The sequence below is a fragment of the Mycolicibacterium vulneris genome (assembly GCF_002104765.1).
GTDB classification, from domain to species: Bacteria; Actinomycetota; Actinomycetes; order Mycobacteriales; family Mycobacteriaceae; genus Mycobacterium; species Mycobacterium vulneris.
The window spans coordinates 1-115,343 of record NZ_NCXM01000001.1 but is presented as its reverse complement, the minus strand read 5'-3'; the positions used below and the strand labels follow the sequence as shown (position 1 = coordinate 115,343).

Below are 115,343 nucleotides of genomic sequence, written 5' to 3'. Positions count from 1 at the left end.
CGGTAATCGCCTGGTGCGCAGCGTGATCGAGGTAATGCACCGCGATGGCCACCGTCGCCGTCGCGCCCTGCGGAACCGACGCCAGCAGCCTCGTCAGCCTCGGCAGCGTGAGGAAGGTGCAGGCCGCGCCCTGGATGCTCACCCGCCATTCGTCGTCCACCTGCGCGGCTTCGATCTTGGCCCGGATCACCCGCCAGCCGGTCAGCGTGATGGCCAGCGCGAGCCCGATCATGACCCCGTGCAGCAGGTTGAGGAAGATGACGCTGACGGCCGTCACGACGTACACCGCGAGATCACCGTGCTTCGTTGCGGTTTCGATGTGGGCCGGCTTCAGCAGCTGAATCCCGATGACGATGAGCAGACCGGCGAGGGCGGCGGTCGGGATCTCCTCGACCAGGCCGGCGAACGGGATGGTGAACAGCAGGATCCAGACGCCGTGCATGATCGCCGAGGCGCGGGATTTGGCCCCCGCGTTGACATTTGTCGAGCTGCGGACGATGACCCCGGTCACCGGGAGCCCGCCGATGGTGCCCGACACGATGTTGGCGGCGCCCTGCCCCACCAGCTCGCGGTTGAAATCGGTGCGTGGCCCGTTGTGCATCCGGTCGACCGACACCGCCGACAGCAGGCTCTCGACGCTGGCGATCAGCGCCACCGTGATCACCCCGATCGCGAACGCGCCCCAGTTGCCGTGGGGAAGATCGGGCAACTGCAGCGCATCCAGCGGTGACCCCTCGAGGTTGATCCGGCGCACGTGGAATGGGAAGACCACCGAGATCACGGTCACCGCCACGATGGCGACCAGGGGACCGGGAACGCGGCGCACTTTGGCCGGAACCCATCGCCACGCCACCAGGATGACGATCACCAGCAGCCCCAGGATCACGCCCGGGCGGTGCGCGCCGATGATCTGGCCGGGCAGCCCGATGAGGTTGTGCCAGGCCGTGCTCTTGGATTTGCCGCCGAGCAGCACGTGCGCCTGCTGCAGGGCGATCGTGATGCCGATGCCGGCCAGCATCGCATGCACGACCACCGGGGAGATCGCCAGGGCGGCGCGCGCAACCCGGCTGAGCCCCAGCAGAACCTGTACGACTCCGGCGGCAACGGTGATCAAGCACGTTATGCCCCAACCGAAGTCGGAAACCAGCCCGGCGACAACCACCGTCAGCCCGGCCGCGGGGCCGCTGACCTGAAGCGGGGACCCACCCAACGCGCCGACGATGATTCCGCCGACGATCGCGGCGATCAGGCCGGCGAGCACCGGGGCGTTGGACGCGATCGCGATCCCCAGCGACAGGGGGAGCGCGACCAGAAAGACCACCAGCGATGACGGCAGGTCGTGCCGGATGACGCCGCGCAGCCGATCGGTACGCGGCCGGTCCTGGTCAACGTTGTGCATCGGTCGCGTCCCTCGTTAGGCGTTAGCGGGGGATGTCCGATATCCGCCCCATGTCTCGTCTAGTTACCTCTTCGTAACGTGTTGGCGTACAGACGATTACACCGGGCCGACCCGCAAGATCGCGCCCGGAAACCGCTGGTCGCCTTTATCGACGGTATTTTGCTGGCAAAGGCCGGTCAAGCGGACGGGCCCTGCCCATAGAGAACGCAAAGATTTGAATTACCTGGCGTAAAAACAATCAGTTCAGAAGCCCGAGCCGTACACCTCATGGCCGGGAACCTCGGCGATCAGGCCCCGATAGGCCTGCTCGACGGACGAGCCGTGGTTGATCACGGCGTCGACCTCGCGGGCGATCGGCATGGTGAGGCCGAATTCGTTGGCAAACTCCATGATCACGCTGGCGGCCTTGACGCCCTCGGCGACCTGGTTCATCGAGGCGATGATCTCGTCGATCGGCTTGCCCGCCCCCAGTTGTTCACCGACGTGCCGGTTGCGGCTGCGCTGGCTGGTACAGGTGACGATGAGGTCGCCCAGCCCGGCCAGGCCCGAGAAGGTCTCGGGGTTGCCGCCCAGGGCGACGCCCAGCTTGGTCATCTCGCGCAGCGCGCGGGCGATCACCAGCGCGCGGGTGTTCTCCCCGATGCCCAGCGAGTAGCCCATCCCGACCGAGATGGCGTAGACGTTTTTCAGCGCCCCGGCCATCTCCACCCCGATGACGTCGTCGGTGGTGTACACGCGGAAGCGCCGGGTGCGGAACAGGCCCGACAGTCGGGTCGCCAGATGCTGGTCCGGCATCGCCAGCACCGCCGCGGCGGCATAGCCCTCACCGACCTCGCGCGCGATGTTCGGTCCGGCCAGGATGCCCGCGGGGTGTCCGGGCAACGTCTCCTCGATGATCTGCGACATCCGCATGTTGGTGCCCTGCTCGAGCCCCTTGACCAGCGACACCACCGGCACCCACGGCCGCAGCTCCTTGGCCAGCTCGCTCAGCACACCCCGAAAGCCGTGCGAGGGAACGCCCATCACGACGACGTCGGCGGAGTTGGCCGCCTCGGCGAAGTCGGTGGTGGCGCGCAGGGTGTCGCTCAGCACGACGTCATTGCCGAGGTACCGGCTGTTGCGGTGGTTCTCGTTGATGTCGCTGGCGGTCGCCTCGGAGCGCACCCACTGCAGCGTCGGACCGCGACGCGCACAGATTGATGCCACGGTGGTGCCCCAGGAACCGCCACCGAGGACAACGACTTTGGGTTCGCGCTTCTCAGATGCCATGGCGATCAGCGTATTGCGGACACCTGCGATTTAGTAGCAGTTCACGAGGCCGGGGCGGCGCGCGCCGCGGACGGGTTGCACCCCATGCCGATGACCCCGTTCGGTCCGATGGTCGGACAAGGGGACTGGCGCAACCTTCCGACCTACGGATTCGAGCCGTCGGTGATGGCGAGGCCGCCGGCGGCGGGCTAACCGGCCAGCGGCGCCCGGTCGTCGACGCGGCCGAACACCATCGCCTCCTCGATCCGGTCGAACCGGTAGTCGAGGGCGTCGGCCAGATAGTTCTGCCGCACGTTCCACGGCCGCTTGGTGCCCGACTTCGGCAGCATGTGCACCGAGCGCAGCACGTAGCCGGCGTTGATGTCCCACGACGGCTTCTCGGCCATCGGCTCGTTGCCGCGATGCGGGGCGGCGTGGGTGTAGCCGTGAGAGGCCATGTGTTCGATCAGCTTTGCCGTGGCGCGGGCGGTGATGTCGGCGCGCAGCGTCCACGACGCGTTGGTGTAGCCCACGCACCAGAACAGGTTCGGCACGTCTTCGAGCATGTGCGCTTTGTAGACGAAGCGGTCGCTGGTCTTGATCTCGGTGCCGTCCAGGCTGATCGCGGCCCCGCCCAGCGCCTGCAGTTGCAGCCCGGTGGCGGTGACGATGATGTCGGCGTCGAGGTGCCCGCCGGACTTCAGCGCGACGCCGGTCGCGTCGAAATGGTCGATGTGGTCGGTGACCACCTCGGCGCCGCCCGCGGTGATGGCGTTGTACAAATCGGCGTCGGGGATCAGGCACATCCGCTGGTCCCACGGGTTGTAGCGCGGCTTGAAGTGGGTGTCGACGTCGTAGCCGGCGGGCAGGCTGCTGATCGCCTTGCGTCGCAGCAGCCATCGCACCAGCCCCGGCGCCTTGCGCGACAACGCGAAGAACACCGCCTCGGTCAGCGCGCTGTACATGCGGATGACGAGATGAGCAGGCTTGCGGGGCAACAGCTTTCGAGAGATCGCGGCGACGGCGCCGTACTTGGATGCCGAGATGAGATAGGTCGGCGAGCGCTGCAGCATGGTGACCTTCGCGGCGCGGTCCGACAACGACGGCAGCAGCGTGACCGCGGTCGCCCCGCTGCCGATCACCACGACCTTCTTGCCGGTGTAGTCCAGGTCCTCGGGCCAGTGCTGCGGGTGCACCACGGTGCCCTCGAACTGCTCGATGCCGGGGAACTCGGGGGTGTAGCCCTCGTCGTAGTTGTAGTAGCCGCTGCCGAAGAACAGGAAGCGGCCGCGGTACAGCTTGCGTGCGCCATCCTGCTCGACGGTGACCGTCCAGGTGTCGGTGGCGGAGTCCCAGTCGGCCGAGCGCACGTGGCTGTTGAACCGGATGTGCCGGTCGATGCCGTACTTGTGCGCGGTGGCGGCCAGGTACTCGCGGATGTGCACGCCGTCGGCGACGCCCTCTCTGCGGGTCCACGGCTCGAACGGGAAGGACAGCGTGAAGATGCTGCTGTCGGAGCGCACCCCGGGGTAGCGGAACAGGTCCCACGTCCCGCCGATCTGCGCGCGCCGCTCCAGGACGGTGTACGTCATGTGCGGGTTGCGCTCGGTGATCCGATAGGCCGCGTCGATGCCGGAAATGCCGGCACCGACGATGATCACGTCGGAGTATCCGGCCTCGGCCGCACCGCTGTCGGCGGCTTCCTGGGGAGTCACGGTCATCGTGAAACCTCGCTCAAGTTGTGGGACTCGTCACCAGCCTAGAGACCCACCGGTTGGTTGGGCTAGTAACGCGCGAATCCGCGCTAGGGCGTGCGCCAACCGCGGCGGTCAGCGGTAGTTGACGAACTGTAGCGCGACGTCCAGGTCGGCCTGCTTGAGCAGCGCCTGGACGGCCTGCAGATCGTCACGCTTTTTGCTGGTGACCCGGATTTCCTCGCCCTGGATCTGGGTCTTGACGGACTTGGGGCCGTCGTCGCGGATCAGCTTGGTGATCTTCTTGGCGTTCTCACTGCTGATGCCCTGCTTGAGGGTGCCGTTGATCTTGTAGGTCTTGCCGGAGGCCTGCGGTTCGCCGGCGTCGAAGGCCTTCATCGAGATGTCGCGGCGGATCAGCTTCTCCTTGAAGACGTCGACGGCCGCCTTGACGCGTTCCTCGGTGGACGACGTCAGCTCGATAGCCTCGTCGCCCTTCCAGGCGATTGTGGTGTCGGTGCCGCGGAAGTCGAATCGGGTGGCCAACTCCTTGGCGGCCTGGTTGAGCGCGTTGTCGACCTCCTGACGATCCACTTTGCTGACGATGTCGAACGATGAGTCCGCCATGCATTCCGTCCCTTCACTCGGTGATAGGCGTTTGTGCTTTGTCTACTCGCTCGTTGTAACCTGTCTGGCGGCAGGTTGCCCGAGCGGCCAATGGGAGCGGACTGTAAATCCGTCGCGAAAGCTTCACAGGTTCGAATCCTGTACCTGCCACCAACAGGTCAGAAGGTGTTTCTGGCCGCACCACGGGGTTGAGAGGCCCTGACCGTCCGCAGAGCGTCCGCAGTAGTTGTAGCGGCGGCATCGAAAGCGCTGGCTACGGCGTCCAGGTCATCGGGGAAAAGATGGCCATAGAGGTCGAGCGTGAGTACCGCCGTCTTGTGCCCCAGAAGCCTCTGAACAACCTTGACGTTGGCTCCTCCGCTGATCGCGAGGGATGCGCACGTATGCCTCAGATCATGCAGCCGAGCCCCACCGCAGTTATCGACAGCTGCGGTGGCTTTCTGAAAGGCGTAGCGCGCCTGGGCCGGTGTCAGATAGCCACCGTCACGCGCCGAGGGAAATACCAGTGTTGCGTCATCTTTGTCGGCGATCTCGGTTTCAAGAAGCCTCGCAAGGAAGAGGGGGACTGGCACCGTCCGGCTGGTGTGGTTCTTCGTCTCACCCTCCACGAGCCCGACCTTGCGCACGTAGGTCACCGAGCGTCTGACACGGATTCGCCGGGCCTTCAAATCCAGGTTGGTCACACGCAAAGCCGTAGCCTCACCGAGGCGTAGCCCGCAGTACCCGAGGACCAAAACAAGAGTGCGGTATCGCCCACAGGCGACCGCCAGTCGGTGAAGTTGCTCGTGGGTGAGGTACCGCTGCTCGATCTCGGGCAGGCGGGGCAGCTCGATGCCGTCGGCCGGGTTGGCGGGCAAGTGTTTGGCCTTGACGGCGAACTTAAGGACGGCGCCGATGAGCTGGTGGGCCTGGCGTACCCGAGATGCGCTAAGCCCCTTGCCCTCAAACCGCGATGACCCGTCGACCGACAGGCTGGTGATCCAGACTTGGAGGTCATCAAACTGAATATCGCGCAGCGGTACGTCTTCCCACTTGGGAAGCACGATCGTGTCGAGGAGGCTGCGGTACCCGGCGACAGTCTTCGCTGCCCTGGTGGCCTTGGTGGACAGCCAGCGCTCGGCCATTACCCCGAAGGTGACGCCCGAAAGCGCGGGGTCGGTCCAGTTGTCCGTTACCAGGTCGCTGACTTGTTTGTTCAGCCAGTTGGTTGCATCGGTCTTTCGGCCAAACCCCTTAGCATGCTCTCGCCCTTGGTCGTCGACATATCTTGCCCGCCAATGGCTTCCTTTGCCGTAGTTGGCGCTGGCGACTCTACAAGTATTTCCGTACTCATCGCGGATCGTCTTGGTCCAGCGGTCCTCGACACCGGCCCTGCGCCTGCGCGCCACCATACGTCACCTACTCGCGCTTCAGGGAATCCCTCGAAGCAGATACTAACTCCGCTAACAGCTTTCGTGCCGCTTTCAGGTGACTCAAAGCGTCTTCGCCGAGGTCTCGAAGATGGCGTGTGCCTTCAAATTCACCGGGAAGTTCGTCGAGCGGTTCCTGAATCGTTCGCATGACCGGCCCGACCATCAGATACGACTCGTGAGCGCTTGATACCAATGCCCCCAACCGATATGCCAGGTCACCGCCTTCGGTCACGCTTGCCCGCCCGAGCAGAGAGTCGAGCGAGACCTCGAACAGGTCGGCGATCCCCACCGCTTCGTTAATGCGTACCGACCGATCGCCCGTCTCGATCTTTGCCACTGTTGTCGGATGCATCGGTTGTATTCCTTTGTCGGACAACATCTTTGCCATCTCTGCTTGTGACCAGCCTCGGCTATCCCGCAGAGTTCGCACCCACTTCCCGAAACGCTCGTCCGTCCACTTCTGTCTTCCCATTTTCGCAAAACCCTCTTTTCTGGTTTGACCGTGACGGCAACCGTGATGCACACTCATCATATCCCCGAAAGTGGGGGTTTGCGAAATTGGGAAGGAGGTCGTGCGATGGGTCAGGAATTTGTGGACGCGCTCGACCTGGAGGAGTGGACCGGTACGCGGGCGAGCACCTGGCGCTACTGGGCGAGTATTGGGCAGGGACCGGCCTCATTCAAATTAGGTCGCCGTCGAGTCTGGAAGAAGTCGAGCGTATTGGCGTGGCTGGCCGAGCAGGAGTCTGCTAGCAGCACTGGGGCGAAGGCGTGATGTCGGTCAGCCATCGAAACATCGAGACCTCGGTGGCCGAAACCTTCGCAGGTAGCGCAGCATGAGCGGCGACCTCCAACCTTTTGAGTTCGAAAGCCAACCGGTGCGTGTCGTCGTGATCAACGGCGAGCCGTGGTTCGTGCTCACCGACTTGTGTCGGGTGCTCGGACTCGCTCGTAGCCCAGCGCAGGTGTCGGAGAGACTTGACGATGGGGTACGGCAGACGTACCCCATCTCAGACAGTCTCGGCCGCCCGCAGAACGCCATCATCGTGTCCGAGCCCGGCATGTATGAGGTGGTTATTCGCTCGGATAAGCCAGAAGCTGTGGCATTCCGTCGTTGGATTACCAATGATGTGCTGCCGGAGCTCCGGCGCACCGGCAGCTACGGCCAGCCTGAGGTTGAGCGACTGACGCCGCTCGAGTACGCCCTTCGTCTCGTTGAAGCTGAGCAGCGGGCAGTGGTGGAGGCCAAGGCCCGCGCTGAAGCCGAGGCTCGTGCAAGGGAGCTCGAGGGCCCGGCTGCCGCATGGTCTGAGCTTGCGGAGGCTGCCGGTGATTACGAAGTCGCCGACGCCGCGAAGGTGCTCTCACGCGACCCGAACATCCGCATTGGCCGGGATCGCCTGTTCTCCTTCATGTCGGGGGAGAACTGGATCTATCGCGGTCGAAACGGACGTTGGCGTGCCTACCAGAACCAGGTCGACAACGAACGTCTGGTTGAGAAGGTTGGAAGACAGTTCTGGCATGAGGGTCGAGGCGAGTACGTCGCGCCCGAACCGACAATTCGCATCACGCCAAAGGGATTGGCGGAGTTGCATAAGCGCCTCGGTGGTACCGGCCAGCTGGACTTGGCGGCGGCATCGTGACCCCGATCGCTCCGACCGCCGAGGGAGGTCCTGCGGAAGCCGAGCATACGAGCCGTCCGGGTGCCGATGGCGCCGACGACCAAGCCGCGAAAGCTGAATCCGAGGACCAAAAACACGCTTCCGATCAGGGTTCTGGTCAGGAAGGCACCGTTGTCCTCGGCTACGGGTATGCAGCTCAGCTCTATCGAGATGCTGGCTGGTTGGGTGTGCTGCCGCTGCGGCCACGAGAGAAGGTTCCACATCTCGCAGGTTTCACCGGCTATGACGGCGCCTGGCCCACTGACCCGCAGATCGCCGCATGGATCAAGGATCAGCCCGCTGACGCCAACTTGATGCTGAGGGTCAACCACGGCGTGATCGGCATCGATGTGGATGCCTACGCTGAAAAGACCGGCGGTCGCACCCTTGAAGAGGCCGAAAAGCTCTGGGGCCCCTTACCGCCCACCTACCGCAGTAGCTCTCGTGGCGGGGATAACAAAAGCGGTATCCTCGTCTACCGAGTGCCCGAGGGTGTGGTCTTCCGGACTGGTATCAAATTCGATGATCTCGGGATTGGGCACATCGACATCGTCCAGCCCCATCACCGCCATATCACCGCCTATCCGTCGATTCATCCCAACGGAGGGCAGTACCGGTGGTATGGGCCTGACGGGGGGCTGCTAGCCGAGGGTGTCGTGCCCCAAGTGCGGGATCTGCCCGAGCTGCCAGCGAAATGGGTTGAGGAGCTAACCCGGGATGCGGTGCGTGAAGAGGTCTTTGATGGCTCAGCACCCAACCGCACCACCGCACACCGCGAGAACATCAACGAGGAGCTGTACCAACAGCTGATTGCCTTGCCCGACAACGGATCACCGCCAGATCGCGTAGTGGCGGCACAACTGGATCGGGCAATGGTCGACCTGACTGAGGGAACCGCTAGCCGCTATGACACTGCTCGCGATCACGTTGGCGCTCTGATGCGTCTTGCAGCTGTGGGACGCGTCGGGGTGCCTGGCGCCCTGCGTCAGCTCTGTGACGCATACGTTTTGGAGGTCACCGACACTCGGCCCGAGGTGGTGGCCAAGGCCGAGTTCCTGCGCTTCACCGAGGGCGCAGCTGCCCTGGTGGCCGCCTCCTTGCCGTCACAGATCACCGTGCAAGCCAACGGTGACGAGGGATCTGGTGATCCCTGGGCCTTCACCGACGGTGCATCGTTCATCCTGGACGTGCCCAACGAGATCCCGGCGTTGTGGGGTAGCGGCCAGCAAGTCTTGTGGCCTGAAGGCGAGTCGCTGATGATCTGCGGGTTACCAGGCCTTGGGAAGACCACACTGGCGGGAATGCTCATCGGCGCCCAGCTCGGCGGTATGGGCAGAATCTTCGGCGGTAAGGGCAGAATTGCGGAGCACGTCCTAGACCTGCTGGTGGCGCCGGTGGACGGCAAGATCCTGTACTTGGCGATGGACCGCCCCGCGCAGATCGCCCGATCACTACACCGACAGTTCAAGGATTACCATCGCGACGTGCTGCGGGATCGCCTGATGATCTGGCAAGGGCCACCGCCAGGCGATATCGCAAGTAACCCAAAGCTTTTGGCTGAACTGGCCGAGCATGCTGGTGCTTCGGTGGTGTACCTCGATTCACTCAAAGACGCTGCCCTGAATCTGGCCGACGATGACGGCGGCGCCCGATACAACCGGGCTCGCCAGACCCTTCTCAACCGCGATATCCAGCTGGTTGAACTGCACCACCTCGTTAAGCGGCTGCCTGCCGTGCCGGGCCTTAGCGACGTCTACGGTTCCGCGTGGCTGACCGCCGGAGCCGGTTCTGTAATTCTGCTCCATGGTCAGCCGGGGGACCCTCTCGTGGGTTTCCGTCACCTCAAGCAGCCCGCGCAGGAGGTCGGCCCACTGATGCTCTCGCACGACGAGGGCAGCGGGATCATCTCGATCCGGTCGAGCACCGACCCGGTGGCGCTCGCTAAGGAAGCAGGCGACAAGGGCATCACCGCCAAGGATCTCGCTGTAGTCATGTTCGATACCACCGATCCGAACAGGGCCGAGATCGAGAAGGCCCGCCGCCAGTTGAACACCCACGCGGCCGAAGGCAGCCTCAGATGTAATCCGGGTACCACCGGAGGTTCGGCCGGTGGCACTGCAACGAGTTGGGTTGCGACATGACCACCGTTCACACAGCGATCACGAATTCTGCAAAACCGCTGGTAGAGCGTTCATGCAGGATTTCGATCACGGAAGCGTTCACGAACCGGTCATGAACCATCACGGATTTGGCACAGGTGCAGTTAGAACGATCACGCATCGTTCACAGAAACAATCACGACACCCGTTCACGTTTCCCACTGCCCCTTTAGGGGCAGGGGAACGAACAAAAAGACGGAGCGCATCTCAATCAAACTTGCGCGGCGCCGACCGCACCGGCGCGAGATGGCACGCATCGGTGATGTCAGTTGACCCGGATGACCTTGGTGAATCCTGCGATGAAGAGTGTGGCAAACACCCAGGCGACGAGTTGAAGAACCCACCCGGCCACTGTCACCAACTGCCCAAGCGGATTAACGGTGTTGACATGACAATTATCTGGTGTGGCTTGCTTGATCAGCGGAAGTCCAATACCAAGGCCTAATCCCACTTGCTCGACTGACGAGCAGGCAGATGGGGCAGTTCCGGGAGCGCTCTGCCTAGTTGCGGTGAGTTCCCCGCGATAGGCGACGTTTCCGGCCACGAGGCCCAAAGCAACCGATAAAATCGCAATTACCGCCAGCCACACGAGCGCTCTACCTACTTGGTAACCGTACCCAATCGTCACTCGCAGAATGGCCAGCCATCGGCGCTGCATCCACAACCGAAACCTGCCTTCGCTTTCGCGACCAGCTGGACGCAGGGTGCGATCAGCGCGATCTCGCTGTTGGGCGAACAGAACTCGACGAGCATCGTTGTCGTGACCAGCATTTCGGTAGGCGTCGGACAACTGTCGCCAGGCCTGTGGGCTGTAATCGGTGGTGTTGTCGCGAACGAGAGATATCCACTGACTGCGCGTCGCTCCCATGGGTAAGCCGGTATAGGACAGTCGGTCGATGTTCAGCCAGCGAGAATTGTCGTCGACGAACCGGGGGTTTAATTCCAATCTGCCGACCGTCGTATCTCCGAGGTCAAGCACTAAGCCGCCGCATGGAATAGCGGTTCCAGCTGCGTCGGCCTGGAGCCGACGACCTACGTACGCGCCCCCAAGCCTGATGACACCTTCGCTCCCTGCCCCCTCTACCCGTAGTCCGCCGTTGAGATGTAGGTGGCCATCCACGACCGCCGTCTCTGCAGCAATCGCTGGCCCGGTGCCATTGAAGATTGCGGTGTTCTCGAACGAGAGATTGCCATCCACCTTTGCGCCCATCAACCGCAGCGCCGCAGACGGACCGGAGCCGTAGATCCACGTTTCGGGGCCGATCATCACCGATCCGTGTACCCTCAGTCGGTCCGCTGATACCGCGACACTGGACTGGTTCGCGACCCCGCACCGGTGCAAAACTAGTTGCCCACCGATGTCCATGGCGTCGAGCCGCAGAGTGCCCTGCTTCGCGGCGGAGGCGTGTGCTGTAAGGCCGATGGCGTGGAAATTGTCGCCGGTCTTCGTCCCATCGAATACAGCGGCGGGACCGCCATGGGACTCAATCGAGCTGTCTTCAGTGAAGTTTATTTTGCCCCCGATCTCAGCGATGCTGAAGCGAATTGCGCCCAGATTTCCCCCGCCGGATTTGGCGCGTACACCTGCCAGGGTCAAGTTTGACCCTATTTTGGCGCGATCGCCGGATATGCACTGTCCTGCAGGGTTGATGACCACGGTCCGCTGGAAACTGAGGTGTCCACCAACCTCACAATTGTCGAGTTCGATCGCCGCGTTGGCCTCTCGGACTTCAACGGTGCAGTCGTGCATGGTGAAACCGCCGGATACCTTGAGCCCCTCCGCCCCGATGGCTGGTCCCATCGAAGCGTGAAGCTGGCAGTTCTCGAAGCGAAGAATCGGAATCCTGGCGCCGGTCGCAAGGATTGTCTTCTCGAACGAACACGCCTTGAAGTGCAGCTGAAGATCTGTACTGACGTTCAGCAGAATTAGAGCGTCTTTGATCTTGGCGCACGCGATGTTGATGCCGTTTGGGTTGGGTTTCGCTACGAGCTCCCCGATTGCGATAGCCCGGATGACACTTCCACGGATCGTCGCGTTGGAGCCGAAGTATGGAGACCCGACCTCCACGCACCTCAGCAGCTTCTGCTCGTCGTCTGTCAGGTTCATTGGATAGCCCTCAACTCAGAAGTATCGTCAAGGGCTTGGTACCAGATGGCGCCGACAAGTCCTTCTTTCGATACGGCATGTCATCCCGGTGGCTGCGCGGTCCGAGCAGATCCTCGGGCCCCGTCGGAGCCGATACTGACCGGCTCGCGTCCAACCGGGTATGGATGACACCGAGCGCGAAGCGATCCGAGGCGAAGGCCATCACCCTGACGATCCCCGTGGTGACCGCGATCGACATGGTCGGCGGCGGTTGTCGTTGTATATCGGTGATCAGAACGCTGGCCACCTGATTTCTTGTGTGTTAAGGAGCCCGTCGTTGGGACTGAGCCGGTCATTGGGGACCCCGGGCCCACTGTCGCTTTCGCCGAACGAAATCATCGAGTTCTTCGGCCTGAACGAATGACCGGCGGCCGATCTTCACGAGCGACAGTTCGCCTTCCTTTACCAGTGCGTAGAACGTGGTGGGACTGATGCCACCGAGCTGCTCCCGGGCTTCCTTGACCGGCACGAGGTGCCGCATATGTTTCTTGCTGCACCATGGGCACCGATCGAAATCGCCTGGAAGCTCCGGGCGTTCAACAACACGTTCAGGCGGTAATGTCCGACGGTCCCGCTCAACGGGCTTCTTGCACGGCTTCCTTGATGAGGTCGCGCAATGCCTGGGCCAACCGGTCAGAGGTGTCGCTCACCGCTGCCGTCTCGGATCATTAGTAAGTTGAAACGTGTTGCTTTCCAACCATTCCAAGATGTCTGACCACCGGTAGAGCACCCGACGGCCGCGCTTGATGAACTTTGGGCCAGTACCCCGGTAACGATCCTGGGCGAGCGAAGCGGTGGTGGTGTGGAGATACTCAGCGAGTTCGGCAGGCGTCGCATGTGGCGGAATTTGATTTGACACGACCGGCGATCACAGTCAGCCCACGACGGCGAACGGTGCGCTGTCTTCGGTAGCGCGCTACTTCGGGAACACGTCGGGCAGCCGCATCGTTATCAGTGCAGGAAGCCAGTGCGGGATTCGTTCCGACTGTTCGTGGCATGGCATTAGCCAGGCGCAGCTTCATTGGTGACGCTTCCACACCGAGTTCCGCTTGGCTGATTTGTGATACCAAAACCACGAACAAGGAGTTTCCTATGAATAATCATGAGCACAAGACACTCGAAAACCGTCTCCGGCGCGAAGCCAAGCGCAAAGGGTTTCTGTTGCGACGCAACCGCACTCGTGACCGTTCAGCCGACAACTACGGCATGTACGTGTTGATCGGTGATTCCGCCGGTAACCGACACACGGGAGCGGCAGCAGCACCCAACGCCTTCTTGCGTGGCGAGGGCGACACCTTGGAGAACATCGCTCAGGAGCTGGCGAACTGCCATTGGTGATAGGCAAAGGCGGGCCCCGACCATTCATCGGGGCCCGTCATTGTCACCGTGATTCGAGCCCAAGGGCTTGACGATCTTGTCACCGCGATCGACCTGGTCCCGGTGGAAGCTGTCGATGCATGTCGGTGATCAGGAACTGGCGACGAACCCGCGCAATACCGCCAATAGCGTTGTACCGGTGCGACACTCGGGGGTCATCGGTCCGAGTAAGGTCTACGACGGACGTTGACCGTCGTATCGGTGCGGAGGTTAGCGGGCTACACCCGTCACCGTACCTGGCGGCGGGTTGTCGTGAAGGGTGTATAGCCCTTTGCCTTGCGTGTCCAGCGCGTCCAGGTACTTTTCATAGGCGTCGAGGTCTGGCGCGATGGTAGCGCCACCGGGCTGGCGCCGGAGAAACGCGATGATCAATCGGTTGATGGTTTCGCCTGATTCGCCGTCCCACGGCGATGTCGCCCAGTAGATCTGGTTATTGGTCTTCGCCGCTTCGAGAAGCTGTGAGCACAATTTCGCGTCGAGGTTGTCAAGCCCTCGTAGGTGTCGCCATCGCGCCCTGGTTGCGTCGAAAGTATTCACAACCTTCATCGAGGCCACCAACGATGCGGCGAAAGCCGAGGCGAGTTCCGGCCTGGCGGCGATCCGATCGACTGTCATCTGCGCGATGGTGCGAGCGTCGGTGTCCCACGGTACCGGCTGCGCCTGGTACCTCGCGAAGAAACCGTAAGGTGTGGCATCGAATCTGAGCGCCATTACCGGGACATGCCGTCCTTGGAGCCAACCGATTTCTTGATCGCACCACGGGCTGTCCTTCAGTCCGTCGTGCACGAACACCAGTCCGGCGTCGGCGCGGTCAAGCGCCTTTCTGATCTCGTCCTCCCAAGCGGTGTCGTGGGTAATGGTGTCGTGTGCAACAAATAAGTTGATGCCGAACGCGGCCAGTTCCTGACCGACTTCGCCGACGAATGCCTTGTGCTTGCTGAGGTGGGACCCGAAAATAAACAAGGGCTGCGCCGCCGCGACCCGTGTCGTCGTTGTCGTGGCCGAAGTGGACGTAGCTGCTCCTGGCGGAAGATCCAACCCGAAAGCGAGGGCCAACTCGCATACCTGCTCGTCGGTCCCTGTGCCCATCATCTGCTCAAGAGTGTCGCCTGCTGTGTCGAACCCGAGGCTGTCGAGAGCGAAGACCATGCGGTGCCACGGCATGTCGGGACTGCTCAGCAAGTGATCAGCGATCCGCAGGATCAGGCCCAATCGGTCGGCTCGGCTTAGCAATGTACGTTTCCTAGCGTCGAAGCGGGCGGTAGTGAAGAGAACATCCTCTCACCGGAATCAACCGGGCTTTTGGCGAGCACCCTCCGAAAGATGGGATCAATGATGATCATCCCGCGAGTTTGACAGGGGGTGCTGACAGTTATCGGCCACTCGTCGGCAGTGTCTGCGATACTCGGTCCCCATGGGTGAGGCACTTGATGTTGATGAAGCACAGCTCGCCGAGTTCGCCGCACTGATCAGGGAGCGCAACTCGATCGACGCCCGAATTGGGGCGATCCTGAACCGACCGGCAACGGTCGGGGACATCGGCGAATGGATCGCCGCCAAGGTCTTCGACATCGAACTGGCGGCGACGGCCAACAACACCGCGTTCGATGGGCACTTCACCACTGGACCGTTGGCAGGACACACAGTCAACGTCAAAACCTATCTGCAGCAATACGGTTCGCTCGATGTGACCGAAAGCCCCGCACTGGATTACTACCTCATCTTCACAGGCCCCAAGAGCAACCTCGGCTCCTCGCGGGGAACGCTGAGACCATTTTGCATCCAGTCCGTGTACTTGTTTAGATCCGAGGACTTGCTGGCAGAGCTGCGGGAGGCCGGATCCAAGATCGGGATTGCAACCAGTGTTCGCGTCGCCCAATGGAATGCGGCCGAGATCTATCCTCGGTCGACGAACCCAGCGCTCATCCTCACCGACAGGCAACGAGCGCAGTTGGCGATGTTCTGTCCCGAGTAGGCAGCCCGGCCGATCTCGCCGTGACGATTTCGGCAGTCATTGTTCGTCGAGCCCGCGTCGCCCTCGCGTACCTGGCACTGATCTTCAGGGCCAGGATGCGGCTGTTGCGAGCTTGCGCAGCTCGGCGTTCTTGGCCTCCCTATTGAGCTGGATCTCGGCTACGTGAACTTCGAGGTTGCGGCGGCCTTGTTCCGGCCTTTCCTCCTCAGGTGGGCGAACTTCTGCCTGATTTGTGGGGGCGTCAAGATGCGCCAGACGGCAGTCCAGACGGCGGCTGGGTCGCACTTGCATTCCCAGCGCTCGGGGTTCTCCTGGGTGGGGGCCGCATAGGGTTCATGACCTTGCTCCCGGTGGCTGGCTATCCACTGCTCGCGCACCTGCTCCATAGTGGACGACGGCTGGTCGATCCAGCCGCGCACAGCACTCATAGGTGCCTCTGTCTGACCGTCGAGAACAACATCGAGACTCCGTGTTTTTCCGAGCCTCCAAAACGAAGGCGCTCTTGCCTACACCGGTTGGTGCCGACCGCTTCGTCACCCGGACCACCCGCGAGCGTGGGGTTGGTGTGCGCCGAGCCGGGGCTTGTCGGCGCATCTCGTGAAGCACGTTCAGTGTAAGTCAGCCCAGGACGTTCGCTAGGCCCCTCGGCGTTGAAGTGGGTGTCATCTCCGATTGCGGGGTGTTGACCGGCACGATAGGACGCATGAGGCGATTCGACGAGACCTGGCACCTACTTCTGGAGTGGACGCTGGGTCAGGCTCCATCGGAGCGGATGGCGGCCCTGATCCTAGACGAGGAGGGGTTCGAGAGCATCGACCCTTCGCATCCGCTTGGGGGTAAGGATGGTGGCGCTGACGCACTGATCCAGAAGGACGGCGAGCCGTGGGTTATGGCGGTGTACTTTCCGCGTGGCCAGCAAAGCACCAAGGAGATTACGGACAAACTCACGTCTGACGTTGAGAAGGCAGAGTCGAAGAAGCCGAAACCGGTAGGCATTGCCTTTGTGACCAACCAGGAGTTACGTCTGGCCGAACGCGAGGAACTGGGCAAAGTGGGCGGAGACACGAAGGTCGAGCTGTATCACCTAGAGCGGGTCACGACTGTCCTTGACCGTCCGCACATGGCGGGGGTGCGGGAACAATTTCTAGGGATTCCTGCTGGGCCACCTCCGATCCTAGTCACCGCAGAAGTAATCGGTGCGGCTCGCAGCTTCATCCGCGACGGTGAGCTGTTGGATGCCCTCGTCAAAATGGAAGAGGAGTCGTTGCACGAACACAACGATGAACTGCGTTCCAACCCACCCAACCTTGCGAGGGCCTTGCCCGCAGTATCGGTAATCCAAGCACTGGGCTACGGGACCTCAGACGAAGCCGCACAACCTATTTCGGACGAAGAAATCGCCCAGCGTGTAGTCGAGGTGCGTCGCCAACTAGAGGACAGGTGGGACGCTTGCCAGGACTATCTCGCATCGATTACCTGGCCCGGCTTGCGATTTCGCATCACCAACCTCGCAAAATCCTTCCTGATGAACGTGCAGGTAATACTGACATTCCACGGTGCCGCAGGGCTTGAGTTCGCCCGCCTGGAGGAATTCGAGTGGGAGAGGCTAAAGGATCCAGATTGGGAGCCACCGGCATACGGTCCGTTCAAGACCGCGTCAATGCTGCAGTTCAAACCGGCACTCCCCGCTGACTACCCGGTTAGATGGGACCACAACGGCGATGGGGATCTCGAAGTCACCATCACTCTCGCCGAGCTACGCCCTCACCCGCCATGGCGTCACACCCGTGATGACGTGGTGCTGGTGCTGCGGGACACAGCTTTGAGCGAGGTGACCGTCACCTACACCGTGACGGCACACGGGTACGGCACGGTATTCGAAGGCGACCCGTTCACGGTGCCCATTGAGCAAGTCGATATCTTCGAGTCTGCACAGCTCGCCCTCGACGCATCCGGCGACGACGGGTAAGGTCACAGCTTCCTAATCTGTTACGGGCCAAGGGGATTAGATTCGTGAACGCTCAATGATTTCCGCTGCATCTAGAACCAACACACCTCATGTCTTTGACCCGCTGTCAAGCTTGTTACGAAAGATGAAGCGGAACAAGGGATTACAGGGCTAGCGGTTAGGTAGGTGCACCGGACAGCTAGAAAGACCACGGTTCGTGATTCCGGTATCCATCAGCGATCTTCGGGGTAGCCACGTCGGCAAGTTTGTAGGGTCCCGACCCCATATTGAGGTTGCCACTAGCGTCCACTGTCTTCGTGATGCGAAGACCATGTGCAAGTGGTTTAAGTGCGGGGTCGTTGATCGCCAGCATCCCCCACAATGACCCGATCAAATTAGTCAGTGGTGACAGATTTGTTTGTTCATAGTCGTGACGCATGCCCGACAAGACAAGAGATTCAATCTCAGTGCTGCCAGTGAAGGCTATCCTGACATCTTCCGGCCATGCCTGTGCTGCCATGAATCTCTGAGGCAGCACGGCAGTTGTTCGGCTCCATGTTCCGAGATCCGCGATACAGAGCAGGTCGAGTCCTTCGCGGGGAGATTTGACAAGATCTCGATCAAACTCATTTGTTATGGCTTTTATATTCTCTTTTGGAGTGCTGTCGGGAGCCTTCCAATCGTGGGATTCACCGAGCAGCCCAAAGAAGACCGGAGGGATCAAGTGAGCCTTGAGAGTCCCCTCCCGTACCTTCATCCCTCGACGGAGGGTTATCGCATCTTCGAAAGCTTCCTGGACGTCGTCTCGGCGTATCGTTCGCCTAACGCTGAACGCAGCTGCTACCCCTGATGCAAGGACATGGTGCTTCTTGCGAAGCTTTTCTGGGTAGTGGGGGTGGAAGACGACAAGGTCAGTTTCCTTGGTCTGCGGTGGACCGTCCTCGGTTTCGAGTAGCAGGTACTTCCGCTTCTCAACCTCATACTGCGGCGGCAGCCAATCAGATAGCACCTCGTCCCAGCGAGACTCGACACCGTGACCTGTCTCCTGGACACGTCCCCGCTGGCGTGCCTGCTCTTGTTCCCGCTCGTACGACTCCACGATGGACTCGTTCACGTCGGCGAGCCACTCGTGATGCTCGTGGATCATTCATCGAGCGTAGCTAGGGCGGTCTGACAGTTCTGCGACGAAACACCGCCTGCCATATCTATCTTCATACGAAGTGTCGTTTCTAAACATTCGAGACCCGCACGAGCTGGTCCACAGCCCACCGATTAGCCCACGTCGAAGAGTCCGATATCCCAGTGTCACAAGCGAGTCCGAATTCACCCGAATCTGACACCGGATGAATTGTCGGACCGCAACGGTTCCATATGAACATGAGCACCGCCGCGTACTTCCGGGTGTCCACCGGCCAGCAGTCCATCGATCAGCAGCACGACGCCGTCGGCGCCGCAGGCATCACTCCCGACCGGGTCTTCACCGACACCGCCTCCGGCCGCGCCGGTAGCGACCGACCGGGTTGGGCGGAGTGCATGGGCTGGCTTCGTGAAGGCGATCAACTTGTGGTCGTCGCCGTAGACCGGCTCGGGCGTTCCGTCCGGGAAGTGGCAACTGCCCTCCATGAGCTGACCACTCGCGGCGTTCATGTTCGATCTCTCCGGGAAGGGGTCGACACCAGCACCCCGACGGGACGTGCTGTCACCAGCATCATGGCCACGATCGCGGAATTGGAATTTGAACTAGGAAAAGAGCGCCGTGCGGCGTCTCGTGAAGCGCGTATCACCCGAGGGCTGCCAGCGACCAAACCCATGAAACTTGATGCGGCCCAACAAAAGAGACTGCTGCGCCTCTACCAACAGGGCGAGCCGGTAAGTGAGCTGACGACCCTTTTTGGCGTAAGCCGAAGCACGGTGTTCCGGACCCTGAAGGTGCTAAGGCTGAATGATCCGGTAATCAATCGGGCCTGACTACGTAAATTCTCGGACAATGCGGGTGAGAGGTTCATCCTGAGACAAACTTCTGAGACACGCCGACCGGGCGAATCGCTTGTCTCACAGGCTGGTTGTGGCGTGTCGCATAAGTGGTCATTTTCAAGACAGCCTCGTGTCCCGGACCGTTGGTAATTCACCGGGAGGGACCTACCTCAACTTGGCCCTTTCTGATCGGGGTGGTCTGCAATGGTTGCCGACCAATGGCATCAGAAGATTTGTCCCCGCAGCCGAAATTATGTGTCATTGTTTCGACATGTTCGAGCGATTCAACGATGCTGCGCGACGAGTTGTGCTCTTCGCCCACGAAGAAGCGCGAGCGCTCAACCACGACCACATCGGCACGGAGCACATCCTGTTGGGTTTGATTCACGAAGACGAGGGCGTCGGAGCGAAATCGCTGGAGTCGCTCGGGATCTCGCTCGAGGACGTCCGCAGTCAGGTCGAGGAGATCATCGGCGAGGGCGAGGAAATCGTCGACCAGCCTGAGCATGTCGTTGGAGAGGGCGAGGAAATCGTCGACGGGCTTGAGGAGATGGTCGGCGAGGACGAGGAGGCGCCGTCGGGGCGCATCCCGTTCACACCGCGCGCCAAGAAGGTGCTCGAGCTGAGCTTGCGCGAGGCGCTGCAGCTCGGCCACAGCTATATCGGCACCGAGCACGTTTTGCTGGGCCTGATTCGTGAGGGCGAGGGCGTGGCCGCCCAGGTACTGGTCAAGCTCGGCGCCGAGCTGACCCGAGTGCGCCAGCAGGTGATCCAGCTGCTGTCGGGTTACCAGGGCAACGAGGCAGCCGAAGCCGGAACCGGTGGTCGCGGCGACGAATCCGGCAGCCCGCCCAACTCGTTGGTTCTCGACCAGTTCGGACGCAACCTGACGGCCGCCGCGATGGAAGGCAAGCTTCACCCAATCATCGGCCGCCAGAAGGAAATCGAGCGAGTGATGCAGGTGCTGCTGAGCTTGCGCACCAAAAACAATCCCGTTCTGATTGGCGAGCCGGGTGTCGGCAAGACCGCTGTCATCGAAGCTCTGGCACAGGCCATCGTGCACGGCCAGGTTCCCGAGACGCTGAAGGGCAAGCAGCTCTACAGCCTGGACCCACGCTCGTTAGAGATAGACAGCGACAGCAAGCACTTTGAGGAGCGCCTTAAGAGGGTATTCAACGAGGTCGGCACGCGCGACGACATCATCCTGTTCATCGACGAGCTGCACGCGCTGATGGGCGCCAGGGGCGCCAAGGATGCGATTCATGCTGCGTCGATCCTTGAGCCCAAGCTCGCGCGCGGCGAGCTGCAGATCATTGGTGCAACCACTCCCGGCGAATACCGCAATTACATCGAAAAGGATGCTGCCCTTGAACGGCGCTTCCAACCGGTCCCGGTGGGTGAACCGACCGTGCGCCAGACCATCGAGATCCTCAAGGACCTGCGGGACCGATACGAGGCCCACCACCAAGTGTCATTCACCGATGGGGCATGTGTGGCCGCCGCCACCCTGGCGGACCACTACATCAACGACCGCTTCTTGCCGAGCAAGGCGATCGACCTAATCGATGAGGCGGGCGCCCGGATGCTGATCTGGCAGATTAGGCCCCCAGGCCTCCGTGAGTTCGACGAGAAGATCTACGAGGCCCGTCAAGAGAAGGAAGCGGCGATCGATGCCCAGGACTTCGAGAAGGCGGCCAGTATGCGGGACCGGGAGAAGCAGCTGGTAGCCGAGCGGAAAAGGTATGCCGAGGAGTTCGATTTCGTTGCCGAAGTAGATGACGACCTTATTGTCGATGTCATCGCCGAGATGACCGATATCGCCGCAGACGAGCTCTTCACTTCGCTACCAGGCGCCACTCACCCGGAAGTATTGCCGGAAATAACTACGGACACCGGGCATGAGTACCGCATGTTGAACGACATGCCTGTCGGCAGCGGCGGCGACGTGCTGTGCACCGCAGATCTCGCCAAAAAGATCGCGGACATCATTCAGGTATCGCGCTATGCAGCACCATTTGTCATGGCAATCGACGGCGGATGGGGTGTGGGTAAAAGCAGCCTGTTAGAACAGATCGGCGACAAACTTCCAGCTAGGCATGAGGGGGTCGTCAAGCTCAAGTTCAACGCTTGGACGGCTGAAGGCGGGGATGCGCTTGAGGGCCTGATCAAATCGGTGGTTCTAGAACTGGACCCAAATATTGTGCGGCGATGGGCACGCAAAATAGCAAAGCGACGCGGTGTGGTCAGTCTGGCGCGGGTTAGCTTCGCGATCGCTGCAAGGTTTCTCGGGTTGACGCGGCTAGTAGACGACATGTGGGCCGGGCTTCACGTCGATGCACAGGCGCGCAATAAACTTCGCGAAGACCTCCACGGAATGCTTTCCGACTGGATCAAGCAAGGCGGTAAACGCTCTAACCGCCGAACACTTGTCGTATTCATTGACGACCTTGACCGCTGCACAGACGAGGTCGTTGTCCGCGTGTGCGAAGCGGTAAAGGTCTACCTCGATGCACCCGGACTTATTTTCGTCATCGCCTGCGACCTTTCGGTGATCGCGCGGAGCGCCGCCGGTCGGGCCCGAGGTGCCATCGGGGAAGGTCGGACATACCTAGAAAAAATCGTCCAAGTTTCATACCGAGTGCCAGTGCCCAACAGCAAAAAAGTCAATGAGCTCATCAAGGTCTACGGCGAACAGTCCGGTATTTCGCAGCTGCTCGATGAAACTGTCGTCGACATACTTGCCGAAGCGACAGAACGAAATCCTCGGCGGATCAAGCGAATCATAAATAGCTTTGTCTTAGAACACCACCTTGACGCCGCATGGCGCGATGCACCCTTAAACAGCACCCTACTCATCACCGCAATCCTTCTCCAACAGCTCTATCCATCGCTCTATTCGGTCCTAATCGACGAGAATTCCGGGGAAGACCCCATTTGGGACTTTGTGGACTACGCCATCATTCAGGCCAAAGCTTCAAACCCGCCGTCCAGCGAAGATCGGTGGTGGGGGGTGGTACGACGGACATTTCGGAAGACAGACCTTCCGGTGCCGAATCCCGCTTCACTCCCGGTAGGCGAAGGCATAAGAATCGATGGCCTCGCAAAGTCGTTGGGCGTTGACCCAGACCTGGCTGCCAATAAGGTGCTCGTTGCGTTACTGAAGCGTATTCGCGGATCGGGCAGCCGGGCACTTCGCAGACACCTACGTAGCAGTCCGCTCGGCACTGAAACGATTGCTCCGGCGACTGATCTCGAGTCGGGCGCGACAGATGACAAGCCTCTCACAACGCCTCTCGCTGACACGGAGGTACATGGCTCCTGAGAAGCGGCCAATCCGCAAGTCGAAGTGCTGGCGTCTCGAGACCGATATTCGAGACTCTCATATGTCGTCGTTTTCGAGACGATCAGCTGATTTGATGGCTGTCGTCGCGCCGGAAATGCCAGTCTCGCTAGCGGTCGTTGATGCCTAAGAGCGCATCGCGCAGTTCATCTGGACCTATGACCTTGACCCGGTGCTCGGAGGCCCACTGTCGTCTGCGTTCATCGATCAAATCAGGCTGGGCCAGCAATATGCCGCGAGCGAAACGGTTCGCTGTAAGCCCGTCGGCTAACCTGCCCACCGGCCCGACGAAAGCCGCCATCTGAGGCCTCTTCAACCACGACGCGACTTCAATGCCGACACGCTCGCCACCCTCGAGCTCGATAACCAAGTCGACCCTGCGATCCGGCTGCGGCTCAGAGCGGGCACCGATCCCGGCAGCGACCGTAAGTGCGAACTGCTCAAGGGCTGCACCTTCGAGCAGCCTGAGCCCCCGAACGAGTTCGCTAAAGGACGCCACTACCGTCACCGTGGCCCGGTCAATCTGCGCGCCATATGCTCCCGCCAGTGATTCGGATATGTAGAGGAATAGGGGCAAACGCGGCGCTGCGAGAATCCCGTCACCCCCGACAAACGCCGCGAGACCCGGCGGTGGCGCAGAAACATCGGGATCTCCTCGCATTTCGTTGATGATGACTGCGTCGACCTCTCCCCGCGAGATGAATGCAATTGCCTGCTCTCGCGACGTGGCGACGACGACGCGCAGAAACTTCCGTAAACTCGTTACCTCGTTTTCGCTGCTTCTGGGGCATTCGTCGAACCACAAAACACGGCGCAGTGGCTTAGGCGGACGCCCGGTGTCGCCATGGACCGGCAGAACTCCCGCGCTGGCATCGATTTGCTCCTGCTTAAGCTCCGGCTGTGCACCCGAGGCGATCGTAGATCCAACGTCGTCATACAGTTTTTGGATCGCTTCTTGCTGCGACTTGAAGCCGGCGACGATATCCTTCAGCCCCGCCTGCGCTGACTCTCGCCACTCTGCCTTAGCGCCCCCAACTTCCAATGCCTTCAGGTTGGGCACAAACGGAGCGATCAACGCGACGGCCAGTAGCGCGACCGAAGTCGAGTCAATCTGCGGTGCTCGCTCCTCGCAGAAGGTGTGAATAACAACACCGACTAGGGCAAGCACGATTACGGTGCCGACCGCAAACCAGGAAAGTGGACCGAGCCGATGGTGCCCCTGTCTAACCTCCTCAAGCTCATTTATCGCTTGTTGAGCACGCTCTATAGCGCTGCTCGAAGAGGTGTAGCCAGACAGCTCCGAATCCCGGGATTCCGCCACGGATGAAGCGTAGCGAGTTCCATTTAATCTGGCCGGGCGACTTGCTCACTCCAAAAGCATCTTCTCTATCGGAGGTGCTGAGATCAACAACGGCGTTCCCAACCGGCTGCCCAAGTACACCGTCACTGATGTCGCTGCTCACCGGGGTGGGTGGATGCCTCAACGCCGGAGCGCCTCGTTCGGCTATCAGGCTGCCCACGGCAAGCTCGCGCCCACTCCCAAGCGGGGAGGTGGGATAGCGCGCGCGTTCATCCACCACTAAGCCGAGCTGGCCAAGGTGACTTTGGGCCAAAAGTCTCGGAGACAACGGCTACGGTCGACCTTGCCGCACGACTCAGAGAGCGAGCGAGATGCGAATATGCATGCATTGGTATTTTGATTCTTCCTTGGTGCGGAGATTAGGGTTTGTCTGGGCGAGAGAGATCGGCCGAATCGCGTTGGTCTGGCCGCTGCTGAATTTTCGTAGAGTTGACGGATCTAGCCTCGCTGGATGAAGTCCGGTATAGACACCGCCGCAACTGATGGAAACCCTTGCGGCAGAACAGCAGGTACGAGATATGGGCGGAAGTAAATTTGAAGGTGTAACTGGCTTAAGAAATCAACGGTGAACAAGTGCTCAACAACAACCGGGTTCGCTTATTTGTGGTTATCGGTGGCGTAGCAGTAGTCATTTTTGCGTTCTGGTTGCACTGGTACAACTCACCGGAACAAAAGCTACAACGGTGCGTAGACGCAGACAGGAAAGATTACTACTCAACTAGCAAGGCCCAGTGGCTTCACAACCAGGGCGCGGACCCACCCCTTACCCTATTCATCATGGACTGCGATCAGAAATTGGGTATCCAGCCGGGACACGAAATCCACTAGGCTAAATGGCAACATCGGGGAGTTTGTCGCGTGCGATCGAGGCCGCGTCCACCATCATCCTGCCGGTGTGGTGACGCCGGGTGTCGTTGTTTTCGCCAGATCGTCGGGCCATGCGGTCAAGCACCTGTCGGGATGATAGCCAGTACTCGGCACCAGTACTCGGCACCTCCCGGCGCATTGGTCATCACCCAGAGTTCAACCGTCTTGAGGAACGAGCCCATGGTCGAGTACTGAGATCGGCGTAATGGCCTGAAACCACACCGAATCAGGTGGGCACGGGGCCGGACTCGAAGAACGAATACGACAGTTGACGGTGTCGCGTTTCAGTTCTACTTTTTGCGTAGGTTTTGGGTAACCTAATCAAGCAGAAAAGCAGAGTTCCAGAGCAAAGCCGCAGCTCCCGTCCCTGAGTCGCTGATTTCTCGGGCGCCCCAACAAATCCGGGCGTTCGTACCAAGCTTGACGCTATTTGTCCGCAGACTGTAATTCGCGCTTACTCCCGTCTGAATGTGTAGGTATTGCGTAGCTTCGGCTGCCAACTCACACACGGAGGAGGTCCGAATCATGTCAACCAACCTCATCACACAAATCACCGGATTGGAGCCGACATACTCAGTCCGAGAAGCCGCTGTCCTGCTCGGGAGGAGCTACTCCTGGCTCGATCAGCGGCTGCGCCACGGCGAATTTGTACAGGTTGATGGCACCATCTTGCAGCCGTTGCGTTCACCGGGCAGATACCGATATCTGACGTTCAGGATGGTCATCGACATAGCAGCTTGCTGCTATCGCCGTCGCTGGTACTCGTTCGATCAGCTGAACTCCGTCTTCCATGTGCTTGCTGTCGCCGCTTATCGCGACGCCGGTGACCACGGGACCCCGGCTAGGGATCTTCTCAAGCAGCTCTCGTCTCGCATGGCCGCGATTGGCTGCGAAGACGCCTTGAGCACCGCGCCGCCCACAGTCCGAAAGTGAATTGATCGACAAGCTCGCGGCGGTAGCCTTTTTCCCGTGCACGGAGGGGATGGCGACGCTGTCGGGAGAGGCTGGCGGTGCTCTGGGATGCGCAACGCTGACCGGTGTGCAACGGGAGTGGCTGATCAGTTACCGGGGCTCGGTAGTGGGATGCCATGCAGCTAAAGCATCTCACTATCGCCGAGCTGGTTGCAGGGGCTGGCGGTGATCCGTGGGAGGTTAACCGGACTCTTCAAGCTGGCAGCCCGGCCCAGATTGAGCGTCTGGCAGAAGCCTTCCACGGTGCCGGACACCACACCGCCGAGGCCGACCACGCATTCTCACAGGCGCAGCAACGCTTCAACGCCGCCTGGAACCACCAGGACGGCGGCCCCAACCCGATCAACAACTCCGACGAAGTGCAGCGCACCATCAAATCGCTTGGCGCGCAGTCTGAACAGTTACCCAAGATCGGCGCTGACTTGGAGAATATCGCCGCTGCGTTGGCCGACGCGCAGAAGGCCGGAGCCCAAGAGATCGCCGCGCTAGAAGGCCAGTTGGAGCAGCTCGACCACATGATTGACTTGGCGGAGCAGGATCTGCGGGATCACCCTGACGCCGAGAGCCAGCAAGAGCTGCACGCGATCATTAGGGCCCTCAAAACGGCTGCGGTTAATGACACCAAAGATGCTCTCAGCCAGCTGAACTCAACGCGCAATGGCTATTCGACCACGCTGCAAAGCTCCCTCGGAAATTTGAGAGCTGACGGATATGACCCCAAGCCCCTTGAGCCCGTAGACGCACAAGACAAACCTGAACAGATTCAAATACCGCCGCGGAACACCAAACCTGAAGACGTCAAGCGGTGGTGGGAATCGCTTAGCCAGGAACAACGTGATCAGTTAATCGCTCAACATCCCCCCGAGCTGGGCAACCTCTACGGCATCGATACCGACATCCGGGACAAGGTCAACCTGGCGGTGATGAACGACGACATCACCCGCGTGCAAAACGCCGCTGGCCGAGCCCATGTCGGCGTTGACCAGGTGACCCAACACCCGGAGTTATATGGCCTGACACCCTCAGCCATCACCCGCTACAACAACGCGCTCAAGACGCAGAACGGACTCAACACAGACGGCACCAATCCCGACGGCAGCAAAAACCCCGTGTTCCTGCAGACCTACGACCCCGAAGCTTTCGACGGCCGTGGCAGAGAGGCCATTGCGATCGGCAACCCCGACAAGGCCGACAACACCACCGTGCTCGTACCGGGCACTGGCAGCAGCGTGCGCGACGGCTATCTGACCCACACGGACGGACGCAACATCTACAACGAAGCTCAACGAGCCGACCCCAACAAAACAAATTCGGTTCTGGTATGGATGGGATATCACGCCCCCGACAGTGCGATCGATCCCCAGATTGGGCAGACAACTCTTGCGAGAGACGGAGGAGGCCTGCTCGCCGGAGATGTCAACGGTCTGGCCGTAACTCATCAAGGAGCGCCTTCTCACGTAACCGTCATCGGCCACTCCTACGGCTCTACAACGGTGGCCGACGCCGCAGCGGGCTCCGGGATGCACGCCAACGATGTTGTGCTCGTGGGGTGCCCAGGAACAGACCTTGCCCACAACGCCGGTGACTTTCACCTTCCCGAAGGCGGACACGTCTATGTGGGCGCGGCATCCACTGACCCGATCACTCACCTCGGCGGTATCCAAGGGCACATGCCCGGAACGGGCGTCACCATCGGCCTCGGTAGCGACCCCGCCGTCGAAGGCTGGGGTTCGACGCGGTTCAAAGCCGAAGCCCCAGGCCTGACGTTCCCGCTGAAGGACCACAGTTCCTACTTCACACCGGGGAACGAATCGTTGTTCAGCATGGCCGATATTGCATCCGGTCATGGTGATGCATTGGCGCACGACAACATGACCGCGCAGCATCGCGGCACCTATTGGCTCCCCGATGAATTCGATCCAGAGTCTCTCCGACGCCCGACAGGAGGCCATTACCATTGAGAAAATCGATGAGCACCTTGAAGAGGATCAACGCCGCGTGGCGTTCAGTGGTTGTCCTCACTGCAGGGGCGGCAATCGCCCTCGCACTTCAATCTTGCAATAGCGTACGGAATCTGAGCGAAGGGGTGTCTAACCCGATGACTCCTGAACAATCTAAAGCCCAAGTGGTCAACGCGGCACGAGAAATCGCCACCACTCTGGGACTCAAAGCAGTCTCAGGTCATTTCAGCCGTGACTCCTGTAACGACCAGGCTGTCGCGCCTTTCCGGGGAATCGTCGGGCTTGCCTACGATCACGCGCCGACCCTTGAAGCGTCCAAAGCTGAGATACAGCAGATGATCGCCACGCTCAAACAACACGGCTGGGGAGCACCAGGAGACTTCCACACCCACGCCTCCGCCGTAAGCAAACAAGGCGTCACGGCAGTCTTCGACCCTTACTCCCCAGTCCAGAATTCGGGAGGGTCGATCACTATTTACGGTGAATGCCGCGACATGACCACGAAAGCGAACATGCTGCCCGAACCGATACCACCAGATCAGTTGGCGTGACGCCGCCCAAGACGGTGTCGTGCAGATTGAATTGCCGAAGGGTGTCTTCGCGATGAGTTGTCGGCGCTTTGATGCAGGTCTAGTGGCCATGCCCATAACCCTCTGCATCGGGAGAGTTGTCGATGGCCACCATGCGGATACCTTCGACCGGAGCGGACCGCTGCTGGCGTTGTAAGAAGGGGTCTCCCCTCAGCGCTGCCTGCGCTTCGGGCATCTCTCTGCGGGGATGAAGGTCTGTACAACCTCGATGATGCGGCCCATGTCGGCGAGGATGGTGGCCATATCCGCCCCCGCGGCACGTGCATCCCTTCATGCTCGTTGAATTGGCCATCGCGTGGAGTCGAATTCGTTCACACCATGCAAAAGGATTTCTCAACCTCGCGCCTGCTCGCTGGCCATTGGTGCGAGGGATCCGGTGTGCCGACACCCTATTCGGCCAAGTGGACTAGATCTGCCTCGGTGGTGCGGGCTTCGAACCCTTCTAGCAAGCGGCAACGGCCATTCACAGGCGAGGTGCATGACTCGAAAGACTCACGCGAGCCCTCCGTGGTGGGAACATGCGCCTTGGCGATGCGTGGAGTGGGTAAAGGTTCCGTCCCGACACGGAAGATCTATACCGCCATCAGACTGGTCATGGTTCGGCCCTGGGCGGCACTGGTAATCGACATTCACGTAGTCACACGACGGCGACAATGGTGCCGGAGCGAACCACAGAACCCCAGTTGCAACTAGCGCGGCTCCCGCCACCCCGGCAAGCGTCATGCCGGTGTTATACACCGGTCAGCAACGGCGGGCGGATGAAACGATCGAAATCCGTTGGCTCGATGAATGACTGGACACCCCTCGTCCGCGACGGCCGGGGCCAACGGTCGAGTCGCTCTTCGGCGATCTCGCTCATTTGTTGGTGCGGTGCGAATCAGCTATAGCAGTAGGAATCCGACGAAGCGTCGCCGCCCTGCAGTCGCAATTCGCGACTTTGGAGGCCCTCGCATGAGGATTTCGCCGCAATCTCGAACATGCCGCCGATGGTTCTGCGACTGCGGTTCGGGGGAAGCTAACAGAACTCCAGGTCGACGCTCCATTGAGTGTTGCCGCCCGGCCCGTGGTATGCCCGGCCCGCCGCCCCGTCTTTCGCAGGCCCGACTCGCGGGTTTGTCCAATACACCTTGAACGGACCACCCAGAGCCGAGTTGGCGTCATGAATGCGGCCCTGACCCCAACTGCCTGGGGTGAAGTTGTCCCAACTGATCGACTGGAACGATGGCGGAGTACGCGGGGTGCATCGGGCCTGCACCTGGTTGTAGATGGCGGTGACAGCTTGCTCGGCTGACGCCTGGTCGCCATTGTCGGCCTGCGCCACAGGAGCGCAAGTGATAGCCGCCGCCAACACAGCGGGCACCACTACTTTTCTAGAAAGAACCATTCGTGGCTGGTCAGCCGGTCCCAAGGATGCACCTCGGGTCCCAGTTGTTCCCTGGTTGCGAGCAGTCGACCTTCGGGCTCGTCGTGCTCGGCCCTGCATTCAGGTCACGGATGCCGTCCATGCAGCCCTGCAGCCAGTCGGGCATATCCCGCCTGGCGACAAAACCGCGGTAGGAGTTTGCGTAATGCTCGCAGTCGTACTGTGAGGCAAAGCCCTGGGCTAGGTGCTGATTGCCGTACTCGTAACCCTGGTTGTAGGCGTCGCTGTGGCGCGAAGGCGCAGCAGATTGGCCCGGCCGCGCAGGCTGGCCGGGTCCCGGGCCGGATGGCCCACTTGCGGGGCTGCCGACCATCGAGAGGACCGCGATAACGACAACCAACCCCGCACCCGCGGCGAGGACGAGCTTGGTTTTGCGTGACAATCCCGACCACAAGCCGGGAAGCTTTTCGCGGGGGGATCGAGGCGGGGGCGGAGGGGTATCTGTCCGCCACCGTTGACCGTCCCAATACTTCTGGCCGGGCTTGCCGCTCGGGTCCGGATACGACCCTGCGGGCGGCTGGGGCGTTGATGCGTTCATTTCATTGCTCCTCACGCAGGCTGGATGCCTGCTTCGGGCGGGCGGGGAATCCGACGACCGCGAATGCGCCTAGTGCGTGCTTCAAGAGTCGGGGGAGAAGTTTCATGGCGTTTGATCTCTCTTCTCAGGGGACTCAGCCCGTGCAGTGTGGTTACCAGTTGGGTCCGCTCTGACACCCAGCGGGCGTGGACTGCCTGGCTAAACGGCTGGGGCCTCTTCTTGTCGGTGCCTAGTCAGGCTGCCCGGTGGGCCCGTAGCCCGGTGTCAGCGGGGCGTTCCCTCCGGTGCCGTCCGCGTAGCCGGGCGGGACATTCCCAGCCGGAACGCATTTAATCGGCAGGCTGCCGTTCGATATCGGCACCCCGACGACGTAGCCGGGAGCGCACCGTGGATCAGCGTGCGCGGGTGGGCCGGCCACTACCGGAATAGCCAGCGCGACGGTTATTCCCGCCGCTACCAATAACTTTCGCATTGAGCCTCCTCAGACTCCAGGGCACAGATAGTGCATGGCTGCGTAGACAACGGTGTTGGCTTCCGCCGCACTTAGCTTGGCCTCCAACCGATTTACCTGCGACTGCGTGGTTGCTCCCGAACGCAAAGCAGCGCAACTACTGTGACCGTCCTGCAGGTACGACCCCATCATTCCTCGGGCGATCATGTACTGCCCGAACTGATCGTCGTTGCTGGCCGCGTTCGGGTCGCCCGGCTCCGCCTGTGCCAGCGGAGCGCCCACGATACTCGCCGCGAAGACCGCGGCGGCGATGACTGCCCTCATCAGCCGAGGCCCTTGGGGAACTGCAGGTCGTTCGGGTCCGGCTTCCGATTCGGAGGGTTGATCGGAACACCAGTACGCCCCGGCATATCGGTGGCCTTGCCGTAGTCCGGGTCCGGATCGTACTGGCCCTGATTCGGCGGAATTTGGAGCGAGTTGTCATTGGGGCCACCGGCCACTTGTTGTGGGTCCTGCGTCGGCTGCTGGCCCTGCTCCTGCTGCTCAACCTTGCACATGCCGTTCCCGACATACGCCTGAGCGATAGCGCTGCACGCGTCCGGGCTGGTGCGGAATGACACCGGCATGATCCGTGCGGGCCGGGTTGCGGACGACGGGACTCCGGCACAGTCCTGCCCGGCGGTGTAGACGTGTGCCCGGATGCAGGCTGCGCAGGCTGGGGAGCCTGCGTTTATGTCTCGGCAGGGCCAGTTTCCGGGCAGTTCCTTGGGTGCCATCGGACCGGCGTTGCAGTTGGAAAAATCTCCGGGCGCACCGAGGATGATGTCACCGCAGCAGGCATCGTGTGCGGCTCGGGTGTCGTTGCCGTGTCCATCTGTGGCTCCCGGACAGGCGTGGGCGGGTGGCGCGGCCGGGACCAGCGCCAGGAATAGCGCCCCGAACGGTGCTATCAGTGCTGCCATGAGGACAGCAAAACGGATTCTCATCAAAACTCCTGATCTTGGTCCGTCAAAGTGGTCTATATCGTCAACGCCGCCAAGAGCGCGCATTTTCATGCCGATGGGGCGGGTTGGTGAGCTTCGCTGGTTCCTTGCAATCAGGGCAACGGAGTTGGGGCACTGTGCGAGTCACGGTTGGAAGCCATGCTGCTAAGTTCTGAGTGCAGCACTTCGGTAATTTACTGCGACGAGACGCCGCAATATGAAGGGGTTAGAGTCCCCATTAAGGTTGCGATGCGCGCCACTCCCCGAAGGGCGCGGGCATGGTGGCACTGGCCGCGATGGCGGTTCCAGCTCCTGCTACTGCGATCTCCATGGGTTACACCTCCTAGGTAACCACCGTTAATCCGGCGAAGTTGGCCGTTACTTCGGCGAAGTGTCTCGCCTGGACAAAAAGTTCACATGAGTTTTGACGAACTACCTTGACTTACATCATGGAATCGGGTATTGGATTTCGCCGTAAGGAAGGGCCATAGGTATTGAGAAACCCCGACGCGAGTAATACTGACGGAACTGTGTTCGCCAGCAGAGGCCGTAGCTCCCAGCCGGGTAGACCAAATACTCTTTCGCTGCGGCTGTCGTCGCACGGCCGATCCACGGCTGCTCTGCCCGTCGATCCTCAAGACGCCGTCGTTGCACTCGGCATCCGATTCCCAATGGGTGCCAGGGCGGCTGTTTCCCTTTAGGAATTGCCCAGGCAGCTGGTCACGCCGGGAATCACCAATGGGCCCACCAGCCCGATGCCGTCGCGTACCCGCACTACGAGGTGCGGGATGCCCTGGCGCTCGTCCTAGTGAATCTGACCTCCGTGTGCAGGGTGCCCGGGTAGCGGTAACCGTCCGCAGACCGTCCGCAGTAGAGCTAGCAACTGCTTTCACTACTCAACGCAACCAACGCGCTGACCAGTACTTTCTCAACACACCCAACAGGGCTTGAGTTAGCAAACGTCTAAAGAAGCGGACTGTAAATCCGTCGCGAAAGCTTCACAGGTTCGAATCCTGTACCTGCCACCAAAGGTCAGCCCCTGTTCAACGGCTTTTTGGGGTAATCCCTATACGTTGGGCACCCTCAATGTTAAAAATGCCGTGCCGGTTCGAGCACGCCGCAAGCGTGGGGACAAGCCCATTGGTCCTGCCAGGTCCGTGATCGTTTACCTGCGGGTCTCCACGTCCGAACAAGCTTTGTCTGGTCTGGGACCTGAGGCCCAGCGCGCAACAGTCACCGCGTACGCCGAAAGGAAGGGGCTAACGGTCGTTCACGAATATTGCCGCGAGGGTATCAGTGCGAAGTCGCTGAACGGCAGGCCCGGCGCGTTAGCGGCGATCGAGGACGTCCGGAATGGTCGCGCAGAAGGACTGGTGGTCGCCAAGTTGGACCGGCTAAGCCGCTCGGTCCTCGACGGTGCCGGTTTGATGGAGCAGGCCGCGTAGGAGGGGTGGGCGCTCCACTTTGCAGACTTGGACATTGACACGAGCACGCCTGCGGGCGAGATGCTGCCAACATCATCATCGCCGGCTCTCAGTATGAACGTCCCCGTGTCATCGAATTCGGCTGCGGCACTGGTGGCCTCGTTCATCACCTGACTATTGAGCGCGTTGAGTTCCTGCGGCCGGTTCAGTGTGATGATTCCGACCCGCTGATCGCGCTCGACCAGGATGGTTTCGTACGTTGTGTCGCTCACCCAAACCGCCTCTCTAGAAACTCAAGTCGTCGTCGACCGGCGCGAAATACGCGTCGATGTCGGCCGCGGAGATCGCGGCGAGGTTCGGCGGCGACCACATCGGATTGCGATGCTTGTCGATGATCTGTGCTCGAATGCCTTCCAGATCGTGTGAGCGCGCCGCGGCCGTCGACACTCGATAGTCCTGTACCAGAACGTCTTCCAGCGTGTCCAGCTTCGCGGCTCGGCGCACTGCCTCCAATGTCACCGATACCGCGATGGGGGAGCGGTTGGCGATCAGGTTGGCGGCCTCCTGTGCCGGTTTAGCGTCTTGGCCGCGCAGCGCGCCGACGATGTCGGCCACAGTCTCACCGGCAAAGCAGTCGTCGATCCAATGGCGTTGCGCCACAAGGTCACTGGTCAGCGGTTCGATAGCGTGCGCGGCCAGGGTGCTGTCGAGGCCGCCGTCGACGCCCGGTCAGGCCGGCGTAGGCCGAGTGAACCGGGCGCCTGGGACAACAGAAACGCGCCGCCGACGTCGGGGATGAAGCCGATGCCGACCTCCGGCATTGCGATCTTGGACTTCTCGGTCACCACGCGAACGTTGCCGTGTGCGCTGACGCCGACCCCGCCGCCCATCACGATGCCGTCCATCAACGACACGTAGGGCTTGGCGAACCGGCCGATCTGGCCGTTGAGCAAATACTCGTCTACTCGTCGTGCCAGAACTTGCAGACCTCGACGCAGTCCTTGCGGGCGCTGTTGTAGACCGCGACCACCTCGCCGCCGGCGCACAGCCCGCGCTCGCCGGCGCCGGACAGCACCACCGCGCGCACCGCATCGTCTTTTTCCCACTTCGCAGGGGGCCTAGCACGTCGACCATCGTCTGATTCAGCGAGTTGATGGCCTTGGGGCGGTTGAGCGTGATCAGGCCGACGCCATGGTCGATACGGGTGAGAACCTCCTCGGATCCATCAGTCACGCCGTGAGTCACGCGGTGGCCTCTCGTCGTCGGATTGTGTGTTGTGCAGGTGAGTTCACGGCCGGACTCGTGGTTGCGGCAGGGGCTCGCTGGGCCGATGCCGCTATTGGGGTGGCATGGCGGGTGGTGGGTACACGCCGCGCAGGATCCAGGGAAGCCAGTTGAGGCCGAATTCGAGTTCGTCGCTGGCGTCGTAGTCAGGGCTGGGATCCAGCGGGATATTTTCTTGTGCGGCGGCAAGGGGCGCCGGTCCTGTTGGCGGTGTTTTTGGCGGCGCTAGGTGCGATTGGTCGGGTTGGCCGTAGAGGGCTACGACGACGGTGCGGTTCGGGCTGTTTTCCGACCAGACGCCCATTTGGGAGTTGGCGCAGTTGGACATGATGGCGTAGTCGGCGGGATTGCTGTACCACTGGTTGATGAGTTCGATACCGCTGATGGCGACGGCGGGGTTGATGGCCACGGTCTCAGAAACTTGGCCTTTGTAGCCGGCGGCATTGGCGCGGTCTTGTGGGGTGGATCCGTCGGAGCCGGCGTCGCTGTCGAGGTTTTGGTTGCGCAGGACGTCGAGGGTGTGTCGTTGGGCGGCGAGTTGTAGCTGGGGATTGATTCTGACGTCGTTGGTGCAGCCCGCTTGGTGCTGGACGGTAAAGACGTTGGCGACGACGCCGTTGTTGAGTCGCTGGTTGTTGGGTATCAGGGTGTTGTTGTCACCATCGGCGTGTGCGGCGGGCGTGCCGAATAATGTTGCGGCGGCGGCTATCAGGGCAGGCAGAGTGAGCGGTCGGTGCTGCATGTCGGGTTTCCTTTCCGTCAGCCGCCAGCAGGAGCTGGGCGTCGGTAGTGCGCTGCCGAGTTGCGCAACTGCCAGATTTGGGCGGGGCACAGTTCGTTGACTGCTTGGCTGATCAGATAAGAGGCTTGGTATTCGTCGGTGGTGTTGAAATCGGCCTCCACCGCCGCCACTACTTCGGCGTAGCTGTGGCCTTGAGATACTCTGTCGCAGAGGCTGTGTCCGTAGTTCAAGGCCGCATCGGCGTTGGCGAAGGTGTAGCCGGGCCGCACCGTCACGTTGAGCAGATAAGCCACCACGTCAGCGTGCGCGGTTGGTGTGACTGCTGCTGTCGCGATGCCAAATAATGCGGTGCACGTGAAGATCATTGCTGATAGTGGCTTTTGGCGCGTATAGCGCGTGGGGGATTCGACCGGCATTGTCTCTTAGACCGGGTCGAATTGCGAGATGAGCCAGCGGCCACCGATTTTGTCGAGGGTGACGCGAACACTGGATGCGGTGTTGGTGGGGGGGCTTTGACCGATGGTGACGGTTTGGTTGACGAACAGCAGGACAACGGCATGGTTGGGGGTCGCCGAGATCGACGCTCCAGCTGGGACGGTGGCCTCTGCAGAGATTTGTTTTTGTTTTGCTCCGGGGATTACCACGTCGTGGGTGAGGTTCGTGTAGGCGGCCAGGAAGGTTCCGGTGAGCCGGTTCTTGGCAGACGCGAGGTCTTTTTCCACGGTGTCGGGTTTGTAGGACAGCAGTGCGACGGTGCCTTCGGTGGCGGCTCGCTGTGATTCGGCGGAGGCGGTCTGCGCGTCGCGGACGGACGTATCGTGCCATTTGAGGAAGCCAGCGGCCGCGGTTAGCAGCAGTGCCAGTGCGGGCAGCATGCAATAGACGATCACTTGCCTCCAGCGGCTGCGACGGTGCGGCGTCGTCTGCTGCTGCTGGTGATCGGAGGTGTCGATGTCGACTTGCGCGTGGTCTTCGCTAGACACTGGTGGCGGCGTCTCGCCCGGTGTTGGTTCTGCCGAGTCGGAGCTGGCGGAATCGGTTGCGGTGGAGGTCTTTAGCGGCCTCATGACACGAACTCCACGTTGGAGACCTTGATCCGGCCGTCAATTTTTTGAACAAAGACACGCATGCGCCATGCGCGCGGAACTTGGGTGGGGGCGCTGGCATCGGAGGTCTGCACGCTGGCTGCTACCAGAACCTGGGCGGTGTCGCGGGTTTGTGATTCGAGGCCCGCTGCGGTGATCGTGCCGACGGTGGTGGCCTGGACTTGCTTGACCACATCGATGAAGGGCTTTGACCGTTGGGCGAAGTCATCGTAGAACTGGCCGGTCGCCGCGTCGAGGATGCGCTGGACATCGGCTTCGGGATGGTGCCAGTCGATCGTTGTCAGGTTCACCGCGCCCTGTTTGGCCGCCTGCAGGAATTGGTTCTGCTGGGTCTGGGTCTCCTGTGATTGGCGGGCACGAAATCCTAGCCAGCCGACCAAACCAGCCAGGGCGACGACGATGGCCACAATGAGCACAACCGCCCGCCGTGTCGGCGCCGGCGCGTGGGGCTTCGGCAACTCCGGCGTGTCTGCGTCATCGGCAGGCAGGCCGGCGGCGCCATCCTCGGTGTCGACCTCGATGTCGACGGGGTCGACCGTGTCGACGGTGGCTGAGGGCATGCTCTCCTCCGTTGTTGGGGTGTCGCTGAGTCCCGGCCTGCGGGCCATCAGGTTCCCGGTGGCACAAGCATGGTTTGCCATGTCTTGTCCTTAGGGGCGGTGTTGGCCAGGTCGGATTGGGTGTAGACCTTGCCGTCGGGTCCGGTGTAGGTGCCAGTGGCCGGGTCATACTGGGCGGCTGCGAGCGGTGGCGGAGGCGTTTGCGGAGGTGGTGGGGGCGCTAACAGGAGTGGCGGTGAGCCGGGCGGCAGCTGCGGGACGTCCTGTCCGGACAGGGTGGCGTTGGGGTCGCCTTTCCAGTTGAAGCCGTCGTTGAGGGGCACGTATTGTTCGTCGCTTTCGCACATCTTCACGGTGGGTGCGCGTTTGCCGGGAACGGTTTCGCAGGGGATGTTCCGGGCGCCTCGCACGTTCAGCGGTGAGTCTTGGGGGACTCGGCAGTACAGATCACCCGGTGCGCGTTGCGGGTAGTCGACGAAGTTGGCGGTGCGCTGTTGCTGGGCGGGCAGGAAGCCGGTGGTGCACGCCGGTGGCAGATTGATGTTGAGGTTGAAGCTGAGGTAAGCGCCCCGGTAGGCCTGCTTAGTGTTGGCGTTGGCCACGAGGGTGGCACCCATGATGGACACGCCTTCGGGCACCAACACCAGGAGTTGTTCGACGTCGTTGTTGTAGGTGAGGGCGACTTTGCCGATGCTGAGCAGGTTGGCCATCAGGATGGGCAATGTTGGTTGCAGCCGCTCGATGAGGTTTTGCGCTTCGGCGGCCGCTGGGCCGCCGTGATCGATGATGCCGGCCACGGCCTGGTCGTGGGTCTGTAGTTCGGTCGTGACGGTGGCTAGGTGTGACGCCCAGCCCTGGATTGTCTCTGAGGTGTGGGTTTGTGATCGGGCGACGGGTTGCCATTGGTCGATGAGCGCGATGAGTGGGTCAAGGTTTTTGCGGGCTTCGATCGACAGGTCGGAGGAGCCTCTGACCAGGCGCGACAGTTCGGGGCCCAGGCCGCCTACAGCGGTGTAGGACTCGTCGACGACCGTTTTGAGGTTGTCGTGGGGGATTGCCTTCAAGGCGGTGTTGGCGGCGGCGAGCAGTGCATTGATGTCGGGGGGCACGGAGGTCTCACCGGCCGGGATCACGTCGCCATCTTTGAGTGGCGGCGAGGTGGCGTTACGCGGGAGCAGCTCAACGTATTGCTCGCCGACCGCTGATTGGCTGTGTACCTCGGCTTGGAGGTTCGAGGGGATGTTGATGCCGGATTTCAGTGACAGGATGGCTTCGACGCCGCTGTCGGTCAGGTGCACCGACTGCACCCGGCCCACTTCGGTGCCGCGGTAGGTGACGTTGCTGCTTCCATACAGGCCTCCGCTTTGCGGCAGGTGCATGGTCACCGTGTATCGCCCGACGCCGAACAGCATCGCGGGCAGCTTCATGAAGTGCAAAGCCATCACGGTTACGGCGACGATGGCGACCACGGCGAAGATGGCCAGCTGAATCCTGATCTGTTTGCTGAGGTACATTTAAGGCCCTTGGTCCTGACGGTAGGGGATGACCAGCGGATTGCCCGGTGTACCGCGGTAGCCCGCGGTACACGGGCTGGGGAACTGGCCGATGGTGCGACCCCACTGCAGCTCTAACTGGGTCAAATGGCACTCCCAGCGGGTCCCGGTGAAGATCCCTTGGTCGATGCGGCTGAGCGTGAGGTCGACGATTGCGGTCATGTTGCCGTAGTCGCCGCGCATCCATTTCTCGATTTCTTCAGTGGGAAACGGAAACGTGGAGAGCAGACTCAGCGACCGTGTCAGGCTGGGGCCAGCGTTAGCCAGCGATTCCAACACCGGTGCGACTTGGCTGAGTTCTTTGACCAGGTTGTCCTTGGTTTTGTTGACGGTGTCGGTGGTCAGCGCGCTGAATTTGCTGAGTTCGGCCGCCGCCTCTACTAGGTGGTCCCGCTGGTCGTTGAGGACTTTTAGCGCATCGGGGATGCTGGCCAGGGCCCGATCCAGCACGGGTTGTTGCGCGGCGAACTTGGCGACCAGCCGGTTGAGGCTGTCGGTGGCGGCGATGATGTCCGCGCTTTGGTTGTTGAGGTTGGCGCTGAAGGTGTCGAGTTGTCCGATCAGGCTGCGTAGGTCGTGCTCGCGGCCCCGGAACGCTGTACTGAACGCCTCGGTGATCTCTTGGATGTGACCGAGTCCGCCTCCGTTGAGGACCAACGACAGCGCGGCGAGCGTCTGTTCGGTGCTCGGGTAAGCGCCCGCACGGGATAACGGAATGAACGCACCGTCACGCAATAGACCCTGGGGCGGCTCATCTTTCGGTGGGGCCAGCTCGATGTGCAGTGAACCGAGCAGGCTGGTCGTGCCGATCTCGGCAGTGACATTGGCGGGCAGCTTGACACTGCCGTCGAGGCGCATCGTGACCAGCGCATGCCAGCCCTGGCGCTCGATTTTGGTCACGTGGCCGACGGTGACGTCTGCCACCCGCACCCGGGAGTTGGGTTGGATGTTGTTGACGTCGGGCATCTGCGCGTGAATCTGGAACGAGCCTGGGCCGTTGCCCTGGGTGCCTGGCAGTGGCAGTGAGTTCAGCCCACGCCAGCTGCAGCCTGAGATCCCGGCCACGGCCACCGCGACCACGAGGACTACGCGCGCGTGGCGCCAACCGTTGATGGTCATCAGTGTGCTTCCGAGGGCAGCATCAGCCCAGGTAGGCCCGCGGCTGGGTCGGTCGGCACCGCGGCGGTGTCCGGAGCGGGCGCCCCAGGGGGCGCGAGCGGTGGGGCCGGGGCGCCTCCCGGCCCCGCGGGGGCAGGCATATCGGCCGGTGGCTCATTGGGGGCGGGAGGGACGTAGTCGGGCCGCATCCAGTTTTCGCTGTAGGTGACCTCATTGGGCCTGGCTTGGGCTCCCACCAGCAGGTCCTCGCCGATCGGTGGGTAGTTGATTTGGCGGTTCTTAAAGATCGGCGCCAGGTATTGCACGCAGAGTTTGGCCGCTTGCTCACCGCCGAGCCGGGAGGCGGACTGGATCGCTCCGCACAGGAAGGAGATGGGGTTCGCGAAGTTGTTGATTGCCAGTGCGCCGGTGAGCTGACCGCCGGACGGTTCGAAGATGTTGTTGAAGTTGGCAAACGTTGACGGCGCGATATGCAGGGTTTGCTTGATGTCATCAAGGCTGCTGACGAGAGCGTTGGTGATGGACGTGAGTTTGTCGGAGGCGGTACCGATTGCTTCGCGGTTGTCGGCGGCGAAGTGTTGTACGTCGGCCACCACCGCATTGAGGTCCTCGCCGGCATGAGCGACCTTGTGGGGGTCATCGGCCAGCAGGGACGATACCGAGGCCAGGTTGCGGTTGAGCTGTTCGAGCAGATCGGCACTGTCGTGCAGCGCCGTCACTAGCGTCGACAGGTTTTTCAGGGTGGCGAAGATGTCGTTGCTGTGGTCGCCGAGCGCCGAGATGGTCTGTGACAGTTTGATGATGGTGTCGCGGATGGCGCCGCCTTGTCCACGCAGATTGGCGGCGGCGGTGTTGATCAGCGCGCCCAGCGTGCTGACCCCACCAGGCTGGGTGGGTTTGAGTAATTCGGTCAGCCGCTGCAGTTGGGCACGCAGATCATCCCATTCGACGGGGACCGCGGTGCGGTCTTGCGGGATGCCCCCGCCGTTAGCCATGGCGGGTCCGCTCGTGTAGGGCGGGGTCAACTGGATCGCTCGCCCGGTGACTAGTTGCGGCGACAGGATCACAGCCTTGGCGTCTGCGGGCACTTTGTATTTGCCGTCGATCCAGAAGGACACCTTGGCCCGCTGCGGCTGGGGTTCGATCTTGTCGACCTTGCCCACCGGCACCCCCCGAATGCGTACGTCGTCACCGGGAAACACCCCGGTGCTGTTGTCGAAGTACGCGATCATCATGGTTCGCGCGGTTTGCTCGGCGGTGCGCATCGCCACGACGACCCCGGCGGCTAGGACTAGAGCCAACGTGGTGGCCAAGATAAGACGGGCCTGGCGCAGTCTGGCCGTCATGGTTGGCCTCCTGGCCGCGACGGGCCCGGTCCCACTTCCACATTGAGCGGTGGTGGTGTCGGCTCAGGTACGGATTGCATCCCCGGCGGGGACGCTGCGGGCGGGCCAGGTGGTGGACCGCCGGGAGGCGGAGCGGGCGCCGGCTCCCGATACGGGTAGCAGCCCGGACCCGGCAGTGGGCACGGGTGGTCGCCCGGGTTTCCGGTGATCGCGTCGGGAATGGTGAGCCGGGGCTCCCCGCCTTGGCCGGTGCGCGGGTAGGGCACCGGCAACGCCGGGGTGCCTGGTTGACCGGTCTGCGGGTTGGAAAGCTGGGAGGGCAGCAGAGTGGCAGGATCCAAACCGAGGTCAGAGAATGCGGCATTGACGAAGGGCTGCACGAACTGACCGGGCAGCAAGTTCACCACGTACGCCTTGAAGAACGGGCCTGAGCCCACGGATTCCCCCAGGGACATGGCGTAGGCGTTGAGTCCCTTGATGGTTTGCTGCACACGCTCCTTACGGTTGTCGACGATCGCGAGGACACCATTGAGCTTGTCCAGCGCGGGGCGTAGCTGCTCGCGGTTGTCGGCGATGAATCCCTTGAGTTGCTGGGACACCGAGGAAATGTTCGTCGAGATCCGGTCGAGTGCGGCGCTTTGGGTGCGCAGCTGTGCCAGCAGAGCGTTGGTGTCTTTGACCAAGCTGACTATCTGGTCGGTGCGCTTGGCCAGCACGGCGGTGGCTTTGGCGGCGTTGTCGAGCAGCGTGCGTAGCTGGGTGTCGCGGGTGTCAAGTATTTGGGCGAACCGGGCCACGCCTTGCACCGCATCTTTCAGGTCGGCGGGGGTGTTGGCGAAGGTTTGCGCGAGGGTGGCCAGTGAGTCCGATAGCTGGTTGGTGTTGAGGCCGCTGATGGTGGTCGCCAAGTCGCCCAGGGCATCGGGCAGCTGGTAGGGCGACACCGTCCGATCCAGCGGGATCGCGCGGTCGAGTTCGCCGGTACCACGCGGCGTCACGTCTAGGATCTTGCTGCCCAGCAAGCTTTTGGTCTTGATTGCGGCTTCGGTGCGATCGCCGAGATGGACTTTTTTGTCGATCTTAAAGGTGACCCGCACACCGGGCCCCTCTAGTCCGATGCTGGACACCTTGCCCACCTGATAACCCGATACCTCTACCCCGGCACCGTCGAATAGGCCGCCGGCGTCGGCGAAATAAGCTGAATAGCTCTTCCCTTGGTTGAAAAAGGGCAGCTTCTGATACTGCAACGCCGCCATTACCACTGTGGCCACGGCCATGAGGCCCAGGGCGCCGATGACCAGGGGGCTGCGTTCAGAAAACGATTTCACTTCGGCGTGCACCGCCCCGTGCTTTGACCGGCCAGCTTCACATACACCGGCTGCCCCCCTTTGCCGTTGACCTTAAGAACGAGATTGCACAGATAGAAGGTGAAGAAGTCGCCGTAGATGGCTTGCCGGTCCAGCGCCCGATAATGGTCGGGCAGCGTGTTGAGCAGATTGTCGAGGTAGTCGTGGTCGGCGACGGCGATCCCCGCCGCCCGGTCGGTCTGATGAACGACGTCGCGGAAGGGTCCACGGGCCTGTGAGAGGAGGTCGGCGACCGAACCGGCCGCGGCGTTGGTGTAGGCCACCGCATTGGAAATGTCGGTCTTGTGGGCGGCGAGCCCTGCGATCAGCTGCGATAGCGAGGTCACCGCTTTGTCCAGTTTGTCGCTTTGGCCCCCCAATGAGCCCAGCACCACGGTGAGGTTGTCGATGACCTGGCCGATCAGCACGTCGCGGTCGGCCAACGTATTGGTCACCGCGGCCGCCTGATCCAGAAATGAGCCGATCGTGGGGCCCTGGCCCTGAAATGCCTGTAACAGTTGGGCGCTGAGCTCGTTGACCTGTTCAGGGTTCAGCGCCCGAAACAGCGGCTTAAAGCCGCCGACGAGCGCATCGAGATCCAGGGCGGGTTTGGTGCGGGCCAGCGGGATGGTTTGACCGGGACGAAGGATGGTGGCTGACCCTGCGCCCTCTTCGAGGGCCAGGTAGCGACCCCCGAACAGGTTGTCGTAGCGGATGGCCGCCTGGCTTCCCTGGGTAAGCACGACCGACTTGTCGGTAGAGAAGTCGACGCGGACCGTCGCGTCGGGATTGATGGCGATGTCTTGGACCTTGCCGACTTCCACGCCGGCGATGCGCACCAAGTCGCCCTTTCTGAGACCGGACACGTTGGTGAACTCGGCGGTGTAGGTGGTGCCGGTGCCGAACCGGAACTGCGCGAAGATGGTCAGCAGCAGGAACGCACCGAACGCGCAGGCCGTCAAGAAGACGCCGAGTCGCCACACGACGGCTCTTAGCTGGTTTCGCACGGTGTCTCTCCTGCTCGGTGTGGCTCGGTGGTGGCGGTCACGGTGGCGGTACCGGCGCTTGAGCTGGTGACGGGACGGATTCGGGCGGCGCGGAATTGGGGGAGGCTGGTGGCACACCCGGCCACAGCGGCACCCCGCCGGGGCCGTAGAGGGCCGCCCCGTAAGGCGGGCCGCCGGGGTTGGGCCCGACAGCCGGTCCGGGGATGCATGGGCGGATGCTGGGCGGCTGGGGGATTGCCCGAGTGACGGGCAGGTAGTCGATCCAGCAGGGATGCCCGATGCCGGGGTTGGGCCGAATATCCAGCCCGGTTCCCCACCCGGTGTTGGTGATCAGCTGGCGTACCGGGAAATTCTTCGTGGGATCCGGCAACGACCCACAGCCGGGCTTGCCGCCGGGTCCGCCCTTGGCCGCCACGATGGGCAGATTGTCGGGATAGGCGTAGGGGTCATTACCCAGCAGCAGCGCGATGTCGAAGTCGAAGCCCTGCCCGCTGGTGCCGCCGCCGTAGGCCGAGCGGCCCCCGTTGTCGAGGAACCACTGGGCGCCCTGCAACATGCACGTGTACTCGGGGTTGTAGGTGAGCAGCAAGTTCGTGGTCGGCTCCCAGGTGTTGATCGTGGCGACGAGGCTGTCTCTGCTGGTGCCCAGCAGATTGGTTCCGGCCTTGGACAGACCGATGGCGTTGAGCAGCAAGGAATCTAGCGCCGCCGAGTGATTGACGACGGTGTTGCTCGTTGTGCTCGCGGCATTCAGGATCGTCAGGATGTCCGGGGCGGCTGCGGCGTAGGTGTCGTTGAGGTCTTTGAAGGCGCGCCAGTCCTCACGAAAGGTGTCGTTGCGGGAGTTGAGTGCCTGCAACACCTGATTGAGGCCGCTGGTCGCCTCGCCCATCCGCTGGCCTTGTCCACGGACCCCCTCAGCCACGGCGGTCAGGACGGCGTTGAGCTTGAGCGGATCGACCATCTTGAGAAGATCGACGACATTTTCAAACACGGTGTTGATTTCGGTGCTGGAATTCTCCGACCGCAGCACTGTGCCTGCCGCCAGCCGCGCAGTGCTGGGGTGTGGCGGAGAGACCAGCTCGACGAATTTCGCGCCGAATGCGGTCGTGGCCTTGATCTGGGCCTGCACGTTGGCTGGGATGTAGCGGATTTGGTCGTGATCGATGTCGAGTCGTAGGCTGACCTGGTCGTTGCCGGCGCCGCCGATGTCGGCGACCTGGCCGACCTGGACGCCGCGCAACAACACCTTGGCGCCTGGCTCCATCACCAGCCCGGCGCGGTCCGATCTCAGTGTCACCGGCACGTAGGACTTATAAGCTCCGCTGAAAGCCGCCGTGGTCACAAAGAAGAACGCGCCGATCGCGGCGAACAAAAACAGCGTCCACCACGCCGAGTGCAGTTCGCGTTCGCGCAGCCTGAACTTCATCGCTAGCTCGCTAGATGGAAGTTGCCGGACTGGCCGTAGACGGCGAGGGTGATCATCACGATCACGACCGCGGCGACCACCATCGAGGTGCGTACCGCCCGGCCCACCGCTTCACCGACTCCTGCCGGGCCACCGCTGGCGGTGTAGCCGTAATAGGTGTGCACCAGCATGACAACGATCGTGATCGCCACGGACTGAAAAAACGACCAGATCATGTCACGGGGATTGAGGAAAGTGTTGAAGTAGTGGTCATACACCCCCGAGCCCTGCCCATATATAGCCGTCGTACCCACCCGGGCGGCCAGAAAGGCCATCATCATCGCCACGCAATACAGGGGGATCACCACGATCACCCCGGCGGCGACTCGGGTGGATGCGAGGTAGCTGATGCTGCGGATACCGATCACCTCAAGCGCGTCGATTTCCTCATTGATCCGCATCGCCCCCATCTGCGCGGTGGCGCCAGCGCCGATGGTCGCCGACAGCGCGACCGAGGCGGTGCCCGGCACGATCAGCCGGACATTGAAGTAGGACGAGGCGAACCCGGTCAGGGCCTCGATACCGACCGAGGCCAATTGGTTGTAGCCCTGCACCGCCACGAGGGCGCCCGTAGTCATTGTGAGGAAGGCGACTATCACGACGGTCCCGCCGATCACCGCGAGTGCGGCTGCCCCCAAACCCATTTGGGCGATCAGCCGCAGCAGCTCGGTACGGTAGTGAACGAGCGCATCCGGGATCGCCGCTAACGTCCTGGCATAAAACCGCGTCTGGGTTCCGATCCGGTTCCACGCGCTGACCGTATTCTCGACGCCGCGCTGCAACCACGGGTGCAAGGTCGCGGGAGCGGCGCCTGCAGGAGCGGGAGCGGTGTATGTCATCGATTCACCTCATTGCACCGTGAATTGGACGCCGACGGCGGTGACGATGACGTTGATGGCGAATAACACCATGAAGGTGAACACCACGGTCTCGTTGACCGCATTGCCGACACCGGCTGGGCCTCCGCCCACCGAGATGCCCTTGTAGCAGGCAATGAGTCCTGCCGCCATCCCGAAGAGCGTTGCCTTGGCGAGGGACACCAGCACGTCGCCAGCGCCGGTCAGTGTGGTCAGACCCGTCACGAACGCACCGGCCGAGACGTGCTGGATATAAACGGTGAAAAAGAAGGCGCCCACAAGGCCCACCATGGTCACCGCCGATGACAGTGCTAATGCCACCGTGGTCGCGGCCAGCACACGTGGGATCACCAGCGCTTGGATAGGGTTGATGCCCATCACCCGCAGCGCATCAAGTTCCTCTCGGATGGTACGTGCTCCCAGGTCAGCACACATGGCGGTGGCACCTGCGCCTGAGACCACCAAAACGGTGACGATGGGGCCGATTTGGTTGACCGTGCCGATCGCGGCCCCGGTGCCTGAGAAATCCCCAGCGCCGATTTCGGTCAACAAGATGTTGAACGTGAAGGTCAACAGCACCGCATAGGGCAGCGTCATCATCACCGCTGGTACTACCGATACCCGTGCGACGAACCAGCTTTGAAACAGGTACTCCCGCCACGCGAACGGTGGCCTGAACATCAACACGAAGGTGTCCAGTGTCATGGCGAAAAAGCCGCCCGCCGCTCGGACGGGCTTGGTGGCCACAGCCAACGACGTCACGCTGTCCCCTTCCTGGTCCACTTCGACCGGGAGCCGCGCGCGGCGATCACCACGCCGTAATCCGTTCTGGCACAACCAACCCTCGACCGCATAGCCCCCCCGCCGTCGCGTTGGGCCCGATTGCCCGACATCGAAGGAACGGTAACGGCGCGATGGCTGTGATCGCGGCCACTAGAAGTGGGATATCGCTCCCCCTTCTGGGGCATTCACGCGAAGCGACAGACCGGCTTACGCTTGGCCGCAACTGCCTCGCGACGCCAGCAAAATCGCTCGCCGGACTGTTGATCTGTTAGGCGCACTCGGGATCAGACCCGACATTCGCATTGCCTGTCACAGGGTTCACGTAACCCTCCCTTGTGGTGCCGACCACACGTCCGGTCCACGGATCACTACGCGGCCACACAAGCGAGGCGTCAACGCGAGCACCAGACCCCCTCATGTCGAAAACAATGAATTGTTCTGCAGCCGCTATAACGTGACGCAGGACCTGTCAAGGGCCAGTTGTGGGCTAGGTCACGAAGACGAGGGATAGTGTGGAAAAGCCTCATGATGGGGCCGCAAATCCCGATTCACTATAGATGCAGCGAATTGCCTGGTCGCTTAGCGATACGATGTCATCCTGTACACACTTCGGAGGTGAACCATAACGGTCGATCCACTCCCGCGGCAGCCTGCCGTGCGAATCCGCGATCCTGAACGCAAGGCGCGGATCATGGATGCTGCCGCAGATCTGATTGCGCGCAACGGCTTTCACGCCGTTTCGATCGCCCAGATCGGGGCAGCGGCGGGCATTACCGGATCCGGGGTATATCGGCACTTCGTAAGCAAATCCGCGGTGTTGGTCGCACTGTTTGATCGCGTCATCGATGAGTTGCTGCGTGACGAGCAGGAAATCCTCGATACCATTAGCGATTTGGGTCAGGCGCTGGATCGTTTGATCGCCGGCCAAGTGGAATTCGTGGTCGGTGATCGCGAACTGGCGCAGGTCTACTACAACGAGATCAACAACCTGCCTGAGGAAGACCGCCGCCGACTGCGCCGCAAACAACGCCGCTATCTCGAGGAATGGGTGCACGTGGTCAATGAACTACGCTCCGACCTTACCGACAGTGAAGCCCGGACCGTAGTGCACGCCGTGATCGGCGCGATCCAATCACCGCTGTTTCACAACACCGGTCTGGCCGAGGACCGGTTGCGCGTCGTGCTGACCGAAGCTGCGCGCGCCGTCCTGGGCATCACCGCCTAGCCGAGCGCCCTGCTCTGTCGGCAGCAGCGACGCGGCCAAGCGCACGAGCACCACCGCGAAGGAGATGCTGAGCACTGTGGCCGCCGCGACCAACGCTGTAGAGGTGTTGTGAGCGTGTAGTGCAATGATCGTGGGCCAGCCCGCACCGAAGTTCGCTCCGAAGAAGGTGCAGGGAAAAACGACGAACAGTCCCACTAGCTGCCACCGGGAGGTCGCGTGCTCGCGAAGTCGGGCTGCGGCGACGGAAAAGCAGATCACCTGGGCAGCCTCCAGCACACCGATGACCAAGGGGTAGTTGACGATCCGCAGAACATGCGGACCCCAGTAACTGTAAGCGCCGCCGTTGATACCGAACATCTCGAATACACACGACATCACCAATTCGACTGCTGCCCAACAGAACAACTTGACTCGCGTGATGGCGCCGCTGTGCGCATCTCGGGCTATCAGGACCGCCGCACTCGCGTACAACACAACGTACCCGCTGTGCGTCCAGATCGGTTGAGGGATGTCGAAGGCCGTGAAGTGCGTCCACATCCGGGGGCCCGAATAGAAGTACAGCATCATCGCGATGTCATAGAGCGGCTCAGCAAACGCGCCGACCATCGCGGCCAACACCATCAACGCGTAGAACGGAGTGCGTTCCCGGACGCCCAAGCGCACCGTGAACCCAAGGATGACCGCGGTCAACGCCCAGCTAGCGTAGGTCAGGATGGCCTGGGTCGTCAGGTTCAAGTCATGATCGATCGGTGGCATAGGTCCGACAGTATGACGTGCCTCGTTCCGGCTGGGAGCCCACTCAGGGGGAATTTCCTCCCCCCTACGGACGACATTGCCGCAACCATTCAGCCTGCCGTGTCAAGGTGAACACCATGCATGTCGATGCCAACATCGGCGGTTCTGTGGATGGCACCGCCGGCGCGGACCTTGAGGTGCTGGCCTCGCAAGTGACGGCGGCCGAGCGCGTCGGCTTTGACGGCGTGTGGTCGACCGAAGTGAGCCGGGATCCGTTCTTGCCGTTGATGATCGCCGCCGACCGGTCCCGCACCCTGCGGCTGGGAACTGCGGTCGCGGTGGCATTCGCCCGCAGCCCGATGACGATGGCCACAGTGGCCAACGATCTCAATACATTCAGCCGAGGACGGTTCGTGTTGGGCCTGGGATCGCAGATCCAGGCACACATCCAACGGCGCTTCGGCATGCCCTGGTCAGGGCCCGCCGAGCGGATGCGCGAGTACATCGAAGCGCTACGAGCCATCTGGCAATGCTGGTACACCGGCGAAAAACTCGACTTTCGCGGCGCGCACTACCAGCACACCCTGATGACACCGATGTTTAGTCCACAACCCAATCAATTCGGGCCGCCCCGGGTCGTGGTGGCCGCCGTGGGTCCCCAGATGACAACGGTCGCCGCCGAAGTCGCCGACGGGCTGTTGGTACACGGCTTCACCACCGCCCGCTACCTGCGTGAGGTGACGATGCCGCTCATCGACACAGGTTTGAAGGCTAGTGGTCGCACCCGAGCGGAGTTCACGACGACCTACCCTGGGCTGGTCGCCACCGGCGAAGACGAAAAATCGCTGGTAGCGGCGATCCGGCGGGTACGCGACCAGATCGCCTTCTACGGCGCCACCCCGGCCTACCGGAAAGTGTTGGACTTGCACGGCTGGGGAGACCTCCACCTGGAGTTGCATCGGCTGTCTCGACGCGGGCAGTGGAAGGACATGGCGGCTCTTGTCGACGACGACGTCCTGCACACGATCGCCGTCGTCGGCGACCCGACCGAGGTCGGTGGCGATATCGCGCGGCGATTCGGTGGGTTGGTCGACAGGTTCACCCTCTACACGCCCTACCCACTCAGCGAGGCCACTGTCGCTGCTCTCGTCAGCGCCATCAAGGCAGCGTAGGCGGATTGGGGCAGAGGGCAGAGGGCAAATCAAACACCCGAGAGTGCCCCCTGAGCCTGGTGCTCATGACCGATAGTCGCGCCGCGCTATTTGGGTGCTTGTGGGGCGTCACGAAGCGATCTTTCGGGTTCGCCCGCAGAGAGCCCCACCGTGTTCGCCTTCGGCCGTGTTTATGGAAGGAACAGGTCGGGTCCCAGGGCAATCTGGGGATCGGTGCCCGGGCTGGCGGTGCGGGTGGGCCCTCCCTCGATGGGGCAATAGCTTTCCTCCTGGGGTTAGTCGATGTGGCGGTGGTGCGCCGATAGCGTCGGCGCTAGCCGTCCACTGCCGTGCGACAAGGAGCAGTCCTGTGGAAGCTATGGGTGTTGATCCCTCACCGGCTTGCCATGCCGACGATCGGGCAGAGGGCTAGCGATGTGGGGCTCGATGCCCGATGTCTTGGACCGGGTATGCACCTATTACCGAGACTCGGTGGCAATCATCGATGGCGACCGGTCCATCACGTACCGCGAGATGAACCAGTGGCGCAACCAGATCGCCCACGGGCTGATCGCCCTGGGCGTCGGCAAGGGCCAACGCGTCGGCTTGCTGATGCCCAACGTGTTGGAATTCATCCCGTGCCAACAGGCGATCTGGGCGACCGGGGCGGTCCTGGTCCAAATGGCCACCCGCGCCTCGATGAGTACGTGGACGTCGAATCTGAACTCGACTGACGCTTCCACGTTGATCTTTCATAAGAAGTTCGAAAGCGCTATCCCCGAGATCTGCCGTACGGCACCCAGCTTGCGCACGCTCATCCGAGTCGGAGGCGTCCCGACGGAGCAGGGAGTTGCGCAGGCCGCCGATTTCGCCGAGCTGGTCGATCACCAACCCCGCACCCGCCCGCCCGTCGACATCGACCCCCACGATGAAGCGTTCATCTTGTTCACCTCCGGGAGCACCGGTGAACCCAAGGGGGTGGTGAACTCCCATTACACCTGGGGGTATTACGGCATTTCGGCTGGCCTGGACATGGCCGACATCAGCTTCGGTGAGGTGTTCGCGCACGGGGCGCCGTTGACCCACTTTTCCCAGGCGTTTGTGATGCCTACGTTTGTGCGTGGCGGCACCAATGTCATGCTGCCCGCCCTGGATGTAGCCACGCTGCTGACCAATATCGAGCGTCACCGGGTGACCGCCACCGCGGTCGTGCCGACGATTATTTATCTACTCCTCGATGATCCCCACCGAACCGACTTCGATCTGTCCAGTCTGAAAACGATCGTCTACGCCGGCGGGCCGATTGCGCCGGAGCGGTTACGTGCCGCATTGGAGGCGTTCGGACCGATCTTCATCCAAACGTACGCGGGCACCGAGCAGGGCTTCGTATCGTGCCTGCGTAAACACGAGCACCGCGCCGACGACGCGACCTGGTTGGCGCGGTTGGCCTCGGCGGGGCGGCCATTGGTCAACGTCGGCATCGAGATTCTCGACGAGACTGGGCGCCGACTCGAGGTCGGCGAAGCGGGCGAGGTCTGCACGAGACAGCTGGGTCAAATGCAGTCCTATCTTGACCCTGCGCGCAACGCCGAGACGCTGCGCGAAGGCTGGATCCACACCGGCGACATCGCCCGCCTCGACGACGACGGCTTCCTCTACATCGTGGATCGCAAGCGCGACATGATCGTCACCGGCGGCTTCAACGTGTTCCCGCGACAGGTCGAGGACGTGTTGACGACCCATGCCGCGGTGGCGCAGGCGGCGGTGATTGGTGTGCCGCACGAGAAATGGGGCGAGGCGGTTCTGGCCGTCGTCGTGACCCGGTCCGGAGCCGTGATCGACGAACAACAGCTCATCGATCATGTGAAAGCCGAACTGGGCAGCGTATGCGCTCCCAAAACGGTAGTTTTCGTCGACGACATGCCGCTCAACGCCACCGGCAAAGTCGACAAGAAAAGTCTGCGCGAACCGTACTGGCAGGGCCGGTCGCGCCAAGTCGGATAAGCGAGAACTGATGTCCACGGACCTCTTTAGCGCCACAACGTCGACGACGCGGCGGCTTCGCATTGCCGTCGACCTCGACGGACTCGATATCGCAGACGGCGCCGCGCGCGGGTGGGTCGAGATCACCGCAGACCGCCCTCCCGGCGAAACGGTGCGGATCGCCGCACCTGACTTGCGCGCGGCAAGGCGCGAGACCGCGCGTCTCCGCGCCGAGGCTCACCAGGGCCGGCGCCGGACGGCCGGCGTGGCCGTGCTGGTCGACCTCGAAGCACTGACTGCCGAGCAGGCCGGCACCGCGCGTGCCCAAATGATGCGTCACGATGAAGCCCGCGGTGTTGTTCACCGGGGCGAGTCACTGCGGTACGTGGGCACGCCGGCCGGTCTGGCCGGGCTGATCGGCGACATTTACGCCGCCGACGTCGCCGACGGGGTCACACTGCGTCCGTTGTCGCTGGCGACGCTGGACTCGTTGTGTGCCACTGCGCCGCCCCTTCTGCGGCGTTTTGGCCTCACCCTGGACGCCCGCAGGCTGCAGGAGATCGGCGCAGGCCGTATCGAACGCGGCACCCCGGCGTGCGTTTCAACGCCGCGCCACGGGCGCGTGCGCAGCGCCTGTATCGCCTGAATACGTTGTCCAGCAAGGAGTTTCATGTCCGGTATCCCCAACAACACAGGGCGTGAAGGCGGGTTAGACACCTCGGCCTATCGAGCAACGCTGCGCCGCCATCCCGCCGGCGTAGCCATCATCACCCTGGCCTCGCCGAGTGGGCCGGTCGGATTCACCGCCACGTCGTTGGCCTCACTGTCACTTGACCCACCGCTGGTGAGCTTTAACATCACCAACACGTCGTCGAGCATCGCGGCGCTGCGCCAGGCCGACTCACTTCTCATCCACCTCCTTGCCGAGCATCAACTTGCTGTGGCGCAACGGTTTTCCCGCAGCGCCGAACTCAGGTTCGCCGACACCGCGCTGTGGACCACGCTGGACACTGGCGAACCTCTGCTGCACGGCACCGCCACCTGGCTCCGGGTCGAGCCGCGCCAACTCATCGACGCTGGCGACTCGACGTTGGTCATCGGTTTGGTTAGCGATGCGCACTGCGCCCCCGAGCAAGACGGCAAACCACCGGCACCGCTGATCTATCACAACGGCACCTATCTGCATACCAGGCCCGTTCCGCAGTGAACCAGCACGTTGCAGATCCCACGATGGCCCCGCTGGATGCCTTGATAGCGGGGTTGCGGGCCGGGCCCCGCGGCGCACGCGTCGGGGCATTTTTGATTTTGACGGCACCCTCGTCGCACCCGGAGCCGTGCTGCAATCCCACCGCCGCCACCGTCCCAAGCGCGACGCGGCCGCGACCGCGTTGAGGCCCCCCGTGGTCTGGAACGCTCTTCGCTCGACGAGGCCGGATTCATCCGACTGCTGGAAGCAGCCGTCAAGGACTGGGCTGGGCGCACCGAAGGCGACGTGCGCGCCTTGGGCGATGAATTGTTCACCCGCGATCTCCCCGGTGCGTTGTCCTACGGCTGTTGGCGATTGGTCCGCACGCATCAAAGCCTCGGGCACACGGTCGTCCTCATCACCTATGGGCCGGGAGCCGAAGCCGAGTCATTTGCGCGCGCCCTCGGCATCGCCCACCTGTTGTGCACTCGATTGAACGCCCACGACGGTGTGCTGACGGGTCGGGTCGCCGGCCGGCCGCTATGGCAACAAGGCAAACTCGCCGCAGTGCAGCAGTTCGCCCGGACCCACGGGGTCGATCTGGGCCTGAGCCACGTCTACGCCGATGGTGACGCCGATATCGTGGTGTTGAACGGCGTCGGGTCTCCGCATCCGGTCAACCCCGGCCCGCGGCTGGCCGCCTATGCGCGCGCCCACGGATGGCCGACCATCGAGTTGACTCGGCGCCGGGCTCGGGCGGTCTGCTGGTTTTGGTCCGCACGGTTGCGATGTTCACCAGCCTGCTGGTCGCCGGCGGCGCTGGCGTGGTCGCCGGAACGCTGCGGCGCAACCCGCGTTTCGGCGTTGACCTGGCCACCGCACTCTTCGGCCGGTTCGGTCCACGGCTGGGCAGCTTTCTTGCGGCCGTTCTCGGTGGTGTTCGCCGCTACCACGCCCAGCGCTCGACCCCTGTCCATGTCATCCCGTGCCCGGACCGTTGCTAACACGCATTGCCGCCGACATGACCGGCGCCATCGATATCCAGGCCTCCAATATGGGTGCTGTGGGGCGCGAACTGTACCTCGCCGGAGCCCGGGTGGTCGGCCTGTATCCGATGGGTCCCCGGCCGGCGGTGGCGGCCATGGTGACGATGCTGTCCTACGACGGAACATGCTGTGTCACCGTCAATGCCGACCCAGAGGCGATTTCTGAACCGACGCCTTCGCCGCTTGCCTCCGCGAGGGCTTCGATGAGGTGCTCGCCTTGGCGCATACCGTCTAACGGCCGCATCGAGACGATCCGACGCTGCAGCCGCGCCGGTGACCGGTGCGGCTGCTGTGTTAGCCGATCAGTGAGTCCGGTGGGGTGAAGCGGGCCCCGTACGTGGCGGCCAGTTCGCTGGCACGAGCCACGAACGCGTCCTTGCCCACGCCATGCGGGCCTCGGTAGCCGACAATGAACTGCGCACTGCCGCCGGTCCACGATGGGTAGCCAATGCCAGTGATCGAACCGATATTAGCGTCGGCGGTGGAGGCGAGTACCCCTTCGTCAAAACATTTTTGGGTCTCCAGTGCTTCGGCGAACAGCATCCGATCAATGATGTCTTGCAGCGGCAGCCGCACTGTCCCGGAGTTGAAGGTTTCCCGCAAGCCGGGCCATAGTCGGGCGCGGTTGCCATCCACGTACTCATAGAACCCGGCACCGCTGAGCCGCGACGGGCGTCCCCGTTCGATCATTGTCTCGATGACAGCCTCGCCGGGATGCGCGTGATAGGTGCCGCCGGCATCCTCAACAGCGGCGCGGGTGGCGATCGACACCTTATGTAGCAGTTCGAGGTTGAGCTCATCGAGCAGCTGCAGTGGAGGGGCAGGGTAGCCGGCCTGCGAACCTGCGTGCTCGATACTGGCGGGCTCCACACCCTCGCCGAGCATGGCCATCGCCTCATAGATGAAGGTCGTGATGACGCGGCTGGTGAAGAATCCGCGGCTGTCGTTCACCACGATCGGGGTCTTGCCGATCGCCAGCGTGTAGTCGAACACCCGGGCCAACGCCTCGTCAGAAGTCTTCTCGCCCTTGATGATTTCGACCAGCGGCATCTTGTCGACCGGCGAGAAGAAGTGGATCCCGATGAAATCCTCTTGGCGCTTCACACCGGTCGCCAGACCGGTGATCGGCAGCGTCGAGGTGTTCGATCCGAGCAGCGCGTCGGGCTCGACGATGTCCTCGATCTCCTGGAACACCTTGTGCTTGAGCTCCTGATTTTCGAACACGGCCTCGATGACAAAATCGACGCCCTGAAAATCTGCGGGATCCGCAGCCGGTGTGATGCGGTCCAGCAGCGCCTTGCTCTTCTCCTCGGTGGTCTTGCCACGCTGAAGCGCTTTGGCCTCAGGCTTTTCCGAGTACCCCTTGCCCTTCTCGGCGGCCTCGAGGCTGACGTCCTTGAGCACCACGTCGAAGCCGGCCTTAGCCGAGACGTAGGCGATGCCCGCGCCCATCATGCCCGCGCCCAGCACACCGATCTTGGTGGGCCGGGTGGCGGCGATGCCCTGGGTCGCGAGCCGCCACCTTTGATGTGCTGCAGATCAAAGAAGAACGCCTGAATCATGTTCTTGGCGACCTGGCCGGTGACCACTTCAGCGAAATAGCGGCTCTCGATGCGGCTCGCCGTGTCGAAGTCCACCTGCGCACCCTCGACTGCAGCGGCCAGGATGGCACGCAGCGCTGGACCTGGTGCGCCTTTGAGTTGCTTGCGCAGGCCCGAGCCCAACGACGGCAGGATCGACGCCAGGGCCGGGCTCGATGGGGTGCCACCGGGCATCGCGTATCCCTTGGTGTCCCACGGCTGAATGTGATAATCACGGTTGGCTTTGATCCACGCCTTGGCGGCGGGCACGAGCTCCTGCACCGCGTCGACCACCTCGTCAATCAGCCCGAGTTCACGGGCCTGAGCCGGGGTGAATCGGGTGCCCTGGCTCAGCACGGCTGTGAACGCCTGCCGGACCCCAAGCATCCGCACTGTCCGCGCGACCCCACCGCCGCCGGGTAGTAGACCGAGGGTGACTTCGGGCAGGCCGATCATCGAGCCTTTGACGTCAGCGGCGATGCGGTGATGACACGCTAACGCCAGCTCTAATCCACCGCCCAGGGCGGTGCCGTTGACAGCGGCGACGACCGGCCTGCCCAGTGTCTCGAGCGCTCGCAGATCCTTTTTCACAGCCTCGACGAGATCGAAGGCCGCCCTGGTGTCTTGCGGGCCCAGGGTGATCATCCATTTGAGGTCGCCACCGGCGAAGAAGGTCTTCTTGGCGCTGGTGATCACCACCCCAGTAATTGAATCCTTCTCCGCGGCAAGGTGTTCCACGGCATTATGCATGGACGCGGCGTAGTGCTCGTTCATCACATTGGCCGATCCGCCCGGGTCATCCAGGGTCAACGTGACGATCCCGTCGGAGTCAATGCTCCAGTCAATAGTGTTGTCTGCCACGCCGGTTCCTTAAACTCGTTCGATGATGGTGGCGATGCCCATGCCCCCGCCGATGCACAGTGTGATGAGTGCGCGCCGGGCATTGCGCCGCTCGAGCTCATCGACCATCGCTCCGGTGAGCATGGCGCCGGTGGCGCCCAGTGGGTGGCCCATCGCGATCGCGCCGCCATTGACGTTGAGTTTCTCGTCGGGGATGTCCAAATCGCGCTGGTATTTGAGCACCACCGAGGCGAACGCCTCGTTGAGCTCGAAAAGGTCGATATCGTTGAGCGTGAGACCGGCACGGTCGAGCACTCGCCGGGTGGCTGGCTGTGGTCCGGTGAGCATGATCGTGGCATCGGCGCCGCTGGTCGCGGTGGCCACGATGCGCGCCCGCGGCGTCAATCCCTGTGAGGTGCCGGCCTTTTCCGAACCGACGAGCAGCAAGGCGGCGCCGTCGACGATGCCGGAGCTGTTGCCACCGGTATGGACGTGGTTGATCGTCTCGACCCAGTGGTAGCGCTGCAGCGCCACGTCATCGAATCCGGCTTGTGCGCCGATCTTGTCGAACGCGGTCTTGAGTGTGCCTAGGCTCTCGACGGTGGTGCCAGGGCGCATATGCTCGTCGTGGTCGAGGATGACCAGTCCGTTTTGGTCGTACACCGGCACAATCGACTTGGCGAAGTAACCACTCGACCACGCGGCCGCGGCGCGCTGCTGGCTACGCAGGGCGTAGGCGTCCACGTCCTCGCGGGTGAAGCCCTCAAGGGTCGCAATCAGGTCGGCGCCGATGCCCTGCGGCGCGATGTGATGGTCGTAGGTGAAGGTGACGTCGTTGAACATGGCGCCACCATCGGACATCATCGGCACGCGGCTCATCGATTCGACACCGCCGGCCAGCACCAGATCATCCCATCCTGAGCGGACTTTCTGCGCGGCGATGTTGAGTGCCTCCAGACCCGAGCCGCAGAAGCGGTTGAGTTGCACACCGCCGGTGGTTTCGGGCAGCCCTGCGGCCAGTGCGGCGGTGCGGGCGATATCGCCACCCTGATCACCGACCGGGGTGACGACACCCAACACGATGTCGCTGATCAGAGTCGCATCGAGGTCGGGGCAGCGGCGGCGCACTTCGTCGACCAGCCCGACGACCAGGTTGAGCGGCTTGACCTCGGTCAACGACCCGTTTCGCTGTTTGCCGCGGGGAGTGCGGATCGCTTCATAGATGAAAGCTTCCTCGGACATTGGTCGCCCTTTCCCGGAGTAATGTGCCTGCACGTGCGGTGACGACGAGGGGTAATGGTCGTGGTATTGGTTGAAAATTGCACTGGCACTGGATGGTTCGTGTCCACAAGGTTTGCCGCCGTCGCGCTGGTCGTCGACGGCGGCAAACAATGAGTCCGATCTAGGCTCCGGATGCTGGTTCGGCTGCCTTGTTGAGCAGAAACTCTCCGATGTAGGTGCGGGTCTGGTCGGCGTTGAGTGGCTGGAACAGCGATGCCGCCGAGTCGCGGTACAACCGCTCGAAGATGGTGCCCTTCCGGAAGGACGAACCGCCTACCATGCTCATGGCGTGCCGGGACATATGCAGCACGTTGTCGGCGATGAAGGTCTTGGCCAGGCCCAGGTAAGGGAACCGCAGTTCCGGATCCCACAGTTTGTCTTTGCCGTCGAGCAGGTCCTGGCAGGTTTGGTGCAGGACGCGCCGCGAGAATTCCACCCGAGACGCCATGTCGCCGATGCCGTCGATGATGTGCCCGACGTTCTTGACCTCGGTGTCGGCGGCGACGATCGCACCGAACGTGGCCCCCAGGTGCTTCTTCGACAGCGTTTTGACGGATTCCTCGAGGATGCGCTGCTGCATGCCGTAGTAAATGCTGGCAAACATCAGCGAGGCCCATTCCAAGACGCCGAAAGCTCCTGTGCGCCAGGGTGAGACGAAACCGTCTTCGGGCACGAAGTAGCCGTCGAACACGATGGTTTGGGTGCCGGTGGCGTGCATGCCTAGTGCGTTCCAGGTCTTTTCAATGCGAATGCCGTCGCCTTGCAGGTTCTCGTCGAGTTTGAACTCACCGATGAAGAGTTTCTCTGCCGCGACGCGGCCTTCGAACGTGTCTGGCAGGTTGCCGTTGGCGTCGGTCTCGGTGGCATTGGTGGTGATGATGTCGGCTGCCTCACACAGAGTGCCCCAGGTTTTCTTACCGTAGAGCCGCCAGCCGCCGCCTTTCTGCGGGACCGCCTGCATGTCGGCCAGGCCGGAAAATCCGGCGCGCTGCTCGGAGAAGGGACCGAATATCAGTTCGCCGTCGGCGACGCGGCCCAGCCAATACTTGTTCTGTTCTTCGGTCATCAGGTTCCCGGTGATACCGACCATGATGTAGTGCATGTTGTAGGCCAGCGTGATCGCCGAGTCGCCCCGCGAGAGCTCCGAGACTACCTTGGACACCTGCAGGATGTTGCCCCCGGGCCCGCCGAACGCTTTGGGTACCGGCAAGCCGCCCAGTCCGGAATTCTTGAACACCTCGATCGAGGGGTAGGCGAAGGTGTTTTCCTGGTCGTATCGGGGGCCGATCTCGCGGAAAAACTGCGAGACTTCCTGCGCCTTAGCGAACCATGGCCCGAAGTCGTCATCGGTCAGGTCCTGTTGCAGCATCTCCGACTCCATTTCGTTCTCAGCGTTTGTCGTTCGCTTCTTTGTGGTGGAGCCGATGCTGCTCTGTGTTAACCCTGATGCGCACCCCTCACAGGGGGGAACTCGATCCAACGTCGGGGAGGACAACATGCAGTCGCGGCACCCGGATTCAGACGCTGCCGGGCGGCTGTCTCCCCCCGACGGACAATTCGTTTCCCCCTGTCGATAGTGGTTGCCCCAGCCGTGCCGCTAATAGCGTCGACGCAGCCGCGCACTACTCCAACGAGGAGACCATCCGTTATGAGCCACGCATTTGCCGTCAAATGGTTGAAGGCGTTTCGGGAAAGCGCCGAAGCAGTCGTCGCTCTCTATGCCGACGATTTCTTGTTCGAGGACCCCATCCTGGGTCAGTCCATCACGTCCAAAGACGAACTGCTACGGGTATTCGCCCCCTACGCCAACAAAGACACCGAAAACGGCATCGGCATCAACAACTTCCGCATCGATGAGGTCGTCGGCGACGACAAGGCCGCCATCTACCGCTGGACGTGGCAGGCCCCGAGCGCGGCGGCGTTCGTCGGCGTGCCCACCAACGGCAAGGTTCCCGGCGCCCGCGGCATCACCTTCCATATCTATGACGCCGACGGGCGTATCAAACGTGAGGAGAGTTTCTGGGACGCCGCCACCGCCGTCCGTGATCTCGGTCTGCCGGTGGACCCGGTTAGCGTCAGCAAGCCGGCGGCACTGGTCTAGAAAGGAGCGACATTATGAGCTTGGATACGCCACTTGCCACCGGCCATGCGCGTAGATGGGCGGAGGCACTGACCTCGGACACTGCTGTCGCAGTCGACCTCTACGCCGACGATCTCGTCTACGACGACCACGCCGACTCTGACCACATGATTGACACCGCCATCACCAAAGACGAGCTGTTGCCGCGGCTGGCTCCGTTTGCTAACAAGGACAGCACCAACGGTCTTGGGCTGCATACCTTTACTGCCTCTGAGGCGTTCGAGCTCGCCGGCGTGGGCGGCAACCCCGCTGTGGTCATCTTGTGGGACTGGACTGGCCAAGGGCTCGATACCTACCGAGGTGTGCCGACCCAGGGAAAGACGCTGCACACCAGGGGTATCACTTGGCACCAGCTCGATGCCGACGGCAAGGTCGAACGCGAAACCACCTACTGGAATGACACCCCGGTGCTGCAGGAACTCGGCCTGCCGATTGTGACTCCTGAGTACTGGGTTGAAGGATTCGACCCGTCGTCGCTGGCGAGATAGCTCCGTCGGGATCGTGCACCCTGATCGGTTCCGATGGCATGGGCTTTTCGTGAGCTACGAAGCGATTGCGAGGATTTCAACGCCGGTCGCGGCAGCTAGATCTTCGGGGTATCGGCACTGGCTGAGTATGCCCGCGGTCGCGACCGGTCGGCGCAGGGCGACATCGAAGGTGTCTCCTGCCCAACCACATACCAACTGATACGACGCCGCAGCAGAGGACCACCGATGACCCGCCATTATCTGATGTATATCGACGGACAGTGGATCGACACTGACGACCGCTACGAAATCCGCAGTCCTGCAAGCGAAGAGTTGGTGGCCACCGTCGCTAAAGGCGCCACCAGCCATGTGGATGCAGCCGTCGCGGCGGCCACGCACGCCTTTGAGGAAGGCAAGTGGCGGCACACACCGGTGGCCGAACGCGCCGCCGTGATCAACGAGGTGGCCCAGCGTTTCGGTGCGCGCACCGAGGAATTGGCCGCGCTGCAGTCTGCGGAGAACGGCGCAACCGTCCGCATCACGGGTGCCCTGCATGTCGGGCTTTCGGTGGCCCAGCTGCAATATGTGGCGGCCATCGCCCCGAGCTACCCGTGGGAGACCTCGGGTCCGCCCATTGAACCGGTTGCTGCTGAGGGCATCGTGGTCCGCGAGCCCTTGGGTGTGGTGGCAGCCATCGTGCCCTGGAACATTCCGCTGCTGACCGCGGTCTGGAAGATTGGGCCCGCCCTGGTGGCCGGGAACTCACTGATCCTTAAGCCCGACGAGCATGCACCGCTGCTGCTGCTGGAGTTGGCCCGCGAATTCGAGGCTGCGGGCCTGCCCCCCGGGGTGCTCAACGTCATTACCGGCGATGGTGACCCCGTCGGGGCGTATCTGTCCGGCCATGCAGGCGTCGCCAAGGTTGCCTTCACCGGATCGACTGCGGTCGGCAAGAGCATCTTGCGCCAGTCGGGCGACTCGATCCGTAGGGTGACGCTGGAACTGGGCGGCAAGGGCGCCAACGTCATTCTTGATGACGCCGATATCGACATGGCCGTCGACGGAGCCCTGTTTGCCTGCATGGCCAACAACGGCCAGGCCTGCGAGGCAGGCACTCGGCTACTGATTCCCGAGAGCCGCCGCGACGAGATCGTCGACAAGCTGATCGCTCGCGCAGCGACGCTGCGTGTCGGTGACCCTTTGGATCCGGCTACCCACATCGGTCCGATCATTTCCGCTGCCCAGCGCGATCGAATTCTCGAATATTTCCAGATCGCGGCGCAGGAAGGCGCCACGATTGCGGTGGGCGGGCGGGCACCGCAGGGCCCAGAGTTCGCCAAAGGCTATTGGATCGAGCCCACCATCCTTGTCGATGTCACCAACGACATGCGCATCGCGCGCGAAGAAGTGTTCGGGCCGGTGCTGGTCGTGCTGACCTACGACGGCCTCGACGAGGCAGTCGCAATCGCCAACGACACCAATTACGGTCTGTCCGCCGGGGTTTGGGGCAGCAACGAGGCGCGGGCATTAGAGGTGGCCCGCCGCCTGCAGGCTGGCATGGTCTGGATCAACAACTGGCATGTGATTCACCCGGCCTACCCTTTCGGCGGTGTCAAGCAAAGCGGACTGGGGCGTGAAGGCGGACCCCACGGCATCGACGAATACGTCGAGGAGAAGTTCATCGCCCTGGACCGCTCGGGGGGCATCGAAAACAAGGCCTTCGCCATCGTCATCGATCCGGCCGGATAGTGGCTCCGTTTCGATGTGCACGCCCGATGGCCACCGGATAGATATCGACCTCACTGACAGAGCACCGCTGCGACTCGGTATCGCTGACGGCCAGCACGTGTGGCTGCACACGCCTGGCGATCTGACGCGGGTGCGCGCCAGCGACCTGCGCCGGCTTGCGCGTGAAGTGGCCGCGGTGCGCGTCGAGTATCCGGGCCGCGACGTCGTGGCCGATATCCACGTCGTCATCGCGGACGAAGCCCAGGCGGCTCGCGCGGCGTTGGCTGAGGCGGGGAAGTCACCGCCCGTCGATACGCTGTTCTACGTCGGCACCGCTAGCGGCTTGGCAGGACTGGTGGCCGACTTGTATGCACTGGGTATCACCGACGGAGCCATGCTGATTCCGCTGCTCGGCAGCGGCGTCGTTGAGTTCCTGCGCCGCGAGGTGTTGCCTGAGCTACAGACCTTGTTGCCCGCTGGGCCGCGCAGCAGTCAGCCGCGCCCTGCCTGAAGGCAGCTCGGGACCGGCCCTCCGCGGTCTTGCCCACCCGGTGGGTGATTTAGCGTTCGCTGAGCGCCCAGGCGATGGCTTGAGCGCGGTTGACCGCACCGTATTTGCGAAGGATGTGTTTGACGTGCGATTTCACGGTGCCTTCGGTGATGACGAGTCGATCAGCAATCTCTTGGTTGCTAGCTCCGGTGACCATGAGGTCAAAGACCTCGGCTTCGCGTTCGCTGAGTTCGACGGCGGGTCGGCTCACCGGGCCTGATAAGGCCGTAGTCTTGCCGGCCGCGGTATCCGAGTGCCCACCGAACTGGGATACGTCTAAGCCCGCGCCGCACAGGTCGTCGATGCGGTCAACCGTACCGAAGAACAACTCACGCACGCTGTTGCGGTGGACTTGCAGCCGCTCCATCAAGACAGCCCGGTCGTAGATGTGCGTGAAGCCATCGGCGAAGGCCCACAACACGTCGCGGTCTGCTTCATCGACACGCCGCGGCAGCGGGTGATGATCGGTATGGAGGAATCCGATGACTTCTTCTCCGTGCACCAGAGGCGCCAGGACATAGGAACGTGACTGTCCCGCCTGAACGATCAGTGGCCGATAAACAGGGGCATCGGCGGTGTCGTACACCATTGAGGGGCGCCGCCGTGACACCAGTTCGGCTTCCGGGGCGGTCGCAGACAGCGGAACGCGCTGGTTGGCCCACTCGCTGAACCAGGATCGCGGCGCCGAGTTGTCATCGCGGTTGTGCAGGATCAACGGTTTCCAGCTGCGGTTCTCGAGCTTCGAGATGACTGCACGGTGAAAGCCGCAGCGCGCCACCAGTTCTTCGCAGGCGCCCTCCATTAGTGCCGTCGACGACGGCACGCCCCGCAGCCGACTGAGCCCGGCGGCGCAGTCGGCTAGCCGTCGGCTGCGCATCGCCGTTTGGTGCAGATAAAGATCCATGGCCAGCTGCTGTAGCTGTAGGACCAGATCGCATAGCTGCCGTGCCCCGGTCACCTCGTGGCCGGGGGTATCGCGCAGGCGCTCAATGCACGCGTGGGTCAGGATAGAGACCGCTTCGGCCGAGCGTGCCGGCGCAGCGCATTCCAGGGTCGGTAACGCAATATCGCGGCCGAGGGTGGCATTGGCGCGGTCACGCAGCGCCGTCAGCCTGTCGATCAGCTCTAATTCGGTGGACCACCATTCGGTACGCGTTCGCCCACCTGGCGATATCCGGTTGCTCTCTCGGGCAAAGGAAACACTCATCGCGGCCGCCGTTCATCGTTGCGAGATTCCCGCATGTAGCACGAGATGGCAGCTGCTCGGTTGGCCGACCCCAACTTGTGCAGGATGTGTTTGACGTGGGATTTGATCGTGCTCTCGGCGACGGTGAGCCGGTCGGCAAGTTGTGCGTTGGTGGCGCCGCTGGCCAGCAACGCCAACACCTCGCGTTCGCGACTCGTTAGCCGGGCCAACCGCGCCGACTCCCGGTGTTGCTCAGGCCGGGCGCGCTCGTGCGTGCCGGTGGCGTTGAGGCTCTCGTTGCCAAGCTGAGCACCAAGTTGCAATTCGGGAACCCCGCATAGGGCGGGCAAGGAGCCAAAGGCCGAGCAGGCCTCGGCGAGGATGTTCTGCTGGCGCTGGGCGCGTTCGTTGAGTTCGGCGCGTTCGATGCACAGCCCTACCCCATCGGCGAACAGGCGCAGTAAGTCGCGGTCTAGTGCTGACAGGGTCTGGGATTTGGCGGGACGGTCCGCGTGCAGGAGTCCGACCACTACCGAATCGGCGACGACCGGTGCGACCACGTACTCGTGGGTGCCGGTGCGGGTGACTAACGGTCGGTGGGTGCGGGGCTCATTTTGCACGTCGGTGATCAACGCCGGGAGGCGACGGCGTACGACTTCGGCCTCCACGAGCGGGGAGGCCAACGCAATGTGGAGATCCTCGACAACGCCGTCGATTTCGAGGATCGCTGTGCCCGTGTCAGTCAGGCCGAACAACGCCAGCGGCGACCACGTCGAGCCGGCGACGCTCGAGATCATGACCCGGGCCCACGCTCCGGTTTCACACAGCAGCTTGGGCGCCAGGCGAAAGACGGCCTGTGCGGTCGTTAGGCGCCGAAGCTGATCCAGGGCGCCAATCAGGTTGCTCAAATTCTCGCCGAATCCGTCGTCGGACCCGCTGGCCACCGAGGCCGCGGGCGAACTCATCTGGGCCGGTTCGTAGGCCATGTCAGCGGACCCGACGTCTTCTGGCAACGGTAGGTACAGATCGGCGGTGATGTGTACATCCCCTTTCAAGGGAAACGCAATGCGGATCAGTGTTCACTATCACCCCATTGTTGGTGACGTGTATCACGTTTGTCAAAATTGGTGCTCGCCGCCACTACGCAACGGTTTGACATCGCACAACGGGCCTGCTGCCTGGGTGACTCCGGTCGCGTCCGTACCGTTTCTTTGATCCCGATTAGTTAATGTACATTCACTACGGGTGATTCTGGGGGCGGGCCCGCTCGGTCTGCCGTTCACCGTTAGGGGAGTAGTGTTGGCGCCACCGTACCGCTGGTCACACCGGTTGGCGTTGCCGGCCATCGCCGCGCCGATGACCAGTGTCTCGACACCCGATCTGGTGATCGCAGCCTGCCGCAACGGTGTGATCGGCGCGTTTCCCACCCACAACGCGCCCGATCCCTCGGTGTTGGATGAATGGCTGTCGCGCATGGGTGATGCACTCGGCCTCGGGGATGCGCCGGTGGCACCCAACCTGGTCGTGCACCCCAGCAACACCCGTCGCGACGCGGACCTGGCATGCCTGATCAGCCATCGTCCCGAATTGGTGATCACCAGCGTGGGTTCCCCAGAACCGGTCATCGGGCCCTTGCATGACGTGGGTGCACAGGTCTACGCCGACGTTGCCAGCCTCACCCATGCCTGGCGGGCACTAGCCGCTGGCGCCGACGGGCTGGTCTTGCTTACCGCCGGCGCGGGCGGCCAAACCGGATGGGCGAACCCGTTCGCGTTCGTGCGCGCGGTGCGTGAACGATTCGACGGGCCGGTGGTGCTCGCCGGTGGCATCACCGACGGCCAGTCCATTGCTGCGGCGCGAACACTCGGTGTGGACTTGGTCTATCTCGGCACCCGCTTCATCGCCACCCACGAGAGCGGCGCCGAGGACGGCTACCGCCACGCGGTCGTGGCCTCGACGCTGGACGACGTCCGCCTTTCTGACCGTGTCGGGGGAATTCCGGCAAGCCTTCTGGCCGCCTGGTTAGACGCCGACCAGCAGCGCAGCACCACCGCGGCCGCCCAGACCGAGGGGTTTCGCCAGGAAAAACTGTTGAGCAACCGCGCAGCCTGGAGCGCTGGGCACAGCGTCTCCGGGGTGCACGAGATCTCCGGTGTGGCGGAGGTGATCGCGGGGCTGGTCGCCGACTACCGCGCTGCGCGCACACGAATGCGGATGCTCGTCGATGACTAGCTGCACCACCTCGTGTCAGGCCGCACCTACCCCGTTCGGACTCTTCATCTCACCTGTTGGGGGTGGAAATCGCCGCCGGGGCCCCCAACGACTTTAGTGTTTGTTCGTCCACGACTGATTGGGATTCGCCGCTACAGAAGGGAAACCGATGCCCGTCCTCACGTCGGAGATCGACAGCTCGTCGGCGACCTATCAGGACAACCACGATGTCCAGTCCGCCGCGGTCGACTCACTCAACGAACAACTGGCTGTGGTGGCAGCCGGCGGCGGGCAACGCTACGTCCAACGCCATCACGACCGCGGCCGGCTGCTGGCTCGTGAGCGCATCGAGCTGTTGGTCGACCGCGACGGCCCCTTTATGGAGCTCTCCGCGCTCGCCGCATGGGGCACCGACTTCCAGGTAGGGGCTGCCATCGTGACCGGCGTGGGCGTGGTGTGCGGCGTGGAGTGCATGATCATTGCCCACGACCCGACCGTGCGTGGCGGCACGATGAACCCGTTCACTCTGCGAAAAAACTTGCGCGCGTTGGAGATTGCGCGGGTGAATCGGCTGCCGGTGGTGTACCTGGTCGAGTCCGGTGGCGCCGATTTGCCCACTCAGTCGGAGTTGTTCGTCCACGCGGGCAAGATCTTTCACGATCTGACCGAGTTGTCGGCGATGGGCATCCCCAGTGTCGCGCTGGTGTTCGGCAATTCCACCGCGGGTGGGGCCTACGTGCCGGGGATGTGTGACTACGCGGTGCTCGTGGACAAGCAGGCCAAAGTGTTTCTCGGCGGGCCGCCACTGGTCAAGATGGCCACCGGCGAGGACGCCGACGACGAGGAGCTCGGCGGCGCCGACATGCACACTCGGGTCTCTGGTCTGGGCGACTATTTCGCGGTCGACGAAGTCGATGCGATCCGCATCGGCCGCGATATCGTCGCCCATCTGAACTGGCACAAGCTCGGGCCCGGCCCCAGCCAGCCTGCCGACGAACCGCTCTACGACGCCGAGGAGCTCCTCGGCATCGCCTCCGGTGATTCGCGAGTACCCTTCGACCCCCGAGAAGTCATCGCCCGCATCGCCGACGGATCACGGTTTTCTGAATACAAACCACGCTGGGGCACCAGTATTGCTACCGGCTGGGCCTCGATTCACGGCTTTCCCGTGGGCATCCTGGCCAACACCCGCGGCGTGCTATTCAGTGAAGAGTCCAAGAAGGCAACAGAATTCATCCTGCTGGCCAACCAGACCGACACGCCGCTGATCTTTCTGCAAAACGTCACCGGCTACATGGTCGGCACCCAATACGAGCAGGGCGGCATCATCAAAGACGGTGCCAAGATGATCAACGCCGTCACCAACAGCACCGTCCCCCACATCACCATCAACATGGGCGGCTCCTTCGGCGCCGGCAACTACGGCATGTCCGGACGAGCCTATGACCCCCGGTTCATGTTCAGCTGGGTCAACGCCAAGCTCGCAGTGATGGGCGCCGCGCAGCTGGCCGGTGTGCTATCCATCGTCGGCAAAGCCGCCGCGAAGGCCGCCGGACGTGAATTCGACCTCGAGGCCGACGCCAAACGCACCGCCGAGATCGAAGAACAGATCGAACGCGAATCACACGCTTTCTTCGTGTCCGGACGTATCTACGACGACGGCGTGATCGATCCCCGCGACACCCGATCGGTACTCGGAATGGCGCTGTCCGCAGCACATTCCAACGTAGTCGCCGGTCGCCGCGGCTTCGGCGTATTCAGGATGTGAGGGACGTGATCACCAAACTGCTCATCGCCAACCGGGGAGAGATCGCCGCCCGGATCATCCGCACCGCCCACCAGATGGACATCGCCACCGTCGCGGTGTACTCCGACGCCGATCGCCACGCACCGTATGTGGCCCAGGCCGATGAGTCGGTGCATCTGCCTGGCACCGCGCCAGGCGACACCTATCTGCGGGGCGACCTGATCTTGGCGGCCGCGGCGAGCACCAACGCTGAAGCCATCCACCCCGGCTACGGATTCCTTTCGGAGAATGCCGATTTCGCGCAGTCTTGCATCGACGCCGGTGTCACTTTTGTCGGACCCAGCCCACACGCCATCACCGCGATGGGTTCGAAGATCGCGGCCAAAGACCTGATGCGCGACGCCGGGGTACCGGTGCTACCCGGAATCACCATCGAGTCGCAGCGCGACGAGGATCCCGAGACGCTGACCGCGGCCGCCTACGACATCGGCTTCCCCATCTTGGTCAAGGCCGCCTTCGGCGGCGGTGGGCGCGGCATGCGAATCGTGCGCGATGACACCGAGCTCGTCGAGGCGGTGCGCAGCGCTCGGCGCGAAGCCGCCTCGGCGTTCGGTGATGGGACCGTGTTTCTGGAGAAATTCGTCGAATCCCCCCGCCACATCGAGGTCCAGATTTTCGGCGACCGTCACGGCAACGTGGTGCATTTGGGGGAGCGCGAGTGTTCCATTCAGCGGCGCTACCAAAAGATCATCGAAGAGGCTCCCTCGACCGCCGTCGATGAATCCCTTCGCGCCGAGCTGGGACGCGCGGCCGTGTCGGCCGGCAAGGCCCTGGACTACGAAGGTGCCGGCACCGTCGAATTCGTGATGGCCCCCGACGGCTCGTTCTACTTCCTCGAGGTCAACACCCGGCTTCAGGTCGAGCACCCAGTCACCGAGTTGGTCACCGGCATCGATCTCGTGCGCGCGCAATTACTCGTGGCTGCCGGTCAACCGCTGCCCGCCGCGATGCTCGATGTCACACCGCGTGGACACGCTGTCGAAGTCAGGCTGTACGCCGAAGATGTCGCCGCCGGGTTCATCCCGGCCTCAGGAACGCTGCACACCCTGGAATTTCCCGACCTGGCCGGCGTGCGCATCGACGCAGGATTCGCCTCGGGCTCTCATGTCAGCACCTTCTATGACCCGATGCTGGCCAAGGTGATCGGCTACGGGGCCGACCGCGAGGAGGCCTGCCACAGAGTCGCCCGGGCGTTGCGCGACAGCCGCATCCACGGCGTCACGACGAATCGAGATCTACTCGTCGGCATTCTGCGCGAACCGCAATTCCGCGACGGCGCCATCGATACCGGCTACCTGGACCGACATGATCTCGCCGGCCTGATGGGGACCGACCGCAACGCGGACACCGCGCGCCTGCATGCCGTCGTGGCGGCGCTCGCGGCCCAGGCCGGCCGGCGCGCGGCAACAACGGTTTTACCGGGTTTACCCTCGGGGTGGCGCACCCTGGTCAGCCAGCCCCAGATGGTGTCGTTCACCCTCGGTGACGACCGCTTTGACGTCGCGTATCGCTTCGAGCGCGCAGCGCTGACCATCAGCGTCGGCGACTGGCATCCCGATGTCGAGGTGATCAGCGCCTCGGCAGCATTGGTCGACGCCGACATCGACGGTGTTCGGCGGCGCTACCGGATAACGCGCTCAGGCTCCGTGCATTACATCGACAGCCCCGCGGGTTCGACTGCCCTGCAAGAAGTTGACCGGTTCCCCGACCCGACCGCTGCGGCCGAGGCCGGCTCGTTGCTGGCCCCGATGCCTGGCTCGGTGGTGCGCATCGAAGTGAGCGAAGGGGTGACGGTCGCCGCGGGTGCCCCCATCATCGTGTTGGAAGCGATGAAGATGGAGCACACTGTGCGCGCGCCCGCTGACGGTGTCATCGCCTCCATCCCGGTCGCGCCCGGTGAGCAGGTCAATTCCGGTCAGGTGCTCGCCGTCGTCCATGGGGACGAGCAATGAGCGTGACTTACGAGGTGCGCGATGGTGTTGCGTGGCTGACGATCAACCGGCCCGAGGCCCGCAACAGCCTGAACAAGGCCGTGCGCGACGGGCTCTTCGACGGTGTGCGCACGTTCAACGCTGACGACACTGCCCGGGTACTCGTGCTGACCGGCGCCGGTGACAAGGCGTTTTGCGCCGGAGGCGATCTCAAAGAGATGTCGAGCGAGCGCCTGGCCATCCCGCCGATCGACTTCGTGCCCCAGTTCGGCCGCAACATCCAAGTCGACAAGCCAACGATTGCCGCCGTCAACGGCGCCGCGTTTGCCGGCGGGTTCCTGTTGGCCCAGACCTGCGATCTGTGCGTGGCCTCCACGACGGCCACCTTCGCGATCACCGAAGCGCGCGTCGGTCGGGGAGCGCCGTGGGCGGCCCCGCTGCCTTTGATGATCCCGCGGCGCATCGCGATGGAGTTGCTGCTAACGGCCGCGCCGATGACGGCCCAGCGTGCCCACGAGGTCGGTTTCGTCAACCGCCTCGCCGATCCCGCCGAGCTGACACACACCACCCAACAGTTGGCCCAGCAGATCGCCGCCAATGCTCCCTTGTCGGTCGCTGCGGGCAAACAAACCGCCCTGCTCACCGCCGAGCAGCCGCTCAGCGGCGCTTTCGACACCGCCGAAGACCTCTGGGCCCCGGTCTATCTCAGCAGCGATGCCCAGGAGGGTATGGCGGCCTTCGCCGAGAAACGCCGCCCGACGTGGAAGGGACACTGAGCCGTGAACCATGAAACCTATCAGCGGCTACTCAACGATTTGCGCGATGAATCAGACCACTTGTTCGAGTGCCTGTCCGGGCTGAACAGTCAGCAGTGGAGTCTTGCCACGCCAGCTGCGGGCTGGACCGTGGGGGACCAGGTAACCCACTTAGCATTCTTCGACGACGCGACCGTGATGGCCCTGCGCAGTCCGGCCGAATTCCGTTCGTTCGCTGACACATTGATGGCCGAGGGCATGGATTTCCCCGACCGCATCGCCGAAAAGCATCGACTCCTCACCCCACCAGCGATGTTGACCTGGGTCATCGGCGCGCGTGCTGAACTCCTGGATTCGCTCGCACCTCAGGACCCGAAAACACGTCTGCCGTGGTTCGGGCCCGACATGAGTACCGCGTCGTGCGCCACGGCTCGACTGATGGAAACGTGGGCACACGGACGCGACGTGTACGACGCCCTGGGTGTGAATCCTGCGCCCAGCCCTGGCCTGCGTAGCATCGCCCACTTGGGTGTCTCGACGTTCGCGTTCTCCCACACCCTGCACGGCATCACCGTGCCCGATGAACCCGTGTACGTCGAATTACGCTCGGCCACCGGAGAACTGTGGCACTGGGGTCCGTCGCACGCCGCCAACCACGTCTACGGACCCGCCGAGGATTTCGCGCTCGTCGTCACCCAGCGCCGCCACTGGACCCAAACCGCGCTGGTGGTCGAGGGACCGGTGGCCACGCAGTGGCTCGACATCGCGCAGGCCTTCGCTGGCGCACCGACCCGCCGGGCGGTGCCGCGATGAGCCGTGCGGTACGCATCGGCAACGCCTCAGCCTTCTACGGCGACCGGCTGGCCGCGATGCGCCAGCTCGTCGACACCGCCGAGCTCGACGTCATTACCGGCGACTACCTCGCCGAACTCACCATGCTCATCCTGTGGAAAGCGCGCCATAAAAACCCTGAATCCGGGTATGCCCGCACGTTCCTCACTCAGTTCCAACAGGTTGTCGCAGCCTGCGCCGAGCGCGGCATCAAGGTCGTCGTCAATGCCGGCGGCCTCAATCCCACCGGCATGGCCGACGCGGTCCGCACCATCATCGCCGAGGCCGGCGTCGAGCTCACCGTCGCTCACATCGAAGGTGACGACCTGATGCCACACCTGGCGCAGCTACGGGCAGCCGGCGAACAGTTCGTCAACCTCGACACCGGAGTAAAACTCGACGACATTGGGGTACAACCTGTTTCGGCCAACGCTTACCTCGGTGGGTGGGGCATCGCCGCCGCTCTAGCACGCGGCGCCGATGTGGTCATCACCGGACGTGTCACCGACGCCGCCCTCGTGGTCGGCGTCGGCGCATGGTGGCACGGGTGGGACCGCCGCGACTATGACGCCCTGGCCGGCGCAGTCGCCGCCGGCCACATCATCGAATGCGGCCCCCAAGCCACCGGCGGCAACTACTCCCAGCTCGATGAGATCACCGACCGTCGCTACCCGGGGTCACCCATCGTCGAGCTCGCTCACGACGGAAGCTTTGTCATCACCAAACCAGCCGGCAGCGGCGGGCTGGTCTGCCCCGGCACCGTCACCGCGCAGCTGCTCTACGAGGTGGGCCGACCCGAATACGTCAACCCCGACGTCGTCGCACACTTCGACACCCTGACGATCACGGCCGACGGTACCGACCGGGTACGGGTTGCCAGCACCAAAGGCAGTGCACCGCCGCCCCTGTTGAAGGTGGCGATGAACTACATCGGCGGTTACCGCAACACCATGACCATGGTGCTGACCGGCCTCGATATCGAGGACAAAGCCACATGGGCTATCGACGAGCTCTTCGAGATCCTGGGCGGGACGGATCGTTTCGATGAGGTCGACGTCCAGTTACTGCGCTACGACAAACCCGACCCGCGCTCGGTCGTCGACGCCACCGCTCACCTGCGGGTGACAGTCAAAGACCGTGACCGCACAGCGGTCGACCGCGCCTTCTCCAACGCCGTCATCGAGCTCGCCGTCGCCGGTTACCCGGGCTTTCACACCACCACTCCGCCCACCTCGGCGACCGAATTCGGCGTTTACTGGCCCACAGTGCTACCGGCCCACCTCGTCGAGCAGGTCGTGGTTCACCACACCGGGGAGCGTGAAATCATCCCGCACACCAGCGATTCGAGCGAACGACCAGTTGCTGCGACAGGTAATTCGTTGTCCGACCGTCACGTCGACTATGGGCCGACCACCCGGCGACCTCTGGGCGACGTGGTGGCCGCGCGCTCGGGCGACAAAGGGGGCAACGCCAACGTCGGTCTGTGGACTGACAGCCCGGAGCGCTGGGAGTGGCTACGTAGCCATCTCACGGTGGACCGGTTTTGCGCCCTGGTCCCCGAATCGGCCGGGCTAAGCGTGCACCGCTACGAGTTCCCCAACCTCAAAGCACTCAACTTCGTGATCACCGGTTTCCTCGGCGAAGGTGTCGCGTCATGCACTAAGACCGATCCGCAAGCCAAAGGTCTGGGCGAATACGTGCGCGCCCTGCACACCGATATTCCCGACAAGCTCGTGTCGTAATGGATTTCACCGAACCAGCAGAACACCGCGATCTGCGCGAGGCCGTCGGTGCGCTGACCGCCAAATACGGTCCCAGCTACTTCGCCGAGCGTGCCAGGGATCACCAGCCGACCACCGAACTATGGCAGGACCTGGCCCGTCACGGATTCATCGGCATCAACTTGCCCGAACAGCACGGTGGCGGCGGCGCCGGAATGACCGAGCTGGCCATCGTGTGCGAGGAAACCGCCGCTCACGGTTGCCCCTTGCTGCTGCTTTTGGTCTGCAGCGCCATCTCCGGTGAACTGCTCACCCGCTACGGCACCGACCAACAACAACGGGAATGGTTGCCGCGCATCAGTTCTGGTGAAACCAAGGTGGTCTTCGCGATCACCGAACCCGACGCGGGATCCAATGCCCATCAGATCAGCACCGCAGCCACCCGCGACGGCACTGACTACCTACTCAACGGCACCAAGTACTACATTTCCGGCGTCGATGAAGCGGGCGCGCTGATCATCGTCGCTCGCACCGGCCCGGACCACCTGTCGCTGTTTCTGGTCCCCACCGACGCGGCCGGGCTGATCAAGCACCGGCTCCCGGTGGGTATCAGTGTGCCCGAGAAGCAATACACCCTGCATCTCGACAATGTTCGACTACCCGAATCGGCTCTCATCGGCACCGAACATGAAGGCTTTCGGCAGGTCTTCGACGGACTGAACCCTGAACGCATCACCGGCGCCGCCGTCTGCGTCGGCATCGGACGGCACACCCTGGCCAAGGCCGCCGACTACGCGCGCAGCCGCACGGTGTGGGGTCCACCCATCGGGACCTATCAGGGGATTGCACATCCCCTGGCCGAAGCCAAGATCGTTGTGGACCAGGCCGCCATCATGACCGCAAAAGCTGCCTGGCTCTACGACCACGATCGACCGGCCGGTGAAGCCTCCAACATCGCCAAGTTCGCTGCCGCCGAGGCGGCGGTCACCGCGGCCGACCGCGCGATCCAAGTTCACGGCGGTAACGGGCTGTCCGCCGAATATGGTCTGATCCCGCAATGGGGCCTGGCACGGCTGTTACGCATCGCGCCCGTGAGCCGCGAAATGATTCTCAACTACGTTGCCCAGCACAGCCTTAACCTGCCGCGCTCCTATTGAGAGCCGTGGGGGAGCGCAGGATAGGAACTCGGTGAAACTCGGACTTCAGCTCGGATACTGGGGGGCGCGGCCGCCCGAGAACGCCGCAGCCCTCGTGGCTGCCGCCGAGGACGCCGGTTTCGACGCCGTCTTCACGGCTGAAGCGTGGGGTTCGGACGCCTACACACCACTGGCCTGGTGGGGATCACACACCACCCGACTGCGGCTGGGCACCTCGATCGCGCAACTGTCGGCACGCACCCCGACCGCCTGTGCGATGGCGGCGCTGACGCTTGACCATCTCTCCGGTGGCCGGCACATCCTCGGACTCGGTGTCTCCGGGCCCCAAGTCGTCGAAGGCTGGTATGGGCAACGCTTCAGCAAACCTCTGGCCCGCACCCGCGAGTACGTCAGCATCGTGCGCCAGGTACTGGCCCGCGAAGCGACCGTCACCAGCATTGGGCCGCATTACCCGCTGCCACTGACCGGAACAGGCGCCACGGGCCTGGGTAGCGCCCTCAAGCCGATCACCCATCCGCTGCGTGCCGATATCCCCATCATGCTGGGGGCCGAAGGGCCTAAAAACGTGGCGCTCGCCGCCGAGATCTGCGACGGGTGGCTGCCCATCTTCTACAGCCCGCGACTGGCCGGTACATACAACGAATGGCTCGACGATGGCTTTGCCCGTCCCGGTGCCCGACGCAGCCGCGCCGACTTCGAAATCTGTGCCACCGCCCAGGTAGTCATCACCGATGACCGAGCAGCGGTCTTCGAGGCCATGAAACCTAAGCTCGCGCTTTACCTCGGCGGAATGGGAGCCGAGAACACCAACTTCCACGCTGACCTGTATCGCCGGATGGGCTACACCGAGGTCGTCGACACTGTGACCAAGCTGTTTCGCGCCGGCCGCAAGGACGACGCGGCCACCGTCATCCCCGATGAGCTCGTCGATGACACCGCCATCGTCGGCGACGTCCATTACGTGCGCGAGCAGGTTGCCGCGTGGCAGGCGGCCGGCGTGACCATGATGGTGGTCACCGGCCGCTCGTCCGAGCACATCAAAGAACTCGCAGCGCTGGTATAAGGCACGGAATCACTGTTGTATTCGTCAGTTTCATCGAGAGGTTCTTGCCGTGCCCAGCCGCAGCGTCGAAGGCCGCGGATTGCAAAGGCGGTGTCCGTTGTCGTTGCCAGCTACGCCAGGGCCCACCAGCCTTACCGCTACCTTAGGAGCAGCTTATTTTTCTTACTATTCGTACACTCTCGCTCGGCAGGTCGATGGTGGTAACCGCCAACGGCTGGCCGCGGCGGCGGGAAAGGACAAGGGCGAATCATAATGACTAAGAGCGCATTTGAGAAGTATTTGCACGCCATTACGGCGAAAGCGATGTGCGGCGATGCGGTTCGCCGCGACGAGTTATTGGCGGTACTGGCCAGCAATGACGATGACCTTCTCGATGTGATTGCCGCCGCTGGCCGGGTACGCCGTAAGTTCTTCGGCCGCCGGGTCAAGCTCAACTACCTGGTGAACATGAAATCCGGTCTGTGTCCCGAGGATTGCGGTTACTGCTCGCAGCGGCTCGGGTCGACCGCTGAGATCTTGAAGTATTCCTGGATCGACGTCGCGGAGGCGGCCCGACATGCCCGATGCGCCATCGATGCCGGCGCCAAACGTGTCTGTCTGGTCGCTGCCGGCCGCGGCCCGAGTGATCGCGACATCGGGTGGATTGCCGGGACGATCGCGGCGATTAAGGAGTCCGCCCCGGCTGTGGAAGTGTGTGTCTGCCTGGGACTGCTCAAAGACGGACAGGCCGATCGGCTGCGGGAGGCCGGCGCGGACGCCTATAACCACAACCTGAACACCAGCGCTAAGAACTACGCTCAGATCTGCTCGACCCACACGTTCGACGACCGAGCCGCCACCGTTGCTGCCGCGAAAAGCGCTGAGCTGTCGCCGTGTTCCGGCGCGATCTTTGGGATGGGAGAATCCGACGACGACATCATCGATGTCGCACTGGCTCTACGAGAACTGCAACCGGATTCGGTTCCGGTGAACTTCCTCATTCCGTTTGAGGGCACCCCGTTGGGCCGTAATTGGGAACTAACACCGCAGCGGTGCCTGCGCATCTTGGCGATGTTCCGGTTCGCCTTTCCTGATGTCGAGGTCCGAGTCGCCGGCGGCCGCGAGATTCACTTGCGCTCATTGCAGCCTCTGGCCTTGCATGTGGCGAACTCGATCTTTCTCGGCGACTACCTCACCAGCGAAGGGCAAGCCGCGCAAGACGATCGGGCCATGATTGCCGACGCCGGCTTTGTGATCGAGGGCGTCGACGAACCTACCCTGCCAGCCGAGCGCCATGATCTGGTCGTGACTCGGCACCGCGGCGCCGGCACCTCGGCCGCGGCCAATACCTGACGCGGCGCTCGGCGATCTAGACAGCGGAGTGAACAGGGTCCGTGGCCAACAGCCGATGCACAGAAGTCCTAGCCATACTCAAATCGCAGTTTCGCCTGCTTCAAAGGCGTCAGCAATAACTTATCCACAAATGGTTGACTTGACGCAAACTATTTTCCCACCATGGTCGTACGGATCGGCATGATGCCGCCGGAGCCCTGGCGCGACGGCAGCCAACCCGCAGTAGAAGCGACCCGTGAGATCGACGACTAGTTCGGCAGCCGGCAACGACGTTTCCCGCCCTCGACTCCCTTGCCAATCGGTCGATTCCACGAAGGATCGCCTCGACAGCGCCGCCGCGCGCTTTTACCTTGCTGGCTAGATGGGCCTCCAGATTCACCGTCGCCGCGGCTGTTTCGGCCTCCTCATGGGCACGTGATACCACGTCGCTGGGCTCGATGATTTCATCGAGCCAGCCGCCGGCGATCGCCGCGTCCCCAACAAATCGGCATGCCATGGCGATGCCTCGATGAAACGCGGGCGGCGTTAAGCGCATCCGCATGATCTCCACCGCCGACATCGGCAACGTCATCCCTGTCGCCACCTCTTTGGCTTGGCAGCGCGTGCGAGCCGAACCAACACGATGATCGCCACTGAGGAGCAAAAATGAACTTATCGCGATCGCCGGGCCAGTCGCGGCGATGATGACCGGCGACGGAAACATCAACAGCCGCACCGAAAGACGGAAACCTCCGCGTAGCATGTCCAGCGTTGCTTGCTGGTCAGCGGCGGCCAATACCCCCAAGTCGAAACCGCCGCAGAATAATCGGTCGTTGCCGGCCAGCACCACCGCACGCATTTCCTGCTGCTCGGCGAGGTCGAGAGCATAGTTGATCTCGCGCTGCATCACTGGCGACAGCGCGTTCGCCTTACCGTCGTCGAGCGTAACGGTCGCGATGGCGCCGTCCACGTCGCACTCGAGCACTCATGCAACCTCTCCTCAAAGCCCGTTTGTATGGGTCGTATCTACTTGCTGGCCCGGAGGGCTTCGAACACGCTGGGGTCGACCAACGTCGAGGTGTCACCGAGTGCACGACCTTCAGCGACGTCGCGTAGCAATCTGCGCATAATCTTGCCGCTTCGCGTCTTGGGAAGCTCTGGTACGACGTGAATGTCGCGTGGTCGCGCAATCTTGCCGATTTCCTTAGCGACCTGGTTGCGCAGCTTCTCAACCATGTCAATGTCACCCTGCGCGTGCGTCTCTAGAATGACGAACGCACAGACGGCTTGGCCGGTAAGGTCATCGGAGGCGCCGACGACGGCAGCTTCGGCCACCCCCGAGTGCCCGACGAGCGCTGATTCGACCTCCGCGGTCGAAATGCGGTGTCCGGAAACGTTCATCACATCGTCGATACGGCCTAATACCCAGATGCTGCCATCAGAATCCACCCGCGCACCGTCACCGGCGAAGTACCAGCCCTGCTCTGGATAGCGCGACCAGTAGGTCTCCTTGAACCGGTCGGGATCACCCCAGATGCCGCGCAGCATCGACGGCCACGGCTGATCGATCACCAGGTAACCTGTCACGTGCTCGGCCTCGTCAGCGCCAGGTACCAACGCATTACCGTTGTCGTCGACGACTTGAGCCGAGATCCCGGGAAGTGGGCACATCGCCGAGCCGGGTTTGGTAGCCGTCACGCCGGGCAGTGGCGAGATCATGATGGCGCCGGTCTCAGTCTGCCACCACGTATCGACGATCGGAGCGCGGTCGGCGCCCACCACAGCTCGATACCACCGCCACGCTTCGGGGTTGATCGGCTCACCTACGCTGCCGAGTAGCCGCAGGCTAGACAGGTCGTGCGCGTCAGGGATGTCACGTCCCCACTTCATAAACGTCCTGATCAACGTCGGTGCGGTGTAATAGATGGTGACACCGTAGTTTTCAATGATCTCGAAATGGCGGTGCTCATCGGGCCAATTCGGGGTGCCTTCGTAGACCACCTGGGTGGCGCCGTTAGACAACGGGCCATATACCCCGTAGGTGTGGCCAGTGATCCAGCCGATATCAGCTGTGCACCAATAGATATCGGTCTCCGGCTTGATGTCGAAGACGCTGTAGTGGGTGTAGGAGGCTTGGGTGAGATAGCCGCCGGAGGTATGCACGACGCCCTTCGGCCTGCCGGTAGTACCCGACGTATAAAGCAAAAACAGCGGATGCTCGGAATCAAACGGTTCCGGCTCATGTTGGGCTGGCGCCGCGCCCACGGTCTCATGCCACCACAGGTCGCGCCCGTCGACCCAGGATATGGCAATCCCGGTGCGCCGCAGCACAAGAACATGCTCGACCGAGGTTCTGCCCTCCGCGGCCAACCTCGCCACCGCCTCGTCGACCGATGATTTTAATGGCGCGATCTCTCCCCGTCGATACTGCCCGTCAGCAGTGATCACCAGTCTGGCCCGGGCGTCTTCGATACGCGCGGCCAGCGCCGAGGAGGAGAACCCGGCGAACACCACGCTGTGCAGCACGCCGAGCCGTGCACACGCCAACATCGCCACGATTGCCTCGGGCACCATCGGCATATAAATCGCGACCCGATCGCCGGCCGTCAGTCCAAGATCGGTCAGTGTGTTCGCCGCCTTGCTGACCTCGGCCACCAGACTCGCATATGTGAGATCGCGGTGATCGCCCGTTTCACCTTCCCAACGGATCGCGACCCGCTCACCGTGGCCGGCTTCGACATGTCGGTCCAGGCAGTTGTACGCGACGTTGAGCTTCCCGTTGACAAACCATTTCGCGAACGGGGCACCAGACCAGTCCAGTACCTTTTCAAATGGCGCGTTCCACGCCAATCGATGCGCCTGCGCAGCCCAAAATTCGAGTCGATCCTGCGCGGCCTCACGATACGACTCCGCAGTGGTGTTGGCCCGAGAGGCGAACCCCTGTGTGGGGGCAAACGCAGAAGCCGCCCGAGCGTCTTCTAGGGAGTGATTACTTGGTGTCGACACAGGGGATGAACCTTTCGTGATAGTGCTCGGGCCGAGATGTGCGCCGCGGGCTGCCCGACATGCGTTGTCATACAGGGATGTTGAGTTTGTCGTGATGCGTTCTGCGCTCGTCCTCACCGGCTATGATCAAAGCCAACGGAAGCTGCGCGACGACCACAAGGACCCAAAAGACGGCGACCCGTATGACGCAGCATCGCGTGGTTGGCGGCACCGGGCTGTAGCCGCCGAGACCGGTCGTGCAGCTCATTGAGCGAAATCTTGGCGTGGTTGTGACTCCTCTTCTGGCACACCGCTCGTCAGTTCCGCACTATCACGCGGTGATGTGATTGCCGGGCGGGAGCTGAATATCGAAGACACCGGGCGCCGTTTGTACTGTCATCCCCAGATAGGTGAGATAGTGCCGGGCATCCCGACGTGTTGCCCACGTCGAGCAGTGTCGGCTATCGCTACGTTCGACTATCCACATCGTGGAAGCGCCCCACCTGGCATTGGCGTCCGGGGAAGCCGTGAACGTTGGTCCAGCGTCAGCTGCGGTGCGCAACTTCCTGGCCTGTCGGATCGGGCGCACTGCCGATCTGCAACGGCGATCAGCGGGCCCGTGACCAACTGTGTCGATATCTTGTTCACCTCCACGGCTGCCAAGCGAACCGACCATGTGCCCTCCGGGTCAGACAACACACCGTCGTTGTCAGGATGCAACGCGTCCCGTCGGCGCACACCCTCCCAATGGGGGGGCTGTTTCCTCCAACGGAGCCGTCAGCGTACAGATCCGCCCAACTCACCTATACGGCGAGCAAGACGCCGGCGGTCGTCCGACTAGGGGAACCCAGGTTGTGGGGGAGAAGCGCCGCAGTCAAACCTTGCCAAGTTATGGCATGGTCCGTTCCGGGCATCAACGCCTGCACGCGGCGACCACCTTGAATGGGGGATTGACCTCCCGCCGGGAGAGGGTGCCGCCCCACGGCCGTCGCAAGCATCCTAGGTTTAACTTTTATTAGCCGAGGTCTGCACGAGACCGACGAATGCCGACGCCGCCCTACGAGCATCCCCTTAAATTGGCCGTGCAGACCGTCGCAACGATAGTGCTGTGGACGGCAACCGCGTTGATCGTCGCGATCGCGCTACGCCGTGCCGCCAAAGAGCGATCGGCTCTAACAATTATCGTTGTTCTCGCCGTGGCAATCGGCAGCCTGATCGAACCGCTCTATGACATTGCCTACCACCTGCTCTGGTACGTCCCAGGCCATTGGACACTCTTCACGTCATTTAATCTGCCGCAACCGGTTTGGGTGATGCCCGCCTACGTAACTGTATTTGCCGGACCCACTCTCTATTTGTACCCCAAGTTTGCTGCCGGCGTATCTCGGCGCGACATCGTACGCTACGCCGGATTGACTGTCGTCACAACCGCAGTGTTCGAAACGGCGGCGGATACAAAGAAGTTGACTATCTGCTGCAATATGCAGACTAATTTCATGGATAATGGCGATTATCCATTAGCGGCTAAATGCCTAGATGCACAACCGCTTTCATCATCGCGGACACTCGCACGACGTATTCGGGTGTTATCGGTGAACGAGATCCTCTCGGCCTTAGGGAGGCGAGCTGATCGGCCGACGGAAGTCAGCGTTATCGGCAACATCGCGCATGCAGTGCTGCCCCGACTTCCGCGCGTCGTCATCCAGATCGGCGCGGCCAGATCCAGTGGACCTACGACGGCCCCGCCATCGCCCACACGGTCGCCCCGTTCCTGCCGCCGCCGTTGAGCACCCTGGCCGAAACCGTCCTGGGTGCGGCCGACGCCACCGGCGCCGGTCACTTCGGGCCGAATCCGGCCACCAATCCCAACTTCACTCACCTGGCGACCGGGGCCGCCACGGTTCCCGACGGCCACGGTGGCACCCTCAACCTCGGTGACGCGCACGGGCACAGCGACTACCCCCGCTTCCCCGACGGCGGCGGCACCAGGACGACCAACTACAACATCGCGGCCGTGTTGGCCGGACTGGGAGATCAGGCGGTGTCCACCGACGCCGCCAAGGCGCTGGCAACGCTGAAATCCCTGCCGTCGTTCGAGCACACTCAAACCCAGGTGCAGGCCGCGATGAACCAAATAACCTTGCCACAAGCAAATTGATACCCTCGATCGTCTGGGAAACCCCGCACGAGGGCTCCGGCCTGGGCTGCGAACGGCCCTACGATCAGACCGACGGACGGGGCTACTTCCTCCCCGATGAGGTGGCCGCCAACGTCGCGGTCTCCGAGCAGCAGTGGGCGAGCATCCAGGAGACCGCCAAACAGGCGGCCGCCAAGCTGGACGCCACCGACATTCAGGTCATGCACGACAACCCCGGCAACCACGACGTGGGCTTCTACGGCCCACCGGAATCTTCATCAAGGTCGGCTACCGGGGAAACCTCGTCGTGTCGGGCTACACCGGCTGCCGGTTGCCGCGCGACAAGAAATAACTTCGGGCCTCACTCGAGGCGATCGCGCCCGCCCGACGGCCTGCTCGCCCCGACGGCCGCCAGCGTGGCGTCGTCCAGGCGAGAGGGCAAACTGGGTTCCTCATCCGCGGAATCGGCGTTTTCGACCGCCTGGCTGCGGCCCAGGGCGACCGTGGCCGCCGCCATCGCCGCGACCGCGACAGCGAGGACGAGCGCCGTCAGGCCGCCCACCGCCAGGTGCTCACCGAGCACGACAACCCCGAGCAGGACGGCGACCACTGGTTCACCCACCAGCATGATCGGCACCGACGCCTGCAGCGCTCCGGCATGAAACGCGGAGTTCTGCACCACGGTCACGGTCACCGCCAGCGCCACCAGGACATACGGGGCGGGGACGGTCATGAGCGCATGCCATCCGCCGACCGAGTAGCGGTGCGTGCAGACCTTCGTGACGACCGCGATCACGCCGAGCAGGATCGCCACCGCGACGCCCAGCAGCGAGGCCCGTACCCGGCCCGCGGCGCGGTGGGCCGCGACGACGCAGGCGATCACCGATGGCACGGTGATCGCCAATGCCAGCGTCCACGCGGGAATCGGGGGCCGGCTGTGGCCCTCGCGCGGCTGGCCCACCAGCAAGAAGACCGCCAGCGCCACCGTCAGCAGCATCGCCCAGCCCCACTGGACCCGACTGATCCGCTGGTGGCACAGCGCCGCGTTCAACGGCAACGCGAACAGCAGCGACGACACCAGCAGCGGCTGGACGAGCAGCAGCGACCCGTGCGCCAGCGCCATGGCCTGAAACACGTAGCCGGCTACCGCGGCAAAGGTCCCCGCCCACCACAGCGGCTGGCGCACCAGCGTCGTGGCCATAGCCGCGGACATGGCCTCATCACCCGGAACGCGGTGGGTGGCCCGCTGGCGGACCACGATTCCCACCGCAGCCCAGAACGCGGAAAGCAAAGCCGAGAAGATCGCAACCGCGTGCGTCGTCACCCACCCCATGCCCTGAGGGGTACCCCTGACCTCGGCCGGGTTAACTCGCCCTTTCGGCTCCGACCTGTCCCGCCTTAGGCTGGGTGGCCGGCGGGAAGTTCGTCCCGATCGGCCGATCGAAAGGAAACATGCTGCGCAGCAAGGTAGTCACCATAGCGGGGGTCGTCGCGGCTATCGCGTCGGCGGCGCTGACGCTGCTGCCCTGGATCGACTTGAGCCACTTGGGTTTTCCGATCCGGTGGAATGGTCTCGGCATATACGACGGCGAGGATGCCGATCACTATGGCCCCTTACTCAGCGGCATGGTGAACAGCACGCCGGGTTGGATCGTGCTGATCGCCGCGATCGCGGCCGCCGTCACGTTGCTGGCCGCATCGCGAGCACGCTGGCTCGGCCTCGTCGCATGCGGCTGTGCTGCGGTTGCATTCGTCACCGCCGTCCTGTGCTGGCTGTATCCGGCATTGCTGGTCGACGGCACCAAGCACGAGATGGGGGCGTCCGGGCTGGCGGACCGCGAGTTCGTGAACTCTGGCGCACTGCTCGCCGAGGCGGCGGCCACCGCGGTGCTGGTGGTCTGCACCGCACTCGCCGCTATCAGGGCGAAACGCGTTGCCAGTGAAGACGATTGAGGGATCGTGCTAGGCGGACAGGCCCAGGAATAACGCCGGCATTGCTGTGTAGAACGCGCGACGGACCATCAATCACCTCTGTTGGCAGGAGTTTTTGCTCTGGCGGCGCCGTCGTCGGGTGAATGAGGATCTCGGGCTCCGGTAACGTACTCTCGCCGTTCGAGAAGGCCTATCGCATTTTCGAGAATGGTCATGCCTTTTTAGCCAATGGCGCTCTCCGGCAAAATGCCCGCGGTTAGGCGAGCCTTAGTTATCCTCGGGGCGGACCTGGATGCACGGACGCAGTCTTACAGAGGAATGAGCCCACGGTGACGGAGACAACCACGCAGGCGGTGACGGACGAATTCCCCGATCGACCGCCGGTGTCACTGCGAACGCGTGGCCGTTGGCTGCGCTGGGGGCTGCTGTCGGTGTGGGGTCCCGGCCTGGTGGTGATGCTGGCCGACACCGACGCCGGGTCGCTGATCACCGCGTCGCAGTCGGGCGCTCAGTGGGGCTACCGGATGGTGCTGCCGCAGCTCATCTTGATGCCGGTCCTCTACGTCGTGCAGGAGATGACGGTCCGGCTGGGCATCGTCACCAAGCGCGGCCACGGCTCGTTGATTCGGGAGCGGTTCGGGCGCGGCTGGGCCTGGGTCTCGGCCTTCACGCTGTTCGCCTCGGCGATCGGGGCGTTGCTGACGGAATTCGCCGGCGTGGCCGGAGTCGGTGAGCTGTTCGGCGTCTCGCGGTGGGTGAGCATTCCGGTCGCGACCGCCGCGCTGCTGGCGCTGGCGCTGACCGGCAGCTACCGGCGCGTCGAGCGCATCGGCCTGGTCGTCGGCGCGGCCGAACTGGCGTTCCTGGTGGCCATGGTGATGGCCCGGCCGGATCCGAAGGCACTCGTGGACGGCCTGTCGTCGATGCCGCTGGGCAACTCGTCATATCTGCTGTTGGTCGCGGCCAACGTCGGCGCGGTCATCATGCCGTGGATGATCTTCTACCAGCAGGGCGCGGTGGTTGATAAGCGGTTGTCGGAGAGCGCGATTCGTCAGGCTCGTTACGACACCGCGTTCGGCGCGGTGCTGACCCAGCTGATCATGATCGCCGTGGTGGTCACCATGGCGTCCACGATCGGCAAGCTCGGCGGCGGGGCGGAGCTCGAGACCGTCGGCCAGATCGCCCAATCGCTGACGCCCTACCTGGGCCACGTCGGCGGGACGGTGCTGTTCGGCCTGGGCATGCTGGGGGCGGCGCTGGTGGCCGCGATCGTCGCCTCGCTGGCCGGTGCATGGGGACTCGCGGAAGTGTTCGGCTGGAAGCACACGCTCAACGAGCGTCCCAACCGCGCCACCGCCAAGTTCTACCTCACCTACGGGCTGGCCCACATCGTGGGCGCGGTGCTGGTGCTGGCCAGCGTCGACCTGGTCAACCTGGCCGTCGACGTCGAGGTGATGAACGCGCTGCTGCTGCCCATCGTGCTGGGCCTGCTGCTGGCGCTGGAGGCCAAGGCGCTGCCCGAGCAGTGGCGCATGCGGGGGCTGCACAAACACGTCACCCGCGCACTGTGTTTCGTGACCATCGGCTTCGGCCTCTACATGGTTCCGCAGGCCCTCGGCTTGTTCTGAACGCGAGCCGACCTCAGAACCAGGGCCCGGGGTAGTGGCCGTCCTGGTCTTGCACCATGACGATCTCCTTGCACTCGCCGTTGGACCCCGGCGCGGTCTCGCCGCGGCACACCAGGGTCCATCCGGAAATCCGCTCGAAGGGGCGTAGCGACCAGTTCGGTGCGACGGGATCGGTTGCGGGCAAAGCGATTACGGAGAATGTCCCGCCGGTGCCGGTGATGTAGAGATGGTCTTCGAAGAACGCCAGCTTGGCGATCGACATCTTGTTGGCGTCGTCTCGGCTCTTCTGGAGGTCCCACTGCTGGCTGCGCAGGTTCCACACGCCGAAGCCGAATTGGGAGGTGTCCGAGCCGTGGCCGTCGACGAACAGTTTTCCATCGGACAGCGCCGCGGTCAGCCCGCCGCCGGAGATCCGGTCGGAATCGCCGATCTTGATGATGGACTTGGCGTTGAGGTCGTAGAACATCGTCGACAGCACCGGGGGGTTGTACGAATCCCAGTGCGTGAGCTTCACCAGTTTGTTTGGGCCGTCGGTTAATTCGGTGTCGACGGATTGCACGTCGTTGTCCTGGTAGATCGCTTCCCCGCTGGGCCGGCGCAGTTCGGCGCCGGATGTCTTGGCAGGCTCGGTGTTGCGCTGGAACGCGAGAACGTCCTGCCAGACCCGGCCGGGCTGCGGGTCGTTCCACATCATCGACAGGTCGCCGCCGGACAGGACCACGGTGCGCGGCGGCGACGCGGCGCCGTGGCCGTCGGTGAAGGCGTTGAGCCACGCCACACCCGAGGCCGTCGAGGCCAGCCCCCAATCCTTCGGTGCGGCCGGCTTCAGGTCGGGGGTGGGCGGCTGCAGTTCCTTGGTGGCCATCTGCTGGCCCGACTTGGTGTCGAACACGTAGCCGGTGATCGTGGTGACTTCGGGGGACGGGGCCTGCGCCGGCTTGACGGTCGTGACGACGTATACGACCTTCATGTCGTCGGCGGTGCCGGTCAGCGCGCAGAGGCCGCCGGTGAGGTTCTGCCCGGCCGGGAGCGCGGGGATGGCGGGCGCGACGTATTGCCCGGTCTTCGGGTCGAAGATTTTCGGCCGGATGTCCTCGAGCGCCGTTTTGCCGGCCGAGAACTTCTCCGGGCAACCGAAATACGCTGTTCCGCCGTAGCTTTTCCAGTCCTTCTCCAGCGGGCCGGTGACCGGGGCGGGCGGGGGAGCCGCGTGGGCACTGGTTTTCGAGACCGACGTCGAGGTGGTGGGGGTGAGCGCCGGCGGCGCCGCGGTCTCCGAACAGGACGCGACGGCCAGGCAGCCGACCGCCGCGACCGCGGCACGCTTGAACAGGCGGTGCCGGATCGCATGCACCCAGGCTGCACGCATTGAAAACCCCCGTTAAATTCGTGTAACCAAGGAGCGTAAAGCCGCCCCGATGCCACCGCGACTCGGGCGCTTAGCGGCCTTTGTCACAGCAGGCGCCGGCGATAGCTACCGGTCGAACTCGATGGGCAGGCTCGTCGGCCCGCTCAGGCTCACCATCGGCTTCCATGGCGCCGGCCCGGCCATACGCGGGTTTCGCAGCCGGTTCGCGAGGACGTTCAGCGCTTCGGCGATCTCCCGCCTGGCCAGGTTGGCGCCCAGGCAGTAATGCACGCCGCCGCCGAAGGTCAGGATTGGTGGCGCTGCATCGCGGGTGATGTCGACACGGTCGGGGTCGTCGTACACTGCCGGATCACGGTTGGCCGCAAAGGTGTTCATCAACACCGCGGTGCCGGCGGGGAATGAGTAGCCGTCGAGCACGGCATCCTCGACCACCAGGCGCAGGGTTCCGCACGCGATCGGCGAGTGCCGCATGGTCTCCTCGACGGCACGCATCGCCAGCTCGGGCCGCTGCCGCAGCAGCTCCCACTGCTCCGGGTGTTCGCACAGCACCTGCACCGAGGCGGCCACCTGGTTGCGGGTGGTGTCCGTCCCAGCCAGCAGCAGGCCGCCGGCCAGCATGCGCAGCTCGGCGGCATCCAGGCGGTCGCCCTCGTCCTCGGCGCGAATCAGGTCGGAAAGCAGGTCGTCGGTCAAACTGTGCCGGCGGCGCTCGACCATCTCGTCGACGTAGTCGTCGAGCTCGCGCCACGCGCGCATCACGACCGGCTCGACCTCGCGGAGGTCGACGGTGAAGCTGAAGGCCTTGAACACGTCGTCGGCCCACAGCGAGAACTGTTGCCAATCCTCGCGGGGTGCGCCGAGCAGCGCGCAGATGATCGGCACGGGGTAGGGGCGCGCGATGTCGGTGACGACGTCGCACTGGCCCGCGTCGGTCACCTGATCGACCAACTCGTTCATCACGCCGGCCATGGTGCCGTGCAGGCGGGCGACCGTTCGCGGGGTGAACGCCTTAGAGCACAGGCTGCGCAGCCGATGGTGCGCGTCGCCCTCCAGGCACAGCAGGCTGTTGGCGACCTTGTCCCACAGCGGGCCCGAGTCGATGCCCTGGGCGAGCAGGTTGATGCCGGGCGGGATCTCGAATCGGGGATCCCGAAGGACGGAACGGACCAGGCGATAGGAAAGCACCTCGGGCCCGTGGGGTCCCATCGCGACAGGGGCAAGCCGCTGCGCCTCCCGCAGCCGCGGATAGACCTGCGCGGGTGTTTCCTCGGGGTCGTACGAAAGCGTCGGCAGATCAGCCTCGAAAACGCTTGGGGGAGCGGCACCGACGGTCATGACGGTCTCCTTGGTTCCGCAGCAGGCTGCGGACGACTTTCAAACAATGTATGGCCGGCCCGGGGGAGTGTCAACGACATCGCCCAGCACGTGGCGCGGACGTCATACACGCGAGAGAAAATGCATTGCCGCGGTGCCGGTCCGTCGCTCAATCGTGCGCGCGCAGCCGCACCATCCGCGTCGTCGACGTCTCGTCCAGCTCGACGACATCGGAGCGTGAACGCAGGAAGTCGCTGAATGAGCGGAATTTCAAAGACCTTTCGCTGAATGACGGGTCCATCCGCTTCATCTGCGCCTTGACGGCGGAGTTGTGCAGCCAGTCGACGTCGTCCTTGTCCAGGCCGATCCGCAGGGCACGCGTCAGCAGCGCGGTGGCGGCGGCCTGCGGGTCGGGCTGCTCGTCGGGCTCGTCCGGCTTGGCCGACCTGGCGCGGGTGGCCCGTTTCTTGGGCTTGGCTGCCTCCGCGTCGGCAGGCGCCGGTTCGGGTACCGGAACGCCGGGCAGCGCGTCGTAGATGACGAACTCGTCGCAGGCGGCCGCGAGCGCGCGGCTCGACGCGCCGGCCACCCCGATGCCCACCACGTACCGGCCGAGCCTCTTGCAGCGCTGGGCCAGCGGAATGTAGTCGGAGTCACCGGCCACGATCACCACGTGGGTCAGGTCGGGCAGCCGGAACATGTCCTCGACCGCGTCCACGGCCAACCGGATGTCGGCGCCGTTCTTGCCGTAGGCCGCCGCCGGGAACAGTTGCACCAGGTCGACCGCGCGGGCCACCAGCTGCCCGCGATACCCGGCGTTGATATCCGCCGACCAGTCGGCATAGGCGCGGGTGAGCACCAGGGTCCCGAAGGACGAGGCGAAGTCGAGGATCGCGGCGACTTCGACCGTCGCCCGGTCCAGCCGCTCGGTGTGCTGCTCGAGCCCCTTGGCCTTGTCCCGCTGGAACGAATTCCGCCCGTTGATCTGGTCGTAGCGGGAAATCACGATGTTGTCGAAGTCGAGGTAGACGGCGACTCGGGTCGCAATCGGTTCGGTCATGCCTTCGATCATTGCTGAGCAGGACCAAAGCGGGTACACAGCCCACATGAATGAGGTGAAGGTTCTCCAACTACACGGCGATCGCATCGCCTACCGCGACGAGGGTGACGGCGAGGTGCTGCTGCTCATCCACGGCATGGCGGGGAGTTCGGAGACGTGGCGGTCGGTGATCCCGCCGCTGTCGAAGAAATTTCGCGTCATCGCGCCGGACCTGCTCGGTCACGGCGAGTCGGCGAAACCCCGCACGGACTACTCGCTGGGTGCGTTCGCGGTGTGGCTTCGTGATTTCCTCGACGAGCTCGGCGTCAGCCGGGCCACCGTGGTCGGTCACTCGCTCGGCGGCGGCGTCGCGATGCAGTTCGTCTACCAGCACCCCGACTACGCCCAGCGGCTGATCCTGATCAGCAGCGGCGGCCTGGGTCCCGACGTCGGCTGGGTGTTGCGGCTGCTCTCGGCGCCCGGCGCGGAGTTCGTGCTGCCGATCATCGCGCCGCCTCCCGTGCTGTCCGCCGGCAACAAGCTGCGGTCCTGGATGAAAGCCGCCGGCGTCCGCTCGCCCCGTGGCGCCGAGCTGTGGAGCGCCTACTCGTCGTTGTCGGATGGCCAAACACGGCAGTCGTTCCTGCGGACGCTGCGATCGGTCGTGGACTACCGCGGGCAGGCGGTCAGCGCGCTCAACAGGCTGCGGTTGCGCGAGGATCTACCGGTGATGGCGATCTGGGGCGAGCGCGACGGCATCATTCCCGTCGACCACGCCTACGCCGCGCACGACGCGCGCGCCGACACCAGGCTCGAGGTGCTGCCGGACGTCGGTCACTTCGCGCAGGTCGAGGCGCCCGAGTGGGTGGTGGAGCTGATCGAGGACTTCATCGCCACGGGCGAGCGCCGCGACACGCAGAGCCCGCAGCCGTCCGGGCCGAGCTAGCTGACCGGGTACAGCTAGCGCTTTGCTTTCAGGGGCACGTCCGCTGGTAGTCGACCTGCCAGTGCTTGATGCCGTTGATGAAGGACGACCGCAGCCGTTCGGGGTCACCGGCCGAGCGCAGGTCGGGCATGTGGTCGGCGATCGCGTTGAACATCAGGTCGATCGTCATGCGGGCCAGATTGGCGCCGATGCAGTAATGCGCTCCGGTGCCGCCGAATCCGACGTGCGGGTTGGGGCTGCGCAGGATGTCGAAGGTGAACGGGTCGTCGAAGACCTCTTCGTCGAAGTTCGCCGACCGGTAGAACAGCACCACCCGCTGACCCTTCTTGATGCGCACGCCGCCGAGTTGGGTGTCCACCAGCGCGGTGCGCTGAAAAGCCGTGATCGGGGTGGCCCAGCGGATGATCTCGTCGGCAGCGGTTTTCGGTCGCTGCGCCTTGAACAACTCCCACTGGTCCGGGTGGTCGGTGAAGGCCATCATCCCCTGCGTGATCGAGTTTCGGGTCGTCTCGTTGCCGGCCACGGCGAGCGTGACCACGAACATGCCGAACTCGGCGTCGGAGAGTCGCTGCTCTTCGGAATCGGCCTCGATCAGCGTGGTGACGATATCCCGATCTCCGGGGCCGGGATCCTCGGCCTTGCGGGCCGCCAATTGCATGGCGTACCACATCAATTCGCCCGCCGACGTCAGCGCATCATGGCCGGCGAACTCCGGGTCGTCGCTGCCGATCATGTTGTTGGTCCAGTCGAACAGCTTGTCGTAGTCCTCCGCCGGCACACCGAGCAGGCCCGAAATAGCTTGCAGCGGCAGCTCACACGCCACCTGGCGGACGAAGTCTCCCGACCCCTGTGCGGCGGCGTCGACGGTGATGCATCGCGCGCGTTCGGTGAGTTCGGCGCGCAACCGCTCGACCGCGCGGGGCGTGAAGCCACGGGAGACGATCTTGCGCAGCCGGCTGTGCTCGGGGTCGTCCATCATGATCATCGACGCCCGCCCCGCCTCGATCTGCCCCTGCGCCAAGTCTTCTCGATAGCGTGGCACGATCGATTTGGTGGCCGACGAGAAGACATCGCTGCGCAGCGACACCTCGCGGATGTCGCGGTGCTTGCTCACCACCCAGTAACCGCCGTCGCCGAAACCCCCTTGGTCGAGGGGCTGCTCGTTCCACCAGATGGGTTCCGTGGCACGCAGTTCGGCGAACTCCTGCACGGGGAGCCGGTGCGCGTAGATGTCGGGGTCGGTGAAATCGAAGCCCGGCGGGAGGTTCGGTGTCGCCATGGGATCTCTCCTCGACTCCTGCGGCGGTTAGCAAGATGGTAGCCGCGGGCGTGCGGATCGCCTAGCAAATCTTCAGCGCGACGCGGGGCTGGCCGTCCTGACGCTTTCTCGCCCACCGAGATTGGTGGCCGCGGTGATGACGGCGCGCTCGATCTGGCGCAGCGCGTGCACCGCGGTGAGGAATCGCCGGGTATCGGGGCTGGCGTCGCCCCGGCCGTTGCCGTCCTGTTGCCGGGCCACCGTCTCGGCGGCGTCGAGCTCGTCGGTCGCCGAGACCAGGGTCGGTGCGTGGCCGCCCTCGATGGCTTCCTGCAACGCGTCGATGTTGCGTCGCGTCTGGGCCGCGGCCGCCGAAAACGCATCCGCTAGTTCCGAGGCCAGCGAGGGTGACCCGACGGGATCCTGGTACTGCTCGGCGCTGCGCGCCAGGCTCCGGCCGTAACGGTCGCAGGCGGTGAAGATCCGCAACGCGCGCCGGATGCTGCGCCGGCCGGCGAGCCCGGCGACGCCGGCCAGCAACGGTTTGGCGGTGACCCGGAACTGATGCAGGTCCCGATCGAGCTGACGCGCCTGCTCCGACGGGCTGGCGCTGTCCCGGACACCGAACATGGTCGCGGTGGAGATTTCGATCAGGGCGGACAGGCTCGTCAAGAAGACACGGGTATCGCTGCGGATCGCCGTTCTGGTGTTGGTCGGCAGCACCACGACCGCGACGGTTGCCCCGATGATCGCACCGATCGCGGTCTCTTCGATCCGCAACATCAGCACGCCGAACGAGAACTCGCCGAGCAGTCCGTACAGCAGTGCCAGCATTGTGGTGATCCAGAAGGTCATCAGGCTGTACGTGACCGTCATGAAGTAGAAGGCGCAGAACAGACACACGAAAATGCCGACCAGCGCGGCGGTCTTGTGGCCGGTCAGCAGCGTGGCCACCAGCACGCCGCACGGCACGCCGAGCAGCGTCCCGAGCAGGCGTTGCCAGCCCTTGGCCAGGGTTTCGCCCCAGGAGTTGGTGCCGGCGAAGATGACGAACGCCGCGATCACCGCCCAATACCAGCGAGCAGGCGAGACCAGCTCGCCGACGACGATGGCCAGGGATGCGGCGACGGAAACCTGGATAGCCTGCCGGGTGGTCGGCCGCAGCCCGACGGCCGGCTCCTCCTCGGCGGGCTGGTCGGGGACGGCGTCCTCAAGCGGCTGGGGGCGCTCGCCGTCGCCGTCGTCGAGGGGCCGGCCCGTGGCCACCCGGTCGACGATCGCCCGCACGTCGGACGTCGCCGACGCGGCGTTGATGATCGCCAGCGCGAGGCGGCGCACGGCCGTGCTGCCCTCGTCATCGCCCGCCGGGTCCGCAGCGGGCCCGCGCCGCTCGTCGAGCAGCCGCTGTGCGCGGTCGGCGGCCCGGCGCAGCCCGTCGGGTTCCGGAATCCGGATGGCCCGCGACAGTTGGGTGAGCGCGTCGACCAGGGCGGCCCGGGTGGGCGCGGGCATGGAATCGGGGTCCTCGCAAGCGATGACCGCCGCCCGCCGGCCGGCGGTGGCGACCCATTCGATGGCCAGCTCCGCGTCCAGCAGCCAGGGCGCGAGTTGTTCCGCGGTGACGCCGGGCCACAGGGTGCCGGGGTCGGCCTTGTCCTCGATCTGACTCTGCACCATCAGGGCGGTCTCGTTGAGCCGGATGGTGCGGGCCCGCATGCGGCGCCGCCGCCGTTCATCGAGGCGGCCCGTGCGCACCGCCTCGGCGGTGGTGTCGAGGACGATCGCCATGCGGGCCCGCAGCGCCCGAATGGTGGCACGCAGCACCCGCTCGGGCCGATCGGGCATCACGTAGGTGCTCATCACGTACGTGCACACGGTGCCCACCGCGACCGCCCCGATCATCCAGGGCAGCTCCGCGAGCCGGGCGTGCAGATACAGCGTGAAGAAGTAGGACATGAACGCGACCATGCCCAGCGCCCTGCCCCGCGCCCCGAAGCGCCGGATGTACGCCGCGGTGAACACGACCATCACGAAGACGGCGTCGCTGACCACCGTGTGCGGCGCCAGCACCGCGGCGGCGGTGATGGACGCCGCGGCGGGAAGGGGCAGCAGCGCCATGGTGATCCGCTGCTGGTGCGGGTCGGGCTCGTTGACGGATCGGGACGCGACCATGGTGATGACGACGCCCAGCAGGGCGACGGTCAGCGGCTGACCCGTCGCCCTGGTGAGGATGAAGAGCGCCAGTAGGGAAAGGCCGAGCGCGGCCGTCGTCCGAGTGGCCATTCGCAGCCGAAGCAAGCCAGGATCGGAGCCGATCACCCAGTTGCGGGCGCGTTCGTAAAGAACAGTTATCGGGAGACCGCCTCTCTTGCGCTTACTCAACATGGTTACCCGAACCGCGACGCGGGGACCAAGCTAGTCTTCGACATCGTGAACCCGCCGACGCTCGCGAAGCTGGCTGACGGGCGTGACCTGCTGTTCTTCGCGCTGCCCGGGCATCGTCCGGCGCCGGTCGAGGACCGCAGGCCGCTGCCGGCGCGGGATCCCGCCGCGCGGTCGCAGTTGCGCTTCGACCGGTCCACCGGGCAGTGGGTGATCGTCGCGGCGTTGCGCCAGGACCGCACGTACAAGCCGCCGGCACAGGCGTGCCCGCTGTGCCCGGGCCCGACTGGACTGACCAGTGAGGTGCCCGCCCCCGACTACGACGTCGTCGTGTTCGAGAACCGATTTCCCAGCCTGTCCGGCGCGCTGCCGTCGCTGCCCGCCTCGGCGCCCGTGCCCGCCGAGGACGGCTTCGTGACCGCGCCCGGGCACGGTCGCTGCGAGGTGATCTGCTTCTCCGCCGACCACACCGGGTCCGTCGCCCAGCTGGAGCCGGCGCACGCGCGGCTGGTCGTCGAGGCGTGGCGGCATCGCACCGCCGACCTGATGGCCAGGCCCGGCATCGAGCAGGTGTTCTGTTTCGAGAACCGCGGTGAGGAAATCGGGGTGACGTTGACCCATCCGCACGGGCAGATCTACGGCTATCCCTTTCTGACGCCGCGCACCGCCACCATGATGGAGCAGGCTCGTCAACATCGAAACCGGCACGGCGGCAACCTGTTCGGCGATATGCTGGCCCGTGAGGTCGCTGACGGCAGCCGCATCGTCGGGCGCAACGAGCTGTTCACCGCGTTCGTGCCGTTCGCGGCGCGCTGGCCGGTCGAGGTGCACATCTACCCGAACCGGTTCGTGCGCAACCTGACCGAACTCGACGAGGACGAGATGGACGGGTTCGTGGGCGTGTACCTCGACGTGCTCGGGCGGTTCGACCGGATGTATTCCACGCCGCTGCCCTACATTTCGGCGCTGCACCAGTACGCCGACACCGCGGCCCAGGCCGAGGGTTACTTCCACGTCGAATTGATGTCCATCCGGCGCAGCGCCACCAAGCTCAAGTACCTGGCGGCCTCCGAATCGGCGATGGACGCCTTCATCGGCGACGTCACGCCGGAGAGCGTAGCCCAGCGGCTGCGGGAACTGCGATGACGATCCGCTACGCCGCACCGGGGCGGATCAACCTGATCGGCGAACACACCGACTACAACCTGGGTTTCGCGCTGCCCATCGCGTTACCGCAGCGCACCGTCGCAACGTTCGCGCCCGCCGATGACGATGCGATCATGGTGGTCAGCGACCGCGCGGACGCCCCGGTGCGCATCCGGATCGGCACCGTTCCCGGTGAGGTGACCGGGTGGGCGGCCTATGTGGCCGGGGTGGTGTGGGCGCTGCGCCAGGGCGGCCACCCGGTGCCCGGCGGCGCCATGTCGATCACCAGCGACGTGGAGATGGGATCGGGCCTGTCGTCCTCGGCGGCGCTGGAGTGCGCGGCGCTGGGCGCGATCACCTCGGCCGCCGGCGCCCACATCGACGTCAAGGAGCAGGCCCGGCTGGCCCAGCGGGCCGAGAACGAGTATGTGGGCGCGCCAACGGGTTTGCTGGACCAGCTCGCCGCGCTCTTCGGCCGGGACGCGACGGCGGTGCTGATCGACTTCGCCGACCTGACCGTCACGCCGGTGGTATTCGACCCCGAGTCCGCGGGCGTCGCGTTGCTGCTGATCGACTCCCGGGAGCGGCACAGCCACGCGGGCGGTGACTACGCGGCGCGCCGCGCGTCCTGCGAGCGGGCCGCCGCCGACTTGTCGGCGTCGTCGCTGCGCGCGGCCGCCGAGCGCGGGCCGGCCGACCTGTCGGCCGTGCGTGATCCCGTCGACGCCCGCCGCGCCCGTCACGTGCTCAGCGAAAATCAGCGAGTCATCGACTGCGTTGCGGCGCTGAAACATTCGGACTACCCCGAAGCCGGGCGGATTTTCACCGCCTCGCACGCCTCCATGCGCGACGATTTCGAGATCACCACCGAACGCATCGACCTGATCGCCGACACCGCGGTGTGTGCGGGCGCGCTGGGGGCGCGGATGACCGGCGGCGGCTTCGGCGGCTGTGTGATCGCCCTGGTGCCGCTGGACCGTACCGCGAAGGTCGGCGAGGCGGTGCAGCGCGCTGCGATCGACGCCGGTTTCGAGCGGCCGACCCTCACCCGGACCCGCGCGGCCGCGGGCGCGGGGCTGGTGTGCGGGAGCGACATCCACGGCGAGCGCGGCGAATGCAGCTGACCGGCGCCTGAACTTACTTGCCCGGCAATTTCGTCATTCTGCCGATGACCACTGGTCACTAAATGTAACGTGAACCCCCATGGGGGTATCTCACTCCAGCATGTGCAGTGCGGGTTTTCCCGTCCAGGCATTAGCGATTGGCGTGCCATCGCTACCGATGCCTGCCGCCGATTCCATCGCCCTCGACGCGAAACGTTCGCCGTGGCTTGGAAACTAGAAGGCCAAGCCGCAGCGATCGAGCGGGGGCTGGCGGGCGCCACCCCGCAATGCGTGGGCTGGTTCCGCTTCTACTTCGAAGGTCACCGCTGGGTGTGGTCTGACCAGGTCCAGCGCATGCACGGGTACGAGCCGGGCACGGTGACACCCACCACCGAGCTGGTGCTGTCGCACAAGCATCCGGCCGATCGTCCCCAGGTGACCGACGTCATCAACGACATGATCCGGCGTCGGCAGGCTTTTTCCACGCGGCACCGCATCGTGGACACCGGCGGAATGATTCACCACGTCCTGGTGGTGGGCGACCCGTTCTGCGATGACAGCGGGAAGGTCGTCGGCACCCACGGCTTCTACATCGAACTCGCGCCGGCGCCCGCTCGCGCGCGGGAGGACTCCATCAGCGCCAAGGTCGCCGAAATCGCCGGGCGCCGTGGCGTGATCGACCGCACCAAGGGCATGCTGATGCTGATCTACGGCATCGACGAGGACGCCGCTTTCAACATGCTCAAGACGCTGTCCCAGTCGGGAAACATGAAGCTCGGACTGCTCGCCCAACGGATCGCCGATGACTTCGCGGCGTTGGGCAAAGAGGTGATCACCGCGCGCTCGCGTTTCGACCAGCGCCTGCGTGAAGCGCATCTGCGGCCGCCGGGCACGGGCGACGACGGCGGCTGAGCGGTCGCGGTTCTATTCCGCCGGATTCAGCCGGACCGCACCCAGATGCAGCCGACCGACCGCCTCGGCGAACTCATCGGGTGTCGGCATGCGCTGGTCGCGAAACTTCAGCCCGATCATGCGCTGTGCGCGCTGAACTCCGTAGGACTCGGCGCAGCGCAACAACAGATCCGAGACGACACCCCGGTCGCGGATCAGCTCACCGCGCATCGGCGTCGACTTGCCGTCGTACACCACCTAGACCGGCCCGCTGTCGCGGAAGTTCTGCTTCCACGGGTTGCCGGTCAGCGCGTAAAGTTGGCCGTCAATCAGGTGAGCGCTCAACGGAATTGAATACGGCCGTCCCGTCTTGCGCCCGGTGAAGCTCAACACCATGAACTGATATCCGGGCAGGTTCTGCACCTCGCCCGGCGCGTACTGGATGAGCTCGGCCGGCTCGACGTCGCCGGTCAGCCTGGAGAACAGCGCCGAGACGGTAGGCGGATCGGAGGGATTGGCGGGCTGACTCTGCACGATCCCGCCGTAGGAGGTGCCCGAGTTCTGGTTGAGCTGCCAGCCCTCGGGCACCGGCAGGTCGACGTTCGGGCCCGGATCGCCGTGGTGCACCGGCGTTTCGGAGATGTTGTTGTCCTTCACGTAGTCGGCGATGGTGTACTTGGCTATCGCCGCCGCGCTCGTCTGCGACGAGGTTGCCGAGGCCGTCGACGTCGTTGCCGAGGCCGTCGACGTCGTCGCCGAAGTGGACGTCGACGTTTTTCACCGGATTTGTGGTCGTGGCCGCAACCCGCGAGCGCTAAACTCGGCGTCACAGAAATGGTTGCTAGCGTCAAATATTTCATCGATCCAATCTCTCGCAAATTGGCCGGTACCAGCGCCAGCCGTGCTGGGCATGGCAGTACCGAAATGGCTCGTCGCTTTGCCAGTATGTTTCGGACTTTTGCCGGCTCCGCGCTCGGCCGCCGATCGTTATCCAATTCGTCGGTCAAAACACCACGCGAATACGGCGTTATGCAGTCGTTTTCCAGTATTAGACAGGTATGCGGTCGCGACGGGCCCTCATTGCGGTCATCGCGGCGTCGGCCGTCTTCATGGTCTTCATCGCGGCGGCCCCGCCGAGGGGATACGACGGTCCGCCCGTGTTCGTCGCCAATCCCGTCGACCAAGTCGCGACCCTCATCGGCACCGGGACGGGCGGCGAGACCGTGGGGGAGATCAACAACTTCCCGGGCGCCACCGTACCGTTCGGGATGGTGCAGTACTCGCCGGACACCGTCGGCAACTACGCCGGATACAACTACGACAACCCTCGCGCAAGCGGATTCAGCATGACCCACGCCTCGGTGGGATGCGCTGCCTTCGGCGACATCTCGATGCTGCCGGTCACCGGCGAAATCAGCCTGCAACCGTGGAACGCCACCGAAAGGATCGCCCACGACGACAGCGAGCAGGGCATGCCCGGCTACTACACTGTGCGCTTCCCCGGCACCGGTGTGAAGGCGGAACTCACCGCCACCGCGCACACGGGCGTCGGGCGTTTCAGCTACCCACGCAACGGACGGCCCGCGCTGCTCCAGGTGCGCTCCGGCTCGTCGCTGGCGGGCAACTCCCGCGCGACCATCCAGATCGGGGAGGACAACACCACCATCAGCGGCTGGGCCACCAGCGGCGGATTCTGCGACAAACCGAACGCCTACACCGTGTACTTTGCGATGAAGTTCAGCCAGCCCTTCACCTCGTTCGGATCCTGGGACGGCAGTGCGGTTTACGCCGGCGCCCGCAGCGCGAACGCGCCGTACAGCGGCGGGTATGTGGAGTTCCCACCCGGCTCGACGCTGCAGGTGCAGACCGCCATCTCCTACGTCGGCATCGAGGGGGCGCGGGCGAACCTGGCAGCCGAGGCCGCGGCGGGCTTCGACGACGTTCGCGGGGCCGCGTCGAGGCAATGGAACGCCGCGCTGTCGCGCGTGTCGGTCGCAGGCCGCAACGTCGACGATCTGACCACCTTCTACACCTCCCTGTATCGATCGCTGTTGCACCCCAACATGTTCAACGACGCCGACGGGCGCTACGTCGGGTTCGACGGCTCCATCCACACGGTGGCCGCCGGCCACACGCAATACGCCAACTTCTCCGACTGGGACACCTACCGATGCCTGGCCGCGCTGCAGGCGTTGCTGTTCCCGGAGCGGGCCGGTGACATGGCCCAATCGCTGGTGAACGACGCCGAGCAGAGCGGCGCCCTGCCCCGCTGGGCGTTCGCCAACGCCGCGACCGGCGAGATGAGCGGGGACAGCGTGGTACCGCTGATCGTGAACCTGAACACTTTCGGCGCCAACGACTTCGACACCAAAACGGCGTTGCGCTTCATGGTGGACGGGGCGACCAAAGGCGGTGAGGGCTTGGGCGGTTACGTGGAGCGTCGCGGCATCGCCACCTACCAGCGGCTCGGTTATGCGCCGTTCACGCTGGAGTTCGGCCGCAACGGCTGGATCGCCGACGCGTCGATCACCCTCGAGTGGTCGCTGGACGACTTCGCCATTTCCCGTTTCGCCGACTCGCTGGGCGATGCCGCGACCGCCGCCGAATTCGCGAACCGGGCGCAGTACTGGCAGAACCTGTTCAACCCGACCACCCGATACATCCTGCCGCGCAGCTGGACCGGCTACTTCCGGCGCGGTCCCGGGTTTGTGGTGGTCCCGGAAAACTTCGGCCAGGTGGGGTACGACGAGGGCAACGCCGAACAGTATGTTTGGTCGGTGCCGCACAATGTCGCGGGACTGGTGACCGCGCTGGGCGGACGCGCGGCCGTGGCCGACCGGCTCGACCGCTTCACCGAGAAGCTCAACGTCGGACCCAACCAGCCCTACCTGTGGGCCGGCAACGAGCCGAGTTTCGGTGTGCCGTGGCTGTACAACTACATCGGCCAACCGTGGAAGACGCAGCGCACGGTCGACCGGGTGCGCGGGCTCTTCGCTCCGACCGCCGACGGCGAGCCGGGCAATGACGACCTGGGGGCGCTAGCCAGCTGGTACGTGTGGGCGGCGCTGGGCCTGTACCCGGCCACACCCGGAACACCGATCCTCACCGTGGGCGCGCCGCTATTCGACCGCATCGAAATCGCGCTGCCCGCAAAGAAATCCATCCGGATCGCCGCCCCGGGCGCCTCGGGACCGCACCACCTCAAATACATCAGCGGCCTGAAAGTCGACGGCCAGGCCACCGACCGCACCTCGCTGCCCGAGTCGATCATCCGCACCGGCGGCACACTGGCCTTCTCGCTGGCCGCCTATCCCGACAAGCATTGGGGCACAGCCGAAGCGGATGCACCGCCGTCGTTCGGCGCCGGCAGTTCGGCGGTAGCCGTCAACGTCGATCAGCCCGTCGTCACGATCGCGCCCGGGCGCACGGGCAGCATCACCCTCGATGCGCAACGCATGACCGACGGCGCCGACGGCTACGCCGTCACGGGCACCTCGTCGGATGCCGGGATCGGCGTGAAGTCGGCGGCGGGTCGATTCGCCGCCGACGGATCGGCCAGCGTCACCGTCCCGATCACCGTCGCGCAGTCGGTGCCCGAGGACTACTACCTGGTGTCTTTGACCACCACGGTCGGCCAGAGCATGCGCACCTCAACGGTTCTCGTGGTCGCGCAGACCGAATCCGAGAACTAGGCCCTCAGACCATCTCGTGGGTGGTCAGCCACCGCATCACCGGCCACCCGACGAACACCGGTAGCCAGCAGGTCAGCATCCGGTACAGCAGGACCGACGGCACGCTTACGGCCGCCGGCACGCCGAACGCGGCCAGCCCACCGATCAGCGCCGCCTCGACCGCCCCGACGCCGCCGGGTGTGGGCGCCGCGGACGCCAGCGTGCCGCCGACCATGGTGACCACCGTGACGGCGACGAAAGTCGTTCCGCCGCCGAAGGCTTGGATGCTGGCCCACAACGCCAGCGCCGCGCCGAGGGTGGTGCCCGCACAACCCAGCAGGATCAGGGCCAGGCGGCGCGGTTCGCGGGCCAGCTTGATTAGATCGGTCACCACCTCGTTCAGCTTGGGGCGCACCTCGGTCGCCAGCCACTTGCGCAGCGTGGGCACGAACAGGAACGTGCCGACGATGCCCAGCGCGATCCCCGCGATCAGGTACAGCAGCGTCGCGCTCGGGACGAAATGCCGCAGGTTCATCGAGGCGCCGGCCGCGGCGCTGAACAAGACCAGCAGCGCCAGATGCGTGATCACCTGCACCGACTGCTGCAGCGCCACCGCCGCGGTCGCCCGCATCGCAGGCAGGCCGCTCTTCTGCAAGAACCGGGTACTCAGCGCCAGCCCGCCGACGCCCGCCGGCGTGGTGGTCGCGGCAAAAGTGTTGGCCACCTGGGCGATTGACAGTGTCCAGAAGTTCACCATGCCGTCCGCACACGCCCACAGTGCTGCGGCCGCACCGACGTAGGTCAGCGCCGACACCAGCAGGCCCAGCAGCGCCCACCACCAGTTCGCGGTCCTCAGCTGGGAGAAGAACGTGGGGGCCGTGCTGATGAACGGGTAGGCCACATAGACCAGCGCGCCGAAGAGCACCAGCTGGACGATCTGGCTGCGGGTGAACCTGGTGATGGTCTGCGGCTTGATCTGATCGGCCCCGGTCTGACGCTTGACCTCGGCCCGCGCGCCAGAGATGACGGCACCGGCGTCGGGAACGGACCGCCGAATGAATCGTGGCACAGCGACTTTCGTGAGCCGGCGGGATGCGCTCAGAATGGTGTCCTTGCCGAACACCTCGATCGCCGCGCGCACCGCCGACTTCGGTTCGTAAAGGGCGGAGGCGGTGACCAGCAGCTGGGCGATGTCGGATTGAAGCTGGGCGTCGGTCGCCCCGTATTCAGCGCTGCCGAATCCGCCGAACATCACGGTGTCGTCCTCCACCGTGATGTGGTGGCTGCGCAGGTCGCCGTGGGCGATCTGGCGGTCGTTAAGGATTCGCAGCGATTCCCACAGCCGGCCAACGGGAGTCGTCTCCGCGCATTCGTCGATGGGCGTGCCGAGCGGGGGCCGGTGCGAGTAGAGCATCCACCCGCGGTCCAGCGGGGCGACGGCGATCGTCGCCGTGTTGGCCAGGCCCGCATTACCGATGGCGATGGCCATCAACGCGCGATGCTCCACGGCCCGCCGCATGGAGGTCACCAGGGGTGCGGTCTCGGCGTCGCGCAGCCGCAGCTTTCCCCACAGCTGGCGCAGCGCGCCGCCGCTACGCTGATGCGGGCCGTACAGCTCGATCTGCGCCGTATCCCCGAGATGTTCACCGTCGGCCGACAGGATCAGCGGGCCGCGGCCGGCCGGCCGGACCACGGTGAGCCGCGAGACGGTGAAGCCGCCCTTGGCCAGGGCACGCACCGCGGCATCCAGCGGCACCTCGAGCGCGGGAGTGCCGACCACGAGCACCACCAGCGAGCCGACCACCCACCCGACCGCCAGACCGACCAACGACCGCGCCGGGACGATGGCACTGACCACCAGATGGATGGGGACGAAGGCCAGCAGCAGCGCCCACCACCAGTGCCGCCAGCGCGACGGCAGCCAGGGCCCCGACACCGTCAGCACCGCCGCCAGCATCCCGATCCACCGGGGGTCATCGAGCAACTGCGCCGGCAGCGTGGTCAGCCGGTCGAGCGCGTCGAAGTGCCACTGCGGCGCGGCGAGCCCGGTGCCGCTGATCGACAACAAGACGATCGCGCTCAACCCCGCGGTGGCATAGGCGCCCAGCAGTTTCCACTGCCCGGCCACGATCAGGCCGATGAGAATCATGAACGGCAAGGCCACGATGGCCAATCCGTAGATCAGGTACACCACATCGGATTGCGTCGGCGACAAGACGCCGACGATCTGCGAAACGGATTTCTCCAGCGCGATCCATTGCGGGCGGGTGATCACCGAACCCGTGATCACCACCGCCAGGAACAGCAAGGCCAGCATCAGCCGCAGGATGTCGTTGGTCCGCCGGGTCAACGGCTGCAGCAAGTTACCGGAGACGACGATGTCGCGCCCGTCAACTCGCATGTACATCCTTCGGATTCACGCTGACACCGTGCTTTCGACCTGCTAAACGGCCCGCCGACAAGTTAACTCAATACCCGGTCCGTTGACAGCTCCCACTCATGCGGCGCGCGTAGGGTCGGGTACGTAGGCGTGCTAGCGAATTGGGGAGGCACCGGCGTGGCCAGGACGGACGACGACAGCTGGGAGATCACCGAGAGCGTGGGGGCGACGGCGCTCGGCGTGGCGGCGGCCCGGGCCGCGGAGACCGAAAGCGAGAAACCGCTGATCAGCGACCCGTTCGCGCGGGTGTTCCTGCAGGCCGCCGGGGAAGGCATGTGGGACTGGTTCGCGGCCCCCAACCTGCCCGCCCGGGTCGCCGAGATCGATCCGGACCTCAAGCCGCGGATGCAGGGCATGGTCGACTACATGGCCGCGCGGACGGCCTTCTTCGACCAGTTTTTTCTCGACGCCACCGGCGCGGGAGTGCGGCAGGTGGTGATCCTGGCGGCGGGGCTGGACTCGCGGGCTTGGCGGCTGCCCTGGCCGGACGGCACCACGGTGTACGAGCTGGACCAGCCCCGGGTGCTGGACTTCAAGGCGTCCACGCTGCGTGACAAGGGCGCCCAGCCGACCTGCGAACTGGTCAGCGTCCCCGTGGACCTGCGCCACGACTGGCCGTCCGCCTTGCAGCGGGCCGGATTCGACGCCGAAGCGCCCAGCGTGTGGTCGGCCGAGGGGCTGTTGCCGTTTCTGCCGGCGGCCGCCCAGGAACTGTTGTTCGAGCGGGTACAGGCGCTCGGCGCGCAGGGCAGCCGGATCGCCGTGGAGGCGCCCGGCCCCGACTTCCTCGACGAGGGCGCCCGCAACCGGCAGCGCCAGACCATGCAGCGGGTGCGCGACCTGATGGCCGAACTGGAGCCCGACCGCGACATTCCCGACGTACAAGACCTCTGGTACTTCGAGGAACGTGAAGACGTGGGGGACTGGCTGGGCCGGCACGGCTGGGACGTGGCGGTCACCCCGGCGCCGGAGCTGATGGCCGGCTACGACCGCAGACCACCACAAGACATCGAAGATGCCACGCCGCAGACGCTGTTCGTGGCGGCGCAGCGCACCGGAAGGGACTGAGGATGGCGAGGACCGACAACGACAGCTGGGAGATCACCGAAAGCGTGGGGGCGACCGCGTTGGGGGTCGCTTCGGCCCGCGCGGCGGAGACCCGCAACGAAAACCCTTTGATCACAGACCCATTCGCCCAGGTGTTCCTCGATGCAGCCGGAGACGGCGTGTGGAACTGGCACTCGGCGGCCCAGCTGCCGGACGAGGTCATCGAGGCCGAACCGACGTTGCCGCTGCAGATGCAGTCGATGGTCGGCTACATGGCTTCGCGCACAGCGTTTTTCGACAAGTTCTTCCTCGACGCCGTCGGCGTGGGCATCCGCCAGGCGGTGATCCTGGCGGCTGGCCTGGACGCGCGATCCTGGCGGCTGCCCTGGCCGGCGGACATCACGGTCTACGAGCTCGACCAGACCCGGGTGCTGGATTTCAAGGCCTCGACGTTGGCCGAGCATGGGGCGCAGCCCGCCTGCAACCGGGTCGCGGTGCCGGTGGACCTGCGCCAGGATTGGCCGGCCGCGTTGCGGCAGGCGGGTTTTGACGTGTCCGCGCCCAGCGTCTGGTCGGCCGAGGGGTTGATGCCGTATCTGCCCGCCGCCGCACAGGATCTGCTGTTCGATCGCATTCAGGGGCTGACCGTTCCCGGCAGCCGGGTCGCCGTGGAGGCGCTGGGTCCGACGTTCCTCGACCCGCAGTTCCGCGCGAAGCGCCGTGAGCGGATGGACCGGATCCGCGGGCTGATGGCCGGTGTGGATCCGGACCGCCAGGTGCCCCGGACCGACGAGCTCTGGTATTTCGAGGAACGCGAGGACGTCGGCGAGTGGTTCGGCCGGCACGGCTGGGACGTGACGGTGACGCCGGCCGACGAGCTGATGGCCGGCTACGGGCGTGCCGCGCCCGAGGAAGTTCGGGACTACGTGCCCGGGAATCTGTTTGTGGCGGCGCAACGCTCGGCGAATTAGCCGCCCCGCAAATACTCGGAAAGATTTGCCGACACGCCGGTGGTCTGACCACCTGACTGGCGGTTGACCAGCCACACTGGCCGCATGGCGCTGCAGCCGGTAATTCGCCGATCGGTGCCTGAAGCGGTTTTCGACCAGATCGCGACCGATGTGCTCAGCGGCGAGATACAGCCGGGCTCGCCGCTGCCCAGTGAGCGCAGGCTGGCGGAGGTCTTCGGGGTGTCCCGCCCCGCCGTGCGCGAGGCGCTCAAGCGTCTCTCGGCGGCCAGCCTGGTCGAGGTGCGCCAGGGCGGCGTCACGACCGTGCGGGATTTCCGCCGGCACGCCGGCCTTGATCTGCTGCCCCAGTTGTTGTTTCGCCAGGGCGACCTCGACGCGAGCGTTTTCCGCAGCATCCTCGAGACCCGGTTGCGTATCGGTCCGAAGGTCGCGGAATTGGCGGCCGAACACCACGGCCCCGAACTGGCTGCGCAGCTCCAAGATTCGCTGCGCCGACTGGAGGCCTCGGATAGCCCGCCCGAGTGGCATCGTGACACGCTCGCGTTCTGGGACCACATGGTGGACAGCTCCGGGTCGATCGTCTTCCGGTTGATGTACAACCCTTTCCGCGCGGCGTACGAGCGGGCGCTGACCGCCCTGGCCACCGCGATGAACGCCGAGGTCAACCACACGGACGCGTACCGGAAACTGGCCGAGGCCATCTGCGCCGGAGATGCGGCCGAAGCGGGCAAAGCCGCCCGAGACGTCCTCGAACTCGCCAACTCCACGATGATCGCCGCGCTCGAACGACGGGGGGCGCGGCGATGAGCACCCACACCGTGATCGCCACGTACCTTCGCGGTCAGATCCAGCCCGGGATCGACGCGGTCGGCGGCTTCTTCCGGACCTGCGTGCTGACCGGCAAGGCGTTGTTCCGGGGGCCCTTTCAGTGGCGGGAGACGATCGAGCAGGGCTGGTTCATCACCAGCGTCTCGCTGCTGCCCACCCTCGCGGTCGCGATTCCGCTCACCGTGCTGATCATCTTCACCCTCAACATCCTGCTGGCGGAGTTCGGCGCCGCCGACATCTCCGGCGCCGGTGCGGCTTTGGGCGCGGTGACGCAGCTGGGCCCGCTGACCACCGTGCTGGTGATCGCCGGTGCCGGATCCACGGCCATCTGTGCCGACCTGGGCGCGCGCACCATCCGCGAGGAGATCGATGCGCTGGAGGTGCTCGGCATCGACCCGATCCACCGGCTGGTGGTGCCCCGCGTCGTCGCCGCGACCATCGTCGCCACCCTGCTCAACGGCGCGGTGATCACCATCGGCCTGGTCGGCGGATTCGTGTTCGGCGTTTTCATCCAACACATTTCGGCGGGAGCCTACGTCGGCACCCTCACCTTGATCACCGGCCTGCCCGAGGTGGTCATCTCGGTGGTCAAGTCGGCCATCTTCGGAACGATCGCCGGGCTGGTCGGCTGCTATCGCGGGCTGACCACGAAGGGCGGCCCCAAGGGCGTCGGCACCGCCGTCAACGAGACGCTGGTGTTGTGCGTGATCGCGCTGTTCGCCGTCAACGTGGTGCTGACCACGATCGGCGTGCGGTTCGGGACAGGCCGCTGACATGGCGACCGGGGCAGTACTGCGCGCCCGCTATCCGCGGACGGCTGCCAACCTCCACCGCTACGGCGGCGGCACGGCGCGAAGGCTATGGCGGATCGGCATTTTCGCGAGGTTCGCCCGGATCAGCGTCGGACAGATCGGGTGGGCGCTACGCCATTACCGGCGGGAGACGTTGCGGCTCGTCGCCGAGATCGGCATGGGCACCGGCGCGATGGCCGTCGTCGGCGGCACGGTCGCGATCATCGGGTTTGTGACGCTGTCCGGCGGATCGCTGATCGCCATCCAGGGCTTCGCGTCGCTGGGCAATATCGGCGTCGAGGCGTTCACTGGATTCTTTGCCGCACTGGCCAACACACGCATCGCCGCACCGATCGTCGCCGGGGTCACGCTGGCCGCCACGGTCGGTGCCGGCGCAACCGCCCAGCTGGGCGCCATGCGGATCAGCGAGGAGATCGACGCGCTGGAAGTCATGGGCATCAAATCGATTTCGTTCCTGGTCTCCACCCGGATCCTGGGCGGCCTGGGGGTGATCGTGCCGCTGTACGCCCTGGCCCTCGACATGGCTTTCACGTCGGGCCAGGTCGTCACGACGGTGTTCTACGGCCAGTCGAACGGCACCTACGAGCACTACTTCCGCACCTTCCTGCGCCCCGAGGACGTGGGCTGGTCGGTTCTGGAGGTCGTCATCATCGCGGTGGTGGTGATGATCACCCATTGCTATTACGGCTATACCGCCAGCGGCGGCCCGGTCGGCGTGGGCCAGGCGGTCGGTCGATCGATGCGCTTCTCACTGGTCTCGGTGGTGGTCGTGGTCCTGCTCGCCCAGTTGGCGCTCTACGGCGTCGACCCGAACTTCAATTTGACGGTGTAACGGCCATGGCGACGCCGGTGCCGCGGATGGGGCGACGCGCGTGGGTGTACGTCGAGGGCGTCATCCTGCTGTTGGTCTGCGGACTGGTTTTGATGTTGGTGTACCTGCAGTTTCGCGGGGACTTCACGCCCAAGACCGAGCTGACGATGGTCGCTACCCGGGCTGGCCTGGTGATGGAGCCGGGATCCAAGGTCACCTACAACGGGGTCGAGATCGGCCGGGTGGCCGGCATTTCGGAGATCGAGCGTGACGGCGCTCCGGCGGCCAAGCTCCTGTTGGATGTGAATCCGCGCTACATCAAGCTGATTCCGGCCAATGTGGTGGCCAGCATCGAGGCGGCCACGCTGTTCGGCAACAAGTACGTGTCGTTGACCGCGCCGGAAAACGCTTCGCGACAGCGGATCTCGCCGCACGATGTGATCGATGCGCGGTCGGTGACCACCGAATTCAACACGTTGTTCGAGACGGTCACCTCGATAGCCGAGAAGGTGAGTCCGATCGAGCTCAACGCGACGTTGTCCGCGCTGGCGCAAGCGCTGGACGGCTTGGGGGGCAAATTCGGCGAGTCCATCATCAACGGCAACGAGATTCTGGCGCAGTTGAATCCGCGAATGCCGCAGATCCGCTACGACCTGCGGCGCTTGACGGACCTGGCCCGGGTTTACACCAAGGCTTCACCCGACCTGTGGGAATTCCTGAGCAACGCGGTGACCACCGCACGCACCCTGACCCGCCAACAGGGCGACCTGGACGCCGCGCTGTTGGCGGCGGTGGGCGTCGGCCATAACGGCGAAGACATCTTCGCCAAGGGCGGGCAGTACCTGGCGCGGGGGGCCGCGGACCTGGTGCCCACCGCCGACCTGCTCGACACCTATAGCCCCGAACTGTTCTGCATGATCCGCAATTTCCACGACGCCGCCCCGGAAGTCGCGAAAGCGGCCGGCGGCAACGGCTATTCGTTGGCGGCGGCCGGATCGATCATCGGTGCGCCCAACCCCTATGTTTATCCGGACAATCTGCCGCGGGTGAACGCGCACGGCGGCCCCGGCGGGCGGCCGGGCTGCTGGCAGAAGATCACCCGGGATCTGTGGCCCGCGCCGTATCTGGTCATGGACACCGGCGCCAGCCTGGCGCCCTACAACCACCTCGAACTCGGCCAGCCGCTGGCCACCGAATTCGTCTGGGGCCGCCAGTACGGGGAGAACACGATCAACCCATGAAAATCACCGGTGCCGCAGTCAAACTCGGCGTCTTCTGGTCCGTGCTGGCGTTGTTCACCGTGATGATCATCGTCGTGTTCGGTCAGGTGCGATTCGATCGCACCACCGGGTACTCCGCGGTGTTCACCGACGCGAGCGGGCTGCGGGCCGGGCAGTTCGTGCGCGCGTCCGGCGTCGAGGTGGGCAAGGTCTCCAAGGTGACGTTGACCGATGGGGACACGCGGGTGTTGGTGGAGTTCGACGTGGATCGGACGCTGCCGCTGGATCAGGCGACGACCGCGTCGATCCGCTACCTCAACCTGATCGGTGACCGCTACCTGGAGCTCAAGCACGGCGCGAGCGGCCGGCGGCTGCCCCCGGGCGGCGAGATCCCCCTCGAGCGCACGCAGCCGGCGCTGGACCTCGACGCGCTGATCGGCGGATTCCGGCCGCTGTTCAAGGCATTGGATCCCAACAAGGTGAACAGCATCGCCCAGTCGATCATCACGGTGTTTCAGGGACAGGGCGCCACCATCAACGACATCCTCGACCAGACCGCATCGCTGACCGCGGCGCTGGCCGACCGCGACAAGGCGATCGGCGAGGTGATCAACAACCTGAACACCGTGCTCGTCACGACCGTCAAGCATGAGAAGGAGTTCGACCGAACGGTCGACAAGCTGGAGCTGCTGATCACCGGCCTGAAGAACCGGGCCGATCCGTTGGCCGCGGCGGCGGCGCACATCAGCGACGCGGCCGGAACGGTGGCGGGCCTGCTGAGCGAGGATCGGCCATCGCTACACGGCACCCTCGGACACCTCGAGGGCATCCAGCAATCACTCATCAACGACCTGCCGACCCTGGACAACGTGCTGGAGAAGCTGCCGGGCGCGTTCCGCGTCATCGGCCGGGCCGGCGGCATCTACGGCGACTTCTACAACTTCTACCTGTGCGACATCTCGATCAAAGTCAATGGACTGCAGCCCGGCGGGCCCGTGCGCACGATCAAGCTTTTCGGCCAGCCGACCGGGAGGTGCACGCCGCAATGAGAACGCTGACGGAGTTCAACCGCACCCGCGTCGGTCTGATGGGCACGCTGGTGACGCTGCTCATCATCGGTGTGGGACAGAGCTTCACCAGCGTGCCGATGCTGTTCGCCACGCCGACCTACTACGCGCAATTCACCGATACCGGGGGCATCAACGTCGGAGACAAGGTGGAAATCGCCGGGGTCAACGTGGGATTGGTGAGCTCGCTGGTGATCCGCGGCGACCGGGTCCTGGTCGGCTTCTCGATGCCCGGCAAGACGATCGGGACGCAGAGCCGTGCCGCGATCCGCACCGATACCTTCCTCGGCCGCAAGAACATGGCGATCCAGCCACGTGGCTCGGATGCATTGCAGCCCAACGGGGTAATCCCCTCCGCTCAGACCACGACGCCCTACCAGATCTACGACGCGTTCGTCGATGTCACGAAGGCGGCGACGGACTGGAACATCGACGCCGTCAAGCGGTCGCTGAACGTGCTGTCGGAAACGTTCGATCAGACCGCGCCGCACCTGAAGGCCGCCCTCGACGGCGTGGCCAAATTCTCCGGCACCATCGGCCATCGCGACGACCAGATCAAGCAACTGCTGACGAACGCCGACAAGATCACCCGGGTACTGGGCGACCGAAGCCCACAGATCGACGGCCTCCTGGTCAACGCCAACACCCTGCTCACCGCGTTCCGGCAGCGCAGCCAGGCGCTGAGCATTCTGCTGAGCAACGTGTCCGCGGTGTCCACGCAGGTATCCGGATTCATCAAGGAGAATCCCAACGCGCACCATGTGCTGCAACAGTTGGGCACGGTCAGCGACGAGCTGATCAAGCGCAAGAAGGAGCTGTCCGATGTGCTCGTGCTGGTCAGCAGATACACCGCGTCCCTGACCGAAGCGGTCGCGTCCGGACCGTTCTTCAAGGCGATCGTGGCGAATCTGCTTCCCTACCAAGTCCTTCAGCCGTGGGTCGACGCGGCGTTCAAGAAGCGGGGCATCGACCCGGAAAACTTCTGGCGCAGCGCCGGACTGCCGGCGTTCCGCTGGCCCGACCCCAACGGCACCCGGTTGCCCAATGGCGCGCCGCCGCCGGGGCCGCCGGTGCTGGAGGGCACCCCGGACCACCCGGGGCCGGCCGTTCCACCGGGATCGCCGTGTTCGTACACGCCGGCCGCCGACAGCCCGCCGCGGCCCGGAAATCCGTTGCCGTGCGCGCTTTCCGGTCAGGGCCCCTTCGGGCCGGTCCCTGGCGGTTTCCCGGCCCCGCTCGACGTCGAGGCGTCGCAGCCCAACCCCGACGGGCCGCCGCCGACGCCCGGTATCCCGAGCGCGGGTCGTCCGGGTGAGGCCCCGCCGGAAGTTCCCGGCACTCCGGTGCCGCTCCCGGCGCATGCGCCACCGGGGGCGCGTACGGAGAACCTGCGACCGGCCGGTCCGACCCCGCCCCCGTCGAGCTTCGCCCCGGTCCTGCCCGCCGCGCCGGCGGCGCCGCCGGGGCCGGGGCCGCAACTGCCGGCGCCGTTCGTCACGTCCGATGGGACAGGGGGTAGCGACCGATGAGCACCATCTTCGACATCCGCAACCTGCGATTGCCCAAGGTGTCCGCCCGGGTGTTGGTGGTCGGGGCGCTGGCGGCGGGCTTCGTCTTCACCGCGGCGGCCGCCGGAATTCAGCTCTACCGGAAACTCTCCACGACCACCGTCGTCGCGTACTTCTCCGAAACCCTCGCGCTCTACCCGGGCGACAGGGTCCAGATCATGGGGGTGCGGGTCGGTTCGATCGACAAGATCGAGCCGGCCGGCGACAAGATGCGAGTCACGTTGCACTACAACAACAAATACCGGGTCCCCGCGAGGGCTACCGCATCGATCCTCAACCCCAGCCTGGTGGCCTCGCGCACCATCCAGTTGTCACCGCCGTATACCGGGGGTCCGGTGCTGCACGACGGCGACGTCATCCCGATCGAGCGCACCCAGGTGCCCGTCGAGTGGGATCAGCTGCGCGACTCCATCAACGGGATCCTGCGGCAGCTCGGCCCGACAGCCCGGCAGCCGGCGGGGCCGTTCGGCGACGTCATCGAGTCGGCCGCCGACAACCTGGCCGGCAAGGGCAAGCAGGTCAACGACACCCTGAACAGCCTTTCGCAGGCGCTGACCGCCCTCAACGAGGGCCGAGGCGACTTCGTCGCCATCACCAAGAGCCTGGCCGAGTTCGTCACCGCGCTGTATCAGCACAAGCAACAGTTCGTTGCGCTCAACGACAACCTGGCCCAGTTCACCGACTGGTTCGCCAAATCCGATCACCAGGTGGCTGACACCATCACCCACCTCGACGACGTCCTCGATGCTGCTCGAAAGTTCTTGAACGACAATGGGTCCGCCCTGACCCATGATGTCGAGAACCTCGGCGACGTGACCACCACAATTCTGCAACCCGAGCCGCGAGATGGCCTGGAAACCGCCTTGCACGTGCTGCCTACCTTCGCCGGCAACTTCAACAACCTCTACCAGCCCGCACACAGCTCACTGGTGGGCTTGTTCGTGTTTCCCAACTTCGCCAACCCCATTCACTTCCTGTGCAGCGCCATCCAGGCCGGCAGCCGGCTGGGTTATCAGGATTCGGCCGAACTGTGCGCGCAGTATCTGGCCCCAGTGCTCGATGCCATCAAATTCAACTACCCGCCGGCCGGCCTGAACCCGTTCAACTCCGCGGCCACCCTGCCCAAGGAAGTGGCGTACTCCGAAGAGCGGCTGCACCCGCCGCCCGGATACAAAGACACCACCGTCCCGGGGATCTTCTCGCGCGATACCCCCTTTTCGCATGGCAACCACGAGCCGGGGTGGGTGGTCGCGCCCGGGATGCAGGGCACGCAGGTCCAGCCGTTCACCGCCGACATGCTCACGCCCGAATCCCTCACCGAGCTGATGGGGGGTCAAGACGCCCCACCACCGCCGCCCGGGGCCAACTCTTCCGGACCGCCGAATGCCTACGACGAGGCGAATCCGGCTGCCCCGCCATGGTTTTCGCGACCCGCACGGCTGGGACCGGGCCAGTGACGCGCCGGGCGGTCGGGGCCGCCCGCCGCGGGCTGGTGTTGCTGCTGGCCTTGTTACTGGCCCCGGTGATGTTGGCGTCCTGCAGTTGGCGGGGCATCGCCGACGTGCCGCTGCCGGTCGGCCACGGCACCGGGGCCGAGCACATGACGATCTACGTGCAGATGCCGGACACGCTGGCGTTGAACACCAACAGCCGGGTCAGGGTTGCCGACGTATGGGTCGGCACGGTGCGGGCCATCACCCTGAAGAATTGGATCGCCACGCTGAGGCTGGATCTCGATCCGGGTGTGCAGCTCCCGGCGAATGCGACCGCGAAGATCGGCCAGACCAGCCTGCTGGGCACCCAGCACATCGAGCTGGCCGCGCCGAAAAACCCGTCTGTGCAACGCTTGAAGAGCGGCGACACCATCCCCCTGAAGGATTCCTCGGCCTATCCCACCGTCGAGCGGACGCTGGCCAGCGTCGCGGTGATCCTCAATGGCGGCGGCATCGCGAACCTCGATGCGATCCAGACCGAGGTCGTCAATATCCTCGATGGCCACGCCGAGCAGATTCGCGAATTCCTCGGGCGGCTGGATACTTTCATCACCGAATTGAACCGCCAACGCGATGACCTCACCGGTGCGATCGACTCGAGCAATGAACTCCTGACCATCTTCGCGAACCGTAAGGACACGCTGGACCGGGTCCTGACCGACATCCCGCCGCTGATCCAGCATTTCGCCGATACCCGAGAACTGTTCGCCGACGCCACCGAATCCCTGGGCCGATTCAGCAGCGCCGCCAACCGGGCGCTGGCCGACACCCGGGCGAATCTCTACCGGAGCCTGCTCTCGCTGCAACGACCGTTGGGCCAACTCGTCCCGGCCTCCCCGTTCGTGGCCGGCGCGCTGAAATTGGGCCTCACCGCGCCGTTCAACATCGACGACGTCAACCAGGTAATCCGCGGTGACTACGTCAACGTCTCCGCCGCACTCGACCTGACGCTGTCCACCATCGACAACACGATGCTCACCGGTACCGGACTGTCGGGCGCACTGCGCGCGCTCGAGCAGTCGTGGGGCCGGGATCCGAACACCATGATCCCGGATGTCCGCTACACGCCGAACCCGAACGACGCCCCCGGCGGGCCGCTGGTGGAAAGGGGTGAATGAAAGATGTTGCCCCGCATGATCAAAACCCAGCTGGTGCTGCTGACGGCGGTGGCGGTGGCCGCGGTGGCGGTCCTTGGCTGGTACTACCTGCGGATACCGAGTCTGGTCGGTGTCGGTCGTTACACCCTGTACGCCCAGCTGCCGCAGTCCGGGGGCCTTTATCGAACGGCCAACGTCACCTACCGGGGAATCAGCATCGGCAAGGTCACCCGGGTCGAACCGACCGAGCGCGGCGCCCGCGCAACGATGAGCATTGAGGACGGCTATCAAATACCGGCCGACGCGTCGGCCAATGTGCATTCGGTCTCGGCGGTGGGCGAGCAGTACCTCGACCTGGTGTCTACCGCCAACCGCGGGCCATACCTGGCGGACGGCCAGACGATCAACAAGAGCACGGTGCCCAGCCAGATCGGTCCCGCCCTGGATGCCGCCAACCGTGGATTGGCGGTGCTGCCCAAAGACAAGGTCGCCTCGCTGCTCTACGAGGCGTCGCAGGCCGTGGGCGGGCTGGGGCCGTCGCTTCGGCGCCTGGTGGACGCGACCCAGGCGATCGCACACGACTTCCGGGGCAGTATCGGCGACGTCAACGACATCATCGGACGTTCGGCGCCCATCATCGACAGCCAGGCCGATTCCGCTGACACGATTGGGCGTTGGTCCGCCAACCTGAACACCTTGGCCGCCCAGACCGCGCAGCAGGATCGGTCGCTGCGCAGCATCCTGGCCAACGCGGCGCCGACGGCCGCGCAGGTGAACGCTACCTTCGGCGGCGTGCGGGAGTCGTTGCCGCAGACGCTCGCCAATCTCGAGGTCGTGATCGACATGCTCAAGCGCTATCACAACGGCGTCGAGCAGGCGCTTGTGTTCCTGCCGCAGTCGGGGGCGATCGCCCAGTCGGTGACCGCGCAATCGCCGGGCCAGGCCGCGCTCGGGGTCGGCGCCATATCACTCAACCAGCCACCGCCGTGCCTGACCGGTTTCCTTCCCGCGTCGCAGTGGCGCGCGCCGGCGGATACCAGCACCGCGCCGCTGCCGGCTGGCACCTACTGCAAGATCCCGATGGATGCAACGAATGTTATTCGCGGAGCGCGCAATTACCCGTGCGTGGACGCGCCGGGAAAGCGGGCGGCGACTCCGCGGGAGTGCCGCAGCACCGAACCCTACGTGCCCGCGGGTACCAACCCCTGGTACGGCGACCCTGATCAGATACTGACCTGCCCGGCACCGAGCGCGCGTTGTGACCAGCCCGTGAAACCGGGCCTGGTGATCCCGGCGCCGTCGGTCAACAACGGCCTCAACCCGCTGCCCGCCAACCAGTTGCCGGGTACGCCACCGCCGATCAGCGATCCGCTGCAGCGCCCGGGATCGGGCACCGTGTTGTGCAATGGACAGCAGCCGAACCCGTGCACGTACACCCCGAGCGCGCCGCCCGCGGCGCTCTACGACGTGCGCAGCGGCTTGGTCGTGGGACCCGACGGTGCGGTGTATTCGGTTGCGAATTCGACCAACATCGGTGACGAGGGCTGGAAGAAGATGCTGGGGCCGGCGGGCTGATCCGGCGGGCGGCCCGTCGGCCCCAGCA

General features: G+C 64.1%; 94 protein-coding genes, 1 tRNA gene, 11 pseudogenes and 1 riboswitch (1 of these 107 running past the window's edge). Of the genes and pseudogenes, 56 read left to right on the top strand and 50 right to left on the bottom strand.

Going from position 1 to position 115,343, the window contains the following annotated elements:
* From B8W69_RS00510 to B8W69_RS00495, 4 genes are all read right to left on the bottom strand, one after another.
* A protein-coding gene (locus B8W69_RS00510) for a SulP family inorganic anion transporter (RefSeq protein WP_085288018.1) crosses the window boundary here: on the bottom strand, positions 1-1,399 show its 5' portion. It extends 122 nt beyond the left edge of the window; only the first 1,399 of its 1,521 coding nucleotides appear in the window; the start codon lies at positions 1,397-1,399; its stop codon lies beyond the left edge, outside the window.
* A gap of 243 nt (positions 1,400-1,642) precedes the next feature.
* The gene (locus B8W69_RS00505) at positions 1,643-2,668 is read right to left on the bottom strand and encodes an NAD(P)H-dependent glycerol-3-phosphate dehydrogenase (protein WP_085288017.1); all 1,026 of its coding nucleotides are present in this window, start codon (positions 2,666-2,668) and stop codon (positions 1,643-1,645) included.
* 188 nt (positions 2,669-2,856) lie between these two features.
* Positions 2,857-4,368, bottom strand: a complete 1,512-nt coding sequence (locus B8W69_RS00500) for a flavin-containing monooxygenase (protein ID WP_085288016.1) — start codon at positions 4,366-4,368, stop codon at positions 2,857-2,859.
* Positions 4,369-4,476: 108 nt separating this feature from the next.
* The gene (locus B8W69_RS00495; RefSeq protein WP_065055770.1) at positions 4,477-4,968 is read right to left on the bottom strand and encodes a YajQ family cyclic di-GMP-binding protein; all 492 of its coding nucleotides are present in this window, start codon (positions 4,966-4,968) and stop codon (positions 4,477-4,479) included.
* A gap of 69 nt (positions 4,969-5,037) precedes the next feature.
* On the opposite strand from B8W69_RS00495, the gene B8W69_RS00490 reads away from it, so the two are divergent.
* Positions 5,038-5,121: transfer RNA gene (locus tag B8W69_RS00490), tRNA-Tyr, on the top strand.
* 5 nt (positions 5,122-5,126) lie between these two features.
* Here B8W69_RS00490 and B8W69_RS00485 read toward each other — a convergent pair.
* On the bottom strand, positions 5,127-6,359 hold the full coding sequence (locus B8W69_RS00485; protein ID WP_165762525.1) for a tyrosine-type recombinase/integrase: 1,233 nt from the start codon (positions 6,357-6,359) through the stop codon (positions 5,127-5,129).
* A gap of 7 nt (positions 6,360-6,366) precedes the next feature.
* Complete coding sequence (locus B8W69_RS00480; protein WP_085288015.1) at positions 6,367-6,912, bottom strand: helix-turn-helix domain-containing protein; 546 nt, start codon at positions 6,910-6,912, stop codon at positions 6,367-6,369.
* 45 nt (positions 6,913-6,957) lie between these two features.
* Between B8W69_RS00480 and B8W69_RS00475 the strand changes: the two genes are divergently transcribed.
* From B8W69_RS00475 to B8W69_RS00465, 3 genes are all read left to right on the top strand, one after another.
* On the top strand, positions 6,958-7,155 hold the full coding sequence (locus tag B8W69_RS00475) for a helix-turn-helix transcriptional regulator (RefSeq protein ID WP_085288014.1): 198 nt from the start codon (positions 6,958-6,960) through the stop codon (positions 7,153-7,155).
* A gap of 61 nt (positions 7,156-7,216) precedes the next feature.
* Positions 7,217-8,023, top strand: a complete 807-nt coding sequence (locus tag B8W69_RS00470) for a phage antirepressor (RefSeq protein ID WP_085288013.1) — start codon at positions 7,217-7,219, stop codon at positions 8,021-8,023.
* A complete protein-coding gene (locus tag B8W69_RS00465; protein ID WP_085288012.1) occupies positions 8,020-10,182 on the top strand; it encodes a bifunctional DNA primase/polymerase in 2,163 nt (720 codons plus the stop codon). Before B8W69_RS00470 ends, B8W69_RS00465 begins: the two co-directional genes overlap by 4 nt.
* A gap of 283 nt (positions 10,183-10,465) precedes the next feature.
* Here B8W69_RS00465 and B8W69_RS00460 read toward each other — a convergent pair whose 3' ends face one another.
* The gene (locus tag B8W69_RS00460; RefSeq protein ID WP_085288011.1) at positions 10,466-12,307 is read right to left on the bottom strand and encodes a hypothetical protein; all 1,842 of its coding nucleotides are present in this window, start codon (positions 12,305-12,307) and stop codon (positions 10,466-10,468) included.
* A 164-nt stretch (positions 12,308-12,471) separates the two neighbouring features.
* Between B8W69_RS00460 and B8W69_RS31760 the strand changes: the two genes are divergently transcribed.
* A complete protein-coding gene (locus B8W69_RS31760; RefSeq protein WP_281255189.1) occupies positions 12,472-12,597 on the top strand; it encodes a hypothetical protein in 126 nt (41 codons plus the stop codon).
* A gap of 41 nt (positions 12,598-12,638) precedes the next feature.
* On the opposite strand, the gene B8W69_RS00455 is transcribed toward B8W69_RS31760, so the two are convergent.
* Both B8W69_RS00455 and B8W69_RS31145 read right to left on the bottom strand, forming a co-directional pair.
* Positions 12,639-12,827, bottom strand: coding sequence for a helix-turn-helix domain-containing protein (locus B8W69_RS00455; RefSeq protein ID WP_085288010.1), 189 nt, complete (start codon positions 12,825-12,827; stop codon positions 12,639-12,641).
* Positions 12,828-12,992: 165 nt separating this feature from the next.
* Positions 12,993-13,205 carry a helix-turn-helix transcriptional regulator gene (locus B8W69_RS31145; RefSeq protein WP_085288009.1) on the bottom strand — a complete coding sequence of 71 codons (213 nt, stop codon included), beginning with the start codon at positions 13,203-13,205 and terminating at the stop codon, positions 12,993-12,995.
* Positions 13,206-13,342: 137 nt separating this feature from the next.
* On the opposite strand from B8W69_RS31145, the gene B8W69_RS00445 reads away from it, so the two are divergent.
* Complete coding sequence (locus B8W69_RS00445; protein ID WP_133057949.1) at positions 13,343-13,684, top strand: hypothetical protein; 342 nt, start codon at positions 13,343-13,345, stop codon at positions 13,682-13,684.
* 249 nt (positions 13,685-13,933) lie between these two features.
* On the opposite strand, the gene B8W69_RS00440 is transcribed toward B8W69_RS00445, so the two are convergent.
* Positions 13,934-14,935 carry a toll/interleukin-1 receptor domain-containing protein gene (locus B8W69_RS00440; RefSeq protein WP_085288007.1) on the bottom strand — a complete coding sequence of 334 codons (1,002 nt, stop codon included), beginning with the start codon at positions 14,933-14,935 and terminating at the stop codon, positions 13,934-13,936.
* A 202-nt stretch (positions 14,936-15,137) separates the two neighbouring features.
* On the opposite strand from B8W69_RS00440, the gene B8W69_RS00435 reads away from it, so the two are divergent.
* Together B8W69_RS00435 and B8W69_RS00425 are read left to right on the top strand one after the other, a co-directional pair.
* A complete protein-coding gene (locus B8W69_RS00435; protein WP_085288006.1) occupies positions 15,138-15,698 on the top strand; it encodes a hypothetical protein in 561 nt (186 codons plus the stop codon).
* A 493-nt stretch (positions 15,699-16,191) separates the two neighbouring features.
* Positions 16,192-16,301, bottom strand: a riboswitch (SAM riboswitch).
* Positions 16,302-16,401: 100 nt separating this feature from the next.
* Positions 16,402-17,667, top strand: coding sequence for a hypothetical protein (locus B8W69_RS00425; protein WP_085288004.1), 1,266 nt, complete (start codon positions 16,402-16,404; stop codon positions 17,665-17,667).
* Between the two features lie 178 nt (positions 17,668-17,845).
* On the opposite strand, the gene B8W69_RS00420 is transcribed toward B8W69_RS00425, so the two are convergent.
* Positions 17,846-18,793, bottom strand: coding sequence for a DUF6602 domain-containing protein (locus tag B8W69_RS00420; protein ID WP_085288003.1), 948 nt, complete (start codon positions 18,791-18,793; stop codon positions 17,846-17,848).
* Between the two features lie 230 nt (positions 18,794-19,023).
* On the opposite strand from B8W69_RS00420, the gene B8W69_RS00415 reads away from it, so the two are divergent.
* Positions 19,024-19,614, top strand: coding sequence for a recombinase family protein (locus B8W69_RS00415; protein WP_165762524.1), 591 nt, complete (start codon positions 19,024-19,026; stop codon positions 19,612-19,614).
* Positions 19,615-19,891: 277 nt separating this feature from the next.
* A pseudogene (locus B8W69_RS00410) lies at positions 19,892-22,408 on the top strand (P-loop NTPase fold protein); the annotation flags it as partial.
* A 661-nt stretch (positions 22,409-23,069) separates the two neighbouring features.
* On the opposite strand, the gene B8W69_RS00405 reads toward B8W69_RS00410, so the two are convergent.
* Positions 23,070-24,281, bottom strand: a complete 1,212-nt coding sequence (locus B8W69_RS00405; RefSeq protein WP_085288000.1) for a hypothetical protein — start codon at positions 24,279-24,281, stop codon at positions 23,070-23,072.
* 1,431 nt (positions 24,282-25,712) lie between these two features.
* Here B8W69_RS00405 and B8W69_RS00400 point away from each other — a divergent pair.
* The 3 genes from B8W69_RS00400 (at position 25,713) to B8W69_RS00390 (ending at position 28,671) form a co-directional block, all read left to right on the top strand.
* Positions 25,713-26,120 (top strand): DUF7229 domain-containing protein, encoded by a 408-nt coding sequence (locus tag B8W69_RS00400; protein ID WP_085287999.1) that lies wholly within the window; start codon positions 25,713-25,715, stop codon positions 26,118-26,120.
* 155 nt (positions 26,121-26,275) lie between these two features.
* Positions 26,276-28,120: a putative alpha/beta hydrolase gene (locus tag B8W69_RS00395; protein WP_085287998.1), complete on the top strand. Its 1,845-nt coding sequence runs from the start codon at positions 26,276-26,278 to the stop codon at positions 28,118-28,120.
* Positions 28,121-28,128: 8 nt separating this feature from the next.
* Positions 28,129-28,671 carry a lipoprotein LppJ family protein gene (locus B8W69_RS00390; protein ID WP_245843013.1) on the top strand — a complete coding sequence of 181 codons (543 nt, stop codon included), beginning with the start codon at positions 28,129-28,131 and terminating at the stop codon, positions 28,669-28,671.
* Positions 28,672-29,202: 531 nt separating this feature from the next.
* On the opposite strand, the gene B8W69_RS32085 is transcribed toward B8W69_RS00390, so the two are convergent.
* The 7 genes and pseudogenes from B8W69_RS32085 to B8W69_RS29705 all read right to left on the bottom strand — a co-directional run.
* The gene (locus B8W69_RS32085; RefSeq protein ID WP_085288310.1) at positions 29,203-29,433 is read right to left on the bottom strand and encodes a DUF3761 domain-containing protein; all 231 of its coding nucleotides are present in this window, start codon (positions 29,431-29,433) and stop codon (positions 29,203-29,205) included.
* 292 nt (positions 29,434-29,725) lie between these two features.
* Entirely contained in the window at positions 29,726-30,070 is a 345-nt protein-coding gene (locus B8W69_RS30880) for a hypothetical protein (RefSeq protein WP_220084533.1), read from the bottom strand.
* A 34-nt stretch (positions 30,071-30,104) separates the two neighbouring features.
* A complete protein-coding gene (locus B8W69_RS00375) occupies positions 30,105-30,671 on the bottom strand; it encodes a DUF2510 domain-containing protein (protein WP_085287996.1) in 567 nt (188 codons plus the stop codon).
* 229 nt (positions 30,672-30,900) lie between these two features.
* Entirely contained in the window at positions 30,901-31,143 is a 243-nt protein-coding gene (locus B8W69_RS30230; RefSeq protein WP_133057948.1) for a hypothetical protein, read from the bottom strand.
* A gap of 9 nt (positions 31,144-31,152) precedes the next feature.
* A complete protein-coding gene (locus B8W69_RS00370; RefSeq protein ID WP_085287995.1) occupies positions 31,153-31,446 on the bottom strand; it encodes a DUF732 domain-containing protein in 294 nt (97 codons plus the stop codon).
* On the bottom strand, positions 31,446-32,084 hold the full coding sequence (locus B8W69_RS30225) for a hypothetical protein (protein WP_133057947.1): 639 nt from the start codon (positions 32,082-32,084) through the stop codon (positions 31,446-31,448). The genes B8W69_RS00370 and B8W69_RS30225 overlap by 1 nt, the downstream gene beginning before the upstream one ends.
* A gap of 730 nt (positions 32,085-32,814) precedes the next feature.
* Positions 32,815-32,901, bottom strand: a pseudogene (locus B8W69_RS29705) (cyclodehydratase); the annotation flags it as partial.
* Between the two features lie 304 nt (positions 32,902-33,205).
* Here B8W69_RS29705 and B8W69_RS32080 point away from each other — a divergent pair.
* On the top strand, positions 33,206-33,550 hold the full coding sequence (locus B8W69_RS32080) for a recombinase family protein (protein WP_369332964.1): 345 nt from the start codon (positions 33,206-33,208) through the stop codon (positions 33,548-33,550).
* A gap of 47 nt (positions 33,551-33,597) precedes the next feature.
* Here B8W69_RS32080 and B8W69_RS00350 read toward each other — a convergent pair.
* From B8W69_RS00350 to B8W69_RS00285, 14 genes and pseudogenes are all read right to left on the bottom strand, one after another.
* Positions 33,598-33,801: pseudogene (locus tag B8W69_RS00350) on the bottom strand (hypothetical protein); the annotation flags it as partial.
* A gap of 13 nt (positions 33,802-33,814) precedes the next feature.
* Positions 33,815-34,762, bottom strand: a pseudogene (locus B8W69_RS00345) (enoyl-CoA hydratase/isomerase family protein).
* A 103-nt stretch (positions 34,763-34,865) separates the two neighbouring features.
* Positions 34,866-35,555: a CAP domain-containing protein gene (locus B8W69_RS00340; RefSeq protein WP_085287992.1), complete on the bottom strand. Its 690-nt coding sequence runs from the start codon at positions 35,553-35,555 to the stop codon at positions 34,866-34,868.
* Positions 35,556-35,572: 17 nt separating this feature from the next.
* Positions 35,573-35,971, bottom strand: coding sequence for a DUF732 domain-containing protein (locus B8W69_RS00335; RefSeq protein ID WP_085287991.1), 399 nt, complete (start codon positions 35,969-35,971; stop codon positions 35,573-35,575).
* 6 nt (positions 35,972-35,977) lie between these two features.
* Complete coding sequence (locus B8W69_RS00330) at positions 35,978-36,430, bottom strand: Rv1363c family protein (protein ID WP_085288309.1); 453 nt, start codon at positions 36,428-36,430, stop codon at positions 35,978-35,980.
* A 188-nt stretch (positions 36,431-36,618) separates the two neighbouring features.
* The gene (locus B8W69_RS00325) at positions 36,619-37,221 is read right to left on the bottom strand and encodes an Rv1363c family protein (RefSeq protein WP_245843011.1); all 603 of its coding nucleotides are present in this window, start codon (positions 37,219-37,221) and stop codon (positions 36,619-36,621) included.
* 47 nt (positions 37,222-37,268) lie between these two features.
* Entirely contained in the window at positions 37,269-38,735 is a 1,467-nt protein-coding gene (locus B8W69_RS00320) for an MCE family protein (protein WP_085287989.1), read from the bottom strand.
* Positions 38,736-39,893 carry a virulence factor Mce family protein gene (locus tag B8W69_RS00315; RefSeq protein WP_085287988.1) on the bottom strand — a complete coding sequence of 386 codons (1,158 nt, stop codon included), beginning with the start codon at positions 39,891-39,893 and terminating at the stop codon, positions 38,736-38,738. It abuts the gene before it with no gap.
* Positions 39,893-41,239 (bottom strand): virulence factor Mce family protein, encoded by a 1,347-nt coding sequence (locus tag B8W69_RS00310; RefSeq protein WP_085287987.1) that lies wholly within the window; start codon positions 41,237-41,239, stop codon positions 39,893-39,895. Before B8W69_RS00310 ends, B8W69_RS00315 begins: the two co-directional genes overlap by 1 nt.
* On the bottom strand, positions 41,236-42,579 hold the full coding sequence (locus B8W69_RS00305; protein WP_281255188.1) for a virulence factor Mce family protein: 1,344 nt from the start codon (positions 42,577-42,579) through the stop codon (positions 41,236-41,238). The genes B8W69_RS00310 and B8W69_RS00305 overlap by 4 nt, the downstream gene beginning before the upstream one ends.
* Positions 42,564-43,592, bottom strand: a complete 1,029-nt coding sequence (locus tag B8W69_RS00300; RefSeq protein ID WP_085287986.1) for a virulence factor Mce family protein — start codon at positions 43,590-43,592, stop codon at positions 42,564-42,566. Before B8W69_RS00300 ends, B8W69_RS00305 begins: the two co-directional genes overlap by 16 nt.
* A gap of 37 nt (positions 43,593-43,629) precedes the next feature.
* Positions 43,630-45,021, bottom strand: coding sequence for an MCE family protein (locus B8W69_RS00295; RefSeq protein ID WP_085287985.1), 1,392 nt, complete (start codon positions 45,019-45,021; stop codon positions 43,630-43,632).
* Between the two features lie 2 nt (positions 45,022-45,023).
* Positions 45,024-45,899, bottom strand: a complete 876-nt coding sequence (locus B8W69_RS00290) for an ABC transporter permease (protein ID WP_085287984.1) — start codon at positions 45,897-45,899, stop codon at positions 45,024-45,026.
* Between the two features lie 9 nt (positions 45,900-45,908).
* A complete protein-coding gene (locus B8W69_RS00285; RefSeq protein WP_110881804.1) occupies positions 45,909-46,622 on the bottom strand; it encodes an MlaE family ABC transporter permease in 714 nt (237 codons plus the stop codon).
* 769 nt (positions 46,623-47,391) lie between these two features.
* On the opposite strand from B8W69_RS00285, the gene B8W69_RS00280 reads away from it, so the two are divergent.
* Positions 47,392-47,925, top strand: a complete 534-nt coding sequence (locus B8W69_RS00280; RefSeq protein ID WP_085288306.1) for a TetR/AcrR family transcriptional regulator — start codon at positions 47,392-47,394, stop codon at positions 47,923-47,925.
* Here B8W69_RS00280 and B8W69_RS00275 read toward each other — a convergent pair.
* A complete protein-coding gene (locus B8W69_RS00275; RefSeq protein WP_085287983.1) occupies positions 47,833-48,681 on the bottom strand; it encodes a hypothetical protein in 849 nt (282 codons plus the stop codon). The two genes, B8W69_RS00280 and B8W69_RS00275, sit on opposite strands and share 93 nt — an antisense overlap.
* A gap of 116 nt (positions 48,682-48,797) precedes the next feature.
* Between B8W69_RS00275 and B8W69_RS00270 the strand changes: the two genes are divergently transcribed.
* The 7 genes and pseudogenes from B8W69_RS00270 to B8W69_RS32070 all read left to right on the top strand — a co-directional run bounded on the left by B8W69_RS00270 (position 48,798) and on the right by B8W69_RS32070 (position 54,349).
* On the top strand, positions 48,798-49,832 hold the full coding sequence (locus B8W69_RS00270; protein WP_085288305.1) for an LLM class F420-dependent oxidoreductase: 1,035 nt from the start codon (positions 48,798-48,800) through the stop codon (positions 49,830-49,832).
* A 414-nt stretch (positions 49,833-50,246) separates the two neighbouring features.
* The gene (locus tag B8W69_RS00265) at positions 50,247-51,815 is read left to right on the top strand and encodes an AMP-binding protein (RefSeq protein ID WP_085287982.1); all 1,569 of its coding nucleotides are present in this window, start codon (positions 50,247-50,249) and stop codon (positions 51,813-51,815) included.
* Positions 51,816-51,825: 10 nt separating this feature from the next.
* Entirely contained in the window at positions 51,826-52,440 is a 615-nt protein-coding gene (locus tag B8W69_RS00260; protein WP_085287981.1) for a hypothetical protein, read from the top strand.
* 24 nt (positions 52,441-52,464) lie between these two features.
* Complete coding sequence (locus B8W69_RS00255) at positions 52,465-53,001, top strand: flavin reductase family protein (protein WP_085287980.1); 537 nt, start codon at positions 52,465-52,467, stop codon at positions 52,999-53,001.
* 135 nt (positions 53,002-53,136) lie between these two features.
* A pseudogene (locus B8W69_RS32075) lies at positions 53,137-53,613 on the top strand (HAD family hydrolase); the annotation flags it as partial.
* An 86-nt stretch (positions 53,614-53,699) separates the two neighbouring features.
* Complete coding sequence (locus B8W69_RS30220; RefSeq protein WP_133057946.1) at positions 53,700-53,984, top strand: hypothetical protein; 285 nt, start codon at positions 53,700-53,702, stop codon at positions 53,982-53,984.
* Positions 53,985-54,001: 17 nt separating this feature from the next.
* The gene (locus B8W69_RS32070) at positions 54,002-54,349 is read left to right on the top strand and encodes a WS/DGAT domain-containing protein (protein WP_220084532.1); all 348 of its coding nucleotides are present in this window, start codon (positions 54,002-54,004) and stop codon (positions 54,347-54,349) included.
* Here B8W69_RS32070 and B8W69_RS00235 read toward each other — a convergent pair.
* From B8W69_RS00235 to B8W69_RS00225, 3 genes and pseudogenes are all read right to left on the bottom strand, one after another.
* Positions 54,321-56,467: pseudogene (locus B8W69_RS00235) on the bottom strand (3-hydroxyacyl-CoA dehydrogenase NAD-binding domain-containing protein). The gene B8W69_RS32070 and the pseudogene B8W69_RS00235 sit on opposite strands and share 29 nt — an antisense overlap.
* Before the next feature lie 9 nt (positions 56,468-56,476).
* Positions 56,477-57,688, bottom strand: a complete 1,212-nt coding sequence (locus B8W69_RS00230; protein ID WP_085287978.1) for an acetyl-CoA C-acetyltransferase — start codon at positions 57,686-57,688, stop codon at positions 56,477-56,479.
* Positions 57,689-57,848: 160 nt separating this feature from the next.
* On the bottom strand, positions 57,849-59,096 hold the full coding sequence (locus tag B8W69_RS00225; protein WP_085288304.1) for an acyl-CoA dehydrogenase family protein: 1,248 nt from the start codon (positions 59,094-59,096) through the stop codon (positions 57,849-57,851).
* A 279-nt stretch (positions 59,097-59,375) separates the two neighbouring features.
* Here B8W69_RS00225 and B8W69_RS00220 point away from each other — a divergent pair, with 279 nt between their 5' ends.
* The 4 genes from B8W69_RS00220 (at position 59,376) to B8W69_RS00205 (ending at position 62,573) form a co-directional block, all read left to right on the top strand.
* Complete coding sequence (locus tag B8W69_RS00220; RefSeq protein WP_085287977.1) at positions 59,376-59,828, top strand: nuclear transport factor 2 family protein; 453 nt, start codon at positions 59,376-59,378, stop codon at positions 59,826-59,828.
* 14 nt (positions 59,829-59,842) lie between these two features.
* Positions 59,843-60,355 carry a ketosteroid isomerase-related protein gene (locus tag B8W69_RS00215; RefSeq protein ID WP_085287976.1) on the top strand — a complete coding sequence of 171 codons (513 nt, stop codon included), beginning with the start codon at positions 59,843-59,845 and terminating at the stop codon, positions 60,353-60,355.
* A 225-nt stretch (positions 60,356-60,580) separates the two neighbouring features.
* The gene (locus tag B8W69_RS00210; protein WP_085287975.1) at positions 60,581-62,083 is read left to right on the top strand and encodes an aldehyde dehydrogenase family protein; all 1,503 of its coding nucleotides are present in this window, start codon (positions 60,581-60,583) and stop codon (positions 62,081-62,083) included.
* A 13-nt stretch (positions 62,084-62,096) separates the two neighbouring features.
* Positions 62,097-62,573: a hypothetical protein gene (locus B8W69_RS00205; RefSeq protein ID WP_085287974.1), complete on the top strand. Its 477-nt coding sequence runs from the start codon at positions 62,097-62,099 to the stop codon at positions 62,571-62,573.
* A 49-nt stretch (positions 62,574-62,622) separates the two neighbouring features.
* Here the strand turns inward: B8W69_RS00205 and B8W69_RS31140 are convergent, their stop codons facing one another.
* Positions 62,623-63,414 (bottom strand): helix-turn-helix transcriptional regulator, encoded by a 792-nt coding sequence (locus B8W69_RS31140; protein WP_281255193.1) that lies wholly within the window; start codon positions 63,412-63,414, stop codon positions 62,623-62,625.
* A 401-nt stretch (positions 63,415-63,815) separates the two neighbouring features.
* Complete coding sequence (locus B8W69_RS31135) at positions 63,816-64,853, bottom strand: LuxR C-terminal-related transcriptional regulator (protein WP_133057945.1); 1,038 nt, start codon at positions 64,851-64,853, stop codon at positions 63,816-63,818.
* A 301-nt stretch (positions 64,854-65,154) separates the two neighbouring features.
* Between B8W69_RS31135 and B8W69_RS00190 the strand changes: the two genes are divergently transcribed.
* The 9 genes from B8W69_RS00190 to bioB all read left to right on the top strand — a co-directional run bounded on the left by B8W69_RS00190 (position 65,155) and on the right by bioB (position 76,606).
* Complete coding sequence (locus B8W69_RS00190; RefSeq protein WP_110881803.1) at positions 65,155-66,030, top strand: NAD(P)H-dependent flavin oxidoreductase; 876 nt, start codon at positions 65,155-65,157, stop codon at positions 66,028-66,030.
* A 148-nt stretch (positions 66,031-66,178) separates the two neighbouring features.
* Positions 66,179-67,777, top strand: coding sequence for an acyl-CoA carboxylase subunit beta (locus B8W69_RS00185; RefSeq protein WP_085287971.1), 1,599 nt, complete (start codon positions 66,179-66,181; stop codon positions 67,775-67,777).
* Between the two features lie 5 nt (positions 67,778-67,782).
* Complete coding sequence (locus B8W69_RS00180; RefSeq protein WP_085287970.1) at positions 67,783-69,768, top strand: acetyl/propionyl/methylcrotonyl-CoA carboxylase subunit alpha; 1,986 nt, start codon at positions 67,783-67,785, stop codon at positions 69,766-69,768.
* Positions 69,765-70,523, top strand: a complete 759-nt coding sequence (locus tag B8W69_RS00175; RefSeq protein ID WP_085287969.1) for an enoyl-CoA hydratase/isomerase family protein — start codon at positions 69,765-69,767, stop codon at positions 70,521-70,523. The genes B8W69_RS00180 and B8W69_RS00175 overlap by 4 nt, the downstream gene beginning before the upstream one ends.
* Before the next feature lie 3 nt (positions 70,524-70,526).
* Entirely contained in the window at positions 70,527-71,315 is a 789-nt protein-coding gene (locus B8W69_RS00170; RefSeq protein ID WP_085287968.1) for a TIGR03084 family metal-binding protein, read from the top strand.
* Positions 71,312-73,075, top strand: a complete 1,764-nt coding sequence (locus B8W69_RS00165) for an acyclic terpene utilization AtuA family protein (RefSeq protein WP_085287967.1) — start codon at positions 71,312-71,314, stop codon at positions 73,073-73,075. The genes B8W69_RS00170 and B8W69_RS00165 overlap by 4 nt, the downstream gene beginning before the upstream one ends.
* A complete protein-coding gene (locus tag B8W69_RS00160; protein WP_085287966.1) occupies positions 73,075-74,211 on the top strand; it encodes an acyl-CoA dehydrogenase family protein in 1,137 nt (378 codons plus the stop codon). The genes B8W69_RS00165 and B8W69_RS00160 overlap by 1 nt, the downstream gene beginning before the upstream one ends.
* Before the next feature lie 31 nt (positions 74,212-74,242).
* Positions 74,243-75,274: an LLM class F420-dependent oxidoreductase gene (locus tag B8W69_RS00155; RefSeq protein WP_085287965.1), complete on the top strand. Its 1,032-nt coding sequence runs from the start codon at positions 74,243-74,245 to the stop codon at positions 75,272-75,274.
* Between the two features lie 252 nt (positions 75,275-75,526).
* Complete coding sequence (gene bioB / locus B8W69_RS00150) at positions 75,527-76,606, top strand: biotin synthase BioB (protein ID WP_085287964.1); 1,080 nt, start codon at positions 75,527-75,529, stop codon at positions 76,604-76,606.
* Between the two features lie 277 nt (positions 76,607-76,883).
* Here the strand turns inward: bioB and B8W69_RS00145 are convergent.
* Together B8W69_RS00145 and acs are read right to left on the bottom strand one after the other, a co-directional pair.
* Positions 76,884-77,570: pseudogene (locus B8W69_RS00145) on the bottom strand (crotonase/enoyl-CoA hydratase family protein); the annotation flags it as partial.
* A gap of 41 nt (positions 77,571-77,611) precedes the next feature.
* The gene (gene acs, locus B8W69_RS00140) at positions 77,612-79,591 is read right to left on the bottom strand and encodes an acetate--CoA ligase (protein ID WP_085287962.1); all 1,980 of its coding nucleotides are present in this window, start codon (positions 79,589-79,591) and stop codon (positions 77,612-77,614) included.
* A 1,022-nt stretch (positions 79,592-80,613) separates the two neighbouring features.
* Here acs and B8W69_RS29700 point away from each other — a divergent pair.
* The 3 genes and pseudogenes from B8W69_RS29700 to B8W69_RS32065 form a co-directional block, all read left to right on the top strand.
* Entirely contained in the window at positions 80,614-81,357 is a 744-nt protein-coding gene (locus B8W69_RS29700) for a hypothetical protein (protein ID WP_110881786.1), read from the top strand.
* Positions 81,291-81,614, top strand: a pseudogene (locus B8W69_RS32145) (putative alpha/beta hydrolase); the annotation flags it as partial. The gene B8W69_RS29700 and the pseudogene B8W69_RS32145, both read left to right, overlap by 67 nt.
* Before the next feature lie 110 nt (positions 81,615-81,724).
* Positions 81,725-81,913 (top strand): annotated as a pseudogene (locus tag B8W69_RS32065) (LppA family lipoprotein); the annotation flags it as partial.
* A gap of 155 nt (positions 81,914-82,068) precedes the next feature.
* On the opposite strand, the gene B8W69_RS00130 reads toward B8W69_RS32065, so the two are convergent.
* Positions 82,069-83,040, bottom strand: coding sequence for a DMT family transporter (locus tag B8W69_RS00130; RefSeq protein WP_085287961.1), 972 nt, complete (start codon positions 83,038-83,040; stop codon positions 82,069-82,071).
* 119 nt (positions 83,041-83,159) lie between these two features.
* On the opposite strand from B8W69_RS00130, the gene B8W69_RS00125 reads away from it, so the two are divergent.
* Both B8W69_RS00125 and B8W69_RS00120 read left to right on the top strand, forming a co-directional pair.
* Positions 83,160-83,660: a hypothetical protein gene (locus B8W69_RS00125; RefSeq protein ID WP_085288302.1), complete on the top strand. Its 501-nt coding sequence runs from the start codon at positions 83,160-83,162 to the stop codon at positions 83,658-83,660.
* A gap of 308 nt (positions 83,661-83,968) precedes the next feature.
* A complete protein-coding gene (locus tag B8W69_RS00120) occupies positions 83,969-85,267 on the top strand; it encodes an NRAMP family divalent metal transporter (protein WP_085287960.1) in 1,299 nt (432 codons plus the stop codon).
* Positions 85,268-85,280: 13 nt separating this feature from the next.
* Here the strand turns inward: B8W69_RS00120 and B8W69_RS00115 are convergent, their stop codons facing one another.
* From B8W69_RS00115 to B8W69_RS00105, 3 genes are all read right to left on the bottom strand, one after another.
* The gene (locus tag B8W69_RS00115) at positions 85,281-86,636 is read right to left on the bottom strand and encodes a hypothetical protein (protein ID WP_085287959.1); all 1,356 of its coding nucleotides are present in this window, start codon (positions 86,634-86,636) and stop codon (positions 85,281-85,283) included.
* Between the two features lie 105 nt (positions 86,637-86,741).
* Entirely contained in the window at positions 86,742-87,971 is a 1,230-nt protein-coding gene (locus B8W69_RS00110) for a cytochrome P450 (protein ID WP_085287958.1), read from the bottom strand.
* Positions 87,972-88,119: 148 nt separating this feature from the next.
* Complete coding sequence (locus tag B8W69_RS00105; protein ID WP_085287957.1) at positions 88,120-89,022, bottom strand: NYN domain-containing protein; 903 nt, start codon at positions 89,020-89,022, stop codon at positions 88,120-88,122.
* A 34-nt stretch (positions 89,023-89,056) separates the two neighbouring features.
* Between B8W69_RS00105 and B8W69_RS00100 the strand changes: the two genes are divergently transcribed.
* Positions 89,057-89,935, top strand: coding sequence for an alpha/beta fold hydrolase (locus tag B8W69_RS00100; protein ID WP_085287956.1), 879 nt, complete (start codon positions 89,057-89,059; stop codon positions 89,933-89,935).
* A 28-nt stretch (positions 89,936-89,963) separates the two neighbouring features.
* Here B8W69_RS00100 and B8W69_RS00095 read toward each other — a convergent pair whose 3' ends face one another.
* Positions 89,964-91,214 (bottom strand): cytochrome P450, encoded by a 1,251-nt coding sequence (locus B8W69_RS00095; RefSeq protein WP_085287955.1) that lies wholly within the window; start codon positions 91,212-91,214, stop codon positions 89,964-89,966.
* 72 nt (positions 91,215-91,286) lie between these two features.
* Positions 91,287-93,512 (bottom strand): FUSC family protein, encoded by a 2,226-nt coding sequence (locus B8W69_RS00090; RefSeq protein WP_085287954.1) that lies wholly within the window; start codon positions 93,510-93,512, stop codon positions 91,287-91,289.
* Between the two features lie 111 nt (positions 93,513-93,623).
* Between B8W69_RS00090 and galT the strand changes: the two genes are divergently transcribed.
* From galT to B8W69_RS00075, 3 genes are all read left to right on the top strand, one after another.
* Entirely contained in the window at positions 93,624-94,721 is a 1,098-nt protein-coding gene (gene galT, locus B8W69_RS00085) for a galactose-1-phosphate uridylyltransferase (RefSeq protein WP_085287953.1), read from the top strand.
* The gene (locus tag B8W69_RS00080; protein ID WP_085287952.1) at positions 94,718-95,845 is read left to right on the top strand and encodes a galactokinase; all 1,128 of its coding nucleotides are present in this window, start codon (positions 94,718-94,720) and stop codon (positions 95,843-95,845) included. Before galT ends, B8W69_RS00080 begins: the two co-directional genes overlap by 4 nt.
* Positions 95,846-96,046: 201 nt before the next feature.
* A complete protein-coding gene (locus tag B8W69_RS00075) occupies positions 96,047-96,736 on the top strand; it encodes a PAS and ANTAR domain-containing protein (protein WP_085287951.1) in 690 nt (229 codons plus the stop codon).
* 12 nt (positions 96,737-96,748) lie between these two features.
* Here the strand turns inward: B8W69_RS00075 and B8W69_RS31125 are convergent.
* Together B8W69_RS31125 and B8W69_RS30870 are read right to left on the bottom strand one after the other, a co-directional pair.
* Positions 96,749-97,117 (bottom strand): annotated as a pseudogene (locus tag B8W69_RS31125) (hypothetical protein); the annotation flags it as partial.
* Positions 97,118-97,575: pseudogene (locus B8W69_RS30870) on the bottom strand (LpqN/LpqT family lipoprotein); the annotation flags it as partial.
* A 198-nt stretch (positions 97,576-97,773) separates the two neighbouring features.
* Between B8W69_RS30870 and B8W69_RS00065 the strand changes: the two are divergent.
* Complete coding sequence (locus tag B8W69_RS00065; protein WP_085287950.1) at positions 97,774-100,407, top strand: GH92 family glycosyl hydrolase; 2,634 nt, start codon at positions 97,774-97,776, stop codon at positions 100,405-100,407.
* 4 nt (positions 100,408-100,411) lie between these two features.
* Here B8W69_RS00065 and B8W69_RS00060 read toward each other — a convergent pair whose 3' ends face one another.
* On the bottom strand, positions 100,412-102,787 hold the full coding sequence (locus B8W69_RS00060) for a lysylphosphatidylglycerol synthase transmembrane domain-containing protein (protein WP_085288301.1): 2,376 nt from the start codon (positions 102,785-102,787) through the stop codon (positions 100,412-100,414).
* 156 nt (positions 102,788-102,943) lie between these two features.
* Between B8W69_RS00060 and B8W69_RS00055 the strand changes: the two genes are divergently transcribed.
* The 11 genes from B8W69_RS00055 to B8W69_RS00005 all read left to right on the top strand — a co-directional run bounded on the left by B8W69_RS00055 (position 102,944) and on the right by B8W69_RS00005 (position 115,315).
* Entirely contained in the window at positions 102,944-103,894 is a 951-nt protein-coding gene (locus B8W69_RS00055) for a class I SAM-dependent methyltransferase (protein WP_085287949.1), read from the top strand.
* Between the two features lie 2 nt (positions 103,895-103,896).
* Entirely contained in the window at positions 103,897-104,844 is a 948-nt protein-coding gene (locus B8W69_RS00050) for a class I SAM-dependent methyltransferase (RefSeq protein ID WP_085287948.1), read from the top strand.
* A gap of 84 nt (positions 104,845-104,928) precedes the next feature.
* Entirely contained in the window at positions 104,929-105,651 is a 723-nt protein-coding gene (locus B8W69_RS00045) for a FadR/GntR family transcriptional regulator (RefSeq protein ID WP_085287947.1), read from the top strand.
* Positions 105,648-106,445 (top strand): MlaE family ABC transporter permease, encoded by a 798-nt coding sequence (locus B8W69_RS00040; protein ID WP_085287946.1) that lies wholly within the window; start codon positions 105,648-105,650, stop codon positions 106,443-106,445. Before B8W69_RS00045 ends, B8W69_RS00040 begins: the two co-directional genes overlap by 4 nt.
* Position 106,446: 1 nt before the next feature.
* Positions 106,447-107,316, top strand: coding sequence for an ABC transporter permease (locus tag B8W69_RS00035; protein ID WP_085287945.1), 870 nt, complete (start codon positions 106,447-106,449; stop codon positions 107,314-107,316).
* A 5-nt stretch (positions 107,317-107,321) separates the two neighbouring features.
* A complete protein-coding gene (locus B8W69_RS00030; protein ID WP_085287944.1) occupies positions 107,322-108,536 on the top strand; it encodes an MCE family protein in 1,215 nt (404 codons plus the stop codon).
* On the top strand, positions 108,533-109,564 hold the full coding sequence (locus B8W69_RS00025) for an MCE family protein (RefSeq protein WP_085287943.1): 1,032 nt from the start codon (positions 108,533-108,535) through the stop codon (positions 109,562-109,564). The genes B8W69_RS00030 and B8W69_RS00025 overlap by 4 nt, the downstream gene beginning before the upstream one ends.
* A complete protein-coding gene (locus tag B8W69_RS00020) occupies positions 109,561-111,111 on the top strand; it encodes a virulence factor Mce family protein (protein WP_085287942.1) in 1,551 nt (516 codons plus the stop codon). The genes B8W69_RS00025 and B8W69_RS00020 overlap by 4 nt, the downstream gene beginning before the upstream one ends.
* Positions 111,108-112,607, top strand: coding sequence for a virulence factor Mce family protein (locus B8W69_RS00015; protein WP_085287941.1), 1,500 nt, complete (start codon positions 111,108-111,110; stop codon positions 112,605-112,607). The genes B8W69_RS00020 and B8W69_RS00015 overlap by 4 nt, the downstream gene beginning before the upstream one ends.
* Complete coding sequence (locus B8W69_RS00010; RefSeq protein ID WP_085287940.1) at positions 112,568-113,761, top strand: virulence factor Mce family protein; 1,194 nt, start codon at positions 112,568-112,570, stop codon at positions 113,759-113,761. The genes B8W69_RS00015 and B8W69_RS00010 overlap by 40 nt, the downstream gene beginning before the upstream one ends.
* Before the next feature lie 3 nt (positions 113,762-113,764).
* Positions 113,765-115,315, top strand: coding sequence for an MCE family protein (locus tag B8W69_RS00005; protein WP_085287939.1), 1,551 nt, complete (start codon positions 113,765-113,767; stop codon positions 115,313-115,315).
* The last annotated feature ends 28 nt before the right edge of the window (positions 115,316-115,343 follow it).

Bases quoted from the DNA above. Each gene is read 5' to 3' on its own strand.
- B8W69_RS00260 (WP_085287981.1), top strand. From the start codon at position 51,826: ATGTCCACGGACCTCTTTAGCGCCACAACGTCGACGACGCGGCGGCTT.
- B8W69_RS00310 (WP_085287987.1), bottom strand. From the start codon at position 41,239: ATGACGGCCAGACTGCGCCAGGCCCGTCTTATCTTGGCCACCACGTTG.
- B8W69_RS00015 (WP_085287941.1), top strand. From the start codon at position 111,108: ATGAGCACCATCTTCGACATCCGCAACCTGCGATTGCCCAAGGTGTCC.
- B8W69_RS31140 (WP_281255193.1), bottom strand. From the start codon at position 63,414: ATGGAGGGCGCCTGCGAAGAACTGGTGGCGCGCTGCGGCTTTCACCGT.
- B8W69_RS00460 (WP_085288011.1), bottom strand. From the start codon at position 12,307: ATGAACCTGACAGACGACGAGCAGAAGCTGCTGAGGTGCGTGGAGGTC.
- B8W69_RS00315 (WP_085287988.1), bottom strand. From the start codon at position 39,893: ATGACCATCAACGGTTGGCGCCACGCGCGCGTAGTCCTCGTGGTCGCG.
- B8W69_RS00065 (WP_085287950.1), top strand. From the start codon at position 97,774: ATGCGGTCGCGACGGGCCCTCATTGCGGTCATCGCGGCGTCGGCCGTC.
- B8W69_RS00080 (WP_085287952.1), top strand. From the start codon at position 94,718: ATGACGATCCGCTACGCCGCACCGGGGCGGATCAACCTGATCGGCGAA.
- B8W69_RS00215 (WP_085287976.1), top strand. From the start codon at position 59,843: ATGAGCTTGGATACGCCACTTGCCACCGGCCATGCGCGTAGATGGGCG.
- B8W69_RS00025 (WP_085287943.1), top strand. From the start codon at position 108,533: ATGAAAATCACCGGTGCCGCAGTCAAACTCGGCGTCTTCTGGTCCGTG.
- B8W69_RS00320 (WP_085287989.1), bottom strand. From the start codon at position 38,735: ATGTACCTCAGCAAACAGATCAGGATTCAGCTGGCCATCTTCGCCGTG.
- B8W69_RS00005 (WP_085287939.1), top strand. From the start codon at position 113,765: ATGTTGCCCCGCATGATCAAAACCCAGCTGGTGCTGCTGACGGCGGTG.
- B8W69_RS29700 (WP_110881786.1), top strand. From the start codon at position 80,614: ATGCCGACGCCGCCCTACGAGCATCCCCTTAAATTGGCCGTGCAGACC.
- B8W69_RS00435 (WP_085288006.1), top strand. From the start codon at position 15,138: ATGGGTGAGGCACTTGATGTTGATGAAGCACAGCTCGCCGAGTTCGCC.
- B8W69_RS32070 (WP_220084532.1), top strand. From the start codon at position 54,002: ATGACCGGCGCCATCGATATCCAGGCCTCCAATATGGGTGCTGTGGGG.
- B8W69_RS00455 (WP_085288010.1), bottom strand. From the start codon at position 12,827: ATGCGGCACCTCGTGCCGGTCAAGGAAGCCCGGGAGCAGCTCGGTGGC.
- B8W69_RS30225 (WP_133057947.1), bottom strand. From the start codon at position 32,084: ATGGCAGCACTGATAGCACCGTTCGGGGCGCTATTCCTGGCGCTGGTC.
- B8W69_RS00285 (WP_110881804.1), bottom strand. From the start codon at position 46,622: ATGACACTGGACACCTTCGTGTTGATGTTCAGGCCACCGTTCGCGTGG.
- B8W69_RS00280 (WP_085288306.1), top strand. From the start codon at position 47,392: ATGGATGCTGCCGCAGATCTGATTGCGCGCAACGGCTTTCACGCCGTT.
- B8W69_RS00095 (WP_085287955.1), bottom strand. From the start codon at position 91,214: ATGGCGACACCGAACCTCCCGCCGGGCTTCGATTTCACCGACCCCGAC.
- B8W69_RS00330 (WP_085288309.1), bottom strand. From the start codon at position 36,430: ATGCTGCCCGCACTGGCACTGCTGCTAACCGCGGCCGCTGGCTTCCTC.
- B8W69_RS00270 (WP_085288305.1), top strand. From the start codon at position 48,798: ATGCATGTCGATGCCAACATCGGCGGTTCTGTGGATGGCACCGCCGGC.
- B8W69_RS00265 (WP_085287982.1), top strand. From the start codon at position 50,247: ATGTGGGGCTCGATGCCCGATGTCTTGGACCGGGTATGCACCTATTAC.
- B8W69_RS00295 (WP_085287985.1), bottom strand. From the start codon at position 45,021: ATGAAGTTCAGGCTGCGCGAACGCGAACTGCACTCGGCGTGGTGGACG.
- B8W69_RS00165 (WP_085287967.1), top strand. From the start codon at position 71,312: ATGAGCCGTGCGGTACGCATCGGCAACGCCTCAGCCTTCTACGGCGAC.
- B8W69_RS00325 (WP_245843011.1), bottom strand. From the start codon at position 37,221: ATGCCCTCAGCCACCGTCGACACGGTCGACCCCGTCGACATCGAGGTC.
- B8W69_RS00420 (WP_085288003.1), bottom strand. From the start codon at position 18,793: ATGATCCACGAGCATCACGAGTGGCTCGCCGACGTGAACGAGTCCATC.
- B8W69_RS00225 (WP_085288304.1), bottom strand. From the start codon at position 59,096: ATGCTGCAACAGGACCTGACCGATGACGACTTCGGGCCATGGTTCGCT.
- B8W69_RS00500 (WP_085288016.1), bottom strand. From the start codon at position 4,368: ATGACCGTGACTCCCCAGGAAGCCGCCGACAGCGGTGCGGCCGAGGCC.
- B8W69_RS00045 (WP_085287947.1), top strand. From the start codon at position 104,929: ATGGCGCTGCAGCCGGTAATTCGCCGATCGGTGCCTGAAGCGGTTTTC.
- B8W69_RS00255 (WP_085287980.1), top strand. From the start codon at position 52,465: ATGTCCGGTATCCCCAACAACACAGGGCGTGAAGGCGGGTTAGACACC.
- B8W69_RS00475 (WP_085288014.1), top strand. From the start codon at position 6,958: ATGGGTCAGGAATTTGTGGACGCGCTCGACCTGGAGGAGTGGACCGGT.
- B8W69_RS00115 (WP_085287959.1), bottom strand. From the start codon at position 86,636: ATGCGTGCAGCCTGGGTGCATGCGATCCGGCACCGCCTGTTCAAGCGT.
- B8W69_RS00205 (WP_085287974.1), top strand. From the start codon at position 62,097: ATGTGCACGCCCGATGGCCACCGGATAGATATCGACCTCACTGACAGA.
- B8W69_RS00470 (WP_085288013.1), top strand. From the start codon at position 7,217: ATGAGCGGCGACCTCCAACCTTTTGAGTTCGAAAGCCAACCGGTGCGT.
- B8W69_RS00020 (WP_085287942.1), top strand. From the start codon at position 109,561: ATGAGAACGCTGACGGAGTTCAACCGCACCCGCGTCGGTCTGATGGGC.
- B8W69_RS00275 (WP_085287983.1), bottom strand. From the start codon at position 48,681: ATGCCACCGATCGATCATGACTTGAACCTGACGACCCAGGCCATCCTG.
- B8W69_RS00495 (WP_065055770.1), bottom strand. From the start codon at position 4,968: ATGGCGGACTCATCGTTCGACATCGTCAGCAAAGTGGATCGTCAGGAG.
- B8W69_RS00220 (WP_085287977.1), top strand. From the start codon at position 59,376: ATGAGCCACGCATTTGCCGTCAAATGGTTGAAGGCGTTTCGGGAAAGC.
- B8W69_RS30230 (WP_133057948.1), bottom strand. From the start codon at position 31,143: ATGCGAAAGTTATTGGTAGCGGCGGGAATAACCGTCGCGCTGGCTATT.
- B8W69_RS32085 (WP_085288310.1), bottom strand. From the start codon at position 29,433: ATGACGCTTGCCGGGGTGGCGGGAGCCGCGCTAGTTGCAACTGGGGTT.
- B8W69_RS00210 (WP_085287975.1), top strand. From the start codon at position 60,581: ATGACCCGCCATTATCTGATGTATATCGACGGACAGTGGATCGACACT.
- B8W69_RS00185 (WP_085287971.1), top strand. From the start codon at position 66,179: ATGCCCGTCCTCACGTCGGAGATCGACAGCTCGTCGGCGACCTATCAG.
- B8W69_RS00010 (WP_085287940.1), top strand. From the start codon at position 112,568: ATGGTTTTCGCGACCCGCACGGCTGGGACCGGGCCAGTGACGCGCCGG.
- B8W69_RS00445 (WP_133057949.1), top strand. From the start codon at position 13,343: ATGGCATTAGCCAGGCGCAGCTTCATTGGTGACGCTTCCACACCGAGT.
- B8W69_RS00230 (WP_085287978.1), bottom strand. From the start codon at position 57,688: ATGTCCGAGGAAGCTTTCATCTATGAAGCGATCCGCACTCCCCGCGGC.
- B8W69_RS00050 (WP_085287948.1), top strand. From the start codon at position 103,897: ATGGCGAGGACCGACAACGACAGCTGGGAGATCACCGAAAGCGTGGGG.
- B8W69_RS00290 (WP_085287984.1), bottom strand. From the start codon at position 45,899: ATGACATACACCGCTCCCGCTCCTGCAGGCGCCGCTCCCGCGACCTTG.
- B8W69_RS00110 (WP_085287958.1), bottom strand. From the start codon at position 87,971: ATGACCGTCGGTGCCGCTCCCCCAAGCGTTTTCGAGGCTGATCTGCCG.
- B8W69_RS00340 (WP_085287992.1), bottom strand. From the start codon at position 35,555: ATGCAGCACCGACCGCTCACTCTGCCTGCCCTGATAGCCGCCGCCGCA.
- B8W69_RS00400 (WP_085287999.1), top strand. From the start codon at position 25,713: ATGTCAACCAACCTCATCACACAAATCACCGGATTGGAGCCGACATAC.
- B8W69_RS00425 (WP_085288004.1), top strand. From the start codon at position 16,402: ATGAGGCGATTCGACGAGACCTGGCACCTACTTCTGGAGTGGACGCTG.
- B8W69_RS00415 (WP_165762524.1), top strand. From the start codon at position 19,024: ATGAGCACCGCCGCGTACTTCCGGGTGTCCACCGGCCAGCAGTCCATC.
- B8W69_RS00485 (WP_165762525.1), bottom strand. From the start codon at position 6,359: ATGGTGGCGCGCAGGCGCAGGGCCGGTGTCGAGGACCGCTGGACCAAG.
- bioB (WP_085287964.1), top strand. From the start codon at position 75,527: ATGACTAAGAGCGCATTTGAGAAGTATTTGCACGCCATTACGGCGAAA.
- B8W69_RS00100 (WP_085287956.1), top strand. From the start codon at position 89,057: ATGAATGAGGTGAAGGTTCTCCAACTACACGGCGATCGCATCGCCTAC.
- B8W69_RS00505 (WP_085288017.1), bottom strand. From the start codon at position 2,668: ATGGCATCTGAGAAGCGCGAACCCAAAGTCGTTGTCCTCGGTGGCGGT.
- B8W69_RS00375 (WP_085287996.1), bottom strand. From the start codon at position 30,671: ATGAACGCATCAACGCCCCAGCCGCCCGCAGGGTCGTATCCGGACCCG.
- B8W69_RS00125 (WP_085288302.1), top strand. From the start codon at position 83,160: ATGCTGCGCAGCAAGGTAGTCACCATAGCGGGGGTCGTCGCGGCTATC.
- B8W69_RS00160 (WP_085287966.1), top strand. From the start codon at position 73,075: ATGGATTTCACCGAACCAGCAGAACACCGCGATCTGCGCGAGGCCGTC.
- B8W69_RS00335 (WP_085287991.1), bottom strand. From the start codon at position 35,971: ATGCCGGTCGAATCCCCCACGCGCTATACGCGCCAAAAGCCACTATCA.
- B8W69_RS00395 (WP_085287998.1), top strand. From the start codon at position 26,276: ATGCAGCTAAAGCATCTCACTATCGCCGAGCTGGTTGCAGGGGCTGGC.
- B8W69_RS00030 (WP_085287944.1), top strand. From the start codon at position 107,322: ATGGCGACGCCGGTGCCGCGGATGGGGCGACGCGCGTGGGTGTACGTC.
- B8W69_RS00040 (WP_085287946.1), top strand. From the start codon at position 105,648: ATGAGCACCCACACCGTGATCGCCACGTACCTTCGCGGTCAGATCCAG.
- B8W69_RS00035 (WP_085287945.1), top strand. From the start codon at position 106,447: ATGGCGACCGGGGCAGTACTGCGCGCCCGCTATCCGCGGACGGCTGCC.
- B8W69_RS00190 (WP_110881803.1), top strand. From the start codon at position 65,155: ATGACCAGTGTCTCGACACCCGATCTGGTGATCGCAGCCTGCCGCAAC.
- B8W69_RS00480 (WP_085288015.1), bottom strand. From the start codon at position 6,912: ATGATGAGTGTGCATCACGGTTGCCGTCACGGTCAAACCAGAAAAGAG.
- B8W69_RS00370 (WP_085287995.1), bottom strand. From the start codon at position 31,446: ATGAGGGCAGTCATCGCCGCCGCGGTCTTCGCGGCGAGTATCGTGGGC.
- B8W69_RS00175 (WP_085287969.1), top strand. From the start codon at position 69,765: ATGAGCGTGACTTACGAGGTGCGCGATGGTGTTGCGTGGCTGACGATC.
- B8W69_RS00105 (WP_085287957.1), bottom strand. From the start codon at position 89,022: ATGATCGAAGGCATGACCGAACCGATTGCGACCCGAGTCGCCGTCTAC.
- B8W69_RS00390 (WP_245843013.1), top strand. From the start codon at position 28,129: ATGAGCACCTTGAAGAGGATCAACGCCGCGTGGCGTTCAGTGGTTGTC.
- B8W69_RS31760 (WP_281255189.1), top strand. From the start codon at position 12,472: ATGACACCGAGCGCGAAGCGATCCGAGGCGAAGGCCATCACCCTGACG.
- B8W69_RS30220 (WP_133057946.1), top strand. From the start codon at position 53,700: ATGGCCGACCATCGAGTTGACTCGGCGCCGGGCTCGGGCGGTCTGCTG.
- B8W69_RS00130 (WP_085287961.1), bottom strand. From the start codon at position 83,040: ATGGGGTGGGTGACGACGCACGCGGTTGCGATCTTCTCGGCTTTGCTT.
- B8W69_RS00060 (WP_085288301.1), bottom strand. From the start codon at position 102,787: ATGCGAGTTGACGGGCGCGACATCGTCGTCTCCGGTAACTTGCTGCAG.